This window comes from Fredinandcohnia onubensis (genome assembly GCF_002734215.1).
Classification (GTDB): Bacteria; Bacillota; Bacilli; order Bacillales; family Bacillaceae_L; genus Ferdinandcohnia; species Ferdinandcohnia onubensis.
In genome coordinates this window covers 1-115,343 of the sequence record NZ_NSEB01000004.1, presented here as the reverse complement: position 1 = coordinate 115,343, position 115,343 = coordinate 1, and the positions used below count along the sequence as shown (strand labels likewise).

Below are 115,343 nucleotides of genomic sequence, written 5' to 3'. Positions count from 1 at the left end.
AGCAGCAACTCCTTTTTGGGACACAGGGACAGGTCCCTTGTCCCACCATATTTTTACAGGGACGAGGAACCTGTCCCTCCGACCCGGATATGTTCAACATTCAAGCCGACTTCAAACATTCGGCTCCACGGCATGTAGCAATCTGTAATTCTTAGCTCGTTTTCTTCATCGGTAAGGTTTTCTTTTATAAACTCCGTTAATTGTTCCTGCACAATTTCAGAAACCTTTCCACGTTTTCCATCAACAAGGAAATAGTCATAGCCTAGCTCTGGCAGGATGTTATTTGTTACATTTTTTCTGACTGAGCTACAATATCCCGCATCTTCGACATAGCGCAGTGCTAAAAAGTCCATATGAGTTTGTGTACTGCCATATACAAGATAAAACATCCCTTGTGCAATGCATGTTCCAAGTGTATTCGAGCTCGTATTCCAACCAGCGTACCCCGCTAATTTAAATAGAAGATTTTTTCTCTTTAAAAGCTTGAGTAGTCCTAAATCTGACCCGTTTGCAAATGCAACATCGGCCACCACGCATGGGATGTTTCTTTCCTTGACTGTAAATTCGAGCTGCTCTACAAAATCAATTAGGTTACGATTTACCTGATATTTTGTACTTAAGTTATCCTGATAGGCAGCCTCCATCATTGGCTCGACAGGAGAATTCAAAAATAAAGCAAAATCCGCTTCAGCAAGACTTGAAGTGATCAGTCCACCTGCAGCTAAAATTTGATATTTCAGAGTCTCCATTAAAGGGCGATCTTCATATAAAGGTGTGACAGAAGGGCCTTGTGTACTTGAGAAAATTGGATAGACCAATGGTCTTTTTCCTTTAAAGCTATTGAGCATTCTTGCAAGCATCGTACAACCTACTTCGTCTGCGCCTGGATACATGTATACATCTAACTCGAGATGACGAGAAGCAATCGCTCCCCTTACCTCCTGCTGGTCGATTGCGGTCCACCCGTAAGGTGCAGAATCATCTTGTGGAATGATCATAAAATCAATCGTTCCATTACTCACATATTCAAGTGCAAGCTTATTTACTTCAACATTGATTTTTCTGCGAGATAGATAGTCATCTACAACCTCTTTTGGAAGCTGTTGCTTGAGTTCTTCGTACTGCTTTTGATCTTCTTCAGATGCAAGATTGGCAGAAAGTAAGTGATGCAATCTGCCATATTGGAAGATTTCACTTCCCCAATCCTCATAATAGTCCGGTTCTTCATCACTGCTTGAATATTTCGGACATCTCATGATTAAGTTAAATGCATATATTTTTAGATCTGGATTAACTTCTTTAATTCGTGAAAGCCTCGCTAACACATCTCTGCACTCATCCAATGTTAAATCGTGCAATCTTGACGGAATGATTCCGCCATATAACAATGTATCGATTGAAAGAATGAGTCCGTCTGCATCCACCGCTTCCTGGTACAGCCATTCCCAAATCAATTCAGTATTTCCAGGTGTCTTTTTATCCCCCATCAGACTCAAATCCGGTCGTACGAGAGTCACTTCACCGCGGGACGAGGGACCTGTCCACTTGTCCCATCCTGTTAGGAGGCTTGGGAAGTCATAGTTACATGGGCGTTCGTCTAGTGGGATGTAAGCAATTTTATACATTTGAAATCTCCCTTTTTCTTAGCACTTTTTATTTCAGGTGGTTTATCCTTTAACCGCTCCTGCAAGTCCTTCCATATAATATTTCTGAGTGAATAAAAACACGAATATGATTGGTATTACTGAGATTACTGTACCTGCAGCAATCCATCCAAAGTTATATGAGAACTGACCATTTAAAAAGCTTAATGCTGAAGCTAATGGGTATTTTTCTGTATCCAGTACAATGATTGGCCAGAGGAAACTATTCCAGTTCGCCATAAATTCAAACAAGCCTACAACTGCGACTGCTGGTTTGATCATTGGCATCATTAATTGAACCCAAATCCGGAATTCAGATGCGCCGTCCATTTTTCCGGAATCCCTGATATCGCCTGGAATCCCCATGAATGCTTGTCTAAAGAGGAAGACGTTAAATACAGAGACCAACGTTGGAAGGACTACCCCAGTAAACGTATTAATTAACCCCAGATTATTAATCGTTAAATAGTTAACAACAAGTGCTGCAGCTGCAGGAATAATCATTGTCGATACGAGTAACATGAAAATGAAATTTCTTCCTTTAAAATTGAAAATAGCTAACGGATATGCTGTTAAAGCACTAAATATAATACTTAATGTGACACCTAAGAATGTGATGATCACGGTGTTCCAAATATATTTAAGAAAATCCATATACTCCCAAACTTCTATATAGTTTTTGAAGTCAATAAAAGTTGGCAGTATCGCAGGTGGAAAAGCGAAAATATTTTTACCAGGCATGAGTGACACACTGATTAGCCAAAGAAATGGCCCCATCATGAAGATGGCAAATAAGATTAACAACACATAAACGATTGTTTTACTGACAATTCTTTTAAATAGATTCGTATTTTTCATAGGTTCATCCATATTAATATGGATTTACACCACCCTTCTTGTTAAACAGGAAGACGAAAATACTGAAGAACATGATTATGAAACTTACGACTAATCCCAGTGCAGATGAATAGCCAAACTCAAATTGTTCGAATCCCTGCTGGTAGATATAGACACTACTTGTTAAAGTTGCATTACCTGGTCCACCAGACGTTAATACGAACACTTCATCAAACACTCGAATCGCTGCCATTAAGGAAACTAACGTACATAAGAATACATATGGCTTTAATAACGGAATCGTGATTTTACTAATGATTTGCCAGTTACTAGCACCATCGATTCTTGCTGCCTCGATACAATCGGTTGGGACTGCTTGTAGGCCAGCAAGATAAATCATCATATAATAACCCAAGCCCTTCCATAAGGTGATAAACATGAGGGCCCATAGAGCGGTATCTTTATCCGATAACCAATTCACTTTTTCATCTAATATTCCAATTGACATTAAGAGATAATTGAGAACCCCGTTTGAACTCATCAACCAACCCCAGATGATCGCAACAGCAACCATTGATGTAACAACTGGAATATAATAAGCTGTTCTGAAAAACTTAATTCCTACCATTTTTCGATTTACTAGAATAGCCATTAAGATGGAGATAATTTGGATAAAAGGCACAATAATCATATAGAGTAGAGAGTTTTTAAGCGAAGCAATAAAATCAACGTCAGAAAATGCACGTTTAAAGTTGTCCAGTCCTACGAACGATGTTTCTCCTATAACCGAATAGTTCGTAAATGCCAAAGGAAGACTGAAAATAATCGGCCAAAAGGTGAATAGAGCAAGCAATATCAACCCTGGCGCCATAAAAAGCCATGCAGTTTGTACCTCGTTGAATCTGCTATAACTGTGGGCTCTTTTCTTTCCCATAGGTTATTCCCTCCTAATCTTCTAAAACCTTGGCGTATTGCTCAGATTAGTAAGTCCACATGAGTAGGTAACAAGGACGTTTCCACAGGAAGTGGAGTATGTAGCCTTCGTCTTTGGAACTTACTTTCTAAAAAATTTCCTTATAAAATCTGTGGCACCGCCAAAGGATTTCCTTTTATTCCGTATCCGCTGGATAAAAGGAAATGGGCAGAAGTTCATCTGCCCATTCAATTTTCATATATTAACGAGCTAAAATATCATTAACTTCTTTCTCAGCTGCTTCAAGCTCTGCATCAAGGTCTTGATCATTAATGTAGATATTTTGTAGATGTTTATTGATTGCACTATCTACATCACCTGCGTTTTCAACACCAAGGTAGAAATCTGTTGCTTTGTCTAAGCTTTCAACAGATGCAGTTAACGCTTGTCCCTCTAATGTTCCATCATTTTTATAGAAGTGTTCATCCTTAGCAGCTTCTTTAGTAGATGGAAGTGTGTTTGCTACTTTCGAGAATGCTAATTGATTCGCATCATTTGTTACATAATGTGCAAATGCTGCTGCAGCATCTACATTCTTAGATTCTTTAGGAACAACTAGGTTCATTGTGTTTGTAAAACGAATGCCTGCTTTTCCTACTGGTGCTGGAACCGCGATTGTATTTTCATATACATCTGGTGAAGCTGTTTTTAATTGGTTAATAAATGAAGAACTTGAGATAATCATCCCTACTTGTTCACTACCAAACAGCTCAACCTGCTTACTAAAGTTCGGAATATCCTTTGGAATAACCCCAGCTTCGATTAAATCGATATTGCCTTGGATATATTCTTTTACTTCATCGTTATTGAAGATTGCTTTATCGCCTTCTACAATTTTGAAACCTTCTTCAAGGATAGAGCGAGTTTCCATTGTGAATACGTATCCAAAAGAATCTGTTTTGTCTGCGATTTGTTTACCCCATGCTGCTAGCTCTTCTTTTGTTTGTGGCGGATTATTTAGATCAATACCTGCTTTTTCTGCTAATGACTTATTGATATAAAGAACCGGAATACCTGTATACCATGGAAGGGCATATGCACCATCACCTTGTACAGTAGAATCATAGATTCCTTCAAAATAAATACCCTTTTGCTCATCTGTTAATGCCTGATTGAAATCTACTAAGGCACCTTTTGACGCCATTTGGTGAGCCATAACTGTATTTAAGTTAACTACATCTGGAGCTTTCTTACTTGCAATACTTGTTAATAATTTGTTCTGTACTGCATCATAAGGGAAGTCCTTCCAATCGATTTTTACATTTGGATTTTCTTCTTCATATTTCGCAATAAGATCATTGAAATAATCATTAAATGTTGGTTGAAGCGAAATTGTCCAAAATTCAACTGTTGTCTCTTCGTCCCCGCCTTTTGCTTTATCTGAGCCTGAATCCTTTGTGCCTGAATCTTCAGAACTACATGCAGCTAAGACACCTAAAACAAGTAAAAACACCATTGCTACGGATAGTACTTTTTTGAATCTACTCATTTTTTCCCCACCTCATTTGGATTTTTTTGAATTTTGATCTCTAATAGTAATTCTATTTTTGTACCCCCTACTAGACTTCAAAACCCTCTTTTTTAACGCTTACATTAGAGAATTTTCTCTCTATTAGAAATGTAGCACTTTTTGGAGATTAAATCCACCTTTTTTATTAAAAAATAAAAAAATCTCCATTTTTTTATTTTAATCTAACTATTTTCTCCATCATAATCTCTTGCCATCATGACAAAATAATAGGTAAAGGCAAGAAGGCTGAAGGAGATTATAAAAGGAACAAACCTCAAGTAGATGGATAGAACCATAATCAGAGTATTGATTACGATGATGAGTAAAGGCTTAAATGGTTTCCTAAAGAATAGAACAAAACTCTGAATCACTAATGGTTTTAAACGATGCTCACCCAAGATAAACAGTTTTGTAAGATAGCTAAATACCCCGAAAAATAAAAGAATCATAATGATATTAAACGGAAGCAGAAAATTCTGTAACTCATTTGGTAAATAAAAGGAGGCAAAAATGTCTCCTATGATGATGATTGAAACAAAAAGAAGAGCGAACCAGATTTTCAATCCCTTTTTTAAATAAGTATAAAATAGCTTAAAAAACATTTTCCATGCAGGTAACGGCTCCTCTTCTGATGTAGATTTAATCGCCCCCACCAATGCAACAAAGGCAGGGTATGCAGTTACGAGAGGAAGTGAACAAATAATAAATAGAAAGTTTAATAGAACCAAATCCACTATATATTCGAGAACCTCAAATAGCTTATTATTTGAAGAAACCATGATTTTTCACCTTTTTCTATTCGTGTGTTAGTACAATTTATCAAGAACTGATTCCGCTGTACTTTTTATCGCTCTAGATGCTTGTTCTTTATTCTTAAGAGCTGCATTTGTTGCTAGAACATCTAATAGTAAAAGCTGAGCAATCTTGGAAGAGAAAATACCACCCTCGAATGGTGATTCCTTGTTTGCAGCTAGAAGAATTAAATCCGCATATTTTGTAATTGGCGACCTCGCTTGGTTTGTAATACAGATGATAAAGGCATGATTTTTCTTTGCAATTTCTATCGCATCGACGACGTCCTTTGTGCTTCCTGATGAAGACAAAGCAATAATTAAATCCTCTTCTCCTAATAACGAAGCAGTCATTGACATGATGTGTGAATCGGAAACATGTTCTGTATCATAGCCCAGCCTCATAAATCGATGTTTGCCATCTAAGGCTGTGAAACCAGAAGAACCCACCCCGAAGAAATAGATCTTTTTGGCACTATTAATCTTTTCAATTGCCGTCTGAATTGTCTGGTCCTGTAGGAGTGCAACAGTATCATTTAAAGCACTTACATTTTGATTCGCTATCTTTTTGGCGATCACATCAAAGGGATCATTTTCCTCAATCTTTCCATATACTTGCTCATCAACTTCCATCAGGTTTTGAGCGACAGACAATTTAAATTCTTGAAATCCACGGTATCCTAGTTTTCTACAAAAGCGCAAAACAGTCGTTTCTCCAACCCCTACCACTTCCGCCAGATCGGTAACAGAAGAATAGACAGCTTCCTTATGGTTTTCCATAATATAATCCGCTACCTTTTGCTCCGTTTTCGTAAGCGAATTATATACAGATGTAATAATTAAAAGAGGGTTTACATTCTCTGTCTTTGGCATTATAAAAATCTCCTTTTTTACTGCTGAAATAGTTTGAAGAAATATTCCTCCATTTTAATTAAAAGAGAATATATCCTCCAACTCAAGAATACAAAATTATCCCCTCTGGGTCAAGGGGACAGGTCCCTTGTCCCACCATTTATTTACATGTACAAATTGCCATGTCCACAAAAAAGGGGACTTTTTCCTCATTTTTTATAAAAAAGAAGGATAAATCCATCTATTCTCGAATCCACTTAACATTGAATACCCAACTCAGCCTCCTTAGATAATTAAACAATCATTATTGGGATTTCAATAAAATAATAAAGGAGGAAAAGAAAATGAAATTGAAGTCTGCTTTAACTTTAGGTACTGTTTTATTGGCATTTCTTCTACCGGGCCAGACATTTGCCAATGAAAATTATGTACCCATCGAAACACTTAAGCCTGCGGTTCATCTAGAAAAGCCAGAATTAAAACAAACCGGAGGAAAGCTGATCCTGAGTGATTCTCCAGAAACATATTCCGACAGTGGTGCGTTTTACCGCGATTCTGCTACAGGAGAATTCCGTGTATTTTGGCATCATCAGAATACGAGTGGGGAAACTCGAAACGTCAGCCTAGCCCTAACAAATACGTCGGACGAACCAGTGATGCTTTATTCTAAAGGCGTTGGAGCATCAGTTAGTATTTATCCTGACGTAGCTGGAAAAGAAGCATTAGTACAATTCCTAGAAGAAAAGGCTGAGAAAAAATACATACAAACCCTACAGCCTGGTGAGAGCTATTACTTGGAAACAAATGCACCCGATGGGGATACGGTAAGTGGGATTGCCCAGTATGATGTTTATACAAAACATGGTCATCAGCCTGCCACAGTCACTGCAACTACGCTTAACTATGTAGAACGTCCAGTTGATCCACTTTCCGTTGAAATCTTACCGCCTGACTCACATGTTCGCGGAAGCTTTCCACATTTTGATCGTGAAGGTACTCTTACGTATGATACGGCATTAGGAAATGCCTATATTCGACTTTCATCTGCTGCATCTGGTCAATGGAGCGATAAATTGCCGGGAGAGTATGAAGAAGGTGTTAGTGTAGTTGATGGAAATAAACCAGTGATTAACAATGGGAACTATGGTGTTTTATATGATTTAGACGTTAGAGTGGATAATAGTTTACAACATCCACTGCAAGTTTCAATCTATGATAACCCAGCAGGCGGATTCGGTCATTTTGTAATGCAATGGAATGGTCACCTTAACACAACCGGGTTCCTAAGCTATGTAAATGCATGGAAATTTGCATCCGAAACAGTTGGTGCTAACGGGAATCAATATGACTTTGTCACAAGTCTTCCAGGTGGGGCATCTGGTCCTTCTGTGATTTACTTTGTTCCGGAAAAATAAACGAAAGTAAGGCTGCCATGATCAACATGGCAGCCTTTTTTTGGGTGGGTCACGGGGACAGGTCCCTCGTCCTACCATCTTTTTACAGGGACAAGGGACCTGTCCCTCCGTCCCATTATAAATTTTTAATATATGATACTAGTTGTTCTGCTACTTCAGTTGGAATATGTTTACCTGCATGTTGTTGAACAAATAGCACAAGTTCATCTAGTTTTTGGTTACCTTCTAGTATTACTTCCTCAGCTTGCTCAACTAAGCCATCTTCTTTAAGCTCTTCTGCTGAAGCAAAATCCTTTTGTGCACTTGCTAATTGAGACAGTACCGCTTGTTGGATACCTTTATTCGTGAAAGTTGCATTTTCAACAAACCCGATTACTTGATCAAATGTAAGTTCTTCACCAATAACCGTTACAGTTTGCTCGTGCGTTCTGAAACCATCGACAGTAACGACAATTTCAATTTGATTTTCACCAGGCTGAAGCGCAAGCTGTTCAGTGAATTCACCATTTGATTGTAGTGTTACTGGTGAACCATTCACATGAACCTCCGCTTTCCCAGGTCCGACTACTTGTACTTTTCCAAGATATTCGAAGCCAACTGTAGAGAAGGTTTTCCCTTCATAGTCTAAAAATCCCTTTAATAATGAGGAACGAACATCATCCCCGATATCAAAGTTGTTACCAACAAGGACTCTTCTTTCACGGGCACCGGAACGATCAAGTGCTGAAACGACAAATCCACCTTCTGGAATGAGGCTATTGTTATCTTCTACAGCAGACCAATTCCAGCTCATGGCTTGTTTTTTATTGACCATCTTTACGACTTTACCAGTTGCATCAACAACCGCTTCTACTCCCCATTTATTGGTCCCCGTTGAAATTCCAAACGAGTCAGAGTAAACATTTAGATTATCATCATTTCGATTGACATTTAAATAATCGCCAACGAATGGATTTTCTGGTTCAGTAGGATTACTGATTCCTAAAACATAATCCTTCACGTATTCCTCGTCTGCAATAGAAGCTTTAATGACAGGGAAGTTAGTTTGTGAATAGTCAAAAAGCATAAGCCCACTTGTGTTTTGAAGACCCGCTTGGAAAACTTCTCTTTGTAGGGCTGGGTCTTGCACATTAACCAATGCCATTCCTGCATAAAGAGGGGCTTGTCCATCAGTTAAAATATTTCCTAATGTAATATATTTATTGATTTCCTGTGCTGTCGTTTGATACGTACCAATCATCAAGAAGTCTAATTTATCTGTATAAGCTGTTTGCCTATACTCTTCATCATATAAACTTTCTTGTGGAAATTGCAATCGAGAATCATATGAAAATGTTGGGCTAGACCAGTTTACCCCATTTAGATAATATGACTCATACCAAGAACCAACGTATGCGGATAACTGAATATCACGATCTTCACTACTATTATAGTGGTCAACTAATTCCCTTGTTTCTTCTACGTAACTATTAATGACACTTGATCTAAACGTAAACCATTCATTAATAAGTGGACCATCTACACGGTTACTTCCCTCATAATAAAAAATATCTTCCGGCCAATTTGTTAACTTCTTTCCCTTTTTAGCAAGGTACTCTTCAAATTGTGCTTTAGTAAGGTCGCTAAAATCAGCAAAATAGTTGTCATATCTACCACGGTCTAATAAAACACCGTCTACTTTATAGTTTTTCATAACCTCTTCAAATGTTTTTAACTGATAGTCACGAACCTCAGGGTTAGATGGGTTCACAAAGGTAACTAAAGCACTTTTTTTACCATACGTACTTTCTCTTAATGGTAAAATTTCTCCGTTATCTTCAGAACGATAGACTTCTTCTTCCCATTCTGGATGGTCATTTAAAACGGCAAATTCATTATGCGCAATAGAGCCTTCCGCAAACACGTTAAAAGAAGCATGAACCTCTAATCCTAACTCATGACCATGTTTGATGAATTCTTCTAGTAAATCTAAATCAGGGTTGGAACCACTTCTACCTTCTGCTGTCATTTCACTTACATATGGACGATTTGTTAAATCATTCTTTTGATAAGAAGCGAATCCTTCAACACCCTTTACATCTAAAACAACAGCTGTTACACCAGCATCTTTTGCCTCGAGGAGCATGTTACGTACATCCTCACTAGACTGGAATCTCCTAGCGCTAGGGCCTTGCTCAACCCAGAGAAATACTTCCTTCTCCTCTACAGATGGGTTGTCCTGATAATACACAACTAAAGATTTTACATCATGTAAAATATCATTCTTGTAAATTTCTACATCAATATAATTCGTCCCTTTTGCTAGTTCATACACATATTGGAAGGAACCATCTTCGCGAATCTCTACCTCTTGCCCATTCACGAGTAATTGATAGCTTTGATCACTTTCAACATTTTGAATGGAGCCGGAGATATCAGCCTGCGAGTTGGTAAGCGTATACATTAATTCGTTTTGTAAGGTAATGCTTGCCTTCAATCCATCACCTGTCATAAATTCTGTAATAGGAACTTCGTTTCCGTTTTTCCTTAACTTGATCGTATCTCCAATTTTAAATTTTGTAGCTAAGAATTTACGAAAGTCTTTTGTTGCCCATGAATCGTCGTGAGCTAGAAGCACATACCCGCCTTCTGGTATTGCTAAAGATTGTTCATCCTCCCATACAGGTGGCGCACCATTTACGGATTGACTGACTACGTCTGTAACCGTGTTGTTTGCATCCACTTGTACGGCTACCCAGAACTTCTTAACTAAAATTTCTTTTGCATACTCAGATGTATAAAGCATGATAAAATCCGCTTTCCCCTCATAGCTCTCATCGATGTAACTAATCGTATGCTTTGGTCCCATTGGATCGATAGAAGCGTCTAATGGAGCTGCCTCAACTTCAACCAAATCTTCACTATTCGTTTCTGCAAATGAAGAAACCGGTAATAGCGAAATTAATAGTAGCAATGATAGAAAAATCCCAAAAAACTTTCTGATTTTCACAACTTTCACTCCCCTAATTTTGTGTTATGGTAAAGCAAAATAGATTTTCCACCTCCGTAGATATGGGATAAGTTCATTGAAGGTAATAACCTCCTAAAAATAAAATAATTTAGGAATAATCCTCCTAAATTTAACATACAGAAGTATATATAAGAGGTCAACGAGAAACTTGAATTTTCAAACAAATAGGAAAAAAGTATTAGGACAGGAGTTGAGTCTCGGGGACAGGTTCACTGTCCCACTCCCAATAAAACACAAAATAGGCACAATGAGTGGTTTTCAGCCGCCACTTATTGTGCCTTATCTTTTTCTTCATATAATTCAACGAAGACTTCCCTACTATAACAGCCTATTTTCACATCCCGAAAATCCGTCCAAACAAACGCTTGATTGAATTCCATTTTTCCCGTTGCTATTGCGGTAGACCGCTAAACAAACGTTTGTTTGAAATTAAAATTCCTGATTAGTACAGGTTTTATTAAAGTGAAATTTCACTATAGTGGAATAGGGTCGAGGGACCTGTCCCTCTGACCCACAGACCGCATTTGCCCCGTTATGGGCTTACGCTTAAAATGTCAGTTAGCAGGTAGCCACCATCACTTGGGTTTTGTTTGGTTTGGTTCATGGCATCTAGATCGTTGAAGTGCCACCATTCTGATGCGAGTGGTGTGAGTCCAGCGTTTGTTAGATATGTTTGGAGTGTAACTGCTGACTCATTCATTGTGTCTGCCAAGACTGCATTTTTCCAAGCTGTAGGAGATGATGATGTGACGGGCTTGGTAAATGTAATTGACGCCAAGCTTAATTCGTGAATAGGAGTTGGCATCGTATACTCCGTGTAATCGGTGATGTCGGTAACTAAATATTCACCGATTGCAATGTCTTCTTTTGACTCGACTCTGGCTAATGTTACATCAATCGCATAGCCCATTTGATGGTTCGAAATGTTTCTAGCGATAAACCAACCTGTGCTCCACGGAGCTGTGTTTATCCCAGCCATCACAGCCACATCCTCATATGCGACAGAAGTCAATGCATCTACCACTGCTTTTTGAACAGAATACGGTCGATATCCTTCATAAATAACTAGCGTATTACCATGAGCCAATGCTTCTTGCTGGGCAAGATTGATCTTTTTTGACATGGAATACAAAACCGGTACGATGAATTCTTCTTTCCCAAATCTCTCATTAAAAGCTTTACCCTCATACAAAGTTTGTCCAGTTATCCCTGGGATTTCGATTCCGGACGACACGAACTTAGAAGCATAGGTGTTGCTGCTATCATATGCAATGGAAGGAATCACGTCGGGAAGATTAATGAAACAATACGTGTTATCAATCCATCCTTCTGAAGTGGCATCTTTTACGAACCACCAATTTCCTTCTTCTTTTATGATTGTAAAAGCTGTTCCAGCATTTAGTGTTTCAATAGTTTCAGAGTCTACATTAGGAGATGTTTTTAAGTATTGTTCGACAGACGTGTAACCTGTCGAACCATTAATCGGCAGCTCCAGTTCGCCTTCATATTTTTCGGGAGTCGGGATTGGCTCTAACTCTTCCAGCGGCTCTGTTTCCTGAACAGTCGCCACGGTTTCAACTGACTCTTCAACAGTCGCTTCTTCTGTGACATTTGAACAAGCTGCAAGTACCAGTAAAAATGAAATAAGTGCAAGTATTTTAATTTTGGGCATTTGCCCTCCCCCTTAGGCGTAAATCACGTATTTTATAATATATAAAACGATTAAATGTAATGGATAAAAGACATAAAAGCCCCATTTTAAAAGGTTTGATTTTCGACCACGTCTACCTTTGTACATCAGTAACAATGGAATGGCTAAGAAAATTCCAATTTGATACGCATGGTGCCAGCCCATATTGATGATTTGCGGTATGAGGTGGGCAAAAATCCCGATAAGCACAAAGCTAATAATTTGTTTATTCAATTGTCCTCGATAGATACCGAAAAAGACAATCCACAATACAGCCACGAAGTTCCAATCCGCTGGATACGCAAGCATACAACATAAAAACACAAGTGCAAGCTTCGCATACATGGGGAGCTTTTCACTTTTAACAATCGTCAACGCGATTAACCCCAACGCGAGGCTCCACATGACACTCGTTGTTTTCCACCATGGCAAATTAAAGTATAGTACATACGGGAAGTGAGAGATAGCTGCAAATATAACCAGTCTTTCGATATACTTTCGAATATTGGATGTGTAAAAATATCCCATCGCGATAAAATAACAAAAAATCGGTGCCACAACCCTCCCAGGAATTCGTAACACAAAACCAGCTATCGTTTCCTGAGGGATAAAGCCCGCAGAAAGATGATCAAAAAACATCGCAATCAGAGCTATGTATTTTAACGCATTTGACGTCAAATCCCTCTGAAAAATAGTATCCTGGAACATGTCCTTCTGATAAGTAGTATACTGCATCAAATTTCCCTCACTTTTTGTGAATTGGGGTTGTGGGTTGTGGGTCGCGGGGACAGGTCCCTTGTCCCAATTCTCACCACATGCCAAAAAGAGCACAACGAGCATTTTTATTACACTCATTGTGCCCTATTCAGTAATAAATTATGGGAAGGAAAGCTCTACACTCAGAATCTTTTTCATTTTCAAAGTGATATGAGACAGGTCGCCCATTCAATCAAGAACATATTGTTCATTAGGACATTTGTTGACCTCGCCTAAATCAGAAACTTTTTCAATCTTTAATATCCGTTTGCATCCTTACCAAGGTTAGGAGCATCAACAGGTACATTTGGTTAACTTCCAGCAAAAGCCTTTAGCTCTGGTCTCTTTGCATCTGCATCCCACGTCCAAACATTCTCGAAATCCCAGCCAAGTTCATCCTCAAATGTTTCTTGTTTTTGGAGGTCAGTAACTGATTTCCCAAGACCTTTTTCAGTATTAGCGCCTTCCTCAGTTGTCCATTCCTTTTTTACAAACATTTCTGCATTGGCGATATTGTTAATTAATGTCGCAGTCTCACCTGCTAACACTCTACCCACAATTCGGTTCGCAGCTGTACCGGTTGTAACAAATGGATTAAGGGCAGCATTATGTTGAATCACTGTCGATTCATAGCCATAGCCACTGAACCCGCCAGCATTGCTAATGCCAGATGTAATTGTTCCACTAGCAAAGCTATATTCCGTTGTACTATCGCGGCCTGTAATTCCAACAAGACCACCTGATTGCTTCTGGGTCGCCGTTACATCCGCAGTGGAGTAACTGTTTCGGATTTCTCCATAGGAATACCCAACTAATCCACCGACTGTGTTATTACCAGTGATCGTACCAGTAGTAAATGAGTTTTCCACCTTGCCATTGTTCGTATTGACAAGGATTCCGACATTGTTTTTATCAGTCGAAATACTCGCATCAACCATAGCAATATTTTGAATACTTCCGTTATTAACCTCTATTAATCCACCGTTATTAGATTGATGGTTCTTAAGAAGTTTTCCGTTTCCGTCTAATACTCCAAAGAAGTTCAAAATTGAAATTGATTCCTTAGCTAAATCAAGGTCTCCCATTAGAATGTATTTCTCTCTTGGATACGCATTGAGTTCTGCTAAATCCTCGACTTTTTCAATTTTATAAAATCCATTTGCATCCTTTTCGAGAGCAGGTGCATCCGGTTCAACCTCTTCTACGATATCGCTATGAACGCGTAAAACAGGCTTTTTATTCTCAGCATCCCAAATCCAAATGTTTTCAAAATCCCATGCGAGTAGCTGACTATAAGTATTTTTGTCCTCAATTTCAGCTTGGGTTAGGCTTGCCCCTTTTTCAGTCATTGGGGAATCTTCCTTAATTCCCTCCACATCCACAACCATATCTGCAAATGCGTAGTTATTAAGTAATGTGGCTTTATTTCCTGCAAGGACGCGTGCAACCACTCGGTTTGCACTTGATGGGGTAGTAACCGACTGATTTAACGCAATCACGTTTTGAACAACCGTGCCATTATATCCATATCCGGTAATACCACCCGCGTTGCTCTTCAGCGCTTGGATTTTACCATTAGAATAGACGTTTTCAGTCAAGCTTCCCGTATTCGTAATCCCAACAACACCACCTGCTTGGCTGACATTTGCTGTTACATCCGCTGTGGAGTAGCTGTTACGAACAATCCCGTTCGAGTAACCGACAAGTCCACCAACTGTACTGCCACCAATCACTTTTCCTGTTGAATAACTGCTTTCAACAGTACCATTGTTGACATTGACCAATACCCCTGTCTGCGGAGCACCCGTTTCGCCAGTTACATCAACATCCACCATTGCAATGTTTTTAATTGTGCCACCATTGAGATGGAAAAGAGCACCCGTAATCGATTTATAGCCAATGATTTTCTTCCCGTTTCCGTCAAACGTTCCCATGAACGGAACATCAACAGCTAATGTTTCAAAAACCTTTCCGGTTAAATCCAAATCATTTTGTAAAATATAGTTTTGATTCGGGAACTTACTGACCTGTTTTAAATCTTCAATTGTTTCAATCTCATAAAAGCCTTGTTCATTCTTCTCTAATGCTGGATTGCTTGCACCATCTGGATTTATTTTCTCCTGATTTGAGCGTAAAACAGGACGTTCTGCTGCCTCATTCCAAATCCAAATTGTTTCAAAATCCCAGCCTAATTGTTCTTCAAATGTTGCTTGTTGTTTCAATTGTTCAGGACTTACACCTTGTCCTTTTCGATTATTTGGATCTTCTTCCGTGACTGCCTCTTTACTTACCATCATTTTATTGTTACCAATATTATTAACTAATGTTGCTTGTTCACCACTCAACTCTCTTCCGACAATCCGGCTTGCGTTGCTTATTGTGATGACAGAAGTATTTAATGCGGCACTGTTTTGGATAATCGTATTGTTGTAGCCATACCCACTAAGTCCACCTGCATTGCTTTGTCCAGAAGTAACAGAACCTGTCGCATACACATTTTCAGTTAAACTTCCACGGTTCGTAATACCAACGAGTCCACCCGCTTGTTTAGCGTTTGCTTTTACATTCGCAGTGGAGTAGCTGTTTCGAATCACCCCATTGGAATATCCAACAAGACCACCGACATTTGAAAGTCCCGTTATTGAACCGGTTGTATAAGAATTTTCAATTGTACCATTGTTTACGTCCACTAAAATTCCTGCATCGTTTTTACTGGAATTAATATCGGCATTTAACACGGCCACATTTTTAATCGTACCTTCATTGATACTAAATAAGCCGGCACCCGTTTCTGAAGCGATTTTCAAACCTGTGATGGTATGTCCATTTCCGTCAAAAACACCTGTAAATGATATTCCCTCAGAGCCTATTGCGGTGAACACTTCATTCGCTCCAACAATGTCTTTTGTAAGCTCGAAATGCTTATCAGGATAATAATGAATCTTCTCTAAATCTGCAATGCTATCAAGCTTATATGAATTTTCAGCAGTACCTTCTCCATCCATTGCTTCACGCACGATTGTTGTTGGTAATAATGGGTTCTTGTCCGTAAGATTGTCGTAAATAAAGAGCTTAATTGTATTTTGGTCATTAAAGCTCAGTGCCTCATCAAAACGAATCACCTGCTCACGCCCAAGACCTTCCAATTCTACCTCTTTTGCTTGAGTATCCAAAAGATTCGTTCCTGATTGGTCATATTTCACTCCAACCACAGAAATGCTCTCAGCTGTACCTGGATAATTTAATAGGCCAATACCTTTAAACAATCCTTCTTCTAATTCAAGACTTGTAAGCTTCATGTAATTTTCAGGTTGAGTTAACGTAAAATCGTCAATTACCTCACCTTCGTTATTGTAAACAGTAAACGTAAGTGACTCATCGTTTGCCTCTAAAACCACACCAGTTTGACGATTTTCATCATACACGATATGATCCCACTCAAAGCTCTGGTTATCATAAAATTTTGGCCCGGATGAACCCATTGTGATAAAAGTTGTGCCTAGTTTCATCGCTTCTTCACTTTGATCTACTTGATCATTATGAATGGTTGTACGTTTGTACACATGGTCATGTCCACCAATGTGTAAATCCACCCCAAGTTGTTGTACCTTCTTTGCAATTTGAGCTCTTTTTGAATTCATTCCAGGGTCATCACTATGCGAACCACCGTAATAAGGGAAATGCTCCATCACGATTTTCCACTTTTTATCGGTTACACGCATGTCATTTTCTAGCCATTGGAGCTGTTCCTGTGTAAAATCCATGGAATTCAGAACGGCAATATGGACATCACCATAGTCAAAAGAATAATTGCCCTCTGAGTAAGTTCCTCCGCCATTTTCAGGAAGATTGAAAAAGCTACGATAATTTCGTGCATTTTCATTCTCCATGTACTCATGGTTACCAATCATATTGGCAGATAATAGATTCAAATCCTTATAGATATTATCAAATACGTCTGTCCACCTATAGGTATGACCCGTTTTATCTACGAGGTCCCCGACTTGGATCATTAATTTACCATCAGCATTTTTTTGCTTTAAAACGTCCAGCATGTTTGTAAAAAGGGTAAAGCTTTCTTTATTCCGGTCTGGGACTTGGAGGTCACCCATGATATAAATTGTCGTATCCTCTGATTCTGGTGCTGTTTCAAACGAGTATGTTTCGCTCCATGGTCCATTTGGTCTTAGCCCAAAACGATATTCATACTTTGTTCCTTTTTCCAGATTTTCAAGATCAGCTTCATGAGAAGCATGAATTCGGAAAGTACCGTTTGCGATAGAATCCCCATATGCAGTTTCAAAATAAGAAACCTTCGTTTTTTGGACATTCCCTTTCTTCCAAGCAGCATCCTCTTTCTTATATTGAATATATGCTTTATCCAGAACTTTGTCTGTTACAAGGGTAATTCCAACCTCTTCCTCAGTTGCCCCTACATTTACAACCGGCATAAATTCATTTAAAAGTTTTTCCGCATCAAGTTTATTTTCTTTTACTAAAATTCGAATCAGTTCTACTCTGGAATTCCCTTTCGCATCAGTCGAATAGTAGCGAACAAAGTATTCGCCGTATTCCTCAATTTTGAATTGATTGTCAATGATTTCGACTAATCCTTTTTGGTTGAAAGCTTCAATTTTTAGGCTTGGCGTGACTCCACTATCATCCTTTACGGTTGCACCAGGAACCGTAATCATGTCTCCAAGTTTTACTTTTTTAGGTAATTTTCCATCTATAGTGATGTCTGGAGCATAATCTGTTCCTTTTGTTTCTGGGCCAACCCAAATTGGTGCAGAGATGATTTCATCTCCATCAGCTTGTACCACTTTAAGGAAGAGGTACTCACCGTTGGCTACAGGAATAACTTCATCTCTTTCAAAAGTTGTGCTATTAATATTCTTGTATTCTTTTACAACTTCAGCTTTATTTTTGTAGATTGTAACTGTATCAATCTTGTCTTCTGCATCTGGATCCTCGAGCTTAATGTTGAGGTTGAGCTCTTTTGTGTCACTAGATAAGATTGAGCCTAGCATTTCCCCGTTCGCAGAATAGCCGAGAACAAAGTTTTCATCAAAGGTTGCATAAGTACGGCGGTTTGCCATCGCATCATGAATTGAGTCACGCGTTAACTCCTCCGTCCAAAGGCCTGTTGTTGCAGGGTTTCCAGAACCCCAATTGACTTGGTGCTCGTCCCCACTATAAGTAGGTGAAAGATGCCAGCCCTTGTCTAATGCTTTTACAAAGTTATCGAAATAACTTGAAACCTTATACTCAAATAATGTTACATTGTCGTCAACGTCTTTGTTGAAATGACGAAACTCATTAAAATCACCCCATCCACCTTTACTAGGATGGTTCATTTGAGCGATTGCCGTCGGATCGTTGGCAACACGGCCATAAAAAGTAGGCAGGTCATATTTCAAATCACCAATTCCAAATTGACCAGTTGCGCCTACCCCGTATGTACGTGGAAACCATTCTGCATTGTAAATATTCATATGGCCGCTCATGTCATACCATGTCAGCTCTACACCTGGAATAGTGGCAAAACTTTCAGTGTTAAAGTGATCGTGCTCGCTTTTTACATACTTATACTCTTCTGAATAAGAATCTCGATAGTCTTCTAGGTAATCGTTTCCAGAAGAAATATCAAATGTTACCTCATGCTCGGCCGTCCCAAAGAAATCAAGATTCGTCTGTTCTTGAACATGCTTAAACGCATCCTTTGGCAACAGCTTCCCATCACTAATCGAGGTATGTGAATGAAACTCCCCTCGATATAGTTTCATTCCTAAATACTCAGGTCTTTCTGTCTCAGTTGCCCCGCTCGCTTCCGGCTCTGCTTCTGTTGCTGCCATAGCTTGGATCGGAACAAACTGGACAAGGAAGGTAAAAATAATCGATAGAATCATTACTTGCCGTAAATTAACTCGCATTTTCCCACTCATTGTAGACTCCCTTCGAATTTTGTCGTATTCTTCACCATATTATCGAATACATGTGAACAACCAATAACCGCCGCGTAAATAAATTGTAATAATTGTAAATGTTCAGTAAACAAATTAGGAGGGCAGGGCCGGTTGGCGTGTGGTTTTGGTCATGGGGACAGGTCGCTTGTCTAACCACTTTTTCACAAAAACGAGAGGTAACCTTCGCTCATCCATCCCCATACCAATCTTAGAATGCTAAAAAGCCCAACAAGCGGATCGATCTTTACCGCATGTTGAGCTATCTGTACAATTATTCGTCCATGATTTCCATTTTATAGTTGCACCGATTAATACAATCCAAGGTACCACGCCATCAATACGGCTGATTTATTGACAAATTTTGAGACACTGTACCGGTACCTCTATCCCGGAGGATTAGGTCGGTGTGGATATGCTCGGTTCCGAGCTCCTTTTGTAGTGCAGATATTGAAGGAGTGGTTAATTTCTTTAGCTTGTTATCTTCATTATAAAATTTAATTTCAAAGTAATTTGCTAAAAAGGTTAGATACGAATCTAGGTTAACTCCCGCTTTTTCTAAGTAGCGACTATCAAACTCGACGATTCCCATAATTTCACGGCAGTTTTTCAGGAGATTTATCATTCCTTTTAAAACGCTGTATTCGTAACCTTCGACGTCAATTTTAAATAAGAGTCTGTGATTTTCTAGAGTTTCCTGACTAAAGAGGGAATCAACTGTAATCGCAGGTACTTCCGTTTTTTCAATGGTGTTTTTTTCTGAGATTTGCACGCCTGATGAAGTGCCAGACCAATGGGTATCAATAAAGAAAGCTTGGTCCTGGTTTTCATTTTCTCCCGCAAAGGCATGAATGATGTTAATTTGGTCCCGATTGACGTGTTGTTGGCGCGAGCGCTCGATGTACTCCATCAAATATTTATTCGCTTCAATTCCAACAATTGTCGTGCCCTGTTCATACTGAGTAGAGAAAATGCACTCTCCGTAATTTACGCCAATGTCCAAGACGAGGGTTGGCTTGTACGACTTCACGGCTTCCCCCCAGAATTCAGACACTCGCGATTGCGTAATCCCATCACTGATTAAAAGCGCCCTGCCTCGGTTTTCAGCATTATTGATATAAATAATATTTCTAGAAGGAAGCGTAATTTTATTTGGAATCTTAGCCAATTTTAATGTCTTATACTTTAGAAAAATACCAATATTGATGACCGCCTTTGAAAAAAGCGGATAATTCTCCCACAACTTCACAAAAACCGGCTTACTCAAAACACCTCTCGGAATCGCCATACATGATAATCTCCCCTCATGTGGTCACGGGGATAGGTCCCTCGTCCCACTTACTAGTTTATCCTCAATTATAGAAAGAGAATATTAAGGGGGTGTAAATGTTTGGTTACATAAAATATGATTTAATCGACAAAACCTGCATGTCACAATTGCAAGAGAAAGGTGTAATTAACCTGTTCTCCGAATCTACCATGGGTCGGGGGAACAGATCCTCGTCCCACCCGCTCCATATTAGTCCCACCAAAAAAAGACCAGGAGCATTGCCCTGGTCTTTTAGTTACCATTCTTCTTATCAACGGTTTCTCGTATTTTCTGGTTTCCTTCGTCAACGTATTCGCGCCATTCGCGGTTGCCGTTTTCGACTGCTTCTCTCCAGAGGCGATTTCCATTATCGACGGCATAGCGCCACTTGGTATTTCCATAATCGACGATGTCAGAGAACATTTTTCGAGCTGGATGATCGTAGTCCTCAAAGCGTTCCTTGAGATATGCCTGCGCTTCTTTCATACGCTCCTTCTCACGGGTGCTTTTTTCCTTCATACTTTCCTTTGTGTCATAAGCTAATTTCTTTTTCTCTTCCTTAATATCGTATGCTTGTTGTTTTCCGGCTTCTTTCCACTCGAGCCATCTTTTTTGGATTTCCTCATATTGCGCTCTCATATATTTCTTCAGATCCTGTTCTGAATTAACGTAGGTGAACTCGCCGTTTCCAGCGCTCGCTACTTCCTTAAGTAGCTTTTGACCTTCGTTATCGACATCAAAACCGATGATATTGACGACTGTTTGGATATCGGATGAAACAAGATTTTTCGCCTCTTGTACTGGATTACCATCACAAGTTTCAATCCCATCACTTACAACATATACCACTACATCTTCGGTGCCTTCCGGAATATCTCCCTTGACCATTTGCAGCCCAAGCGCGATAGGTGTCCAGCCAACCGGCTTCACTTGTGATAATGCATTTTGGAATCCTGCGGTTTCAAAACTACCATTATATAGAACTTCCGTACTGTCACAGGACAGGCCTTTATCAGCATTAGAGTTTGAACCCTTGTGTCCGTATACACGGAGTGAAATCGTTGCATTCTCCGGGACTTGTTCCGCGAATTCCATTACAGCTTCCTTCGCGGCTTCCATTCTTGTTTTGCCACCAATCCTTGCCGCCATACTGCCGCTGGCATCTACTAATATAGCATAATGAGCTGTTTTTAAGGTTGGCGCATCAACCGATTCATCAGGTCGATCTATATCAACCTCAATCGTCGAATCAAAAGTCAGAAGTGTTTCCATTTCTTTATGGTAATCCTCAGTAAATAAATTTTTCAGTTCTTCAACATATTGCTCCATAGTCAAGTTATCTGGCAACTGTTCGAGTGCTTCATGAACCTTTGCTTCATCATAATTATCACCACTAAAAATCCCAGGGTGCCGCAGCATCTCCTGCTCAAGCTCAGTTAGCTCTCGGTCGACACCTTCAATTTCATAGTAGGGAACTTCTTTTGGAGTATAAGCTTCCTCCTTTGGCTCCTCATCTTTTTCTACATTAGTTGTTTCCTCCGACTTCGGTTCCTCAGGTTCAGCTTTGGCCTGCTGACTCTCATCCTTCGAACACGCCGACAGCACAAGTGCCAACATAACCAAGCTCATTAATAGTCTCTTCACTTTTACTCTCCCCTCCAACAATGGCGTGGATAACAGTACAATGTCATCCGTTTCACATCTCTATCAAAAACCACACCATATACATACTACTACAATATGCAACCATAATTTCCTAAATAAGTAAAAATAGGTAATAAGCATTATGTGTTGAATCACAAGGACAGTTCTTCGTCCATCTCATATGAGTTATATTTCGAATTTAATCTTCAATTAATAACTAATACTTGCCATAAACTTAAAAAAGCTAGTACAAATTAAAAAAAGCCCCTTATTTTAATATTATAGGTTAATTTGGTTAGATAAAAAATTTGACCAAATCAGACCTATAATACGAAAGGAGCCTTTACTTATTATCAGAATATATCTCTTATAGTCCATTTCATACATTACATAAAAAAATCTTTTTCAATGGGCTCAGTCACGATGATGGGTACCTCAACCTACTCGTGCTATTAAGTTTGCTAGCCTTTATTGTAGAAGGTTATTATTAAGAGGGGTGGGGCACAGGACTTGTACATCTCCCCACCTTTAAAGCGAACCTATCCATCCATCTCACTGACAGCACCACTAGCCCCTTTGTATATCACTCTTGAATTCCTAATAGTTGCCTAATAATGATGCCTCATATCTCTTCAGTTTCAATAATAACGTATCCCTGTCCCTGCCTCAGTCATTAAAATTCTTTTTCCAATAATGCTGAACATGCAAGAATTCGTTAAGCTTTTGTTTAGATTCAGGGGATAAAATAGATGTCAGGTTGCCAAATTCCTCATAACGCCCTGTTCGATGTACTACGTCAATATCCTCTTTAAATTCATTTGAATATTTCATAAACTCATTCCCCTCATATCCTGCTAGTTCAAAAAATTCATTCATGAGAAAATAAGGACCAATTGTTGGACCGGCTCCCTTCAAGTCTGATTGAAGTGCCTTCTTTGCGCTGTCATTCCCCCAAATGACATAAGGTGTATTATAGTAATTGTAAAATCCTTCTTCTTTACTAACATCTAGGCTAATACCAACGCTTTTATATACAATACTATTATCACCAAGCCATGGGTTGTGGTCACCAAACAATATAATGACAACCGGCTCTTCTTCTTTTCTAAAGAAATCAATAAATAATTTTAATTGTTCATTTGTCGAAGCAATTCCTTTAAAGTAGTTATTCAAAATATTATATTCCTCTTCTGAATACCCTTTATTTTTAATGTACTGAACATCTGTCAAAGCCTCAGTCGAATATGGTCCATGATTTTGATAGGTCACGTTAAAACTAAAATAAGGCTTACCCGTTTTCTTATTTTTTTCGTAAAACTTAATCATTTCTGGGAATAAAATATTGTCCCCAGCTATTTGGCTATCCGCTAGCTCCGAATAATGATTTTCATAAAAATAGTAGTTTTCAAAGCCAAAATATTCATTCATGTTCTTTCGGTTATAAAACCACTCATAGCCTGGATGACTTCCCTCAACCGTATAGCCCTGCCCTTTAAAATAGTGAACATATGAGTTAACAGTTGATCTAAAATTAGCTAAGGATGTATATCCAGTAATGAAACTCCGTTCGGTATCAACTGTACCCCCCGCAAAAATATTGGTGACTAATTCCCCAGAATATCCCTCTTCCTTAATTTGGTGATAATGCTTATATACGTCTTCAGTAAACTCGATTTGTTTAAACTTTGAAAAGTCATTATAAGACTCCAGCATAATAGAAATAACATTTACCTTTTGAGCATTTGGAATATCAGAGCGTTCATAATCATTAATAATCTCTTCGGCTACACGTTTATTGTATCCCTCCGGCTTTACATCAATTGCAGTTTTAAAGCTATAGATGAATGGATAGACAAAGCCTTTTGAAATATATAGCTGAGTAGACGACCACCGATTGATTAAATCAAAATTTTTCGTAGCCGCGTAAAGCTCCTCATTTATATAATAATGATTAAAAGAATATATACCCACCATTACAAGAACCAATACTCCTAGTAGCCGTACCCGAAGTAACTGTATTTTACCCTTTATGAAAAAGAAAGCGTAAACAGTACCTAGTAGACAAGCAATTATGACTGCAGTGATTTTCCAATTCAACTCCATCTCATACCTACCAGCCATGTCCATTGATTCAAAAAGTAAATTTATATCGGCTGCCAGTAAAGGATCATTTCGAATGAGTAATTTGAAATAATTAATCCATGTTAACCCCATAGTTAGAATTGATGTAATTAGGAAGCTAACCCAAACCCTATTGAAGACGAAATAAAACAAAAAGATACACAAGACAACAGGAAATATGTTCAATAACGGTAAATAATCCACTTTAAAATAGGAGAGAAACATTGGCATGATATATTGCGCAGCACCAAAATACATAGAGATAACCCCTAGACAAACTCCCATCGCTAGAAGCATAAAGTAGGTATAGGTGATAGAAAGTACTCTATAGAACCAATACCCTCCACTGCTAATATATGACCTATTGTTGTGAACTATATTAAAGTTTGCACTACTGACCTTTTTCAATTTAGAATGATATTGATCATAAACTTGTGTGTTATCACCCTGTAGTTTTTCATCATATAAGTGGTAAACGTCCTTAAAATTCAAAAATTGACCAGTTAAAATATCATACTCATTTGCTATTAATTCCGCTCCATGTTGCTCAGCCAATTTTGAAAGTAAAACAACTGGATATTCACTTATCCATATTCTCTCTTTATCAGATGCAATGGAGGAAAGTTTTTTATTTCTTGATTTCCAAAACCTTTCAATAGTCCCCTCAACATCTCTAACATCTTTTAAAAAGCTTAATCTTTTCTCGTAATACTTCTTTTTGGACACACCCTTAAAAAAATGGAGAATAGAGCTAAAAAAATAGGTAAAGAAATACTTGATTAATGATAATTGTTTTCTTAGGCAAAAGTAATATAATTCTTTTTCAACAGAACCCCTATAAACCACGTGTTCAAACACAAACACTTTTTTCATTTGCAAACCCCTTCATTTCTATGTCCATACTTTCTTTTTACCCTTTAATTTCCAATCAGATACTATGATAGAAAAAAGTTGGCAACAAACCGGGCTCCCATGTAAATGAAATACTATCTGATTGCATTTCTTCAGAACCTTACACAAAACCAACAACTTATTCTATTACCCTAAGGCATCGAAAACGTTTATATATAATTTAAACATAATCTAAGTAAAAAAAGAAGTAGTTGGGAAAAACGCTTGTAACTCACCGACTTTTACTATGTCTTTTACATTGTTCCCTACAAAAAAGGTTTTGCAGATTTAAACCTTTAGACTTAACTACTAAAATAAATAAAACCCCACCTCCTTATGAGATAGGGTACTATGTCATACTTATTTTGTAATTAAAGCTGTGTTTCAATAATCATATGCTCCTCCGGTATCCAAGAGCTTTGTCCAATGTCTACCCAACCATCTCTTCGGTCATAGACTAAATATGGAATAGGTTCTGTTATTTTACCTTTGAATGTACCATTTGGGGCATTATAATAGTTCACTCCATATCCTCTAGGATACTTTGACGTAGCCGTATGTCTTTTAAAATCTACATGTTCCATGGATATCCATGAACTTTGCCCAATGTCCACGTAACCATCCTTTACGGCATACACAATATACGGAATTTTATTGGTTATTCTTCCTTTAAAACTACCGTTAGGAGTACTGTAATAATTAACTCCGTAGCCATCTGGATATTTAGAAATAGCAATACCTATTCCTCTTGGAGTCCCTTGAACTCTAACTTCATCTTCCCATTTATCGTAATAATTACGAACATCTTTAATAAATTGTTCCCAGGTCACACCATTTGGCCTTAACCAACTTTCAGGATCCGTCCTTCTTTGTGGATCAAGTACACTATGCGATACGATATGTTTTTCAGGAATTAAATTAAATTTTTGGCAAAGATATGCGTGGTACCAAACATATCTGTCATAGGCCTGTTTAAAGTTTCCAGTCCTGCACAACTCGACACCGATTGCTGCATCATTTGCGTCATCCCCAAACATTCTATTATCAGCAGGTTTATTGTAATTCACATGCCAGGCTTTTTCATCAAGTGGAATGATCTCTAAAATTTTATTATCATCTATGAACGTATGGGCGGAAGAACTCGATGGATGTCGGTTAAAATAACGGTAATGGTCATCAGCATCCGCTGTATTATTTGCTGTTTCATGTGCGACAACAAATAAAACTTTATTTAGTTTTTGACCTGACCGAGAATCACCAAAGGAAATATATTTCCTTTCAATCTGGTATTTGTCTTTTATGCCCATTTTTATCTACTCCTTTGTTATAAAATATGCAAAAAACTTTTTGGCGGTATAGTACTTATGTATAAATTTTCATAGTTTAGCAATAGGCCTATTGGTACCGTCCATTGAATACTTTATATCCATTCACCAATGTTATAGATTGTAATAATAAAAAAGGGGGCATAAATTTAAGGGAGATATAATAATTGGGCTATATATCCTGACAAAATAAATAGCCCACTTTACAATTTAAGTAAAGTGGGCCTTTATATTTGCTATATACTTCGTTATTTAACACAAGCAATCCAGTGATGATTAGAAGTTAATCTCTACTGAACAAATCCCTTGTATAGACCTTATCCACTACATCTCGTAGATCATCAGTAAGTCGATTTGCTACAATGATGTCACTCATTTCTTTGAATTCCTCAAAGTCTTTAATAACTTGGGAATTAAAGAAGGTTTCCTCTTGAAGTGCTGGTTCATATACAACTACTTCAACCCCTTGAGCTTTAATGCGCTTCATAACACCCTGAATAGCAGATTGTCTAAAGTTATCCGAATCCATTTTCATTGTAAGTCGATATATCCCTACTACCTTTGGATTCCTCTTAAGAATCATTTCGGCAACATGGTCTTTCCTTGTTCGATTCGCATCAACAATGGCAGTCATGATATTGTTCGGTACATCCGCATAATTAGCTAAAAGCTGTTTCGTATCTTTCGGTAGACAGTAGCCTCCATAACCAAACGAAGGATTGTTGTAGTGTCTTCCTATACGTGGGTCAAGTCCAACACCGTCAATAATTTGTTTTGAATCTAATCCTCGCACTTCTGCGTAAGAATCAAGTTCATTGAAAAAGGCAACTCGCATTGCAAGGTACGTATTTGCAAACAATTTAATCGCTTCTGCTTCCGTTGAATTCGTAAAGAGGACAGATATATCATCCTTTATAGCACCTTGTACTAATAAATCAGCAAAAACTTTTGCTCGTTCTGATTGTTCACCCACAATTATGCGTGACGGGTGTAGGTTATCGTACAATGCTTTTCCTTCTCTTAAGAACTCTGGTGAGAAGATGACATTGTCTGTTTCGAATTTTTCTTTAATTTTTTTCGTGTAGCCTACAGGCACTGTTGATTTAATAACCATAATCGCCTCAGGATTAATGGATAAAACATTCGCGATAACAGCTTCAACTGTTCGAGTATTAAAATAGTTCTTTTCTGGATCGTAATTGGTTGGAGTAGAAATGATCACATATTCAGCATCTTTATATGCCTTAAAATTATCTGTCGTTGCCGTTAAATTTAATTCCTTAGTGGCTAAATATTCTTCGATCTCCTTGTCAACAATCGGTGATTTTTTATTGTTAATCATGTCTACTTTTTCTTGAATGATATCAAGGGCAATTACTTCGTTGTGTTGTGCTAAAAGAACGGCGTTTGATAAACCAACATAGCCAGTTCCTGCTATTGTTATTTTCATTTTATTCTCTCCTCATGTATAAACATAAGCCTAACATTTCCAAAAAATACCATTATTCTTCAATTAATAACATGTGTATTATACCTCAAACAATTCTAAGGGACAAGTTAACTGGCTTTCGCCCAGTTCGCGTCCCTTGACCACAATACTTATTGAATAAAAACGCATTTCTAGGAAATTCTATAAATTATGGAATTTATTAATTTTGGAGGTTATCATGGAATACTTTGATAATGTTGCTATCGTCATTCCAGCCTATAACCCTGATAGAAAGCTAACAGAACTAATAGGTAAGATAATAAATGCAAATTTCAAAAGCATTATTATCGTTAATGATGGAAGTAAGGAAGAATGTAAGGAAATTTTTGATGAACTTTCAAGATCGGAACACTGCACTCTCCTTAATCATGCTGTAAATCTTGGGAAAGGGAGGGCACTAAAAACGGCCTTTAATTACTTTTTAAATACTTCCCCAAACTTATTTGGAGTCATTACAATTGACTCAGACGGTCAGCATTCGGTTACAGATATGATTAAGATTGCAAAGAAAATGAATGCCTATAAAAACAATCTGATTTTGGGCAGTAGAGACTTTTCACTTGAAAGTATCCCTTTTAGAAGCCGCTTTGGCAATATCCTAACACGGCATATTTTCAGATTTGCTAGTGGTATAAAAATTTCAGATACACAAACAGGATTAAGAGGAATACCCACTAGCTTTATAAGGGATTTGATGAATGTAAAAGGAGAAAGATTTGAATTTGAAATGAATATGCTTTTAGAATGTAAGGAAAGAGGTATACAAGTTGACGAAGTTAAAATTGAGACTATATACATTGAAGAGAATAAATCCTCCCACTTTAATCCCATTATAGATTCTATTAAGATTTATTCTGTATTCTTAAAGTATTTATTTTCTTCTTTATTTTCATTTGGTCTAGATATATTATTATTTTCCTTTTTTCTATTTCTGTTTAAAGAAAGCTTTCCTACATACTATATCATCAGTGCAACTATATCAGCCCGGATTCTTTCTTCTTTGTTTAACTATACAGTCAATAGGAATGTTGTATTTAAGACAGATTCTAATTACACCATCGTTAAATATTATACATTAAGTATATGTCAAATGCTTGCATCCGCTTTTTTTGTCTATTTAATATATCTATTAATTGGACAAGGTGAAATTTTTATCAAGATAGTTGTTGACACACTTCTTTTTTTAGTTAGCTTTTACATACAAAGGGAATGGGTTTTCAAAAGCAAACAAAGTAAAGCTAGTCAGGTGATTTCAAGTGAATGACTCTATTTTAGGCTTTATCCTACTTTCCTTGTCCTTAATAGGATGGGGAATGTATATTCATCACAAATGGAAAATAAATGTCTCTATTATACCCATATTTCTATTTTCTTCAATCATTTGTTTAGTCTTTAGCGCTGGCCTATTAAATTTTATGCCACATATGGTATATGGTATTTTAATTTCTGGTATATTTCTTTTTGGCTATTATGTCTATTTATATATAAGAAAAGAATTCATGATAAAAGATCTCTTTTTACCCTCGATAGTATTTTTTATTTTTATTTCATTTGTTATTACTCTCTTGTTGAAAGGGATGTATTTACTTGATTATGACAATTTTAGCCATTGGGGTTTAATTGTTAAAGAAATGTTTGAAATCAATAGTTTGCCTGATTCTCGAACAATCATCCAATTTAGAAATTATCCCCCAGGAAGTGCAGTTTTTATTTACTTTATAGGGAAAATATTAGGCCCCAGTGAGAGTCATGCCCTTATGGCACAGGGATATTTACTCGCAGCTAATTTAGCAGTTCTATTTGTTTTTTATAAATGGAAAGACATCTTTTCAATTGTCTTAAGTGTCGTGATAAGCATGGCACTAATGCTTGTAATTAGTGCACAAATATATAATCTTCTTGTAGATACACTGTTGGGTGTTGTGGCATTAGCAATTTGTATTATTGCATATTATTACAGGGATAACTGGGTTAAATGTGTATTAGTAAATTTGCCTTTACTTAGCGTTTTAATCTTAATTAAGGATAGCGGGAAAATATTCTTCGTTTTTAATATTGCTATTATTATTTGGTTAATAATTTCAAATATCAAAAGGAAAGAGAAAAAGCAAAGAGCACCTAATAAAAACATTCTAATGGCTATGCTACTTATATTATTGGTTCCATTATTTGTTAACTTTCTTTGGCTACAGTATATAGATAAAGCATATCCTGCCCAAACTTACGAAAGTAATAAATTTGCCTTAAGTACCGACAAACTGACAAATGTAGAGAAATCAGATGAACTGATATCAAATTTAGGTCCTAAGTTACTTCAAGCATCAGCTGATTTGAATTCGATAAACTTTTTTAGTATTTTTCTGCTTAACATAGTAGCCCTACTATTGATTTTAGGTATCTATATCCGAACGAGGCGGATTTCTAAATTACTATTGTACTCTATCATTTTTTCTGATTTATGTTATATCCTATATATTTTCTCCTTATACCTAATGTACTTATTTTTAATGCCTGAAGGTGAAGCAAGTTATTTAGCTGGTTTTTCGAGATACCAATCTACCATTATTATTTTTTGTATCGGGTTAATAATGACAGCTATTACATTGGAACATGCTAATGGCAAATCAAAAGTATTAAAAATAGGATTAACATTCGTTCTTTCGTTTATATATCTATATCCATTTAAAGAAAATTTACATTCAATGATTATAAAACCCGATGTAAACAACTCCATTCGATTACAAGTCAAGAATGAGTATGATAAAATCGCCAGTACAGGTGTAACAGAACCAAAAGTTTTGTACTATAGCCCTCAAAGTAAGAATGATAGTGGATACCTTTACTTCGTGCTCATGTATGAGCAACTTTCGCATAACTATTCAATTATCAAGGGGTGTACAAATAATCAAGAAAAAGAAAATCTTCTTTCTGTACTAAAAGAATCAAACTTTTTAGTCATTCTTGATAAAGACGAGAACTTCACAAAATGTTTTTCCCCGCTTTTGGATGTTGCTGATCCTAAAGGGGTCTATGAAATAAAAAATATAGAAAACAAGCTTTCGGTTACACCTTTGTAGAACAAGAAATCAGCAAAGTAAGTCCCTACATTGAGATGGGGACTTTTTTTATGCAGTTAAGCGTAGGAATATATAGGCTTTTAAAGAGGGATGGTTTCTCAATTAGATTTAGAAGACCTATTGAATTTTCCTTATTAATGACCTTTGTTTTCCCATCGACTTCCTTTAGATAACTCAAGCGTCTACAAACTATACAAACAAACCTATTAGGATAACTAGTATATCCTTCGCCCCCTTTCCCTATGTTGCTAGCTATAACAATGGTAAAAGGGGGTTCATATAATGATGAAAATAAAAATAATGAGTAACAATGATATAAAAGGGTATTCGCAGTTTTACGATCTCGAGGAGTTTAAGATTAATATGGAGATTTGGCTGATCGATAGTCAACATCAGTTCACACAAGGAGAAATGTATGGATTAAATCAATTAATTCATTTATCTTCGAAATTCCCAGGTGTTTGCCATGAAGCCATGAGATCAATCGTATGTTGCCCAGACATGGGTTTGGGCGAACACACCATTTCCCGATCGACATTTAAGCGTATGATTTGGAAGTGTATTCGCTTTGGAATACTAAAAGTATATGAAACTAAGGACATAAACGGTACTCAAGGAGGCAACCTCTACATATTTAACCAATATCCAAATTTTTAAGTGGATTTCGGGGACAGGTCCCTTGTCCCACCTTTTTTTCTGGGACAAGGACCTGTCCCTCTGACCCACTATTTTTCGTAGAGTTCTAATGGTAAGTCGTCTGGGTCTTTAAAGAAGGTGAATTTTTTACCCGTTACTTCATCAATTCGAATATCTTCTACTATGACCTTTTTTGCCGTTAACTCTTTCACCACATCTTCAATATCATCAACTTCAAAGGCTAAATGTCGAAGGCCTGTTGCCTCCGGATGACTTAGTCTTTTTGGAGGGTCCGGAAAAGAGAACAACTCAATTTGATAGGTATCCCCAACGACTAAATCAAGTTTGTATGAACCACGATCTGCACGAAACGTTTCATTCAATATGGTAAAACCAAGCTTATTTACATAAAAGTCTTTTGACCCCTTGTAGTCAGAACAGATAATGGCTATATGATGAATACGATTGATTTTCATAGTGTCCATCCTTTCTCAGTTGAAAAGTACAGTAAAAGTATAATAAAAAGAGAGGTGCTTGAAAACTTCTCCTCACCTCTACCGCAACTTTTTCTTGAAAATAAAGTGTAATATTAATAAATATGTCTGTGGTTTCCAACTAGAGGCTGGGACAGTGGACCTGTCCCCTTGACCCACGAAAAAATGGGCACAATTCACTGTCCATCTGTCCCAGAAGGGAATAACTAGGGATGCTTGTATCATAGCTTTTTTTGATTATTGAATTGTTCATGAAACTCAATCAATCTCCGTAGGACATTGAACTTAATCAAGTTCAACTAATACTTTATTCGTATTGTACATTTTGGCTTGGAAATAGTCTGGTACATTTTCAAATGGAATTTTTCGAGTGATGTAGGAGTCTACATCAACATTACCTTGATTCATGCAATCAATTACATATTGAAAATCCTCAATTGTTGCATTTCTACTTCCCATCAGGGTTAATTCTTTCGCGTGAAAATCAGGGTCATTGAAAGTGATTTGATCCTTCACAAGACCTACATAGATAAGCTTGCCGCCGTGCGAGACATAATTGAATGCGTTCATCATTGATTGCTTGTTTCCAGTAGCATCCATAACAATTGTAGGCAAGTAACCATCATTAATGTTCATAAGTTCTTTAACAAGATCAACATCATTAGCAGCTACCAATACTTGATCACAACCCGTCCATTCCTTAGCAAAAGCTAAGCGCTCTATACTAATATCCATCATGATTGTTTTCGCCCCTTGCAGTTTTGCAAATCTTGCAACGCCAAGTCCAATTGGACCTGCTCCAATTATCAGTACACTCTCCCCTTTTTGAATTTGGGCTCTCCTTACAGCATGAGCTCCTATACTTAAAGGTTCGATTATCGCAGCAGCATTTAATGATAGTTCATTTACTTTTAAGACATGGCTCTCAGGGAGTACAAGATATTCCGTCATACCCCCATCAATATGTACTCCAATCACTTGCATTTTGTTACAACAATTTGTTTTTCCATTTTTGCATGCAATACATTCACCGCAATGCATGTAGGGAATAACCGTGACTTGATCACCTATATCAAGTGTTTGCACATTTTCACCGATACTTTCCACTATCCCTGAAAGCTCATGACCAAGTATTCGTGGGTAATTAAAAAAAGGCTGGTTTCCTCCGTATGCGTGTAAATCCGTACCACAAATCCCTATTCTTTTCACCCGAATAAGGATATCCTTTTCTCCAAAAGATGTGGGTGCATTCCTTTTAAGCATTATCATTTTACCAGGATCTTGACAAACAACCGTTCTCATCTTTCATATCTCCTTTGAATAAATTAAGGACCTATCTAAATATAGGCCCTTAATTTGTCTAAAATAGTGTATTTGGTAGAAACATAGAGATTGCTGGAATGAATGCAATCAACAGAGCTGCAATTATCAAAAGAAGTAAAAACGGCCAGCTATGCTTAACAAATTCCTCAACCTTTGTTCCCGTAATAGAACAAGTTGCAAACATAATTGTCCCTAAAGGTGGTGTTAAAGTACCGATACTAATACAAATAATGAAGAAAATTCCAAAATGGATAGGGTCAATTCCATACTGCATAAGCATAGGCATAAATAACGGCGTTAGGATAATAATCGAAACGTTTCCTTCAACAAACATCCCTATAATTAAAAGGAATAAAAGGACTACGATAAAGAACATGATGGTGGAAGAAACATTTCCAACCATAAACTCAGTCATTCTTTGTGGTACCTGTTCCAAAGTTAGTACCCAGGCGAATGCGGAACCTGCTGCAATAATAATTAAAATAGATGCAGCTGTGTGTGCTGTTTCTAGTAATGCTTCCACTAACTGTTTTATCTTCATTTCACGATACACAAGCATCCCAAGGACTAAAGCATACAATACCGCGAATGCTCCCGCCTCAGTTGCACTAAATATACCAAAGCGAATTCCACCTATGATAATAACCGGTAGTAGAAGGGCTAATATGGCATCTTTAAAACTGACCAAAAATTCTTTAAGTGTGATCTTGTCTTGTTTTTCCGTTTCTAGGTTATGTTTTTTAGCGTAGAAATGGACATAAATCATAAAAGATAAACAAAGTACTATACCAGGAACAATACCCGCCAAAAATAATTTACCAATCGAAACGTTACCTACATAACCATACATAATTAGTGCAATCCCCGGTGGAATAATCGGAGTAATTAAGGACGTTGATGCTGTTAACACGGTTGAAAAAGACTTTGAATAACCTTTTTTAATCATTTCAGGAACAAGGATTTTTGATTGCATTGCTGCATCTGCAATATTAGAGCCACTCAAGCCCCCCATCAGGGTACTAAGAATAACGTTTACTTGAGCAAGACCTCCAGGGAGTGGTCGAGTAATCACTTGAGCAAATCGAAGCATCCTTGAAGTGATACCTGTGTAATTCATCAGAATTCCTGCAGTCATAAAGAAAACAATTGCTAGCAGTGGTACCGACTCTACCCCACCAATCATTCTTTGGATAAGGACCATCATAGAGAAACCATCCGAGAAGAAGAAGTAAACCGCTGAAGCAACAATCATGGCAAATGCGATAGGAACATTAATTAAAAATAATACGAGTAGTACGATTAACATGAGAGTTAAGGCCATATCACGCTCTCTCCTTTTTCTCTGGATTTGTTTGGAAAGAACGGATCAGCTTAATTGTAAAATGAATAGCTGTTAAAAACCCTCCAATAGGAACAGCAAGATCAATATACGTGTAACTAATGCCTAAAACAGGAGTTACTTTACTTCCAGCTTGAGAAGCGAGTTCGAAACCCAAATATATAAATATGTATATAAGTACAAAATAAATTGCCGCTGCTCCTATAATCGTGCACACATTACGCATGGCTTTAGGCATCTTTTGAATGAAATAATCCACTCCGATATGCCCATCTCTTTTCATTGCTGAACTTATCCCTATAAAAACGAGCCAAATAAAACAGCCAAGTGTTATTTCTTCTGCCCATGAAATCGGGCTATTTAGTACAAAACGGCAAATAACATTAATTATCGTCAAGAACGATATGACCGAAATTGCTATAACGGATATAATATCATCAATTGGGTTAAACCATTTTTTAAGCATTTATAAGTCCCTCCTGTTTAACCAAGTTTTGCCTAGCTATATATGAAATAAAGATTAGGAGACTTCCGTTTCTGAAGAAAAGACTATAAATCCATTCTGAGAAAAGGTAATAGCTTCTCTCAGAATGGATCTAAATTAGGAAGGTTTATTTTCTAATAATTCTAGAATTCTATCGTATAATCCAGGAGTCCATTCTGAAAACTTCCCATATACGCTTTGAACTCTTTCCTTAAACGGTTCTATATCGACCTCGTGTACTTCTACGCCCTGCTCTTTAAATTCATTTAAGACATCCTCTGTTTGTTCTTCTAGTACAGTTCTGCCGTATTCCCCAGCCTCATCACCAGTTTCTTTGAGAATCTGTACTACGTCTTCTGGTAGTGTATCTATGAAACTCTGTCCAGCAATCCAAGTCGTAATGAACTTTTGGTGGCCAGTTAGAGTAAGATGTTTTGAGACTTCCTGTGCCTTTACCCCTTGTAGAACTGGAAGAGGATTTTCAGCACCATCAATAAGTCCCTGTTGTAGGGAAGTATATAAATCCCCTAGTGGTGTTGGAGTGGCTGTTGCCCCTAATGCTTCAAATGTTGCAATTGACATTTGGTTGTTCGGAACACGAATTTTCATTCCGTCTAAATCTTCAGGTGTTTTAACCGGATCATTTGTTAAAAGATGACGCTCACCGTATACAGTATTAGTTGTAATAATATGAATTCCTTCTCCATTTAAAGACTCATGTAATTCATCAAACCAGTCCGTTGTTGTTAAATATAACAAGTCATCAACACTATCTGTAATATATGGAGCAGTCATAATTCCTGCATCGGGTACATAGTCCATTAGGAAATCATATCCCGCCATAACAATTACGTTGTTCCCCATAGTTGCTTGTTCAACAACGTCTTTTTCAGATCCTAACTGAGAACTTGGGTAAAGCTTTAATTCAATTTTTCCATTACTTTTTTCCTCAGCAAGTTCCTTCCACTTTTTCGCTAATAAGTCAATTGGCTCCCCAGGCTGATTTCCATAGGCAACATTAATTGAAATTTTTTCATCGCTGCCTTTACCATCACCTGAACCTTTTTCGGAACTGGAACTTGAGTCTGAAGAGCACGCAGTTAAAAAGGCTACCAACATTGCAATAACTAAAACAGACATCCATTTAAATCTTCTTTCCATACGATTACCCCTTTTTCATATTATTCATTCCTAAACAAGTAAACTTGTAATCCCTCCGGAATCAAGTAAAATGCTAAATTGCACTTTATAAATTAGAAAGTTGGGCCGATTCTCCAGATGCCAAAGTCATGTTGTTTTAATATCTCAGCTTTCGTTAATTTTCCGGAACTAACTGATGCAATTTCTTCAAATATTCTTTTACCAACTTCTTGGACCGTTTCTGTTCCTTCGATTATCGTTCCTGCATTTAGGTCCATATTGTCACTCATTCTTTCAAACATACCGGTATTTGTTGAAATCTTAATGACTGGTGCAATCGGAGAACCTGTTGGTGTACCTCTTCCACTCGTAAACAGGACAACTTGGGCACCACCAGCAACCATTCCCGTTAATTGTTCAATATCATGCCCTGGTGTATCCATCCACACTAGACCTTTTTCTGTTGGTTCTTCTGCGTAATCTATTAATTCTTTAAGCTCACTATTCCCAGCCTTATTTGCTGCTCCCAGTGATTTTTCTTCTAATGAACTCAATCCGCCGGCAATATTTCCAGGACTAGGGTTTCCAGTTCTAATATCCACACCCATGAGAATGGAGCGATTTTCCATAGCTTCAATGACCTCGTATACACGTTTCGCCACCCGGTCATTTGCCGCACGATTTGCCAATAAGTGCTCTGCCCCAATTAGTTCTGTGGTTTCTGCTAGAATGGAAGTTCCACCTCGTTCGACAATCATATCACTAACGGCACCGACAGCAGGGTTAGCTGATAATCCTGAACATGCGTCGGATCCTCCACATTCCGTACCAATAATTAATTCACTGAAATCACATAATTCCCTTGGTTGAGCAGAAGCTTCCTGAACAAGTTTTGCTGCTTCTTGTGCACCCTTCGCGATTGTAGTTAAAGTACCTCCATGGTCTTGAATCGACACTGTTACTACTGGTTTACCTGACTTAGCGATTTCTGCCGCAACACTTCTTGCCTGATGTGTTTCACAGCCTAACCCTAATACCACAACACCATAAACATTTGGATTTTTCCCTAAACCTACGTACGTTCTAAATGTTTGTTCGTAATCAACTCCAACTTGTGCACAACCGTGTTGGTGAATAAATGTCACTGTTCCATGAACTAGTTCAGTAATCCTTTGAGCCGTTTGTGTTGCACAGGTAATTGTAGGTAGAATTAGAACGTGATTTCGCACCCCTACCTTACCATCTGGACGTCGATACCCTAAAAATTTTCCTTCATTATTTAATTCCAACTTGGTCACCTCTTCCTCGTGTTCCTTCAAGATTGTGAACATGTACATGCTCACCTTCCGCTATATCCCTAATCGCTTTGCCAATGATTTCTCCATACTTTAAGATAGTCTCTCCCTTTTGGATTGCCTTAATGGCGAATTTATGACCAAAAAGTATTTCGTCTTTTAATAGAATCCTCTTTGATAATTCACCAGAAAGATCTACATCTACCTCTTCGTTTTGAGGAATGTCTTGTAAAGAAACCGCGACACTATCTGTTGGCTGCATGACTAATGTTCTATATTTTTTCTCACTCAATCTGACTCATCCTCCTTATTGAGGTATTATTGATAAATCGTAGTTTTAAAGGCTTCCAAGGTTTCACTAGCATAAACATTTAGATTTTCCGTTTCTTTAAGATTATGTAGCATTTGAGTATAGTCCCCTAGTACCATGGTAGTACCAGTAAACATAAAAAAACATAACTACAGAATATTTATTCGAAACCCTCCTTAGGCTATTATTTTTATAAGTGTTACTATCAATAAACCGCTTTCATAAAATATGAAAAATATACGGTGGTAGTACCAGTAACTAGATGTTATCACGTAACTTTTTTGTTTTCAACAAATTTTCTAACTTTTTTAAATTAATTAATTTATTAATACAGTATCATTCCCTTCTTGCCTACTCTTTTTACCCATGAAATATTTGCTATGAGTATTCCTAATCATTTTAATTCTATTCTTGCTTACATTATGGTATTCTGGTGGTACCAATAAAAATTTCATTCACTAAGGGTGTTGTATATGGTAAAAATCAATCCAATTAAAAGAGTAACTTTAACTGAGCAAATTTTAGAACAAGTTGCATCATGGATTATCTCAAATGAATTAAAACCCGGAGACAAACTTCCAAATGAACGATTATTAGCAGAAGAATTCCAGGTAAATAGAGGACGAATACGAGAGTCTCTAAGAGCCCTTGCACTTATTGGCTTGATAGAAATCAAACCAGGTGAAGGCAGTTTTGTAAGCGCTAAAGAGTCTGTACTGCCCGCTGAGACTATTCTTTGGATGTATCATAATGAAGTGAATAATTTGGAGGAAGTTTATGCTGCAAGGAAGTTAATTGAGTCTGAGGTTTATTTAGAAGCTGCTGATCGAATGACAGAAAATGAGATTACAGTTTTAGATAATATTATGAAAGAATTAAAGAACTCACCAAAAAATAACAAAGAGGAATTTCAACGGTTATTAGACGACTTTGATCTATATATGGGTTCATGTAGCGGCAATAAAATCTATAACAAGTTAATGCAGACTATTGTCCATCTTCGCCATCAATCTATGGTAAAAATCTTAAATGTCCCTGGTGCACGGGAGAACAGTATTAACTCTCGTACAAAATTAATTAAAGCCATTAAACAACGCAATCTTGAAGAGGTAAAGGAAGCTATTGATTTAAATTTTACTGGGGCAAAGAAATTTTATAAACAATTAAAATAAACTCACTTAAATTAGGTCTAAACAGTTTAGTTTAGACCCTTCCTATTTACTATTAAACTTGTTGTTTAATAGTATTTGTTTGCTTGCCAAGAACTCTATTTTCTATTAAAAGTTCCACACTATTAAACGATATCAATGGGAATTAAAAAAGATGACCCCGGTTCATAACCGGAATCATCTTTTAACAGCCTGAGCCTTTTTATAACAGTCTAAAATTTGAGGTATAGTTCACAGATCCCTGTGCCCCTTTATTCAGTTACGATTAGAGTTCCGGTCATGTTGTCGTGGCCTGGGCCACATGGGATGCTGCAGTAGTATTGGAATTCTCCGGCTTTTGTGACCACGAATTCAAAGGTTTCGCCTTCTTTAAGGTTCATTCCAAATTCATCAAGAGCGATACCGTGTAGTCCAGAATCATTATTCATTGTGAAGCGAATGGTATCCCCTACTTTTGCTTGAACTTCTTGAGGATCAAATTCGAAATTCTTCGCAGTAAGATTTATTTCGATGACTTTACCATTTGCTTCAGTGGTAGCAGGTTCTGATGTGCTAGGCTCTTCATTTTTTTCTTCTTCATGGGCTGCATGTGGGTCCCCAGCTTCTTCCGTTTCTCCTGCTTCAGCTTGTGATGGCTCTCCACCTAAAGCAAATACAAATACTTGAGGATCGCTACCCGCTGACGTGATCATGATATATTGTTTACCATCTATTACGAAAATAGATGGTGCAGCTGAGATGGTTTGACCTGTTGTTTGATAGGTCCACAGAATCTCACCTGTTGCCGTATCTAACGCATTTACTTTACCATCTAATTCACCATAGAAAGTAAGGCCAGCAGCTGTACTTGTTAAACCTCCGCGCTGCGCATCCGGCGTTTCAATTTGCCATACTTGTTTCCCTGTGTTTAAGTCAAAAGCGGTAATGGTACCATACGCGTCTTCATCGGCAGGTGGTGCGTAGGATGTACCCATGGCTTGGGCTCCGCCTTTACCAACTTCGGAAGCTTCTTCTTCATTTTTAGCGACTTTAAGAATGGCACCTTGTTCAATAGAAGGGATTAGATCATAATTTAATACCGGATCATACGTATTCGGTGCATAGTTTTGGCCACCTAAAATACCTGGATAAACCAATGTACCTTCTGGTGTAGGGTCGGGATGATCAATTTTAGCAAATGGTACATTTTTATAGATTGAATCTCCTGATTTGGCATCATAGACGAACCATTCCCCACCTTTTGTACCAACAGCAACAACACGGCGTTTATCACCATTAATGGTTGCAGTATAAACGGTTGGGCTATCGGCTGTATCATAGTCCCAAAGATCATGAGATATTTGTTGTTGCGCCCATTTTAATTTCCCCGTATCCGCGTCGACTGCCAGTACGGAGTTTGTATGTGGGTTTGCACCAGGTCGTTTTTCACCATAAAAGTCAGGTGCTGGATTTCCCGCAGAGAAATAAAGTGTTCCTGTTTCTTCGTCAACACTTGGTGCCATCCAAACAGCTCCACCACCACCAAATAACCCATCTGCTAACCAATCTTCACCTTTTGGCGGCACAGTCCAGAATGGTTCATCCCATGCTGGTGTTAAATCACTAGCATTAAATGCCATTTCAAAACCACGAACACCGTTATCACCACCTGATGAACCCACAAAAATTTTCCCGTCAAAGTAAGTTGGTGCTGTTGTTTCATAGTATCCATTTTCAGGTGTGACATCAGGATAGAATTCACTAATTTTCACATAATTAATGGTTTCGCCTGTTTTTTGATCAATGGATACTACCCCAACATTATTTGTAATCATAAAAACTTTACCATCTGCAACAGCAACACCACGGTTAGAATTTGGCATACCTGTGCGTTCAGCATTCTCAGTGATTTCTTTAGGAGGAACCCACTCCCAAATGACATCACCAGTTAATGCATCAAAGGCATACACAAAGTTCATGCTTGTTGTCACGTAAGCAACCCCATCAACGACAACCGGGTAATTTTGGTTACCATTCGGAATATCTGGATTGATTTCTTTAAATTTTTTACTCCAAATAAGACCTAGTTCCTTCACGTTTTCTTTCGTAATTTCATCAAAGGGAACATGTCGAGTTAGTCCTAAGTCGTAACCAAATGACGGAAAGTCCTCATTCACCTCTTTTTCCTCAACCTTTTCTTCTATTTTTTTCGGAGGCTCCTTTTCTTCAGGCTCTTTTACTTCGGGCTGTGACTGACATGCAGCTAACATCAACATGGCAGAGGCTATAATAGCAGTACTAAACCTTAACTTTTTTCCCAATCTAAATCCCTCCTATTATTAAAATTTTCTAACAATTACATTTCAAGAACATGTATATTAGATGTCACTTAAAATTATTCAATATTTAGTTTTTTCAAAATAGTTCTTTTTCTTTATCAAATGTGTATAGATGTAGGGATATAGGCGTTTCATAGGACAGAATAGTTCTTTTGGCATAGCGTTTCACCTTCAGACTATGTAATTAGGAGGAATTAACATGAAAAGAGGATCTAAATACCTGCATTTACTTTTTGTAACCATTTTTACTTTAGTTCTTTCGGCTTGTATGAATAGTGGTGAAAAAACGGGTGAAAAAGAGTCCCAAATTGCCAAAGTCTCTTTAAAATTGGAACAAAACATGTTCCCATACGAGAGCTGGAAAATGGATAGTTCCCATCAAAAGCTCACAAAGGGGAAACTTTCGGTAGATGACAAGCCTGTTATGGATGCTGTCATTCAAGTGTCGAATAAAAGAAAAACGACTACAGATGCCAATGGCGAATTCTCGATTCTATTAGATACCAACATTATTGAAAGAGATATCGTTCATGTTTCATCCCTAGATGAGGCAACTATTAATGGGAAAGCTTTATCTGAAGAACTGAAAAAGGACTTATTAGCATTAGAACAGGAATTAATGGTTTATTTTCCAATCGAAATCGATAAAGTGGAGGAAAATAAAGAAGATAATCGTTTAGTAGATGTATTTGCTCGCGCGGTTTTAAATGAAGGTGAAGAGTTTCCAAAGTTCGGAGTAGAGAAATTCCCGATTATCGGAACCATTAAAGACTCAAACGGAAATCCTGTTGAAGGAGCTACGGTTAACATTCGTCGTGACGGTGTGGAAGGATTTTCAATGTCTGACCCTAGTAACGAAAATGGAGAATATGCCATGTACTACATACCCGAAGACGATGAAAACCATTATTTAAACGTGTATGTGCCAAGCAAGAATATCACGTACACCTTACCTGAGGGAAAAGCATTTCTTTTTCCTGACGATTTTGGAATAAAGCTTGATATAGTACTGCCTGAAGAAGGAACCATCATTAAGGACGAACCGCCTACTCTTGTTGCGACAGATGCCAAGGGCGCTCTCTATAAAGGCGTGTTAATTGGCTTGAACACTCACAATAACACAAACTATTCCATTACAGTTCCACAACGAGACGGTACCTTTGTCGTAACATTACCAAAGGATGTCTGGGAAGATAATCCAAGCTTTTATCAAATAAATTTTAGGGGATATTCAGAACATGAAATTAACCTGGGAGACACATTAACATCAGACTTCATTCCACTTCCAGAAAAAAATGAACCGAATCAAATAAAAGCAACCCAGTAGTGGGTCACGGGGACAGGTCCTGCGACCTACCGTTTTTTTCCTATTGGGACGAGGGACCTGTCCCTCCGTCCCATTCCTTCAATCTATTGATTTATAGTAATCAATCATAGTATTAATCCTTTGAATGTCTTCTGTACTCGTACAGGAGATAACCCTACCTTTTATATCCTCAAGTAGATAAATTTGTTCTTCATATCGAGATTGCTTTTTACGCCGCTCCAAAACATCCATATTTTTGTCTGGGTTCATTAGGATTAACTTTAATAGTCTATTTTTTGTTTCCAGTCTCCCATTTACCAGATTTAATAAGTCTGATTTCTCATCGTTACTCAAAGTTAGTATTCTTTCCATTTCTTTTCCCTTACCTTCTTTCGAATATCGTAAACCACGTTGGATATCTTATAAATTCAATGTTTACTACTAAATGGTATCAACAATAAATTACAATATTCTACAAAAAGGGTTATTTTTCCTGCATAAAAATTCACGATCTCAATATATAATCGATTCCAAAAGACACTTGTAGAGTACAACACATTAATAATTTAGACGTCGTTAAATATGCAGCTCAAAGAATAAATATTCGCATCTATCTCATTTCTAGCAATGTAATCTAACGAGATAACAGTTCATTACCAATTAACCAAGCAAAAAGATTACGAAAGGAATTGAAATCAAGCTAAGCAAAGTTGTAACTAAGGTTGTAAATGAGATTAAATCTGGTTTGCAATCGAATTGGACAGCTAACATGGTTGTATTTGCTGCGACTGGCATGGCAGCCAAGAGAATAAAAACCTGTTTAATGAGCTCACTAACGGGCATGATCTGAACTAAAGCCACAGCAAGAAGCGGTGAGACGACCATACGTAATAGTGTAATACTACTCACATATTTTATATTGAATTTTTGTGGTTTGATTTCAGCCAATTGCATTCCTAGAATTAACATTACGACTGGAATGGATGCACTCCCTACCATACTTATTCCATCTATGATCGTGGATGGTAATGGTATATTAGCAATCTGAAAGATTATCCCTAGTATAGCACCGTACATGACCGGCATACGGATTAACCGAATTAATGCCCCTTTTAGTCCAGATGAGTTTTCCCCACCGAGGGATGCAAGAAAAATGCCCAAAGAATTGATTAAAAAGGCATGAATCACCATTATAATGATGGCATAATCAAAGGCCAACGCTCCAAATGCAAATAATGCCACTGGCGCTCCATAATTCCCGCTGTTCGGAAAAATACTCCCTAGCTGCAAGGCAGACATATGTGGTCGATCTACCTTTAATAGCTTTCCAGTCAAGAAGGTAAAACCGACTAACATAATAGTAAGTATTACTGTAAAAACAAACATATAAAAATAATCCGCGTTTAATTGATTCGTATAAAACGTATCAAATGTTAAAAAAGGTAATAACAAATATAGAGATAACTTTGAAATCGATTTAATATCAAATTTGAGGGCCTTTTGCCCAATAAATCCTGTAGTGAATATTAGGAATGCAGGTAAAACAATTAATAATAACTCCATCTGAGATTTCCTTCCATATTTATACTAATATCTTATTCTATCACAGTGGGTCAAGGGGATAGGTCCCTTGACCCACCATGTTTTTTACTGAAACAACAGACCTGACCCTATTAAAAATGGCCCGATTCGTAGAGATTACTCCATAATCGGGCCATTGAGATTCGAATATATTGTTCGAACCCCGTGTTTTTGGAACGAGGGACCTGTCCCTAACTTAAGGAGACACCTTCCTCCTAAAGTAGTGTTAATATACAACCACACTATAAATAGAAGAAGGTGCCTCTTTTTTTGTTCATCTAATATAATAGAATTGTTTTAGCAACCTTTGACGAAGACTGTTTTGATTGCTGTGTAAAATTCCTTCGCAGCCTCTCCCTGCTCACGTGAACCGGAACTAGACGATTTCATTCCACCGAATGGTGCTTGTAGCTCAACACCAGCACTCTCAGCATTGATTCTTACAAGACCAGCTTCGATTTCTTCAACAAATTCTAGGATATTACTAATATTCGACGTAAAGATGGATGCACTCAAGCCGTACTTCGTATTGTTCGCAACATCAATCGCTTCCTCTATATCCTCAACTTTGATCAAGGCAATAACAGGGCCAAAGATTTCATCTTGCGCAATTGCCATCTCTGGAGTCACATCATCGAAGATTGCAGGAGTAATGTAGAATCCATTTTCGAACTCTTCACCTTCAGGAATATTGCCTCCAAATATGAGAGACGCGCCTTCCTCTTGACCTTTTTCGATATAACTTTTTACGGTATTTAATTGGCTTTCGCTAGCAGATGGACCCATCCAAATGCCTTCCTGTAAGCCGTTGCCCACTTTAATTTTTTCAGTCTCCTGAATGAGTTTTGCTTTGAATGCCTTGTATACCGGCGCTTCCACGATCACTCGGCTGGATGCTGTACATTTTTGGCCAGAGGAACGGAATCCACCACTGATTACGGCTTCCACCGCTTGGTCGAGGTTTGCGTCCTTCGTCACGATAACTGGGTTCTTACCGCCCATCTCAGTCTGAAACTTGATGCCTCTTGCAGATGCCGACTTAGCAACACCTCTGCCAATGGCTTCAGAACCAGTAAACGTAATTCCGTTTAGCAGCGGATGATCAATGAGGGCCTGCCCTACAACCGAACCTGAACCTGTAATAAAGTTCAGAACACCTGCAGGAAGTCCAGCTTTCTCAAAGCACTCCACCACTTTCGCAGCCGTCACCGCAGCCTCTGATGCTGGCTTAAACACAATCGTATTGCCATAAACAAGAGCAGGAGCAATCTTCCAAATTGGAATAGCAACTGGGAAGTTCCACGGAGTGATGACTCCTACGACACCAAGTGGAGTTCTCTTCGTGAACATAAGAGCTTCACTATCAGACGAAGGAATGACATCTCCTTCTTTTCGCATGCCCTCACCTGCATAATAGCGAAGAATGGCGACTCCACGGGCTGTTTCACCCTTTGCTTCCGGAAGTGTTTTACCCATTTCCCGAGTCATAGATTCAGCAATTTCTTCGATGTTTTCTTCGAGAATATTTGCAACCTTATAGAGGAGTTGGCCACGTGCTGCCTGGCCAATCCGGCGCCATGCCTTCTTAGCTTTGTGAGCTGCTTGCACCGCTTTTTCAAGATTCTCAACCGTAGACTTTTGTACATACCCTACAGTTTCGTACTTGTTTGCTGGATTAATACTTTTGATCAATTCATTTGAATCCGATTTGACCCATTCATTGTTAATGAAATTGCTGTACGTAATTGTTTCTGTTTCTACTTTCACTTTCATTACCTCCTGATCAATTCGTGTTTTTATTTATTCAGCCACGAGAACTTTGCTCGGTTGCTGTTTTTTCACTGGGTTTCTTAGGATTCCGATTTCAGGAATCTCAATTTCGACTTTGTCTCCGTCCTGTAAGGTAAAATCATTCGGCGGAACGATACATGTGCCAGTCAACAGAACTGTTCCATCAAAAATGATATTTTCCCTAGTTAGATAAGAAACCAACTCATCATACTTTCGCTTTAACTGGCGGGTATTAGCAGTCCCCTCGAACACCAACTGATTGTCTCGATAGATTCTGCAAATAATATCCAATTGATAGGCATCCTCAACTGATTCTGCTAATAACAATGCTGGTCCAATTGAGCAGGATTGCTTCCAGATTTTCGCTTGCGGTAGATACAGCGGATTTTCACCCTCAATGTCACGGCAACTCATATCATTTCCGATGGTGTAAGCGAGGATTTCTCCATCTCCATTGACTACTAGTCCGAGTTCAGGCTCAGGGATCTGCCAGTTCGAATCACTTCTAATATATACATCTTGATTTGGACCTACGGTACGATTAATAGTTGACTTCAAAAAGATTTCCGGGCGTTGCGCATCGTACACTTTATCGTAAAATGTTTGCGCATCCAGCTTTCCGTTCGTTGCTTCATAGTTTCTCGCTTCTTTACTCTTTTCGTATGTCACCCCTGCTGCCCATACTTCAGGAGCTTCGATTGGCACTAGCAGTTCAACTTCTTCCATTCCATAGTCTACTGGTAGAAGGGTTGACACTTTTCCCTCCACAAAAGCTAAGACAGATGTTTGGTGAGCTTTTGCATCACGAGTGATTTCAATAAAACCTTCATAAGGAAGCGGATAAATCACACCATCTGATGTGACCGCCGCAAGAATCTGCTCTTCTTCTTTTCGGTAACGGATAATTTTCATGAACAATACCCCTTTCGGAACATTTTTTTAGTTATTTTTTATAAAATAAGGGGGATTCGAAATGAGGAATCAAATCCATATCAATCCCCCCTTTCAAGTCACTTTTGTTTATTTTAATTGTTTGATAGTATAATAGATGTGTATGTGTTGGTATCAATAGATGTCATTCAATTAATCGATTTGCCCCACAAAACGATTAACGACTTCTGTTGATGCCTTTTTTTGAGTACATTAGAATACAATTATTCAATTTTTTCACACTGCCTTTTTTGATATATCGACCACTCGTTTGTTGAGAATCGGATTCTTGTTAGCGAACTTGTGATACACACCTGTCACGATTGGAACTACAATTGATGTGACAATCAGTGAAGTTGCAACCAATGCTGTCGCCGCAGGCGCTACTGGTGCAAGTTCTGGAACCATTTCAGCCACCAATAGTGGTGTTGCAACGGCTGCACCTGCAGTACTTGAAGCCGCAATCCCTGCAGTACCATTACCCTTACCAACTAAGATATCTGCTAGTATCAGAGGTATACCTGTTACGACAATCACCAAAAGTCCGAGAATAATTCCAAATAGACCTGTTTCCGCGAGCACCGTCAACTTAATACCGTTACCGAGTGAGAATGCGAAGAAAGGTATCAGAACTGGAATAGCACGACTAAGGAATTCACGTAAGTCTTCATCTAGATTCCCAAGGATATAACCGATGATGAATGGTAAGATTAAACCGACCAACACTTGAGGGTTGAATGATGCAACTCCTGCAGTACCAAGAATAATCATTGTCATTAAGGGCCCAGATTCAATGTTCATGAGAACGAATGCGCCGGCTTCTTCTTTCGTTCCATATTGATCCATTAATGAAGCGTAAAGACCTGTATTCGTCATGTCCATCGCTGCCACTAGGGCGAGGGCAGAAACACCCGCGAAGAATCCTGATTCAATCATCCCGTTACCAAGATAATGAGAAGCTACGAAGCCGACAACCCATGCAACTCCTAATTTCGTCACCAAGAGTACCCCGGATTTTCTGAGGACAACGCCAGTAGACTTCAGGCGAATGGATGCTCCTAGACAGACGAACCAAACAGCCAGGATTGGAACCGTTCCAGATGTAAGACCAAACGTAAAGGATCCCAAAGATTTACTTAAATTAGGGAAGAACGTATTCAGCAATGCTCCTATAAAGAGCGGAACGACCATCAAGCCACCAGGAATTCTATCAATCGTTTTTTTAATTTTCATAATTTGACCTCCTTTTTAAACAGCTAATAATTTAAGGTTCTTTTTGTTTCGGGCACATAACTTTACATGATGTTCCTTTAAGTCTTCTTAGCTGTTTTACTCTAGTTGGTCTTTTCAAACTTTGCTTTTCCTGTGGTCCGTATTCTCCATTTCAATCAACTTACTAAACTACTTTTCTTAGTCAACGTTATAAGTAAGGGTTTTCAATTAAACGAGAACTTTTTCTTCGACAAACTTATTGGTTAGCGTACCAAGCTTCTCGATTTCAACAGTGACTACGTCACCAGGTTGAATGTATACTCTCTCTTCTTGCGGAAGTCCGAGAACGACGCCTTCTGGTGTTCCTGTTAAAATCAGATCCCCTGGCACTAGAGTCATATGTTTAGAAATATAGCTCACAATTTCTGCACATGAGAAAATCATATCCGATGTGTTTGAATTTTGTCTAAGTTCACCATTCACATAGGTTTTAAGTGAAAGATCGTTTGGATTTCCAACTTCATCCGATGTGACAAGGTAGGGACCCGCTGGGCTAAAGCCATCGCAAGATTTCCCGAGAAGCCACTGTGGCGTTCTCATTTGTAAGTCTCGTGCGGACAAATCATTGACAGCGCAATATCCAAATACATGGGAAAGGGCTTCTTCCTCTGAAACATTTTTCGTTTCCTTGCCAATTACAATACCAAGCTCAACTTCATAATCCAATTCATTTGTAACACCCGGAATTTCGATTTCTGCATTATGACCAGTCAGAGTGTTGTCAAATTTGTTAAAAAGAATTGGAACTTCTGGGTATGGTGCATTTGTCTCATCAGCATGTTTCTTGTAATTCAAACCAACACAGATAATTTTGTGTGGTCGTGTAACACATGGGCCCCAGGTTACTTCATCTTCGTTGACCACTGTGGCCTGCCCGTTATGTACAGCTTGTTTAATCTGTTCTTCGAATTGTTTGAGCTCGTCTGATGGCATGCTAATCACAGTCATGATATCTTCAGGCACTTCATTCCAGTTATTCTGTTCAGCTGTCTTTGCGACATCAATTAGAGAATTGTTTAATTTAACAGCCAGTCGTTCTTGCTGGTTGTATAGATACGTTCCTAATTTCATTTCAAACCCTCCAGTTATGCATTTTTTCCAAATACAACTCCACCATCGATATATAGCGGTGCACCCATCATAAACGAAGATTCATCAGAAGCTAGAAACAGTGCTGCTTTTGCAACATCATCCGGACGTCCAAGATTACCGCTTAGCTGCCTCTTTTTAATCCCTTCAATAGCCTCTTCAGGATCATCGTAGGAGTTTTTTAGGTAGTTCTCTACAAAAGGCGTCAAGATTGTCCCTGGGAGTAGAGCATTTACCCGAATATTGTATGGAGCGTAGTCGACCTGCATAGATTTCGTCAATGACAGGACAGCTCCTTTAGTTGTTGCATAAACAGCTCTGAGCTTCAGTCCAATTTCCGCGATACAAGAAGACATGTTAATGATTGCTCCTTCATTTCTCTCGATCATGTGCGGTATGACATACTTGCTAGTCATGTAGACTCCCTTAATGTTAACGTTTACAACTTTGTCCCAGAGTTCTTCACTCGTTTCATGTAACATGCCAACTCCTGAGATTCCAGCGTTATTGAAGAGAACATCAATCTTCCCTGTTCGGCTGATAATTTCCTCAACCATTCGCTGAACCTCATCCGCTTTTGTCACATCAGCTTGAATGAAGATTGCTTCCCCACCATTGTTCTTTATAAGCTCTAGCGTCTCCAAACCGCCTTCTTCAGAATAATCATTTACAACAACCAGAGCACCTTCTTTAGCGAAGAGCTGGGCAGTTTCTCTTCCAATACCAGACCCTGCTCCAGTAATCAAAGCTACTTTTCCTTGAAGTCTCATCTAACCACTCCTTTATCTATATTTTGAGTTTTACTGTATCCTGCCTTTAGTGAAATCCTGTCGGCCAGATCCAGAATCTCCTGCTCCACCTGCTTTTGTTTCCGTTCCCAGTTCACCGGAAGCATCGTGACACTTATTGCTGCGATAATTTCTCCCATATTGTTTCTGATTGGAACGCTGATACAAGTGAAACCCTCAACAGCCTCTTGATATTCCCTAATATATCCATTTTCCTCGAGGGATTCGATTTGATCCCAAAGCTCATCCAAGGCCTGGATTGTATATGGGGTCTTAGCTTCCATCTTCTTCCCAGCATATAACTCTTGAAGTTCATGATAATCATACTTGGAAAGCAGTACCTTTCCCATTGCAGTTGCATGGGCAGGATATCTCATACCCGGACCTGATACAACTTGTATTGGAGAGTACCCTTCTTTCTTGGCGACATAGAGAATATCTGTTCCGTCAAGAACTGAAAGTTGCACAGTTTCGCCTAGTTTTGACACTGTAATTTCTGACTCAATCAAAAATGTATCAACAAAATCAAACTGGCTAACATACAACGTACTAAATAATCCGAATCTCATGCCCAACGAATAGGTATCATCCCTATCCTTTTTGACCCACCCCAGGGTCTCCAAGGTGTTCAACATAGAAAAAAGTGAGCTCTTGTTCATATCCAATTCCTTGGACAAATCTATTAATCTATACTTGTTTGGACGATACGCAATCAGGTCGAGAACTTTATCTGCTCGCTCTAAAGCTGGAACCCAATATTTCTTTTCCAATCTAGTACCCCCTTTTTTTGGTTTTCTATAATAAACCTGATTTGGTATCCAAAACCAATTTATCACTATTATTTAAAATAGTCAAATTATTTATTTTATTTCTGACAATTAAGCGAATCTTGCATTTTAGGGTCACGGGGACAGTCCCTTGTCCTACCATATTTTTATTTGTACGAGGGACCTGTCCCTCTGTCCCAGAAATAAGTTACAATAAATCTATAGTTTTGAGTCGAAATTAGAAAGGAGATTAGAGATGATAAATGAACAGCTAATAGCTAAATCAGAACTTTTTCGGGCTCTTCATAAGGGGAAGAAAACCATGATTCTGCCGAATGCATGGGATGTAATTAGTGCAAAAATGTTCGAGGAATGTGGATGTAAGGCAATTGGGACAACGAGCGCAGGGGTTGCAATGTCACTGGGGTATCCTGATGGACAAGAGATACCATTTGAGACTATGTTAAGTGTGATCAAGAATATGGTTAATGCTGTTGATGTACCTGTGAGTGCCGACATTGAATCAGGTTTTGGTAAAACGACCAAGGAAATTTTACATACAATAGAACAGCTAATATCCGCGGGAGTGGTTGGCATTAATTTTGAGGATGGGACTGGTGACATTAACTCTCCGATTTATGATCCAATACTACAGCAGGAAAAGATTGCTGCCATACGAGAGTACTGTGATTCAATTGGGTTTCCGTTGTTTATCAATGCACGCACGGATATTTTTTGGCTGAATATAGGCGAACCAGAATCTCGTATTGACGAAGCCATTCACCGTGTAAAGTTATATGAAGAAGCTGGTGCAGATTGTGTCTTCGTTCCCGCTTTGAAAGATGTTGACGAAATCCAGAAGCTCCGAAGTGCGGTCAAGTGTCCAATTAATCTATTAGCAGTTCCTGGGCTTCCTTCGATAGACGAGCTATCAGAAATAGGAATTGAAAGAGTAAGTACTGGTTCAAGTCCATTCCGAGCTAGTACCTCCCTCTTGAAACAGATCGGCGACGAAATCGTTAACCAACGCACATTTAGCAAAATGACATACAATGTTCTTTCTTACGGTGAGGTATCTGGTTTGGTGAAATAATGGGTCGAGACAGGTCCCAAGACCCATTAAACCTTCACTGGGACAAGGGACCTGTCCCTCCGACCCTATTTTAGAATATCAATTTCTTGGTATAACAGTTCAACTTACATGACCCTTCACCTTACAAAAGTAATTCAAACAAACGATTGATTGAATTGATAGTTTTACACCATTATTGAGCTAGAACGTTAAACAAACGTTTGTTTGAAATCGACAAATCCAAAAAAAGCCCGATTAGTACAGATTATTACTAATCGGGCTTTTGATATTTCATTATAATTTTACTTTCAACCCTATTCCACGAAGGTTAAGTTATTCCATTCGACAAACTTCGGGGCGTCACTGTTGTGACACCACCTCCAATTGGTTTGCGTACTTCTCCTCGATCATGCCGATAAATGGTTCGACTAGGGTTGGGTCGAATTGACTTCCTGAGCATTTTCTTAGTTCTTCAATAGCTTCGGTAAAGGTTTTTGTCTTTTGGTATGGGCGTTCTGTTGTCATCGCGTCAAAGGAATCGCACACACATAGTATGCGAGCCAATTTCGGAATTTTTTCACTTTGTAAACCATGCGGATATCCTTTTCCATCGAAACGTTCGTGATGCAGCTCGACTAACGGAATCAAGGGCTCCAATTTTTTATTGGTCGAGATAATTTCTTTCCCCCAGGTTACGTGTTTCTTCATCATTTCCCATTCATGAGGTTCGAGTTTTCCTTTTTTATTGATAATATCACGAGGTATTTCAAGTTTCCCGATGTCGTGAATAAGGGCTCCTAATATTAACGTCTTCTTTTCAGATTCACTTAAATCTAGTCTACTACTGAAATCAACCGCATATTGGAACACGCGTTTACTATGACGATAGGTATACACATCTTTCGATAGGAAGATCTTTAGCTGTTGTTCAGCTTCTTTTAACTCATGATCGAGATTAATCGCATTTTGAGCGAAGTATTGAGAATTCTCATCAAATACCTGAACAATGTTTTTTCCCTGTGCCTTCGCATAATACATCGCTTGGTCGGCTTTATTCAATAGTTCGGATGCGTCATACATCCCTTTTTCCCACTCTACAACGCCTGCTGAAAAAGATAAGCAGCTATATGGAAGTGCCTCTACACCTTTAAAATAGCTGTTATTGACTTTTTTTCGCAATGAATTGACGAAAGCCAATCCGTCGTCCACCGTTGTGTTCGGCATGACAATCGAAAATTCTTCCCCACCGTATCGCCCAACGATATAGTCATGGGAATTCGCTTCTTCTTCTAAGATCGAACCAAAAAATGTAAGTAAATGGTCGCCCTGAATATGACCATACAAATCATTATATTTTTTAAAATCATCTATATCTAAAAGCGCTATGCTTACAGGTGTTCCATTTTCCCTAGCACTTGATATTTCATCATCAAATAATTCTTTAAAATAGCCATGATTATTTAAACCTGTTAAGAAATCCTTATTTGCCTTATCTGAAATCTCTTGATAAAGCTTAAAGTGCTGATGAAATGCTCCAGATAACAGTAAAGCAATACATACGAATAAAAAGAGTCCAAATACACCTTCTGCTTTTAGCAAGATTCCGAGAATCAAGGGCAGTAACAGAGTCGTAAAATAACTAATCACAAACGTTTTATCAGAGGTGACCCCTTTAATGACGTTCTCAATACTACCACTACCATAAAGAAAGAAATAAGAAATAATAAAGAGCATATTGCAAATAAAATAAGTACAGAGAGATAAAATATATGGCAGTAAATGATGTGTATCGATTTCCCCAAAAGAACCCCCAGCAAAAATAAGTGAAAAATAGGAGGCAATAATCATAATCGTGTACATCGAGAAATTAAATAAATGCTTCCACCAGGCAGTTTTCCGTTGAACAAAAACATAAACCATACTGGATAATGCCAATACAAAAAGGGTTATGTCTAGACCATACATAAACAAACTAGCAAGATAAATAGAAGAATCGAGTGAAAGTGAATTATCCTTCGGTGGGATAGGAATTACGTGATAATTTAAAAGGGTAATAGAACCGACTAGTACAAATATAATCACCCAATCTGAGAGGGTAATATTTTTATAATCATAGAAATAGAGGAATGAAAAAACTCCGACTAGAACGGTTATACCCGTATATATATATAATGGTTTAAAGTTAATTTTCATTTTTTATCATCTCTCAGGTTAAAAGGTAGAGGAGGAACGTTGGATAGCCAACATACCTCCTTGGTTAGTGTATTAGATTAGTTTCCAACCAGATGTAAAAGCAAGTACTACAGATCCAAGGATAATTGCGTTTAATAGAATACGAGATACTTTTGTTTTCATGATTTCACCTCCTTCAATGAAGAGGACTCACCTTCTAGCGACGTATCTCTATTTTTATGCACCATTAGATATTGGATAAATTGGAAGGCGCCAATATTCATCACAACATCACCAATACTAATGATTTGAGAACGTGGATAAGGATCAGTTAACGGAATAATATCACCTAAAAACCCTAATCTACTGCTCTCTGTCAGGAGAGTGTGCTTGGCATAAAGCTCATTTTTTAATGTATCTATGTAATGTGGATCTAGCAAAGTTGCAGCAGACTCTAACACTGGCATTCTTCCACCATTCAAAGCCATGACAAGAAAGTTTAGAAATGTCCCGATTAAAATAAGAGTAAATCCTGAATGGTGGCGGTTCACCCAAAGAAACGCCATCCCAATCACATAAACAAACATATAAATATAGCCGCTAAGGAATCCTAGCATTTCATACTTATTTTGCATAAAATAGACCGAGAGCTGAAGAAGAACAAGAATCGGAAAAATCCAACCGTATTTCAACTGCAAATCAGCTAATCCACGCAAACTACCTTTTCGAAAAAAACCTACAATCACCGCAATGAGAATTCCATCAAAAACCATCGTTTTTACCCACCATTTTATTAGAATTAAGATTTCATAAGCCATACTTTCCTACTACTTAAAAGGAAAAGTCTACATATTTCACCAATATACTACAAATTATATCAGAAAGTTTCAACGTTTACGGGAAAAATTTGATGAAATTGGGGCGCGGGTGGGCTGCAGGTGTAGGAGTGTGGGTTGGTGTTGGTCTAGAGGCTGGGGCGCGGCGTAGCCCTTGGGCTGGGGCGCAGGGACAGGTCCCTTGTCCCACGGCCTGGTGGCATACCTTAATCAAGCAGGCAGTCCATCGCCTATCAAATTTCCATTTAATCTTTTCTTATTCTTTTCAGAATAAAAATGTTTAAATAACGCATCCTAATAAAAAATTTTAGGGTGGTTATGTTGATAGCGAACTTTTTTCGAATTGCAAATGCAGTTGTGTTATGGGCAATTGTTATATACTTTCTCCCAAAACAATCGTTTAAAAGATTTTTGCCTGTTACTTTATTTTGTTCTTGTATTTTGTTAATACAAACACTCTTGAATCCAATTTTCAAATGGTGGAAGGTTAAAGGAGGTACCAAATACATGGTATTTGATGCTTTAGCCTTTATATTCGGGCCTTTTTTCACCATTAATTTGTGGGTGTTTCATTTTACTTATGGTAAGTTCTCGTTATATGCATTATGTAATTTAATCATGGATTTAATTTTTGCCTTTCCCTTGAGTGCACTCTTTCAAAAAATCGGTCATTATAAACTAAAAATGTTTAATTCTAGAATAATCTTTCTTATTTCCTACTCACTTTCACTATTGAATTATGCTTTTCAGAAATTCATCGAAAGAAATAACTCAAAATTAACTAACCCTGAATCCAGTAGATAACTGGATCTTTTTGTATGGCCTTCATCTAATGTTGCTATGTTGGGCAAATTTCTTAATAGATGGCAGCATTGATATACCCCCTTTCTGTATCAGCTTTGAACCCATTACCTACCTTAAAACAATACTTCCCAAAATCACTTTAACAACCAGTCGTGCCCTAAATTTAATACATGTAATAAAGGAATAAACCTGGTTGTGTTGAATGAATACTACAAGCGCAACTCGATTTTAGATGTAGGGGGAATTCTGTGTGCATATTGAACAATTGGAGTTTATTGTGTCTGTCGCAACAACCCTATCCTTTTCAAAAACAGCGGAAAAACTATTTGTCTCGCAATCGGCTATAAGTCAATCCATTAAAAAGTTGGAAGAGGAGTTGGGTTTCGAGATATTTCACCGTACTCGTTATGGTGTAATCCCTACAGAGAAAGGGATAGAAATGATTGTTCATGCTGAAGAGGTATTAAAACAATGGGAACAATTAAAAAAGAAGGTAATTGAATTAAGTGATACTGACCAAGATGACATCAACATTGGAGTAATTTCAGGTTTGCATTTACCATTCCTTCCTTCTATTATTTCGCAATTAAAAAAGGAATATCCCCATCAGACGATTAACATTATAGAAAAGAGTTCCGTGGATATTACAGAGGCTGTAATCAATAAAGAACTTCATATTGGTGTAATTGCTGTCTATGAAAATACATTAAAGAAAAAAGATAAAATTCATTTGGAATATTTAACTGACATTGATATGTTTGTTTTTACTCATAAGGATTCGGCGCTTACTGCATATGATTGCGTCTCCTATGACCAATTAACAAATCAAACCTTCATCATGTTCAATGGTGAATTTTTAACTTGGTACTTCAACAATTTTGTCAATGAGAATGGAGCTGTTGATCTACTGTTTTCGTCAAATAATACAGAAACCATAAGAGAAGCCATTCGCGAGGGTATTGGCATTACCATCGATACTCAGGTTGATCTGATTAATAATCCATATATCGATAAAGGGGAAATTGTGCCGATTCCATTAGCAGATACAATAGCCGGCGAAAGTTATTTAGGTTTCGTACGAGTAAAAAGGGCAAATAATCCACCTGTTGTTAAAGAGTTTATTAAACTATTTAAACATCATCTGCAAAACACGTTAGATCAAGGGCTGGCCAATGCTAAGGAGCATGAAAAAAGCCGGTTATCCTAAAGAAACCGGCTTTACCTTTGTACTATTCACCAGTATTTTCAAAAAGCAGTTTTTCCCTTTCCTCTTTGCTAATTTTACTATGGTGAACATTTTTGAAATAGACAACAAGAATGGTAATAATGATTATCCCTAAAACACTTAATTCAGGTAAAGTTAACCCACCTAAAGGATTTAATGGCGTATATAAAAACAAGAAGAAAATCAGTGAAACAATAGCTAATACTCCCACAAATCGGCCATACGCCACATAGTATGGACGATTTAGGTTAGGTGCCTTCTGTCTTAAAATCAAGAAGGATAGAACAACAAGCAACCATGCACAAATCATCATAAAGCCAGAAATATTCACGATATTTATAAAAATCATCTGGCTAGTTCCCAGAAAAGCAGCTAGGCTGCTCAGCGCAAATAAAAACAAAATGGCTTTCATTGGAGTTCGATTCTTAACATGCAGTTCCGAAAAGCCTTTCGGAATATATTTAGCTCTTCCTAGAGCAAATAGGACCCGGCTACCCGCAAGATACGCAGCATTCCAAGTAGTTAACATTCCTATTAGGGAGGCGATTGCTACAAAAACCATAGCCACCTTTGATCCATTAAATAACTGGCTAAGAGATTCCAAGACTACAATTGAAGCAGTTTCTCTAGTACCTATATCCGCTGCAAAAGACGTACCAATAATAATCAAAATGTAAAATAAAGCACTTGCCCAGACGGTTATTACCACAAGCTTGCCAATAAGTTTAGGATTAACATTGGCCTCTTCTGCTGCCTGTGCGACTACATTAAATCCTGACATAAACCCAGGAACTAGCAGTAAGGTTAAGGAAAGACCCGATAAAGAAGTGAAGAATGGTTTAGCATTCGATACTTCACCTAAGCTTACACCCACCACTACATAAAAGACAGCCGCAAATAATAAAACCGCTACTGTAATCGTTTGAAATACTTTTGAAAATTCAATTCCCTTTATATTCAGATAAGCAAAGAAAAAATTAATAAGGATGGAAAGCACGATATAGGAAACATACACGGTTTCCCCGCCAATGGTGTAAATAGCACCAATTTTCGGCAACGGGAATCCTAGTGCTTCCAAAATCACCGGTAGCATAATCGTTTCTACAACGAGTAAAGTAAGAAAGCTATAGCCAACACACGCACCAGCAATGAAGGCCCACCGATCACCCAATCCCTTATAAGTATAAACGATATCTCCACCAGCCCTTGGCATGGAGGAGGCAAGCTCTGCATAGGCGAGTCCGACAAACGAGCAGAGGATTCCGCCAATCAGGAAAGCCAGAACTCCCCCAAAGCTACCGGCAGTGGTTGACCACACACCTGCATAAATAACCCAAGACCAACCAATAACAGCCCCAACGCCTATCGTTAATAAATCCCACTTTGAGAGTGCCTTCTTTAGTTGTGTATTTTGGTTTGAAGCGATGGTTACAGTAGTATCATTTCTTTCTAATTTCATCCCAACAACTCCTCAGGTCATAGAATAAATGGTAATTCAAAAAAACGTTTTATGCGGAACTCTATCAGACTGCTCACGTACCTATTACTTAGACATGATTGGCGATTCTTCTTCAATGCCCAACTTAAATAATTTGTTAGCATTCTTCCAGTAAAACTTTTCTCGTACTTCCTTTTTTAGTGGCCAGTCTTCCACCTCCTTGAGATACTCCTTAATCGGCATTCCAATCGTCAGCCAATCTGCGGCAAAGACAATTTGGTCCTGGATTAAGCTATTTGCATAGTGCATAAACATATCCCAGCCTGTATTTGGCTCTGCAATATATTTTGGTCGGAAGGCAGAAGTATCTACATATAGATTCTTATATTTTAATAGCATCGCCATCATATCTGGTATCCACGGCCAACCTCCGTGTCCAGCAATAATTTTTAAATTTTTAAAATCCATTAATGGTGCCTCTAAGTTAGAAGGATGATCGATATACACAGAGGTTTCTTTATAATAATTGATGGATGAATGAATCCATATAGGAATTCCCAGTTCATCACAAAGGGCATAAAGCGGATAATATTTTCGGTCATCAGCCTTTACTCCATGCTCGTATGGTGGCAACACGACTCCCTTAAATCCCTGCTCCGTAATTGCCTTTCGTACCACTTTTAAACTTTCAGTCCCTTTATGAGGATTAAAGCCGGCAAAACCAATAAAGCGATTCGGGTACTGCTTTAGAATAGTAGCAATATAGTCATGATCTGCCGGAGGTTCAGAACCATCCCGGCCATAATCCATATTATGAATGGCATGATAGACAATATTAGACTCTTGTAACATACTTAAAAAGTTTTCCATAGAATAATGTTCTTTTAATACGCCATACAACTCATCCATGACATCCTTTGATGATTGTCTCTCTAGTTTTCTATTAAATTCATCCTTTGACCAACCGACAAGTTGTGCCCAACGAGGACTAAACAGTTTTACATAGTTCTCGTTTTTTGTGTTCGATTCCGATCCTTCCATAAAAGCAAACTCCGGTAACGTATTGGAACAATCAATGATCATTCATATTCCTCCTCACATGATAGGGTCATTATTGTTACTTAGTAATTCTTCTCAAAAAGAGGTGTTTTGGTCATCGCCTTCTCTAAAGAACCCGGTTCACACCAAATGATCTCTGGGGTTACTCTCGCCTCCGTATGGAGAGCATTTTTCATCCTTTGCTCTAAATCCTGCAAATAGCGATGATCAACATGATATCCATATTCAACTTTCACCTTCAAAGGTGGGACTACTCTTGGCGGAGGAGTATCCAGCACAATTCGGATTTCTCCGGTAACATCTGGGGCAAATTTCGCAATTACCTTTTTAATGGATGCTGGATAGACGTTTGCTCCTTTGATGATCAACATGTCATCGGAACGACCCACTACTCTTATCCGCTTACCCTTAAATCCACATCCCGGACATTCTTTTGTAAATATTTGCACCACATCGCCACTCGCATAGCGGACTCTTGGTAGGGCTTTTAAATTGATCTCGGTATCAATAACCTCCCCAATCACTCCATCCGTCACTTCGATTGGCTTTTTGGTTTCTGGATCAACCAAATCAATCGGAAAAAGACCGAAATCGGGAGCAACGCAATGGATCCCATAATATTCATCGGAATCACAGGAAAAGCCTAATTCTCCTAAATAATCATACACTCTACAACCGTAAGCGTTTTCAATTTTCTTCTTAACCTCTGGTATTCCGATTCCTAACTCTCCGACAGTGAATAATGCCGACAAACCTAATTCACCGACACTCTTCCCTATGATTTCTGGAGCCTTATCAATTAAGTATTCAGCAAGTGACGGGGTCATCATGGCAGCACTTGGTTTTGTCATTTCTGTGTATTTTAAAATCATCTGGCTACCTGCTCGAACATCCACATCAATCGGCAAAACACCATGGGACCTGATTCCCCACAAAATGGATGAGGTTGCATAAATACCTAACGAATGGCTGAAGAGTAATCGATCACCAGGATATACTCCCCCGTACTCCAACATATGGGCAATATACCGATTTAAAAAATCCAAATCTTCCTTCGTAAAAGTATACGTAAATGTTGGGTTTCCAGAGGTCCCGCTTGTAGTTCCAGTGAATTCAATTTCGTCTGGTGAACAGCATAAATGAGTTCCAAAAGGATGACCATATCGTTCCCTAGATTCCTTTTGATTTTCCCTCTCTATCGTTTTGTTCATAAATACCGGTAACTGACGAAACTCCTCAATCGTTTTAATGTCCTCTGGAAATACACCGATTTGATTAAACTTGTTTCGATAGAATTCCGAATTGCGATAAATGTATCGTAATTGTTTTTTTAGTAAGTTCTCTTGGTATACATAGATTTCCTCCTCAGACACAGAGCGGAAAAGTGGATTAGTATACGTGACCTTTTTTGTTTTACTCTCAGTAATGTTCACATGTGTACCTCCTTTGGCGGTTTAGTGCATAGATCATAATTGTCACCAGCACCTCATTTTAAATTATTCAGAATATTTATAATTTAAATTCTAAACTCAAACAAGCTTAATGTAAAATTAATGAAAGTAATGCAGGTATAAGGGTTACTTATATTTGGATTTCAGCATACGAAGTTGCTATAGGAGAAGAGAAACAAGTTGTTACACTTTCAACAAACTTTTGGGTGTCACTGTGTCCGTCATTTATATGCTATTATTCATTTAATAAATACAAGCTTAGAGGTTAAGCTAAGTAAGGTCTTTTTTGTTTAAAAATAGAAATGAAAGATAATTTTTTTAAGATTGGAGAGAAGAAAATATTTATGGCTTACAATGAAGAGTCTTCAAATGTTGAATTAATTATAGCAAACGCCTTAAAGTTACCAGGTGTCAAAGTAAACCGAAAAAAATTCCTGGTCGAGAAATTCGGAGATAAGTTAAGCTCGGATAAAATAGCTACCTTGATTGATAAAGGCCCACTAGAAGCAGGAATCAGTACTGACAAAATATACAGAATGGCAAGCTCCCACATAGATAAGAGAACCTTACAAAGTTCTAGTGCATCATTTGTCGCTGAACTACCTGGTGGTGCGACAGTATTCGCTACAATTCCTGCGGATACCCTTCAATTTTTCGGAGTAACGTTACGTTTATCACAAGAACTTGCTTACCTGTTTGGATATGAGGATTTTTGGGAAGATGAGGAAATTGACTTAGAACGGGTAAGATCTGAATTAATTTTATTCCTAGGTGTTATGTTTGGTGTAGGGGGTGCAGCTGCGACCTTAAAAGTTATATCTTCCAAAATGGCTCAGCAGGCATTAAAAAAACTTCCTCGAAAAGCTTTAACCAAGACACTTATCTATCCAAGTGTTAAAAAAATTGCTACATTAATAGGGGCTAAGATGACAAAAGATACATTTGCAAGAGGTGTATCCAAGATCATTCCTGTTGTTGGAGGGGTAGTATCTGGTGGTCTAACCTATACCTCAATGAAGAAAATGGGAAAACGATTAAGAGATACTATGTATGAAACGTTAGACTACTCAAGACAGGATTTTCAACAAGATATGAATGATATTAAGAAGGAAATGCCTGACGTCATAGATGCGGAATTCGAGGAGCTGGAAGACCAAATTGAAGACGAATTTGAGGATAATCAACCCAAAGTTAGCGACTAACCTTTACCTATATTTTCGTTACAAATGCCACTCTAGCAAAAAAGCGAAGAATCCTCTCTGCATGAAATGAGCCTTGATTAGTAAAATGTAGTCTTACATAGAGACGAGGGTGGCTGAAACGGATGCACTTCTACTTGTTAAACGATAAACTTCAGGGCGTCACTGTGACGATTCAGGGGGTTGGGACAGAGGGATCTGTCCCTCTGTCCCACTATTTTTGTTCCAAGACTTTAATAAATTCTCTCATGTAATCTGGTAGGTCTGGTGGGCGGCGGCTTGAGACAAGATGGCCATCGGTGACAACAGGTTCGTCATACCAAATTGCACCCGCGTTTTCCATGTCATCCTTAATTCCTGGAGTACTCGTCACTTTTTTACCTTCTAGGATCTTAGCTGAAATTAATACCCAGCCTGCATGACAAATTTGTCCGATCGGCTTTTCGGCATCGTTCATTTGCTGTAGCATCGATAATACTTCAGGAAACCTACGAATTTTATCTGGTGCCCATCCTCCCGGCACTAAAATGGCATCGTAATCTTCTGCTTTTATATCACCATATGCAAATTCGGAAACGGCAGGGACACCGTACTTCCCTATATATTTCTGATTCGCTTCTTCACCAACAAGGTCAACAATAGCACCTTCTTCTCTAAGCCTCATAACTGGGTACCATAGCTCTAGATCTTCAAAGTCGTGATGAACAAGACCGATAATCTTTTTTCCATTTAAACGCATTACATTATCATCCTTTCATTTATTGTTTTATTAATAGTAACATTTCCTAGAGTGTTCTTAAACAGCTGGTTGATTGGATATGGGTCGTATGTTATTATGCTTGATCTCTTCTTGTTTATTTTTGATGATGGTCATTTCTTCAACATAACGTTGAAATACTTCATTTTATTTGATTTTTAGGTAGATTCAATCAACAAATTTAATGTGAGATTAATAGATTAAAACTCATAATACTTGAGTATAATAAATACTAGATTACTAAAATGAGGTGGGTAATATGTCTGAGCATTGGAAAATAACTGACATTGAAGATAAACTTCAAAAACTAGAAGAAGAAGTAATAACTTACGCTAACGTAAAGAAAGGTAAAATTAAACCCAATTGCAGAAGACTACGTCAACGGATCCCGTTTGAGGGCTCTGTTAATCTTGAAAAGGAAAAAAAAATAGAAGAACATAAAACAAAGTTAGCCAATCATAATGAATTGTTTTATTTCGCCCCTGCTCAAACAGCAGTAGCCCTAACAATCGAGGCTATCGAACTGTGGAATGAGGGTAATGAAGAAGTGGCGATTGCAAAGCAGAAGAAAGCAATTGAACACTTTGACCACCTTGACTTTCATTTCAATCTCGGAAAAATGTATCTTGAATCAGGGATAGATTACGAGGAAGGAATCTACTATTTACTTACTTATTTTGTCGATCAATCATATGGAGATTATTATAAATCAAAATTAACTGACCTTCTTCATATAGATATGGAGGATAACATCTATTTTGGACACTTTGATAACGGTAGTAAAAAAATAAACTTTGAGATTGAAAATAACGAAATTACTTACAATAATGATGCGGACGTTTTTCACATTGGAATTCCGTTAACCTTCAAAATCCCTATTTCTTTAGACCTTGAAAAAAGGGACAAGGAAATAATCAAAATGAGAGATTACTGGTATATTACACATTTATATCATCCCGAGATGCAAGATACTCTAACGTTCGAGATAAAAATCCACGAGAATCAGTCAAAACCTTTTATAGAGGAATTTTATAGTAGTGTACTTGAACTATCAAAGGATAGAAAGCTAGAGGAATTAGCCTACTTTGATCGATTGAAGCATCAACTTTATATGTATAACCTGAAGAAACAATACTACCATCAAGGAGTATTTGGAGAACCTTTTGAGGTAGCATATCCGCAAAATACCTCATTACTTTCCATCCTACTAATTGATATACCGACTCACCACAAGGAAGAGTTTTTCGACCTTTTTAAAAGCTTTGCACTGGAACATCTGTATACAGTTGATAATGAAGATGAACTGGATAAAAATGACATAAGAAGTAAGGAAGAAGCTGATGAGGCACTATTCGCAGAGTATCAAGTACACCAGGAAAGAACAGACGAATATATCCATTTTGTCAATCAAGCAGAATACTTTGCCACACTAACCGTTTTACTTGATAACCTAAAAAAAGAACGGGTAGATCCTTATCATGAAAAAAATGAAGCTCTATTTCTAGAATCAAAACAGAAATATCTCTCCCATTTAGGTGATTTATTTAGTGATATACAACACGAGGAAACACAACAGGATAAAAACAACCGAAAAGTACACCGACCAAAGGTTTCACAGGAGGATAAACTTCAAGAGAAGATTGATGAAGTCTTAAATCTGGTGAATTCGGAAAGAGTACGGGAGGCATTAAAAACATCTCTACATGAAGCTAGACAATCCATCAGTACCCCTCGTTTGGCAATAGGTGCAATGCGATTCACTCTTGAGGTATTGATGCAAGAATGTTGCCTAGGGATGGGAAAAAGCATTAAAGAAGGGCATAGAAACAAAAGTTTATTTTTACTCGTAACTGAGACAAAGGACCTCATAAAAGATAAGACCATCAATACCCTTATTTATAAAATTAGGACTGGTGGAAATACAGCACTACATTATGATGCTCTTATAGGTCTCATCTCTTTTTCAAAAGAAGAGGTAGAGCAACACCTACATTGGCTACTTCAAATCATCGAATTTTATGTAAGAAAAACAAGGTTATAGGACGAGGAGACAGAGTCTCTCGTCTTTTTTTGTCCAAATATTTACCAAAGGGATACAGTTGTACGTGGTACAGCCCCTTAGGCAAAAAAATGACTGTTTGATGGACGGCTGACGAAGTCAAAGGAAGATAGTAATTTGGTCAATGAACCTGTCAATCTGTCCTAATTATTCTAGAATAGTAATTCAACTGATTTCACCACTATAACAGCAGTTCTTATCCACCCAAAAACTCGTCCAATCAAGCGTTTGTTTGAAATTGAAATGGCCTGGTAATGTAGCGTTAGACCGCTAATCAAACGTTTGTTTGAAATAAAATTTTGCGATTAGTACAGGTTGAAGTAAATTAATAGTACCGTAATATTTCCTTTTTCTTTATGATGGTTCTGGGACGCGGAACCTGTCAATCTGTCCCATTAAAACACTGTCGTTTACTGTTGATATAATGTTTAAATGTATATTGTAAGGTGGAAAGAAAATGATTCTTAAATATTGGCATTTTCTTATGATGAGATATTACGCCCTTTTAACAAGGGACTCCAGGGATCCAATACTTATTGAAAAATTGTTAAATAAGCTTGAATACTATAGTAACGAATATAATAAAGTAAGATCATTGTACAATCGATAAGGAGGATAAATAATTGCAACGGATGAAAAAATGGATATTGCCGGCGGTTTTGTTTACGATTATTGCTGCTGTTTTTTTGGTTTCTAGCCCTTTCCTTCAGCAGAATAAAGGAACACAATCTGAACCAAAACTCGTTTCCAATATGATTAAAAGAGAGCCTCCAGTAAAGAAAATCAGAACCATTGATATAAACGAGAATCAGATATTTCAAGGAGACTTACTATTAGCCAATAATACCTACCCGATTAAACAAACGAGTATAAAAGAAGATATTGTTTCGTTATCTGCTATAGCGGAACTAGGGAAACAATTCGGGACAAGTATAGATTCTATTTCTATATCAAAAGAGGCGGGACTACAATTCTCAAAGATGATGGTGGCTGCGAAAAAGGATGGGCTGCTTCACTTTTCGATGAATAGTGGGTTTCGTGATTTTGAAGAACAAGCAAAACTCTATAAAGAGATGGGATCTAGTTACGCCTTGCCACCTGGGTATAGTGAACACAATCTAGGATTATCACTAGATGTTGGTTCGACCCTGATGAAAATGGAAAATGCCCCTGAAGGAAAATGGATGGCAGAAAATGCTTGGGAATACGGGTTTATCCTCCGGTATCCAAAGGACAAAACAGATATAACCGGAATTGAATACGAACCTTGGCACTTTCGCTATGTAGGTTTGCCCCATAGTGCGTTTATGAAGGAAAAGAATTTCGTGCTGGAGGAATACATAGACTATCTGAAAAAGGAAAAGACCGTGAAGACAACTGTTGACGGTCAAGACTATTACATCTCCTACCACCCTGTTTCAGAAACTCTCGAAATGGTAGAACCCATCTTTTCTCAATATGAGGTTTCTGGGAATAACGTGGATGGAGTGATTGTGACAAGATATCAGTAGTGTTCCTAGGAATCTTCGTGAAACGAGCCGAATAATAAAAAAAGAAATACTGTTAGTAAAAATATAATCGCTTCAAAAGGACAAAAAGCTATCTAGAAAAAAGACACAAAAGTCCTGCAGCAATTGAATACAAGACTTTTGTGTCTATTAACCTAGAATGTCTTATTTTAAATATTCTTCAACATTATCTTGTGTCACAAGTTCAAATGGGATAAACACTTCTTTTTCAACATCCTCACCGTTGATGACTTTAAGTGCAGTTTCAATAGATCCATTTCCTTGACCAATTGCATTTTGGAATACAGTTGCATCAAGTCTACCGTCTTTTACAGCTTGAAGAGCATCAGGAATAGCGTCAACACCTACTAAAACGATATCATCTTTTACGCCTTCATTTTCAAGTGTCAAAAGAGCTCCCATGGCCATTTCATCGTTTTGAGCGAATACACCATTGATTTTACCCTTGTGTGCTTGTAACCAGTTCTGCATAAGGTCTAGTGCTTCATTTCTATCCCAGTTAGCTGTTTGTTGATCTATTAATGTGATCTCAGGGTAGTCTTCTAGAATTGCCTGCGCCCCCTCTGTTCTCTTAATCTCAGAAGATTGTCCTGGATACCCTTGCATCATTACAATATTACCTTTATTTCCGATTTTCTCTGCAATATAGTTAATTGCAATTTCTGCAGATTCTTCATCACGTGAACCAACAAATGCATCGGGTTCAGCAGTTGTTACAGAATTTAAGTTAATGATTGGAATACCAGCTTCTTTTGCTTTCTCTACTGCAGGGGATGAAGCATCAGTTTCAATTGGTTGAAGAATAATTGCATCTACTTTTTGTGCAATAAAGTTTTCAATTTGTTGAACCTGTTTGTTGGCGTTACTTTCTCCATCATTTACAATTACTTTAACTCCTAATTCTTTGGCACCATCTTCAACACCTTTTGCTAATTGGGCTGTGTATTCAGTTGCCATATTATTCATACTTACACCAATGACAATTTCATCTTCACCGTTAGAACTTGAGTTAGAACATGCTGCTGTAAATACAACCATAAGTAAACTTAATAATCCTAAGCATAATTTTTTCATTTTTTTGTCCCCCTAAGATTTAGTTTCGTTTGATCTTCTATCAAGAAGAAGTGCACCGATAATAATTCCACCCTTAATGATAGATTGCCAATATGATGAAACACCTAACAAGTCAAGTCCATTGTTGATAACACCAATGATTAATGCACCAATTATGGTACCAGTAATCTTCCCTGCACCACCAGAAAGGCTAGTACCACCTATAACTGCTGCAGCAATTGCATCTAATTCATAGCCAACTCCAATGTTTGGTTGCCCTGTATTGATTCTAGCTGCTTGGATAATACCAGCTAGTCCTGCTAATCCACCACAAATAATGTACACATACATTTTTATCTTATTTACACTAATACCTGACGCTCTTGCAGCCTCTTCATTACCTCCTACTGCATATATATAACGTCCGAACACCGTCTTATTCAGAACGAACATCGCTATAAGAAAAACTACAATTACTATAACAATAGGAATTGGTATACCTAGGAAACTCCCATTTCCTATATGATTAAAGGATGGAGAGAGATTTGATACCGGTCTACCATCGCTGATTACCAATGCTCCACCTCGAGTGATTGTCATCATCCCTAATGTAACGATGAATGACGCTAAGCGCCCCTTTGTAACTGTAAGTCCGTTTATGAATCCAATTGCTAATCCAGCAGCAATACCGAATGAAATAGATGCAATCAAAGGTTGCCCTGAACTTGAAGATAATGCAGCTAGTACTCCGGTTAAAGCCACATAAGATCCTAACCCTAAGTCAATACCAGCTATTAAAATAACAAATGTAACACCGATTGCTAAAATGGCATTAATTGATACTTGGTTTAGGATATTTGTAACATTACTTTGTGTAAGAAATACAGGTGACATAATGGCAAAAACTGTACATAATATTACAAACGCCAATAATAGACCGTATTTTCTAAAAAGCTCTCCTATATCAATATTTTTTTTAGGTGTATCCTGAACAACTTGAGTAATTGGTTCCACCATAGTATTTACCCCCTTTTCTATTATTTTCTTCCAAATGCTAATGCCATGATTTTTTCTTCGCTAACTTCTTTTCTAGATAGCTCACCGGTTTGTCTTCCTTCATGTAAGACCAGAACCCTATCACTTAATCCCAATATTTCTGGTAATTCAGAGGAGACAACAATTATTGCTTTTCCCGCTTGTGCGAGTTGATCTATTAATCTATAAATTTCTGACTTTGCCCCTATATCTATTCCTCTAGTTGGTTCGTCAAGGATTAAAATATCTGGATTACTTAACAGGGCCTTTCCTATTACAATTTTTTGCTGATTCCCTCCACTAAGGTTTTTTGCTTTTTGTTCTCTTGAAGGTGTTTTTATTCTTAACTCAGAGATAACCTTATCAGAAATTTCCCGCTCTTCTTTTCTCGATATAACGAAGGATTTTGAACATAGGTTTAAATTAGGTAGAAGAAGATTTTCTTTAATAGACATCCCCAAAACTAGTCCTAATGTCTTTCTATCTTCACTTACAAGTCCTATTCCTTGATTAATAGCATCTCTTGTCTCTTTTATTATTGTTTTTTTGTTTTGTACGAAAATCTCACCACTATCATAGCTTTCCAATCCAAATATACTGCTTACTAACTCAGTTCTCCCTGATCCCATTAATCCTGAAATTCCAAGAATTTCACCTTTTCGAAGCTCAAACGTAATATTTTCAAACACACCTTGTTTCGTGAGACCTTTCACCGATAGAACTGTTTCTCCCACAACTGGATTTCTTTTTGGGAACAGGTCGGTAAGTTGCCGCCCTACCATCATACGAATCATTTCATTTTGATCTGCAACTTTAATAGAGCATGTTCCAACATAAGTGCCATCACGTAAAACGGTAAACTCATCTGCAATTTTATAAATTTCATCCATTTTGTGAGAAATATAGATGATAGCAACACCTTTAGACTTTAATTCATTAATAATTTCAAATAGGTTCTCTACTTCTCTATCAGAGATTGCAGAAGTGGGTTCATCCATAATAATAACGTCTGATTTATACGAAATGGCTTTAGCTATTTCAATCATTTGTCTTTGAGATACACTGATATCTTTCATTAGTTTATTAGGATTTAACTTCAAATTTACGTGTTTTAATAGCTCTTCGGTTTTTTTAGCTAGAGATTTTTTGTCAACGATTCCGAAAGGTTTCTTTCGAGGTTCATTTCCTAGAAAGAGATTTTCCGCCACTGTCATATAAGGAACATAGGTTAATTCTTGATGGATCATTGAGATACCGGATGAGAGTGCACTTCGTATATTCGAATGAACAATTCTTTTACCTTTAAAATGAATTTCACCTTCATAGTCCGTGTAGAGTCCAATAAGGATTTTCATTAAGGTCGATTTGCCTGCACCATTCTCACCCATCAACGCATGAACGGTTCCTTTTTTAATTTTTAAATTTACATTGTCTAGCGCTTTTACACCAGGGAAACTCTTTGATATATTTCTCATCTCCAAGATTATTTCATTCCCACTCACAAACAACCCTCCTTTAATAAACAAGGATTTAACAATGAAATCCTTTTCATTTATTATTAAAGTTTTATTTATCCATTCATTATTTCGATCGAGTTTTGATACTTTGAGAACTCAGCAATATGTTGTTCTTTACAATGTATAAAAGGTTTTTGAGCTAGTAAAGCAGCTCCTAATGCAGTAGATTCGACCTCATGTATAATGGTTAAATCTTTTTCTAACGCAGTGGCCTTCATCTCTTTCCATAGTTCAACTTTTGTTGGGTGACCAGCAACAATTACTTTTTCGTAATGCTCACCATTTAAATCACTCAAGACCTGAGAAACCTCTTTTGATTTCCATGCTAAGCCTTCCATGATTGCATGAAGCAATACTGCACGGTTTGTCGAATATGACATCCCTTGAAGACTTTCTTGCTTTAAGTCTTCACTTAAGTGAAACAAAACACCTTCACTTCCAACCGGAACCTGACTTATTTCTTCATAGATTGTATTTTCATCAACATTCTTATATAGGAGTTGCCTCCATTGTTTAAACACATGACCAGAAGGTAGGGATGACATGATATAGTAACTTTTGTCATCTACAAAACAACCTTGATCAATTGGATAAGAAATAGTACTTGTATTAATTGGATCCTCTGTAAGTACTAAATGTGCTTCTGATGTCCCTGCTGATATAAATAGGTCACCCTTTTTTCGAACTCCGCTAGCAAATGCTGCGCATAGATGGTCATGGGCACCTGACACCAATGCCATTGTATTTGGTAATCCTAATTCTTGTGAAATGTCTTTTTTAATCGTACCTACCACACTCCCTGAAGGGACTAGTGGTGGTAACATTGTGTATTCTAATTCAGCAGCCTCCATTACACTGTGGTTCCAACTTCTAGTGAAAATGTCAAACACCCCTGTTCTAGATGCGTGTGACCAGTCCATCACATAGTTCCCACACAGACTACCTACTATATAACTTCCCATATCAACTACACTCACACTTTTTTCAAGATCGGTTGGTCTGTATTTTTTCATCCAAAGCAATTTAAATATAGAGAAACTACTATCTACTTTATTCCCATTAAATAAGGGTAAGGTTTCTTCAGTTAGAAATTCTTCTGCTTCTTCTTTCCCTCTATTGTCGTACCATACCAAAGAGTTCCCAATGGGTTCTTTATCTTTATCTAATAAGACAATTTCTTCCCCGAAGCTTGCAACTGATAGGGATACAACATCTGATGCATCCCCGATATCAACTACAACCTTTTTTAAAAGCCTATATATACAATCTCGTATAGCTGAAGGATCATGAGCAAAGCCATCAAACTGATCTTTCATGACAGGAGTTTTTTCAATTCGTTTTGCAATCAATTTATTCGATTCTTCATCGAACACGATTGCTTTTATATGTGTCGTGCCTATATCAACTCCTATATATTTCAATCTTCTACACTCCCCACAAAGTTCGTTTCATATTTACAACGTAGTTGATTCTAATCCATAAGAAGTAATTAGCTTATTTAAATCTTCTTCCGTTGCATTTAAAAGCTCGTTTTCTCTTTCATAGAAATAAGTAGCTGTTTGAGAAACCATTTCATCTAATATTACTGGGTCTGGGCTGCCATGCATTGCTTCATACGGATTACCACCTAGTCCTAGTGGTTCTGCAGAACAGAACGCTTTTGGATTGTTATAGCCAATAACATATAAAGCCATTTGAATGATATCTAAATCCATTAAGCCTGTTCCTAAGGCACGTCTGTTAGTATCTGCTAGGTGAAGATTAGTTAGAATATCACCATATTCAACTAAAGCTGCTCCGATATGCTCTTCACCAACTAACATGTGGAAGATGTCACCAGCAATATGGGTTACACCAGGGTGGTTAATCATGTCAATCAACTTTTTTGCATCAGCAAATGTATGGCAAAAGCTTACTTCCTCAGGGCGAACAGGTTCAATAGCTCCGCGGACACCACTCTCTATAAAATAATCACCGAGTATCCCAATTGTTTCGGCAGCTCTTAAGTATTCATTATCATCGTATTTCTTTGGTCTACCAACTGCGCCCGGTGCAAAAAGGATATAAGTTCCTCCAAGCTCCTGACATAGGTCAATATTTCTTCTAAAATAATCGATTGCTCGTTGTCTCACTAGTGGGCTATTACTTGCAAATTCAGAATCGGGAAATACCATTCCGCAAACTCCTGACACTTGAATTCCATAGCTATCCAGAACTTTTTTAGTTTCGTCAGTCTTATATCCTAAGTCTTTACCATAGCGGTTTCCATGAAGTTCAATAAATTTCACATTATTTCTAGCAAGTCTTTCTGCAGATACTTCTAATGGCTCCGTTCCGAATCCCCAGTTACTCCATGATAGATTTAATCTTTGTGATGGTTTTTTAAAGCTTTGTTCCTTTCTAATCTCAATAAACTTCTTAATAACCTCTACATTCTTTCGTTGGAAGTTTTGTAATTTCATTTAAATTCCCCTCTCATTAGTATGTTCATATTGATACTCTGGATAAACTATTTACAGCTTTACCTACACAACCACATAACTCCATTTTTTCTATTGCTAATTTTTTTACGGTTTCCTTTGCAGGAATCATGTAACGTCTAGGATCAAGCTCATATGGATTTTCATTAAAAAATTGTTTAATAGACTCAGAGAAAGCATTTTTGATTTCTGTTGCTACATTCATCTTTGCCATACCTAATGAAATACACTTTTCAACTTGTTCATGCGGTATACCTGATCCACCGTGCAGTACTAGGGGAACATCCACAAGATTTGCTATCTCTTTGATTCTATTAAAGTCAATATTTGGTTCCCCTTTATAAATTCCATGAGCTGTACCAATTGCAGGAGCCAAGGTTGAAACATTTGTTAATTTTACAAATGCTTTACACTCTGATGGATCAGCTAAGAGTGCGTCTGCTTCTTCTACGACGATATCATCTTCAACTCCGCCTACTTTTCCTAACTCAGCTTCTATATTTACACCAAGCGCACTAGCAACTTCAACAACCTGTCTTGTTCTTCTTACATTTTCATCAAATGAATACATTGATGCATCAATCATGACGGAGGTATACCCCGCAGCCATGCACTTAACAATTAAGTCAAAGTCTTGGCAATGGTCAAGATGTAAGGCAATTGGAACAGTAGCATTCGCTGCAGCAGCTTTTGCTGCGGATGCAATAAAATCAACTCCTAAGTGCTTAACCGTCCCTACAGTAGTTTGAAGTATTAAAGGAGACTTAACTTCTTCTGCTGCTTCCACTACTGCCTGTAGCATTTCTAGAGTATGTACATTAAAAGCTACAATCGCATAACCATTTTCTCTAGCCTCTTTTAATATAGGGGTCGATGATACTAATCCCATATGTATCTCACCTTCCATTATCGATATTTAGAAATCTCATTCTTATAAAGTCTAGTAAAGTACTTTAACCGAATTTGTTACAATTAACTGTGTTTTTAATCTTCTGATTTCAGGAAATAAATTTCCGTTTCCATCAATACGTTTTAATAAAATTGACGCTGCATTTTTCCCTATTTCTTTTGATGGTTGAACAACAACGGAGATTGGTGGGTTAAACATCTGAAATAATTCTGTTTGGTCATATCCACATAACGAAATGTCTTCTCCCATTTTTAATCCCAGTTCCATCATTATTTTCATAGAATTTACTGTTGTCGGGTAATTTGTTGTAAAGATTGCTGTTGGTCTCTCACTTAAACTTATTAATGATCGAAATGCATCACTTCCACCATCTTTGTTGTATTCGGAATGCACAATATAGTCATCGTTTAGCGGAATATTATAATCATTTAACGCACGCATATAACCTGTCAATCTCTCTTGTGCTGTATAAATTTCACTTGGCCCTGCAATAATGCCAATTTTTCTATGACCTCTGTTAATAAGCATTTCAACAGCTGAATATGAACCGTTTACATTATCAGCAACAACTGCATCTAGTTCATATCCCTTTACAAGCCTATCAATTAAAACAACCGGAATACCTGCATCTAATAACTCATCAGCATATAATTCAGATGAACTAACAGACATGATAATAACTCCATCTACATATTTACTTTTTAAATACTCTAATTTATCCTTTTGTTTCTTAATATCATCATTTGCACTACTTATTACTACACTGTAATCCAATGGATTTAGAAATTCTTCAACTCCTTCAATTACCTGGGTGCAAAAAACATCTGTTATACGCGGAATTAAAACCCCTATCGTGTTTGTTTTATTTGTCCGTAATCCTCTTGCAAATGGATTAGATTTGTAATCTAGAAGGTTAATTGCTTCCTCAATCTTTTTTCTATTTTCTTCTTTTAAGCTATAACCATTTATATACCTAGATACTGTGCCTATCGATAGACCAGCTTTTTTTGCAACATCTTTAATAGTCGACATCTTTTATCACCAATTTTAAAACATTATAATTTCTATATTTTGTTTTGTTGAAACGTTTCAATTTTTTGCTAAAAATATAATTACATGGTAGTAACCTGTAGATTTTTTAATGAAATCTTCTTAACTAGATCCTCAATATCTGATAAGTCTGTAAGACCTTTAGAAAACGCCGTTGATGCACCTGCTGCTGAAGCATATTGTAACGCTTCCTCAATCGTTTTTCCTAACTCGCGTTTCCCAATAAACATGCCTAGCATTGCGTCCCCCGCACAGGCTGTGTTAATAACTTTTCCCTTTACGGAAGAAACTTCAATTAGATGGTTAGAAGAAGCATAAATTGCACCTTGCTCTCCTCTTGAAACTAAAACTTGCTTAGCTCCCCTTTGTAGTAATTCTTTGCTGAATTGAATAACCTTTTCCTTGGAAAGACTTGATAACTCCACATTAAATAATGCTGCTAACTCTTCTTCATTAGGTTTGATTAGATAGGGCTTAAAAGCTAGACAATCGAGTAAAGTAAGAGAACTAATATCGAGGATTAATTTAATCCCATTTGTATTGCATATTTCAGCAATATCTAGGAATATATCATCACTAACTCCCCTAGGAAGACTTCCAGATATGCAAAGTTTACTACCATTAGGTAGTAGTTTTATTTTCTCTAACATTTCGTGAGTCTTTACTTCAGGTATAATCGGTCCTCTATTAACAATTTTGTACTCCTCATTTGCGTTAACAAATGTATTAATTCTGGTGTTTCCCTCAACAGAAATAAAATCTGTATCGATTCCCATTTTAATCAATTCCTGTTTAATAAACTCTCCCGAAAACCCTCCAATAAAACCTAATGCTTTGTTTCGAATTCCTAATTTGTTTAAAAGGATTGAAATATTAACAGCTTTCCCATTCGGTTGATAATCTTCTTCTAACGTACGATTGACAATTTTCGGCTTTAATTCCTTTAACTCTACGTATAAATCAATTGCAGGATTTAACGTACATGTGAAGATCAAGTTGATCACCTAACTTACATTTATTTTTTCTACTTGAAGATATTATTGCACAACTGAAATTGAAAATGTTTTCAGTATTTGTAAACCTTTACATCAAAATAAGAAGAAACTGCACCCAAATTATTAGGCAAAGCTAATAATTGAGGTGCAGTTTCTTTTCACGAGTTTTAATATGTGTTTTTTTCACCGATAAAGGATGTTTTATCCTGTCCCATTCGTATAACATATGAATCTAGTAGAATTCTAGAAATAACATTTAATGGTAATCTAGAACGCACCTCGAACTCAGGTAGTAAAGAATGGCTTCCTTTGTAACCTATTAAAGTTAAATCAGATAACTCTCCTAAACTCGAGTCGACACGTGTTGTTAATGTAATTGTTGAAACCTGTCGATTAGTTAAGTTTTCACATGCTTCGACAAGTTCTTGTGTCTCTCCATTTAGTGAAATAAAGATTGCCAGTTCCTTTTCATTTATTTTTTGAGATATTAATTTAATAATATTTGGGTCATTATGGTTTTCACAATTTTTCCCCATAAGCTGCAATTTAATTGTCAACTCATGTGCTATCATTTCAGAGAAACCTCTAGCAAAAACATAGATTTTTTCGGCATTGTGAATCTTTTGAATGGCATCCTCTAATTGTCCAATACTCAACATCTCAATTGTTTTAAGTACTTCGTTCTCATTTTTCTTAATAGCCTTTTTAATTTCAGTATCGATATCTTTCATTTGATTATTAGTATCCACTATATCCTGCCTATCCCTTAGGGAATATTTAAATGAAGTATAACCATCATATCCAATCTTCTTCATCATTCTAACTATTGTGGCAGTAGAAACATTTGCATTCTCACTTAATTTAACAATTGACATTTCTGGTATTTGATCTAGGTGATTATTAATATACTCCAATAAATAGCTTTCTGATTCACTCAATGAACTATAAACTTTTGCTGGAATTCCATGTAGAATGCTTTTCATATCCTTACACCTTTCGTTAGAGAATATCATTTTTGAAACTGAAATAAAAATGCGATGATTAAAATGAATTTTTCTAATAATTTTAATATATCATGCTAAAGTACCACACACCATTGGTTTACTAAATTATTCTAGCAAGTTCTAAAAAGCACAATTTTAGACGAAATGGTTATCGAGGCTATGAAGTTAGCTGAAAAATTCATCAAAGCGCTGGAACCATGTAGAAACGTCCTTAAAATGACTGGATGGATAACTATAGAGGATTTTGAGACTGAACGTTTAGCATATAAAACATCAAACCAATCTAGGAAAGAGCCTAAAAGAAAGGACTCTATCCCTACTGTTTTTCATAAACTTAATCAGGATAAGCAAATAGATTGTAAATGTATCGAGTTCAAAATAGTATAATAGGCTTAAAGAATTATTCAAGGAAAATTTATGGGGACCGAATTCGGCTAGTTACCGGGACACACTTACTAGTTAAATTACAAAGAAATTCGTTACTTAAGGGAGTATGGGTTTAATGCACGTTATTAGGGAATACCACGAAATTATTTATATTGAAGATGCCTTTGCTGTTTGCCAAAAAGCACGTTTAAACATTTATCGGTTAAATGAGATCGAAGATTACGTTAATACAAAAGGATATTTTACTGAAGTTGGGTGGAAATATTGGAAGAGCAAAATTAATCTTCGAAGAAAACAATTTGACCAATTAGAATCTAGGATGGGCATAAACACTGTTAAACCTATTAATAGTGTATCAAGAGGCTATGCTCAAAACACACTCGAACTTAAAGAACTAATAACATTAATAAATGCCTACCTCATTTTAAACTATAAGATTGAAAAAACAGTTTTATCTATTCAGCGTTTTTTGCTGACACTACTCAAAATGAAACACAAACAGGTTTCCGGTATTTTAGAACAATTTTATGACGGATATGCTAGATATTTACGTGAAATTAAAATAAATAACCTCGATATTAAGTTAAATCAGGTTACAACAGACGATGACAAGTTAATTACCTATGAAATCCAAAGTAAGGTGCCTAAATTCAAAAAAACGCTTAATACATTCACTCAGGAACAACTCATCTGCAAAATTAAAGATAATGAATCTTTAATTCTAAAAGAGTATAAAGAATTGGATCGCTACGAAAAACTTCTGTCTACGGTAATATCAAATAATATGGATATTATTGATAAACTTGAAAAAGAAAAAAATGAAAACTTTAATACTAAAGGTAATTTATTCAATTGGGGTCTTGCAGCTTTAGCCTTCCTTTTCGTTATATACTCTGCCATTATAGATACCATTTCGATTCTCCAAAACGAAGGATTGACACTAATACAGATTGTGAAAATTTTATTATATATACTCAAGATTGCCTTACTTCCCTAGGCTCTTGCTTCTCACTTTTACCTTTTGATAGATATATCAAAGTCATATTAGGTACCATAACTGAGGTTTTTCACCAATAAAAATGCGGAACTTTGCAAGTACAAAGTTCCGCAACCTATATATGTTTATTATTTAGAATGTAAAATAACGCCCCCAGCCTCCTACGTGTTACTGTGACCAGAATGCGGGACAAGGGGTCTGTCCCCGTGACCCACAGCAAGAATCAGGCACCTAGCCCTTCGACAAATCTCGGGGCGTCACTGTGACCTACGACTACTGTCTCCCCTCAGTCAATGGAATTGACTCATATTCTTCAGGATCAATATCGTACACAGTCCCATCAGTTACACCATTGATAATACCGTATAGACCTCTTTCCACTGCTTTGACTAATTCGCCCTTTTTCTTTTGACCCATGCTGTGTGTTTGGCCTCTTACTTCAAACAACACAGAGCCACTTCCATTTAGCGCAAATGTTCCTAACGCTGTACCAGGTAAGTCAAGTCCTTGTGGATATAGGGTAATGTTTGAATTCCCTTTTTCTTGTAGTGCATCATATACTGCTACATTCAGCTGGCGCGCAAAGTCGTAGTCATATGTATCCGCATATTCTGCATATTTTTGGCCTTCAGGTGTTGATGGATGTGGAACGAATTGGCCACTGATTGAGAATGTTACGAGATCATCTGTGCCATCCACCTCATAATATGGTGCTTGATGGTGTAAGTCTACAAATACATCCACCTTGCCAAACTCAGCTTGAAGGTCCTTATATACGTCACGAACGACCTGGGATTCTGGTGTAATGAACCATCCTGGTTGAGATGAATTCCCTGGGAAGTCCTCAGGGTGGGGCACATAATCAAGGTTTGGATTAAAGTCACGGTTTACATCAAAACCTGGCTCTGATGCATAATCAAAAGTTCGATTCTGGTATGTATAGTAGTTCCATGTTGGTGATACGCCCGCTAATTGTGGGAAGTCCTCTACTACCTCTGCCCATGTTAAATCATTTCCACGACGATTTAGTTCAGACGAGTCTGGGTTCATTTTCGGTAACGCTACAAACGTAACCTCCTCACGAATCTTTTGTGCTTCAGGAGAATTTGAACCTAAGAATTGTAAAATGTTGAGTAGAGCCTCCGTTCCAGTCGGTTCATTTCCGTGGATTTCACTTTCCATTAATATAACCTTGTCTCCGTGGCCAACTGTCGCCTTGTAGATTTCTCTATCACGGTTTGAGTAACCCGCTACCTCAACCTGAACCTTTCCTTGGCTGCTCTTTGCAATTTGCTGCAGTCTTTTCCCTAGCTGCTCATGATTCGTGAACCCCTCTACTGATAATACTTGTTGCTCAGGTGTCCCAGGCGATGTTTCCGGTTGTTGCGCAAACACTGGTGTAACCAAACTTGCTGATAATGCAATAACCCCTAACGTAGAAATAACCTTTTTCTTCTTCACTACCACCACTCCACTCTACTATTTTTTCTATGAATACAACTAGATTGTATGAGTTTAGTAGATTTTGCTTTGTCGTTTTTCGCTGTCGAAACTGTTCTAGTTTTGGCTATTCCTATCAAAATCCTTCGAAATCCGAAACTTTGATTAAAAATGAATAGTAGGTCCTATCAATTAAATCGTAGGAAATGCCTAGCTTTCAGGTAGGATTGTATCTTTTGGAGTATGAGATTTGGGGACTGAGACTATCATTTCAAGGAGTGCTTTATGCTCTTTCTTTTATACTTGAAAATTTGCCAACACCTATTAATAGGTTGCATATAGTGCCTTAAAATAAACATATCAAGTAATAATAATACGACTCGGTTCAACACAACCACCAGACCTCATTGTATTTTCGATCTGGTGGCGTGAAATTTTCTATTTATGACAGGAGTCTTGTGGGACGAGTGACCTGTCCCTTTGTCCCGCCACGAGGTATGCCGCTCCGATGATTCCTGCGTTGTTCCCTAGTTTTGCTATTTCTATGTTTGTGACTTCTCCGATTCTTCCTAGTGAGTACTGAATAAAATACTTCTTTGTGAGATTTAGTAGTTGTTCACCAGCTTGTGAGACGCCTCCGCCTATGATGATTTTTGAAGGATTTATGATCGCTGCAGCGTTAGCAAGTGCCTTTCCTAACATTTCGGCAGTGTATTCTAGTATGTCAATACAATCCGGATCTCCATTTCGGGCTTGAGTGAAAATATCTTTTGCGTCTATCGAACCACGTGTATTCAAATAGTGGGCTAAGCTACAGCTTGGATTTTCTTTTACTTTTTCCTTGGCTTGTCGGACAATTCCAGTTGCTGATGAGATGGTATCTAGACAACCAACACGTCCACAATTGCAAGGATAGCCATTAGGGTCTACAATGATATGACCGATCTCACCCGCAGTCCCATTCTCCCCATTTAAGATAGAACCATTTGCAATAATTCCACTACCAACACCTGTACCGAGTGTAATAAAAATCAGATTTTCAACCCTATCTCCCGCACCTTTCCAATACTCACCAAGTGCGGCTAGGTTTGCATCATTTTCAACTACGACTGGGAGAGAAAACTTAGTTGATAAAAGTTTTCCTAATTCAAAGTTTTTCCAGCCCAAGTTCACAGCTTCAAATACAATACCAGAATCACCATCCACAAAGCCAGGAGCGCCTACCCCAATTCCAAGAATATTATTTTCTATATCATTCTTTGATACTTTTGAAAGAACCGATTCCCATATATGTTTTATCTCTTTTCCGCGTACTGTAGGAATTTCCCACCTATTAAGAATATCGCCTTTTACATTCAAAAGGCCTAGCTTTATATTGGTCCCTCCTATGTCTATACCGATTATTTGTTTATCCATATATATCCCCTTGTAGAAATTTACTTGAAAAATCAATCAGAAAGAACATACAGAAACTATGAAGCCTATATCATATTAAGCCATACTCAGTGGTTAGCTTTTATTTTGATAAAAGCGAAGCTGCTGCTGAATCTATAATAAAAGTAACATTTGGATGATTTCTCAACACGGTTGCTGGGCAATCAACGCTAATTGGTCCTTCAATCGTTTCCTTCACAGCATGGGCTTTTCTTTCTCCAGACGCTACTAATAAAATTTCTTTCGCCTCCATAATATCTGCCAAACCTAAAGTGATCATTTGTGAAGGTGCTTCTTCCCTAGTTAGATTGTTGTATAACATCGTGCTTTGAATGGTCGATTCATCACTATCTGCTAAAAAGATTCTAGAATCAAATGGTGTTCCAGGTTCATTTGCACCTAAATGGCCATTTACACCTAATCCAACTATTTGCAGATCCCTCGGGTATTTTTCTAAAACATGTTTAAAACGATCAATTTCTGATTGATGATCTTCTAGACTTCCATCTAATAATTCTATTACCTTTGGATGTTTGGTAATTAAATCATAGAACTTTTTATGCATATACGTATAAACAGTAAACGGCTTTTGTCTCTCAGCAATGTACTCATCAAGGTTGATAATAACGGACTCATCTATCTCTAGTTCTCCGCTATTAACAGCCTGAACAAGCAATTCAAATAAACCATCATAGCTTGCACCCGTTGTTGTATTAATAACAGCATCCTTTTTATTTTTCAAAACCTCAGCCACGATTTCATACGCTTTTTTCGACATTTCTTGATAGTCTTTCGTTCTAATAATTTCCATGATGACCTCTCCTTAATAATATATTCCTATACCAAATGCGTTCCATTTGGTATGTTTTGATAATCTAACTTTTTAATATTTAAATAGGTAGCTCCAGGAGTAAATGCAAGTATATCCAGCTTCGAGATTTTACTTAATTCATCGAATAGATACCCTTGTTTTAAAACGATGACATCATACACATCAAGGTCTAACTTCGCTCGAGTGAAATGATTAATCGTAATAAATGACTCTCCTCTATTCGCAACGACTATGTCCACATTTCCTGATGAAATGGTACATACGTCTCCAACCTTATTATCAGAAGCATTAAGATATCCAAGAAGATCGCCCTTAGCTTTTAATGTACCTTGAACCTTAACCTTCTCACTGAATTCATCTACATTTCTACCAATCTCTACAGAAACCTCTTGGCCAACTTCAAATTGATTTAATTCAGAATAAGCTTCTGAATCAAAAATCGCGGAGATCAGTACTTTTTTGTCAGTTGGTTGTTTTGATAAATAACTCCTTAGTAAAACGGTATTAAATCCAGTTGCTCCTGCAGTTGTGTTGTCACCTGAATCGGAAACGAATATTGGTTTTACATTTTCATTGAGAGACTTATTAACCGCATCTTCTGTTTCTAATGCAAGGGCACTAAATGTAAAATCATTCTGTCTTTCATTAATATAGTCTTTCATTTCTGATACTATTTTTGACGCTAACCCATTAAACTCAGCTGTCTCAGGTACTACAAATATAGAAGCACCTGTATGTTCTGAATCACTCCATGCGTGACCTAAAAAGAAGGAAGCCGTTACAATTCCATCTAATCTCTCAATCTCCTCTAGCTTTTGAAAAATATCTTTTAAAGGATAGCTATTGCCAAGTGCTTTTTCCCCGCATATGACTAATGGTAATTTTTCAAAAGAAGGGGTGTACTTTTCGCCTTTCTGAATGTAATCTATTAAATATTTTGCAGTAAGCTGTTCCGTTTCGAGTTGGTCAATATGAGGTACTGTACGATATGCACGAACAATATTGACCAGCTTTGATAGCTCAGCAGGGATATTGGCATGTATATCTAGAGTTAGTGAAATAGGGATATCCTCATTAACGTACTTCCTGATTTCCTTTAACAGAGCTAACTCCCCTGAACCAATTCCCTCCACTACCATGGAGCCGTGTAGATGTAACCAAATTCCGTCTAGATCAGGTTCTCCTCTTAAGGTAGAAACAATCCTTTCAGTAAAAAATTCATATGTTTCCTTTGTTACTACACCTGAAGATAACCCCGTAGCATATATACTCGGAACGACATCTACCCCATTTTCCACTAGAATCGCTGTACTTCCCAACTTTGAAAGAACCTCCGGACCTTCGACAAAGACGAAATCCTCCTTCACTGTAGGAAATGGGTTAAATGTATTGGTTTCATGATAAAAGCAACCGACCATAATTTTCATAGCAGCAACTCCTTGTGTCTTTATTGTGGTAATCCGAAAACTAATTATTTTCAACTAAACTAGTAAATACCTTATTAAATACGTTTGAAAATGCTTCTCCAGATTTTTTGGCCAATTCTTCACAAGATTCCTCAAGTTCCTCAATTGTCAAAATTTCCTGAGTAACTAAGCCTGTATAATTTATTTCATCAAGTGCTTTAAGAAAGCCCTCTAAATCGATTGCGCCTTCTCCTGGGAATACCCGATCATTATCTAGAACATCTTCAACAGGTATAGGCCTAGCATCATTAAGATGAACGTATTTAATTCTACTTGTTTCAATTGCTAAAATATCTTCAATTGACTCTTGACTTGTGTACCAATGAAAACTATCTAGGACAATCCCAACGTTTGACTCACCTACTAAATCAAGCCATTGTAAGGTTGTTTTAGCATCATAGATAAAGACATTTTTCCATTTATGACGAAGGTGATGTGGGCCAACATATTCAAGGGCTAAATTCATATCATATTCCCGAATTAATCTGCCCATTAATTGAATTCGCTTTGAAAGTTCAAGTAAGTATGGTGCTATTTCTCGATCTGTTGATGGCATAAAATAGGTAAAGAAAGTCTTGCAGTCAAATTTGCTAGCTAATTCAGCAGTTTCTACTAATTCTTTTAGACCTTCTTTAAACCTTGCGTCATCCATTCTCCACTCCACTGGCAACTGGAGTGCCCCAATTATGACATTTTTTTCTTTCAAATACTCCTGTGCCTGCCTCAATCCCTGAGTCTCCACAAATTCTCTTAACTCATGAATAGTTGTTTCAACTGCGTGAAATCCATTAATCGAGGCTAAATGAATATGTTCCTTTAATCCGCTCACCTTACCAATACCAGCTGTACTTAATCCTTTTAACATCTATTCATACCTCCGTAGCAGTCTTGATTTTATAATTACTTAATTTTCACAGCTTCTCCAGTTTCAGCAGATTCATATAAACCATTTATTATTTTTTGAAGAATCACCGCTTCTTCAGGCTTACTAATTGGCTCAATGTTATGAATACAGCAGTCTACAAACCTTCTAAATTGTGTTTCATAGTAATCTGTTTCCGGCATGTATGCTGGAGTAGTATCTATTAAAGAGTTATATTTTTCCTGATAAATTTTTACTGGAAAAACATCAGCTCCACCTTTATCTCCCATTAAAGAAACCTGCATGACCTCATCTTTTTCAATATTAGCAGCAAAAGCCGCATCCAATGTAATCGATGAGCCATCTTTAAAAATAATCAATCCGCGACTAAAATCCTCAACCGAAAAGTTTTCCCAATCCCAGCTTCCCATTAATCCGACACCTTTTTTGTTTCCTAATTTTTGATAGGTCACACCTAATACCGTATCTGGTTCAGGGTATCCCATTAAATATAGAGCGGTATCAAGCATATGTACGCCTATATCAATGAGAGCCCCTCCACCTTGTAGCTCTTTATTGGTAAATACGCCCCAACCAGGGATTCCTCTTCTCCGAACTGCATTTGCCTTTGCTGCATAAATAGTTCCAAATTCATCATTATTAATATAGTCCTTTAATAGACCTACTTCAGGAGAGTGTCGATAATGGAAACCAAAGGTTAAGAACTTATTCATATCCCTGGCAGTTTGAGCCATTTCCTCAGCTTCTTGAACAGTGATTGCAGGAGGCTTTTCACATAAAACATGACACCCGGCCTTTAATACCGCTTTTGTTATCTCAGCATGAAATTTGTTCGGTGTACAAACACTGACTGCATCTAATTCAATCTCATTAAGCATTTTGTGATAATCATCGAAGTAATTCGGAATTCCCCACTTTTCAGCACATTGTTGTGCTCTCATAATGTTTACATCACTTACACCGATAATCTCCACATCATCTGAGCACTTTAAATAATTCGGAATATGTTTTGTTTGAGCAATTCCACCACAACCAATAATCCCTACTCTTAGTTTTTTCATATACAAACTCCCTTTCCAAACGTAATGTTTATCCCTTTACAGATCCTGCCAATAAGCCTTTTATAAAATATTTCCCTGCAAAAATATAAATCAACATAGTCGGAACGGCTGCCAATAGTGCACCAGCCATTTGGACATTCCACTCAACAACCTGACTACCCGCTAAGTTTTGTAGAGCTACCATGATTGGATGTTTGTCGTGACCTGTAATCGTTATCGCAAACAAAAACTCATTATAAATATTCGTAAACTGCCAAATTCCCACTACTACAAAACCAGTTATTGAAATAGGCATAATCACCTTTGTATAGGTTTGGAAAAAACCAGATCCGTCTATTTGTGCCGCTTCGACCAACGACTGCGGGATCCCAACATAGAAATTCCTAAACATTAAAGTAGTCATAGGTAAGCCATATACAACATGGACTAGAACCAATCCAGGAATGGTATTATATAGACCTAAAGACTTAATCGTTGTAATAAGTGGGATTAAGATACTCTGGTAAGGGATGAACATCCCCAATAACAAGATGGTAAAGAGCACTTCTGAACCTCTGAATCTCCACTTCGATAACGCATATCCGTTTAATGAACCTAATACAGCAGAAATGACGGTCGCAGGAACAACCATAATGAAGCTATTCCAAAAGTTTGGGTAAAGCTGCTTAAAAGCCTCTATAAAACTAGATAGGTTAAGACTTTTAGGCAAATCCCACATGGTCATGAAAGATACTTCCTCAAAGGATTTAAGACCAGTCACAATGAGTACATAGAAAGGGACTAAAAACATGATTGCCAATAGCGTTAAGACACCATATAAAAAGATTTTTGAAAGGAGCCTCGACATTAAGCATCCTCCTTTCGTCTGAACATATATGGAATGATAAAGATCATCACCATTAGTAGCATAAAGATGGCAATTGCTGCACCCTCAGCATAGAAATTACTCTTAAATGTTGTCTCGTACATATAAATCGCTGGCATATCCGTAACGAAATTAGGCCCTGATCCAGTCATCGTGTAAACCAAATCAAATATTTTCAATGAAATTTGAAACATAATGAGAACCAATCCAAACGTGATTGGCTTTAGTTGAGGTATGATAATCTTTATATAAACCTGCCATTTATTAGCACCATCCATTAGTGCTGCTTCCTTTAATTCATGAGGAACATTCCCCAAACCAGCTAAGTACATTGCCAACGAGAAGCCAGTCATTTGCCAAATAGCTGCAATTAAGACAGCAATTAAACCAACAGATAACCCAAAATCTATTTTAAAAATACTCCATCCAGGAATGATTGTAATATCCGTATACCAACCAGGAGAATAACCGAACTTACCCAAGAACAAGTTAACTCCGGATTCAGGATTAAATATCCATCTCCATACGACACCAGTTACAACAAATGACATTGCCATTGGAAATAAAAATATATTTCGATAAAGCCACTTTCCCTTAACATTTTGTTCTAAAAGAATAGCTAAAAATTGTCCTAGAATGATTACACCAACAATAAAAAACAAAGAAAAAAAGATCATATTTCGAATATCTGATTGAAATCGAAACGACTCTAACAAAGTTTTATAGTTCTCTAGTCCAACAAATGTAAAATCAGGCTTTAATGAATTCCATTTAACAAGAGATACAACACCAGTCCAGCCTATAAATAAATAAACAAAAACAATTACAAATAACACCGAGGGTAATACGATAAGGAAAGGAAGCATTCTATCTAATGTTATAGATTTGTTTTTTCTCCGCTTTTGTCCACTATTGTCTTTTATACCCAAAGAACTCCCCCCTCTACCTTTAATAGAAACTTTCCTAGAATAGCAAACTCGTAGATAAAAAATCAATAAAAGACAAACCCACCACAAAATATGTAACTAGGTGTCAAATTAGGTAAGGATTTATTTTGTGGTATGCTTGTCAGAATTTCTCAGGGCACTATTCGCTTCAAAAAATTAAATTAGTTTCCAGTAATAAGTGACCTTGCTTGATTCAAGGAATCAATAAAACTATCAACATCTTTTTGTGTAACAAAAATATTCATCGCTTCATCTACCTTGGCAATATGTCCTGCAGGTGTTGCTGAACCACCCGCTAAACCAACATAAAGTTTTGCTTCTTTGAAATCCTCAGCCGCAGCTTTGCTATATTCTCCAAACTCTGACATATCCACATCTGTTCGAGCAGGAATGGAACCTTTTTTGATATTAAAATTCTTCATCGCTTCTGTTGATCCTAAATACTCTACAAATTTTCTAGCCTCTTCAGGATTACTGATATCTTTTGGCATACCCATTGAATCGTTCACAATACTAAAAACCTTTTCTTTACTTGGTGTTTGAACCCACCCATAATCTACGTTAGGCTCCATATTCTTACTTTCAAAAAAACCAGATTGCCAGTCTCCCATAATTTGCATTGCAGCTTTCCCACTTACAACAAGTTCTGCTGCATCCTGCCAGTCAAGTGCACTATGATTTTCGTTTGTATAACTTAACAATTTCTCGAAAGTTTTAACCGCTTCCCTAACCTCAGGGGTATCGAAGTCTACTTCACCAGTCCATAACTCAGATGTTCCATCTGCTCCGAGTTTATCAAGCAAAATAGTTTCAAATACTAATGTTGCCCATCTTGGATTTTTGTCACCCAATGCTAAAGGGGTTATCCCTTTCTCTTTTAGTGTTTCCGCTACTTCAAAAAACTCGTCAAAGTTTTTTGGTGGCTCTAAACCATTATCATCAAATACCTTTTTGTTATACCAAATCACATTATTTCTATGAATATTCAATGGTAATCCATATATCTCGCCATCTACCGTATTCATCTTTATTAACTCTTCCGGAAAAACTTCTAGCCAACCATTTTCCTCATAGATTTTAGTTAATGAATCAAGATACCCCGCATCATGCCATCTTAAAAGATCTGGTCCACCTTGAGCCTGGAAAACTGCTGGAGGATCACCACCCTGTAGACGAGTAGAGAGTACTGCCTGGGAGTTCGCACCAGCACCACCTGCTACAGCTGCATTTTCAACTTTAATATCAGGATTCGTTTCAGCAAAACCATCTAATACTGCATTTAAAGCTTCTGCTTCACCACCGGCAGTCCACCAGCTTAAAATTTCTAATTTTGTCCCTGAGGAACCAGTATCTTTTCCAGTCTCCTCTGTATTACAAGCTGCTAGAATAGTTGAAAGCATGATGGAAAACAACGCTAAAATACTAAGCTTTTTTACTAACTTCATCATTTTTTGCCCCCTTTTTTAAATTAACTGGAAGAATTACGCTTGATATAACAAAAAAGTACCACCCCCGAATTAAAATGTTTACAAATCAACCAAAAAAAGAAACCAACCTTTTCCATAATTTCACAACTTATTAAACTAAGATTAATAAGTAAGTGGTATTTTGGTTTACTTTTCTGATAATTCATATTTTAATTAATAATCAAATATGTGTCAACAACTTATTTTTATATTAATTTTTACGCATAAATATTGATTTTTCAGTAATATTTGGGATTGATAACCAGAATTTGTATGGTAAAATAAAATTTAATAAATAAAACTTATTAAATAAAGTTTATAAACTAAATTGAATAAGATGGTGACGATTAAATGACCACAAATATCAAATACGATCAAAAAAATGTTCGAAAATACCATTATTTCATGCTGCTTAGCTTAATTCAAAAGCACAAAAGCATCTCCCGTTCTAAGCTTGCTGAGTTAACAAAAATTAGTAATACAACTGTTGGAAAAATTGTAAAAGACTTAATTGAGGATCATTTAGTAATTGAAGTGGGCCAAATTGAGGGCGATCTTGGGAGAAGGGCAACTCTATTGGAGATTAACCCACAAGGTGCCTATATAATCGGGGTCCAAATTGATGTTAATAATGTAAATATTGCATTAGTATCCCTGAATGGAAATTTAATACTAAAAAGAAATCTGATTTTTGATGATATGAACAATCCAAAGGAAGCATTGAGTAAGATAGCCGATGAAATTGAAATAATGATTTGCGATTTTGGAACAATCAATTCGAAAAAAATTATTGCAATAGGCATCAGTATTCCGGGGCTAGTCACTTGGCCAGACGGAAAGGTATTAAGTGTTCCACAATTACAATGGTACGATATTGAGATTAAGAGTTTCCTGGAACAAAGGCTAAATTATGATATTTTTGTTGATAATGATGTGCGATCCGTTCTATTAGCAGAAAGTCTCTTTGGAACGATTGGTAAGTATAAGAATGCTGTGTGTATTTATATCGGGAGTGGTGTTGGGGGAGCCGTTATGATCAATGGCGAAATATCTAGAGGGTCTTTCAATACACTTGGAGAAATTGGCCATACAACACTAGATCGTAATGGCCCACTATGCAGCTGTGGCAGAATGGGATGTTTACAAACTTACTTATGTTCTTCTGAATTGGAAAAACAAGCTCAAAAACCAATCCACGAAATTTTTAAAGCGTATCACGAGGGGAATGATTGGGCTAAACGATTGATCCTTCAGGCTAAACAGTTTTTAGGTATAGCCATTTCAAATGTAATTTGCTCCTACAATCCAGAGGTAGTTTTACTTGCTGGGCCAATGGTTCAGGAGTACCCAGAATTAGTTGAAGGGATAAATGATATTGCAGGTGAATTTATATGGGCGCCTTTGAGGAATTCATTTACACTAGTTAAGGCTGATATAGGTACAGATAGTGGCGTAATTGGAGCAAGTGCTCTTGTTTTAAATGAATTTCTAAGACATTCTAATGAATTAACTTAGTCTTTATAAAAGTGCAGAGCTTTGCAGATAAATACGCAAGGTTCCGCACTCTTTTTACAGTAATTGCTTTATTAACCTAAATAAAAGATGATTAGTTCTGCATTGTTGGGCTTCTTCATTGCATGATGGGATACATTTCAATTGGGGATAATGAACTGACACCGATTTCGTTTCACATCTACTCTCTATTGGTTTAACTACTACCCTAGCCGCTAAAATAAAAGTATAATAGTTTAACCCAACAACCCCTTTTCTTAAAAACCGAAACTTCGGGACGTCACTGTGACCATACTTTACAGATAAATTCGCGTATCTACCGACATGATTCCGCTTACATAAGCGAATTATATAGAAATCAAAGATGTAGGAGGCGGTTTTATGTCGTTAATATCTAAGATTCTACATGGTTGGCATTATGTAAGGATGAATTATCATCATGTGTTAGTAGATAGTTGCATCAATGATAAATTAAGAAATGAATTGAGAAATAAACTTGAATATCATAAAAGAAAAGTTGAGTATTTAAAACGAGCATCTATTTAATAGGTGCTTTCTATTTTATGAAATTGGAACAAAATGCGTAAGTCGTAGGTAATCTAACTAATGGTAGTCTTATCTAGACTGTAAGCGATCGAAACTTTAGACTAACCAAACGGCAACATTCTTAATATCAGGCATTCTCTCTAAAGTACTATGTTTATAATCAAAATAGGATTCACGTTCCTTACTAATGATACGGGCCCCCTTGTCGCAAAATGTCTCTCTAAAATAGATACATAAAAATATACTGATAAACTATCATACACCTTAAAAGTGTAAATCGAATCAGATGTCATCGAAATTATTCGGATATGTTATTTGTTGTTGAAGACACGTAAATCCCTTGTATTAGATGAGAAAATTATGTAAAAAAAGAAGATGAACTCTACATTTCTCAGAGATTCATCTTCTTTCTCGTGTAAAGGAGCATCTGTCAACAGCCCCGTAATTTGTTCATTTTCGTGTGTATCATCTTAACCTTAGAGCCTTAAATTCATATACTCTAGTCTAGTTATTACTCAATGCATATGACCCTTCGACAAATTCCGAGGCGTCACTGTGACCATATATTATATCATTTTTTCTTTCCACAACTTATACACTTTTCATTGTAATAATCGTATTTATGGTGTCTACGAAAAAAACAAATGATAGATTTTATTTTTTTCATGTTCTGTTACTCCTAAGATGTTTAATTTATATAGTCAATCATAATGTTTTATTGTTATCCGCCTATTACAATCCAATTAAAAAGTATGACAAAGCTATTAAAATAACGTAATAAATGATTGGAACCATATGCGTCAAAAAATAATCTAACTAACAGAATTCTTATTTTTGATCAAGAAATACCACTAGCTTTACTTTACTTGCAGCTTATCTTCGACAAACTTCGGGGCGTCACTGTGACAATTTACCCATTTCTCTCAGAATCCCAACAATAGTTGGTGAAAACAGATAAATTCCCAACTATCGTTTATTTCACTTTTACCTTTTCTAGTATTTACTAATGCTAGAGGTGATTTTTTTGAAACGAGCTGGTCATAGGATTCGAGATTTACGCATTGAACGAAAATGGAGTCAAGCCAGACTTGCTTATGAAGCAGGAATTTCTGCAAACTATTTAAGTGAAATTGAAAATGGTGCAAGGATAGGAACCTCCTTAGAAAAGTATATACAGATAGCAGAAGCATTAGACACTCCCCTTTGGCAGATTTTTCTTGATACTGAACTATCGGAAGTGATTGATTCTATTGTAATTTTGCTAGCTGACAGACCCATTGAAATTCAAGAAAACATATTAGAATTAGCAGAAACTTACCTTAAAGGGATTGATCGTATAAAATCCAAGAAATAAAGCTGTTAGACCAATCCCTTAACCTCTATTATCCTATGACAAAATACTACGTATAAAAAGAGTCCCCCGCACCACAAAAAAGGAGCAAACCACATGAAAAAAATTCAACTCACCTACGAAGTTAACCCTCAAACACAGGCAATCCTTACTGCAAGGGAAATCGAGTACTCAGCGATTGTCAAAGAGGATCATCAAACCCTCTACATAAGACAAACACCACTCCAAATCATCAAATCAGCCTGTCTCGAAGGCGGAGCCACATATGAAGGCAGACGCAAGGCCGTCACCCACTTAACTGGAGCAATACAAAAGGTACCTATTCCAATCAACCCTCGAAGAAATATCTTCGCGTTTCCCACTCACTCTCCTACCGCGTTTGAGTGCAATTGGATCTTCTACCACCATATAAAATCAATCGTCCCATCCCAACAAAGCAACACAATCCAATCAATTATTCAATTCAAAAATCAACAAAAACTGCCCATGAACGAATCGCATTATCTATTAGAAAAGCAATACACCCGTACCGCCATGTGTGTCTTACAATATGCAACACAAGACAAAATGCAAACGTATTCATTATTAGGAATGTAATTACGGGACACTGGGCCTGGTCCCTCGATTCACCATCATTTCCCCTGGGACACGGGACCTGTCCCTCCGACCCACCACTAAAACAAAAAGGATGAAGACGAACATGAATGGAAATATTCTACTGAATGAAAGACCACTAATTGTTGTACCGACTCTTGCTAAATTGCTCGGTACAAATGAAAGTATTATCCTTCAACAAATCCACTACTGGCTCCAACGTAGCAAACATATCAAACTTGATCGAAAATGGGTGTATCTCACCTATGATCAGTTGGTCGAACAAATTCCTTTCATCTCCAAAAGCACGATTCGAAGAACAATTGTTAAACTAGAAAACAAAGGCTACCTAACCTCACAAAACTTCAATCGATTGAAACTAGACAAAACGAAATGGTACACGATAAATTATGAGAATTTGAACGAACTAAAGGATGAGGGCATTTGCGATGACCTTCCTTTCATGGAGGAAGAACTTATCCCATCAGACCAACCTGAACAAATGGTATGTTCAGATAGAGCAGACGATGTGCTCAACCTGGACAGCCCATGTGTTCAAATTGAGCGGTCGAGCGGTTCAACTTGGCACGTAGAGGAGTTCAATCTGAACACACCAATACCAAAGATTACTACAGAGATTACTACAAAGATTACTTCAGAGACTTCTTCTTCTTCAAAAGATTTTAAGCAAAGCAACGAAAAAGAAGACCCGTACCGATTCTTCGAGCAAAATGGATTTGGAACGATGGGTAGTTTTATCGCTGATAAAATTAAGGTGTGGTGCACTGACCTATCATACGAGCTCGTGATCGAAGCAATGAAACTAGCCGTAGAAAATTCATCAAAGCGTTGGAACTATGTCGAAGCGGTCCTAAGAGATTGGGTAGATAAAGGCTATCAAACTTTGGATGATGTTTATGCTGCACGTCTAACCTATAAACATCAAACGAAGCACCCATCTATGAAAAAGACGACAAGACAAGAACTCCTTCCTGACTGGTTTCATAATCGTGATCAGGGCAAAGAACGTGTAAACAATCCTAGCTTTGAAGAAAAGAAAAGACTATTTGAGGAACGACTGATGAAACCCAGAGGAGATAGTAATAAACAGACGTTGGACATTAAACCTGCCCCATTGTCCTGTGTTATTCAAGAATACTAAATAATAACATTTCACCAGTATAACAGCAGTTCTTACCCAGCCAAAAACACATCCAATCAAGCGTTTGTTTGAAATTGAAAAGGCCTGGTACTGTTGCTATAGGCCGCTAATCAAACGTTTGTTTGAAATAAAATTTCGTAATTATAACAGATAAAAGTAAATTAATAGTACCATAATATTTAGGATCTGAACGAACACACCCGCTTTCGACAAATATCGGGGCGTCACTGTGACCTAGAACCTGGTACGCGGGACCTGTCCCTCTGTCCCACAATTCGGTTGTTGTCGCTAGAGCGACTTAGGGTCATTGCTTCCCATATTGCTTCTTCTGATATGTGGTTCTCCTCTCTTAAGTCTGAAATTGTACGGGCAAGGCGCATAATTTTCACTTGGATTCGGTTACTCCATTTCCTTTTGAATGCCATTTGTTGTAGGAGTTGTTTGATTTTCTCTGATGGATTACTAGTCTTGATTAACAACTCATATGAGACTCGTCCATTACAAACTTCTTTGTCATATCGTTCATATTGCCGATTACGGGCTTTGATGACACGTTTCCTAATCATTTCGGATGTCTTGCTTTGGATATTACTCTTCATGTCCAAACTGATAGACTGTAAGGATAGGGAAATATCAAATCGATCACGAATAGGGCCAGAGATTTGGTTTTGATAGGATTGAATTTGTTTTGGAGTGCATGTACAGTAATGGGAACTCGAACCTAGATAGCCACAAGGACAAGGGTTCATAGCGCCAATTAAAAGAAAGGCCGCTGGATAGGTTACAGTTGAACGTGTTCTACTAATGGTGACTTTTTGTGTTTCAATTGGCTGTCTTAACATGTCTAACGTTTTCTTAGAAAACTCCGCCATTTCATCTAAAAACAATACCCCGCGGTGCGCCAATGATATTTCACCAGGCTTGGGGTTCTGTCCACCACCGATAATCGATACACTAGATGCTGAATGATGTGGATTGCGGAAAGATGGTTGATTGATTTGTAAAATTTCACTTCCTGCTAATTGGTACAAGCTTACCTTTTCCAGTTGTGCCTCGTTTGATAATGGAGGCAAAATAAACGGAAAGGTTTCAGCAAGTAAACTTTTTCCACATCCAGGTGGTCCTGACATAAAAACATGATGCTCTCCACTGGCGGCGATCTCAAGCACACGTTTTGCAAATTCATGACCGATAATATCTTGAAAGTCTTTTTCAAATTCGATGCTATCATCTTGTATTAATTGAGGAGAGTGAAAAGGAAGAAGCAATTGACCAGATAGATGTTGAATGACTTCATGAAGGGAGGAAACAAAGACAATATCGAGCCCCTCCATTTTGATTTCCGGTAGATTTGGTTCAAATGGCATGTATAGGATCGTAAACCCTAATTTTTTTGCTGCCAAGGCTGTTGCGAGTAATCCTTCAAACGGTAAAATGGATCCATCTAAGGATAACGCGCCAATAAAGCATGAGTGGCCGGAATGTTAACTCGTATCACACCCGTACTTTTCAAGATTCCGATTGCCATGGGCTAATCAAAAATGGGTCCATTCTTTTTCTGCTCAGATGGGGAGAGATTGACAACTGTCTTCTGATCTACTAACTGGTGGCCATATGAATGAAGTGCTGTAGAGACCCTTTCCTTTGACTCTTTAACCGAGGCATCTGGCAGTCCTACAATAAGAAATGCTTCCATTCCATCGAGTGTTTGGACCTCAACCTGAACACGATAGCCTTCAACTCCCTTTAGGCCAATACTCATGATTTTTGCAATCATTTTAACAACTCCTGTTCTTTCTTTATAGGGTTTTCAACAAAGTGCTTATAATTTAATGTGAGTGGTTCTTGAAAATAGGAAAGTGTTTTATGTGGAAATACATGGTGGTTTTCTACTAGATTTAGATAGCCAGGATAACTACTCCATTCATAGCATGATAGGTTTTTCACCATCTTTGCCTCGAGGGGATTCCGATGGATATAGCGACTAACTTCCAAAAAGTATTGATCCGTATCGATTATCTCTGCCCCATATCGACCTTGAAAAACATGACCATCATAATGATATTTTTTATTAAAATAAATGGCATACCGGGAGTGCATTTCTTTCATAATTAATTTAATATGGAAATTCGTTGTTTCGATTTGAAGATGTATATGGTTGGTCATCAAGCAGTAGGAATGAAGCTGAAAGGGGTACATGGAGCGAACGTCCTCGAGGATCGCTAAATAGGTAAGATAATCATCGCGTTGATTAAAAAGTGAAGATCTCCGGTTTCCTCTAGCAGTATATGATACATCGCACCTGGAAACCAAATTCGATGCTTTCTTGTCATTTAACTCCTCCTTCTATTAACCTATTTCTGTTTTCGAATTCAATTTATCAAATAGTAAGAAAACTGTCAATCACAAAGTCAAACACTTTCGAACAAAAAAGAAGAAGTGCAATTTAAACACTAGCACCCCAATATATAAAATATTCATTTTCACTGTAACCCTGTAAAATTTCACCTCGTGGGGGCCAGCTCCGCTATTCTAATTTATTTGTCGATATCTACTCATAATTTGTAGATATTTCCCGGGAATTTGTTGAAATTTGAAAAATAGTGATATTTATTGGGGACGAGAGGGAAATTTTCTAATATATCTTGTAGCACATTCTCATATATCGCCTATGGATACGAATCATAAAAATAGTGGCCAGCCCCTATCCTGTTGAACATTATTAAAGAGTTGCTAGATACTGTTAAACCTTTATTCTAAACTGATACATATCACTTATCGGATGGATCTCATTTCGTACGTGAGGGTTTTAATCGTACCGTATATCGCCCAGCGATATAAAAAAGGCTACAAAAATTGATAGTTCCACGCCAAGATTTAATTTACTTTAACACAGTAAAACATTACCTTGGTGGGGGTCAGGCCCCGAAATTTGTTAATGATGAAAAGGATTTTAATTATATCATGAGGAGACTACCATTATCTCTTCGAGCTAATTTATATGTCATGCTCATTGATCTTGAATGGGGTAAAATTTTAAAAGAAGAAATGCTGTGTAAATATAGGAAGGATTAAATATGAAAGATTATGTTAGAGTTGCATGATCCTCTTTGTAGTGAGGAAAGATAAAAAGTACGTATAATAGCCCGCCAAGCCATTATTGAACTGCCCAGCGGGTAATTTACTAAATCACACTATTCCATATAATTTTTCTCAAACCGCCATGCATCACGACACATTGCAAAAATATCACGTTTGGCTGTCCATCCTAGTTCCTGCTTTGCTTTTGAAGCATCGGCATAGCATGAAGCGATATCCCCAGGTCTCCGTTCTACAATTTCATAAGGGACTTTAATACCATTTGCTTCTTCAAAAGCTCTCACTAATTCTAGTACACTGGTACCTTTCCCGGTTCCCAAATTATAAACATGAACACCTTCAGTTAGATTTTCTAATGCAGCAACATGGCCTTTAGCCAAATCCACTACATGGATATAATCACGAACCCCTGTACCATCCACTGTTGGATAGTCATTTCCGAAGACTCTCACTCTCTCTAATTTCCCATTAGCCACTTGAGTTACATATGGCATAAGATTATTTGGAATTCCACTAGGTGCTTCACCAATTAGTCCACTCTCATGAGCTCCTACTGGATTGAAATATCGAAGAATTGAAACTGAAAAAGTAGGGTTTGCATTTGCAATATCAGTAAGAATCCGCTCACTCATGGCTTTCGTTTCACCGTAAGGATTAGTCGTTGGTAAGAGATCCATTGTCTCTACAAAAGGTACCTTATTATCTCCGTACACGGTTGCTGATGAGCTAAATACAAATCGATTGACACCATATTTCTGACAAGCTTTTGTTAGAACCATGGTGCTTACGATGTTATTGTAATAATATTCTAGTGGTTTTTCTACTGATTCGCCAACTGCTTTAAGACCGGCAAAATGAATAACTCCATCAATCTTATAATTTCTAAAAATAATATCCACAGCTTCTGTATCTGTTACATCAATCTCGTAAAAGGTTACTTTTTTATCAGTTATATCCATGATTTTCATAACAGTCTCACTCTTACTGTTAGATAGATTGTCAGCAATAATGACTGAATGTCCTGCTTCCAAAAGAGCAACACAAGTGTGTGATCCTATATATCCTGTTCCGCCAGTTACTAATATATTCATGCTTAAGTATCTCCTTTTCTGTAAATTAATATATAAAGACTTGCTCTACATAATAATAATCTACAAACATCTGAAGACCATCTTCTATTGTAGTCATAGTTTAAAAACACAGCTTTTTGCAGTTAATTAGTTGAAGCAAATGTAGCTTGTACATCGCCTTGCAAAAGATAGGCGCAGCAAACCAAAGAAACTACTTCATTACTCAACCTAACAACATTCGACAAGTTCCAGGGATTAGCTGTGTGAGAGGGAGTTAATTATTCTGGTATTGTTCCCCTTTTCAGTCTATTCCTGATTAATAGATACATTTCTTTACTCTCTTCTACTTTCATAAAGTATATTGATAGTAGATAGACTATAATACCAAAACAAAAAGTTAATAATAATGTGATATTCATTTCTATCTTATTTACAAGCATTCCATAAAATAGATATGATAATAAACCTGTAACACTTGAAGCAACCACTATTTTAACAAATGAATAAAGTAATTTTTTTATTCCGAGAGGACCTATTTTTTTTCGTAAATTGTAAAATAGTAGTATAGTGCAAACTATGGCTGATATACTGGTGGCTAGTGCAAGTCCACCTATACCTAAAAACTTAGAAAGCACTAAATTTAGTATTATGTTCAAAACTAAAGCAATCGCTGCATTAATCATTGGAGTTTTCGTATCATGTAATGAGTAAAAAGCCCTTGAGAGTATTTCTCTAAGACCAATACCAATCATGCCAATTGAATAAAAGAATAATGCACTAGCTGTTAGTTTTATTGCATTTTCATCGAATGCTCCTCTACCTAACAATAATCTGATTATTGGCTCAGCAAAAATCATAGATATAACAGTTGCAGGAATAACTAATAAGTTAATATATCCTATTGCTTCTACAAGTGATTTTTTTATCCCCGTTAAATTACCTTTGTTGGCCATTTTTGATATCATAGGATAGATGGCTACTGCTATGGTAGAAACAAATAAACCTTGAACAAAGCCATTTAGTCTATACGCATAACTTAATGCTGAAATTCCTCCAACTGCAATATGCGATGCTAGAGTCCTATCAACTAGAGTATTAATCTCAACAATCGACATACCAAGAATAATTGGCATCGCAGATCTTACCATATTTCTGATAGATTCATCTTTTATATCAATTCTAAAGTTATATTTATAGCCTGTCTTATATAGAAACGGTATTAATAATAATAATTGAGAAGCTGTTGCTATAACTGTACCTATTGATAGTAATAATATATTTGTTTTTGAACTAACAATAATTGAAGTTATTATTATAAGATTCAATGGTAAACCAATCATCCCAGTTATGAAATAACTTCCTCTTATTTGCAGAAAACTATTGAAAATGTATATTAAGAAAGTGAAATATACACCAATCAAGCTTATTTTAGTAAATTTAATTGCTAAAACAAGAGTCTCACCTTGAAATCCTGAAGCAAATACTTTTACAATTGTATCAGTAAAAGTTAAACCTACTATTATAATTAGAGTACAGAAAATTAGAATTATATTTATTAAGTTATTAGTAAACCTGTTCGCTGCTTTAACTCCATCTATACTTTCAACTTTTGTATACATCGGAGTGTACCCTGAAGATATACCTGTACCAATAATAGAAACTAATATTGTTGAAATAGTTAATGATATGAGGTATGCATCACTAATATTAGAGGCTCCATAGAAATAAGATAAAGTAATGTCTCTAATAAGGCCAAATAATTTAGAGATTATTGTTAATACCATTAATACTAGTGCTATCTTTTTCATTTCTAAAACCTCTTTTTATCCATGACAATTAATTTTAGATAACCTCTTAAATTAATTGTTAAAGTTTTATATGTTTTCATATTACTATTATCAAGTAAAAAAGCCACATCTATAGAGAGAGCAAGTCATTCATTCTTTATATTTTCTATACTATACCTATATAACAACAGTAACATCAGATAAAATACCTCATTTAATAATATTGATAAAGAGAGCATTTGAATAAAAGTTGCAACAAAAGTTGCTAAAAGAAATTTTGTTGTTTTATTATATTTAAATATTCTTATACAGAAAATTAGTATTGAAATCCATAATAAGATAAATACAATGAAGCCCATTAGCCCCGATTCGGAAAGTACCTCGAGCATTGTATTGTGTATATATACTGAGCTTCCATAATTTATAGTATTATAATCTAAAGTTCCATTTAGCCCTATACCCATTATTGGATTATTTTTGAAGGTTTCTATCGCATTCGTCCAAAGAGTGATCCTGCCACTCCCTCCATCATTAGAAATATTTGAAAATCTACTTCCAATAAAGTCCATGTAATTTACACCAAACAAATTTATAACATAACCTATCCCAATGAATATGAGAGATATAACCAATAAATTCTTAAACTTTCCTTTTCGTTTATCTCCAAAAATAAACATTAATAGAAATGTGATGAAAATGGCAATATATGCCCCTCTTGAAAAAGTTAAAATAATACACATTGTGGTCAGCAAAAAGCCAATTTTATTTCTAGTCGTGGATATGTTATACAAATAGTAAAAAAAGTATAGGGTCATAAAAAGAACAAATATATTTGGATCTCCGGATGCTGTACCAATCAATCTCGGTATTGACCTATCTATCATTAATCCATGATATATTACGCCATTCCCATAAAAGTTCATCCCAGTCTCTATTATTCCGATGAGATAATATACTAGGGAGGCAGAACTTCCAATTATGCCAGAAATTGATATCATTTTTTGTAAATCTTCAATTTTACATATGATAATTAAGCCTCTTGTTGAAAAATAAAATAATAATATAATAAAAAAGGCAAAAATAAAACGCAAATGTTTATCAGGATAATTAAACTGTAAAGCAGAGGCACAATAAACTAAGATAAAAAATATCATTAACACTTCGAAAGGTAACAATTTACTAAATCTTGTGATACTAAATAGTAACAGAATATTTAAAAAGGTAAGTATTATATATGGTTTTAAAGCAAAACCTATATTCAAATAGAATCCCCCAAAACACAGAGAGACTATTATTAATTGAACAAAAAAAGGGGCTATTTTGGTATCCCTCAATTGATACACTTTTTCCACTCATTTCTTTTAAAGATATTGATACACGGAAGATATTAATTTTAATTGCATAAGCTATTAGACTATTACCAGATAATAATAACAGTTTTACCATTTTAAAGATTAATAATTCATAGCCCCTTGATACATAAACACGCATTAAAAAGGACCAGTATTCGTTTTGCAAAAGTTATACTTGTTTCCAGTAAGATCTTTAGTAGCATCCTTTCAATTAACTCTATATAATATTAAGCTTAACTCCTCTACAATAAAAAATAACCAATTACTATAGTTTCCTATATACAGCTATTCCTTCTAGCATCCACTGCATAGCTTGTTGAAAGGAAACTGTATTTGAATATTTCTTTTTATGACGAAACGCGAAGTATAGACAATATCCTACTGCCAAATATTTTGTCATTGCTGCATAGACAGCTCCTTTGTCAACAAAATACTTCTTATTATATCCACTGAACCAGGAAGATGTTCCGTCCTCATCCTCAATATCTGCTATTACTTCTGTCCAAGCATATACTTTCAAACGCTTGTTAAAGCAAGTTGATAAAAATATTGAGTCCTCACCACTACTAAAAAATGATGAACCGGCACCAAATAATGTTGGAAATCCGATCTGCTCTTTTATAATTTTTTGTCTACGAAAAGCAATACGTGCTGAACCATATCTCATTGAATTAAATCTGTGTAGTCGTTTATTTTTTTTGTTGAAATATCGATTACTCTTGTTTCCTATAGATGCAAGATTAAATGCAATAATTGCTGCGTCAGGATAAAAACTGAAAGCATTTCTAATTATATCAGGATACCCTGTTCGTAATTGTTCATCATCATCTACAAGAATGCAAATATCACCACTAGCCTTTGAAAGTGCTAAATTTCTGCTCCTAGATAATCCCCTCTCGTTAACGCAAATCCATTCTATGCGATATCCATTATAATCAAAAATATCATAAGAATAATGATCATCCTGGTTAACTATAACTGCATCCGACTGAATGTTTAATTTATCCAACAATGAGTAATCCTTTTGATTCATTGTTGACACAAGAATCTGTACTTTCATTTCTTCCTCCTCTTACTTCCTTGGTGTTTTATTATTAGTAAGCTATTTTTGTAGGACGTCATTCGTATAAATGCGTTAACAATAAAACACAATTGAACTAGCTATTAGTTTTTCAATCCATTGAACTTTTTCAACTGATAACTACTACTCACCAACACTATTAGCAGAAATATGTCTCCTTCTAGTTGTGTCTAACTTCATCATAAGCCATGGACTTAAACATCCTCCAAATAGCAGTAACTTTCTATAAATTGATATTTCTCCACTAAATGTGAATTTTAAAGAATTATGTCTTATATATGATTTCCACCTTTTATAATCCTTCAAATACTCTTTTTCTAAGCGATTAGACTTAATTTTCACTAATGCGCCTAAACTAAAAAGACATAAATGTAAGTTAAGCATTGTATTGACTTTCGGGCTGTTTATTATAAGTTGCTTCCTAATGTTTTCTAGTGCTTTCTCACCATTATATAATTTATTAATATCGAATTTTGTTGTTGCGGAAGCTTCATTGTTTCGTCTGTAATAGTAAACTTTGCGATTTCCAACACCAACAGATTTAGATATTTGTGAAACTGTGGTAATAAAAGTAAGTCCTTCTCCATAAAACAAATTAGTCGAAAACCATATATTGTTGTTTACTATTAAACTTCGTTTAAAAATTTTATTCCAACATCCCACAATAACATCTGGAGATATAAGTAGTGCTGTTGCATCTTCTGGTCGTAATTGCTCTATATATTCACTTTCAGTTTGCTTTTCACCACTCTTGGTATAGCAACATTTTGAAAGACAAAATTCTGAGCCTGTACTTTCAATTAAACCGAGCATGTACTCAACATAATCCTGTGCAATAAAATCATCTCCATCCACAAAAACCAGATAATCTCCCGTCGATATTTCAATTCCAGTATTTCTTGCAGCACTAACCCCAGCATTTTTTTTGTGTATAACACGAACTCTGCTGTCTTGTTTCGTAACATTATCTATAAATTGTCTTGTATTGTCTGTTGATCCATCATCCACAACAATTACTTCAATATTTGTATAGGTTTGCTCTAAAATTGATGAAAGACACTTTTCTATATACTTCTCCACATTATAGGCTGGAACGATTATCGAAACCAGACACTTTGAAGTTTCATTATTAAGATTACCTATCATTTTTTACCCTCCATCTACTGTAGCGCATTTACAAGGTACTCCACAGATTTCTTCCTTTCATTCTCAAGGACAACTTTACTTTTACTGTAATCAATCGGTGCATCTAATAACTCCATGATAGGATTAAACCTCTCTTCTAATGACACCAATTTCAGGAATGAAGCCAATCGAGATGATTGTTTTCCAGCAGAGCCATATTGTCTTTCAAATGTGTAAAAAGGCACTTCATAATTAACTGCAAATGCAGTCCCGTGAAATGAATCCGTACAAACGTAAGATGCATTTTTAACATACTGGACAAACTCAACAGGTCCGGCATCTGGTGCAATATCAAACCAATCTGTTACTTCTCTTTGATAAGGAAGCGCTATTACCTTCAGTTTATTTTTTTGAGCTAATTTCTTGATATACTCTTTTGCGTAATCAGATGGTTCATTCAAAAAGTATGCCAATATATACTTTTTACTGTCTGACAAATCTTCTTGTAATTCTAAATATTTATCCCACTTTGATCCATCTAGTAACAGTGTAGGATCAATCAAATGAGCAGCATCCTTATTAGTCAATTCCTTAATTATAGAAACACCAGATTCTTCCCGCACTGAAAGATTCGGGATATCCTTAATGTATTTTGTTATAATATTCTTATTGTAATCGGCAACTTTATCTCTTCCAAAACTAGGAGCAAAAGCAATTCTTTTCTCTTTAGGTGCAAATCTTAAGTAATACTGTGGATCTACATATAATGCTTCTGCATTCCAAATTTGATCACTCCCGCACAAAAACGCCTTAAAATCATCACTCTTTGCAAGACGCTTTAATTGATTCCATGTACAGTGAAATGGTTGGATTTGCTTCTGTCTAAAAATGTTGAATAATTCCTTTGAATGTTCAGAATAGGGTTTACTCATATTATCACTATAAACATTAATTCTCTTTTTAATATTATGCGGTTGTCTCAAAAGCCTAATGGCAATAACAGCGACTTTCTTTAGTCTTACATCCCTACCTTTGATAAGACTGCCTTTTAATGAAATATTGATTCCCTGGTACCCCAGTTCATTCAAAACCACCTTACTTGCATATGCCTGCAATGCCGATCCATAATTAAACCCAGTGTGTACAGTAGATATTCCAACTTTTTTCATAACCTTCTCCTCTTGACAATCAATTCGTTAAAAAAATTTTTTTAGATTCAAATAGCTGATTATAACCCTCTTTTTTTCATCTCAGCTCGATAGGATGGACTCGCCTGTATGCAAAATCACATTATTGAAAATAAGAGATTTTTGCCTATGTCTTTATAGACTTTCACATCAAATCCATCCAGTACTCCATTTGCATCAATTACCAATTACCGTCAGATAACTTTTCGAAATCACAGTATCTGTCCCGGCCGAAAAATGAATTAGGTAATTCTTTACAATTTAACAAGATATAAAAATTTAATGTTTTGTATATAGGAATGTTTAGTTGCTAAGTGTAATAATAGCGTGTTTTGCTACTTCCTATTTATAAATAGATTAATAAAATTTGTAGGTGAAGATATTAAAGAAAGACATGAGTTTTTAATCATAGAAAAATACTTTTTCTTTCGAAGCTCTGCATATGCTATAACAGCATAGTGTCTCATTTTTACATATCTTTGTTCTTTTTGTGTTAATTTATTGAAATATTTCTTTTTATATTCATATAGTTCATTCTCGCCTTTTATTTTTCCATCTCCACTAGATAACCCGTCTGTTTCACTGTGAACATAAGCTTTAACCTCACATCCAGGCAAATAACTAAAAATCCCTTTCCCTGCTATTGCCTTCTGCATTAAATAGAACTCATCTCCAACATTAATTGGAGAAAATAGCCCAATATCTATCAAATATTTCTTTTTAAACATCATGACATCTGTCCCTGTCATATGAAACATTAGATGATATTTCATCAAACTTTCTGATGAAAAATCTTTAATGTAGTCTCTAACACGTTTTTCAATTAACTTATCTTTTTCATCATAGAGCCATAAGTCTGTAAGTGAAAAATCTGAACCTTCTTTAATCATATACTCAACTTGTTTCTTAACTTTGTCGGGTAGATAAATATCATCATCATCTAAAAAAGTAATATAATCGCCCGTAGCTACCTTAATTCCAATATTTCTAGTCTCTGCAGATCCTTTATTACTCTTGTTTTGCACATAAAAAATTTCAACATTGTCTGAGCCCTTCATGTTGTTAACAATCTTTTCAACTTTAGTATTCCATTCAGCATCAGCATTGTCATCAACTACAATAACTTCACAATTAGAATACGTCTGTATAATTAAAGATTGTAAAGCTTTTTCCAATGCTTCTTTTCGTCTATATGTTGCTACTATAATTGATACCTTAGGGGAATCATGCGTTGACATATCTTTCTCAATATGAATCATAGTTGTGTTGTTCATTTTGAAATCCCCCCTATTGTTTCAATGACTCTGTATCAGCTTTTTTCGTTCCAGTCCCACCTTCAACAACACCCTCACTCTTAATAACACTAATTATGGTTCCAAAGAAACATTTAACATCCATCCAAAGACTAATCCTCTCAACATACTCCCCATCCAACTTAGCCTTAACAGCAATAGGAAGTTCATCTCTACCATTTATCTGAGCCCAACCAGTCAACCCAGGTGGAACATCATTGGCACCATACTTTTCCCTTTCAGTAATCAAATCATACTGATTCCACAGTGCTGGTCTAGGTCCGATAATACTCATCTGCCCAACAAAGATATTCCATATTTGCGGCAGCTCATCAAGTGACGTCTTTCTCAAAAACATTCCCATTTTAGTAATATACTGTTCCGGACTTTCTAACAAATGAGTTGGAGTATCCTTAGGGGTATCAATTCTCATAGTACGGAACTTTAAGATATTAAAATAAGTTTTATTGATTCCAACACGCTTTTGTTTAAAAAGCACTGGTCCTCTTGAGTCTATTTTTATAGCAATAATAAGAATTGCAAAAATTGGGGATAAAACAATAAGTCCGACTATGGAAAGAATAATATCTATCAATCTTTTTACTTTCAAATACATTACTTACACCTCAATTTCATAACTAGTTACTTTTTTTTGTTTTTCATCAGCATAAATCATTCCGGCATTTATCTTTTTAAGTCTTTCTATCTTACTGTTCGCTTTAATTATTGCCCCTGTATTAATGTGAGAATACTCTCCAACAATGCTATCATGATCTACCATTGCACCTATACTAACAATACAGCCCATCTCTATTACTACTTTGGTATTAAGAACTGCTTTAGCACATATTATGGAGCCAATTGCAATACTAACTGAAGGACTTACATAAGCTGTTGGATCCACCAAAATTGGAATCTGAAATCCCGCTTCCATCAACTCTTCCAGCCACTTCATCCTTATTTCATTGCTCCCAATTGCAACAAAAGCATATGTGTAGCTGTTAACAAACTTTTTATAATCTTTACACTTTCCTATCGCTAAATCAGATCTGTCATCTAAGAAATCAATTTTCGGGAATTTCCCCATTGCAATGGCAGTTTCTTTAACTACTCCTCCATGACCACCAGCAGCCAGTATAAGTAAGTTTCCGCTCAAAAAAATCAGCTCCATCTTTACTTCTTTAGTAACTTAGTATTTAATTAGAATTAAACAACTTTCAAACCAACTACTAAACCACTAAATCTTATCTACTACTGATAGCCACCTCGTAATATCTATTCAATCTATCAAGCAAATACGAAATAGATATTCACTGTTAAATTACTCTCAACCGGGTTTCTTCCTATTGTATATACCATTCAATCAATCTATAATTCTCACTAAAAACGCCTCAAGCCCTTATCCCGCAAGGTTTCTAGCACTCAATCTAACTACGATACTCAGTTCCGCAACTCCATTCAATAATTCCCCATTATTCGAAGGCATACAAAGCCCGTCAAATCAACGTTTTCAAATTCAGTTTTAGCGTCTTATCTTTACCGAATCGTCAAAAGACAAGTATGAGATATAGATAAATACCTGTATATAGTGGCAGTTATTTATCTAACTTCCATATATAGCGTGTAGATACTTAAATCGTTAAAACTTATCTCCTACATATACTCACGTCTCAATTTCCATTCAAACATCACCATTCAATATACATTTAATCACTTTTAAAACTCGATTAATTAAGATTGAATAGTAATAACTTCACTTTTTCACAACCCTTAATTACATCTAAAATGCACCTTGAACCGTTGATATATCTAGCTTTCTATAAGGTTATCTTTATATGATTCTCAGCTCCCAACCACCATTCAATCAGTCTAATTAATCCCAGCTCGAAGAGCTGAAGAATACTCACAAATAGGGAACCTCTTCCTCCACATCATCACTATTCCCTTCACCATGCACACTACACTCAACTTCCCCATTTACATATCGAAATTCACCATAATCTGGACATTTATCATTACCAAATTCAAGCAACAATTGATCAAACGACGCATCTGTATTATCTATACCTTTCAAACTCAGCTCTATTACTATCACAAACTTCCTCTTTAACATTTTCAATAATCTTCATAACACTCAGCACTGCGATCGCCGCCAAAATTCCTAAAAAAACAACAACAGCAAGGACCTCAATCAAAGTAATTCCCTTTGATCCAACTCTATTAACAAATAATCTATTATTAATCATTCAACAACACCTCCAAGATCACATAAAAGAAACCCTACTCAAATTCTGTAAACTCAAAGGTGTTCATTATACATTCACAATTAAATAATATCCAGGGCATCTAACCCAACCTCACACTATACTACCGACACCCCAGTGTCTAAGGTTAACAACCCACAGCATAGCCGAGTGTCTTCATTGATAAAGGTAAGAAGACATCACCCAAAAAAATATACTACACTCTTCGAAAGAGGAGCAGCTATCAACATAACATACTAAGTCCACTAACTAAAGTAGCCTAATAAAAACTATAATATAAAAACGATGTTTTTTAACTACCAAACTATTACCAATTTTACATTTCTATGCCTTTAATCCAACTCTACTACTCTCCACAACACCCGCTAAATACTCCAACAAATCCTCACGCAAACCCTCATTCTTCAACGCAAACTCAACCTGAGTCTTAATAAACCCAAACTTCTCACCAACATCATAACGTTTTCCTTCAAAATCGTATGCAAAAACTCGTTCGATTTCATTCAAATGCTGAATCGCATCTGTCAACTGAATTTCTCCACCAGCACCCGTTTCCTGTTTATCTAAAAACATAAATATCTCTGGAGTCAGGATATACCTTCCCATTATCGCTAGGTTTGATGGTGCTGTACCAGGTGCAGGCTTCTCCACAAAATTCGTAACTTGATACCTTCTTCCAACCTGAACAGCAGGATCCACAATTCCATAACGATGTGTCTCCTCATCAGGAACAGATTGAACTCAAATGACAGAAGAATACGTCTTTTCATACTCATCCATCAACTGACGTAAACAAGGTTTTTCAGCTTGGACAATATCATCCCCAAGTAGCACTGCAAATGGCTCATCTCCAATAAATTTACGCGCACTCCACACAGCGTGTCCTAAGCCTTTTGGCTCCTTTTGACGAATATAGTGGATATCTACCCTAGAAGATTTTTGAACTTCTTCTAGAAGCTCTAGTTTTCCTTTTTCTAATAAATTCTGTTCTAATTCGTATGAGTTATCAAAATGATCCTCAATTGCACGTTTAGTTTTACCAGTAACAATAATAATATCCTCAATTCCAGATTCGACTGCTTCTTCGACAATATATTGAATTGTCGGTTTATCAACGATTGGCAGCATTTCCTTTGGCATTGCTTTTGTCGCAGGTAAGAATCTTGTTCCAAGTCCTGCCGCAGGAATAATCTCCTTTCTTACTTTCATTTTAAATAACTCCCTATTAATTACTATTTATTCTTAATTCATAACTGATACTAGCTTTTCTTTCTTCGGCTCCACTCGATTGTTTGCTAAATCTATTAATTTCTTGCTTAACACTTCGGTTTCAAGTTCTAAACCATGAGCGAGAATTTCTTTAACCTCATCTGTATAAAGGTTATACGTCTTCCCAATATAAATCTTAGGATAGATTTGCCCCTTATCCAGATGAATCTCATCCTCATTCAACAACTCTTCAAACATCTTCTCCCCAGGACGAAGTCCTGAAAAGCGTATCTCAATCTCATCTAATGTATAACCCGAAAGAGTTATTAAGTTTTTCGCCAAATCTACTATCTTAACCGGCTCACCCATATCAAGCACAAAAATTTCTCCACCGCGTGCCAATGCACCCGCCTGAAGCACTAATCTTGAGGCTTCTGGGATCGTCATAAAATATCGCGTCATTTCAGGATGAGTAACCGTCACAGGTCCACCCGCCTGAATCTGCTTTTTAAATAACGGAATTACGGATCCTCGACTACCAAGTACATTCCCAAATCGTACCGCTGCAAACTTTGTTTTACTTGTTAACGCAAGATTTTGAATAACCAACTCAGCCATGCGCTTCGTCGCACCCATCACATTTGTCGGGTTTACCGCTTTATCAGTTGAAACAAGGACAAAGTTCTTGACTCCAAACGCATCACAAGCTTCTGCTACATTCCTAGTTCCAAACACATTGTTCTTCACAGCCTCTTTTGGATTGTACTCCATTAAAGGAACATGCTTATGTGCGGCCGCATGGTATACTACATCTGGGGAATGTTTTTCAATAACTTCAAACATTCTTGCACGATCCTGTACATCTCCGATCACAGGAATAATTTCAAACTGTGTTCCATACTTATTTCGTAGTTCCATATCAATTAAATAAATACTGTTTTCCCCATGACCTACTAGCACAAGTTTTTTGGGGTTAAACTTACTAACCTGTCGACAAATTTCAGAACCGATTGAACCACCAGCACCTGTTACAAGAATCGTTTTACCTGTTAACTTTTCCGAAATACTTTCGGTGTCTAATTGTACGGGTTCTCTTCCTAATAGGTCTTCTACCTGAACATCACGGAAGCTATTTACAGTTACCTTACCAAGCATGACATCTTCAATTAACGGCATAATTTGTGTTTTTGCACTTGTTTTACTACATTCCTGGAAGATTTCATTTAATTCCTTTTTACTTAAAGATGGAATTGCAATAATGATATTTTCAATATCTTTCATTTTTACGATTTCTTCTATTGAACTTACCCCACCGAGAACTGGCACATTATAGATTTGTAGATTTTGTTTTTTAACATCGTCATCTACAAACGCAACAGGTTTAAGATCAAGATCATGATTTTGTTGTAGCTGCCTTGCTAGCATCGTCCCGGCAGCACCGGCACCAACGATCAACGTTCTCTTTTTTACTATTGTATCCTTAATAAAGGAATCTCGGAAAATTCTCCAAGAAAACCGTGACCCTCCAATAAAGAGAATATGCATCATCCATGTAAGCATTAATACTCTTACATACACATTTCCAATCACAAGATATTGGACAACCGCAAGAGTAATAATAGAAAATGTAATTGCCTTAGCAAGGCTGATTAACTCTCCTATACTTGCATACTCCCATGCTCTTTTATATAAGCGATATATATAAGCAAATACATGATGACCCGCTAATAGAGTAATAGAGCTTATTAGCAATGCGCGCGATGTAAAAATATTAAAATAAGGATGAAGAAAATAATAACTAATATAGATAGCCGTTAATACAATCATAGAATCGATTAAAACTAGCGACCCTACTCTATTTCGATAGGACAAGGTCTTACTCCCCCTTTAAACGCCTCTATGTATACTATTTATAGAAGCAAAGAATTCTTTTTCTTTCTATATAAATTGCTTTTAGAATATCCCAAACAATTTCTTTTTCTTAATCTTTTCCGGCGTTTCCTTTATAACTGCTTTTCCTTCAAGAAGTAACTCTGCATTTTCCTTGAAGTAATATTCTACTTCTATTCCAAACTCTTTAACCAACTCACGATAGGCTTCTCTCATTCTGAATGGACGACTTGATAGATTATGAGCATCAGAAGCGACAAAATGAGTTAAGTTTGATTCAACTAATTGCATCGTGAATTTCTTTATCTTTTTACCGAAATGTCCAGTCACACTTGAAGACGTTATTTGCGTGCATGCTCCATTTTTCACGAACTTATACAACATGTCAGGATTTTCGATAATTTCGCTATTTCGCTCAGGATGAACGATTACTGGAGTTAATCCCTTTAACTGAATATCAAATAATAACTGTTCGGAATAACGTGGAACATGTCCAGTTGGAAATTCAATAAATAAGTATTTTCCGCCATCATTCAGCGTTAACACTTCTCCACTCTCATATTCTTCTATCATCTCTCCATAGATCCTAGGTTCTTGTCCGGGTAATATCGTTAGGGGAATCTTATGTTGAGATAAAGCTGTATTAAGCACCTCAACCTGCTGTAGAATTTTCTCTTTTGGGTTATTATAATCTCTATTTTTATGATGGGGAGTTGCAATAATTTTCGTAATTCCTTCAGAAACAGCTAACTTTGCCATTTCAATGCTTTCATCTAGGTCTTTTGCACCATCATCAAGGCATGGCAAGATGTGGCTGTGTATATCTATCATTGTTATCCCCCTTTAACTTGTACAATTTTTCGACAAATTATTCTACCAAAATGCTTACAATCGTAATAGTAGCATATAATATATAGCAATTGAATAGGGGATTTTGTCGAATAGTGACGAAATCCCCTTTAAATTTTGGAAATAAACTCAGTTAGTTCCATAGTAATAATAATGCTGACTTTCTTTTTGGCTTTTATTGTTAAGAACAACACCTAATAATCTCGCCTGGGCATTTACAAGTAGTTCTTTCGCCTTGATAGCAGCTTCATTTTCTGTTTTTCCACTACTCACTACCATGACAACCCCATCACATTTATTTGCAAGGATCTGTGCATCTGTCACAACAAGTACTGGTGGTGTATCAAAAATAATAACATCAAAGCCTTCTTGTGCGTTTTTCATAAATTCATTCATTGACTTTGAACCAAGAAGCTCAGCTGGATTAGGCGGAACTGGTCCACTCGTCAATAAATAAAGATTCTCTTGATCAGTTGCTTGTACGGCATCTATAAGTGAAGCTTGTTTTGTTAAGACATTTGTTAGTCCAACATGATTTTCTGTTCTAAATGAATAATGTGCTGTTGGCTTACGTAGATCAGCATCCACTAATAGTACTTTTTTGCCTTGCTGAGCAAACACAACCGCAATATTATTCGTCGTTGTTGATTTTCCTTCACCAGGACCAGAGGAAGTAACCATCAACGTACGTAATTCTTCATCCACGGTGGAGAATTGAATATTGGTGCGAATCGTTCTATATTGTTCTGAAATCGGTGATTTCGGGTTAAGCATCGTAATTAAGCTTCGGTTTTTATTTGAAAATTGTTTACGCACTGATTTTTTACGAGCCAACGGATTCACTCCTTACTCTACTAAAGCTTTTCTGGCTAGGAATATTTGCAGTTTCAGCTTCCATATCAATTGTTGTAATTGCACCTAACACTGGTAATTCTAATAACTTTTCAATATCTTGTTCATTTTTTATAGTGTTATCTAAATATTCAAGCAAGAACGCTAATCCTACTCCAAGCATTAATCCGACAACTAGTCCAATTGCCATATTTAGAACTGGCTGTGGTTTCACAGGTGATTGATTTTCAGCAACTACAGCAGGCGAAAGGACCTGTACGTTATCAACATTCATAATAGTTACAATTTCTTTTTGAAATACCGAAGCAACTGTATTGGCAATATCGGCAGCCATTCTTGGATCTGTATCCTGAACTGTTATATTTACTACTTGTGAATTCTGTTCATTGGCTACTGAGATTTGACTATTAATAGCTCCAGTTGATCTATCCAAATTTAATTCTTCTTTCACAACATCTAGGATTGCTGGAGTTTTAATAATGATACTATAGGTATTAATTAATTGTAAGTTTGTTTGAATTTCCCCAGTATTTATTGTTTGTTGTTCATTTTTCGATTGATTTACAATAATTTGAGAAGTTGAACTATAAACTGGTGTTAAAAAGAAGAAACTTATGACACCTACTGTTGCTACTACAACGACTGTTAATAGTATTATTAATGAAAGACGTTTGCGTATCGTCTGGAATAACTCTTTTAAACTAATTGTCTCTTCCATACTGACCTCCGAAACTAGTAATTTTTTAAAACACTAAATGTAATTATATACCCGGTTTTTACAAATTTCTACAAAAACCACAAAAAAGTTAATGCCACATTGTTCCTATCTAGTCCTTTTGACCCAACTCTATTTTTATCATATATAATTATTGTCGAAAAAAACATGGATAATGATGACAAATTATAACCATCTTCATTCTTCATTTTTGTTATGATATTGAACACAAATAGAAGAGGAAAGGGTGGTTATATGTACTTTGAAAACTTGCTTGATGTATTATTAGGACCTCGGGAGATTCTTCATGATATGGAGTGTTCCGTTTGTGGATATGAAGAAGTATATTATATAAACCCTATAAGCAGGAAACAAATTGGTAGAGCTTGTAAGGGCTGCAACTTTGTTCAAACTTTTAATGATTAAAGTTATTTTGTTCCTATTTAAACATCTGATTTAATTAAGCATAAGTTCCTTACGTTTTTTTATACACGTAAGGAACTTTATATTATTATTGAACATAACCAATAATCTATTCTCTTTATGATAAATTTTACATTAAATGAGCATACTAAAATTGAAAAAAATCATCGATCTTCAAGTTCCCCAATACCAAGGTTTCATTTCCCCAAAAATTCACAACATATTTTATATTACTGTATTCCTAGAAAAAAGTCATCAATTTACTTAATTCTGCGAAAGTTTTACATTTTTCTACAAAACATACCACTATTATAAGAAAAAATGGAAATTTTGTTGTAATTATGTAGGATAAAGGGTTATTCTTTATATATACAATTCGGACTAATAGGAGATAGGTAGATTTATGAATAGATTTAGAAAAACTCTTATATACATAGCATTTATCAGCTTATTAATGTTTATTTTCCCTCCTAATACAGTGCTTGGTTTCACAGATGCTCAACATTCAATTAATATAGTAAACGAGTCGGAGAATGAAGGAACAGAACCAACTCCACCATCAACCAATCCTGTGGAAGAAACGCCCAAACCAGAGGAACCTAAAGAGGAAGAACCTGCTCCAGAACCTACTCAACCACCAGAGAATCCAGGAACTGGGGGAACACCAGGCCAAAGTGAGCAGCCTAAACCACAAGAGCCAAAACCAACACAACCAAAACCTGACCCGAAGCCTAACCAGGAAAATCCGGTAAAACCTAAGCCCTCAAAGCCGACACCTAACCAAAACTCAGGAGGTTCGAAGCCAACACCAACTGGTACAAATAAACCGGCGGTTCCATCGGGTAATACATACTCTCAACCGGCTAGAAGTAGTTCAACTAACAGCTCAAACATATCAACCAATGAGGTTGTCGATGAGGAGAAAGAAGAAGCCGCTGACCAAGAGACAGAAAATACGGATTTGGAAACTGCAGAAGAGGTTGAAGTAGAAGAGACTACTGAAGATGAGGAGTCTTTAGAAGAGAATAAAGAAGAAGAAAAGGTTGAAAAAACCGTAAAAACAGAAATAGCTTCTGAAACAGATAAGAATGGGGCATCCACTTCATTCATGGTTGGGATGATCATTTTCTCAATCTTTATTTTAGTCGTAGTAGGTGGAGCTATTTATTGGATCGTTTCAAAAAGGAAAAATAGATATTAATGAATCGAGTAGGGGGAGGTGACTAACCTCC

At 36.8% G+C, this 115,343-nt stretch carries 87 protein-coding genes and 3 pseudogenes; 17 read left to right on the top strand and 73 right to left on the bottom strand.

The window, feature by feature from the left end:
* Positions 1 to 53: 53 nt before the first annotated feature.
* From CKK03_RS03585 to CKK03_RS03560, 6 genes are all read right to left on the bottom strand, one after another.
* Positions 54 to 1,625: a DUF4127 family protein gene (locus tag CKK03_RS03585; protein WP_099361261.1), complete on the bottom strand. Its 1,572-nt coding sequence runs from the start codon at positions 1,623 to 1,625 to the stop codon at positions 54 to 56.
* 42 nt (positions 1,626 to 1,667) lie between these two features.
* A complete protein-coding gene (locus tag CKK03_RS03580) occupies positions 1,668 to 2,501 on the bottom strand; it encodes a carbohydrate ABC transporter permease (protein WP_245863991.1) in 834 nt (277 codons plus the stop codon).
* Between the two features lie 13 nt (positions 2,502 to 2,514).
* Positions 2,515 to 3,414 carry a carbohydrate ABC transporter permease gene (locus CKK03_RS03575; RefSeq protein WP_099361259.1) on the bottom strand — a complete coding sequence of 300 codons (900 nt, stop codon included), beginning with the start codon at positions 3,412 to 3,414 and terminating at the stop codon, positions 2,515 to 2,517.
* 241 nt (positions 3,415 to 3,655) lie between these two features.
* Entirely contained in the window at positions 3,656 to 4,942 is a 1,287-nt protein-coding gene (locus CKK03_RS03570) for an ABC transporter substrate-binding protein (protein ID WP_099361258.1), read from the bottom strand.
* A gap of 203 nt (positions 4,943 to 5,145) precedes the next feature.
* Complete coding sequence (locus tag CKK03_RS03565) at positions 5,146 to 5,742, bottom strand: DUF624 domain-containing protein (protein WP_099361257.1); 597 nt, start codon at positions 5,740 to 5,742, stop codon at positions 5,146 to 5,148.
* 27 nt (positions 5,743 to 5,769) lie between these two features.
* On the bottom strand, positions 5,770 to 6,627 hold the full coding sequence (locus tag CKK03_RS03560) for a MurR/RpiR family transcriptional regulator (protein WP_099361256.1): 858 nt from the start codon (positions 6,625 to 6,627) through the stop codon (positions 5,770 to 5,772).
* A 323-nt stretch (positions 6,628 to 6,950) separates the two neighbouring features.
* Here CKK03_RS03560 and CKK03_RS03555 point away from each other — a divergent pair, with 323 nt between their 5' ends.
* Positions 6,951 to 8,021 (top strand): hypothetical protein, encoded by a 1,071-nt coding sequence (locus CKK03_RS03555; RefSeq protein ID WP_099361255.1) that lies wholly within the window; start codon positions 6,951 to 6,953, stop codon positions 8,019 to 8,021.
* A gap of 115 nt (positions 8,022 to 8,136) precedes the next feature.
* Here the strand turns inward: CKK03_RS03555 and CKK03_RS03550 are convergent, their stop codons facing one another.
* The 9 genes and pseudogenes from CKK03_RS03550 to CKK03_RS03510 form a co-directional block, all read right to left on the bottom strand.
* Positions 8,137 to 11,010, bottom strand: coding sequence for a family 10 glycosylhydrolase (locus CKK03_RS03550; protein ID WP_099361254.1), 2,874 nt, complete (start codon positions 11,008 to 11,010; stop codon positions 8,137 to 8,139).
* A 553-nt stretch (positions 11,011 to 11,563) separates the two neighbouring features.
* Positions 11,564 to 12,703 carry a M15 family metallopeptidase gene (locus CKK03_RS03545; RefSeq protein ID WP_099361253.1) on the bottom strand — a complete coding sequence of 380 codons (1,140 nt, stop codon included), beginning with the start codon at positions 12,701 to 12,703 and terminating at the stop codon, positions 11,564 to 11,566.
* Positions 12,704 to 12,715: 12 nt separating this feature from the next.
* Complete coding sequence (locus CKK03_RS03540; RefSeq protein WP_099361791.1) at positions 12,716 to 13,456, bottom strand: TraX family protein; 741 nt, start codon at positions 13,454 to 13,456, stop codon at positions 12,716 to 12,718.
* 332 nt (positions 13,457 to 13,788) lie between these two features.
* Entirely contained in the window at positions 13,789 to 19,422 is a 5,634-nt protein-coding gene (locus CKK03_RS03535) for a metallophosphoesterase (protein ID WP_099361252.1), read from the bottom strand.
* A gap of 355 nt (positions 19,423 to 19,777) precedes the next feature.
* Positions 19,778 to 20,728, bottom strand: coding sequence for an FkbM family methyltransferase (locus CKK03_RS03530; RefSeq protein ID WP_099361251.1), 951 nt, complete (start codon positions 20,726 to 20,728; stop codon positions 19,778 to 19,780).
* Positions 20,729 to 21,001: 273 nt separating this feature from the next.
* Positions 21,002 to 22,393, bottom strand: a complete 1,392-nt coding sequence (locus CKK03_RS03525) for a vWA domain-containing protein (protein ID WP_099361250.1) — start codon at positions 22,391 to 22,393, stop codon at positions 21,002 to 21,004.
* A 666-nt stretch (positions 22,394 to 23,059) separates the two neighbouring features.
* Entirely contained in the window at positions 23,060 to 25,387 is a 2,328-nt protein-coding gene (locus tag CKK03_RS03520; RefSeq protein WP_099361249.1) for an LTA synthase family protein, read from the bottom strand.
* An 806-nt stretch (positions 25,388 to 26,193) separates the two neighbouring features.
* A pseudogene (locus CKK03_RS23950) lies at positions 26,194 to 26,712 on the bottom strand (peptidoglycan recognition protein family protein); the annotation flags it as partial.
* Between the two features lie 301 nt (positions 26,713 to 27,013).
* Positions 27,014 to 28,180 (bottom strand): nucleotide sugar dehydrogenase, encoded by a 1,167-nt coding sequence (locus CKK03_RS03510; RefSeq protein WP_099361247.1) that lies wholly within the window; start codon positions 28,178 to 28,180, stop codon positions 27,014 to 27,016.
* A gap of 217 nt (positions 28,181 to 28,397) precedes the next feature.
* Here CKK03_RS03510 and CKK03_RS03505 point away from each other — a divergent pair, with 217 nt between their 5' ends.
* From CKK03_RS03505 to CKK03_RS03495, 3 genes are all read left to right on the top strand, one after another.
* Complete coding sequence (locus tag CKK03_RS03505) at positions 28,398 to 29,483, top strand: glycosyltransferase (RefSeq protein WP_099361246.1); 1,086 nt, start codon at positions 28,398 to 28,400, stop codon at positions 29,481 to 29,483.
* Positions 29,476 to 31,296 carry a hypothetical protein gene (locus CKK03_RS03500; RefSeq protein WP_099361245.1) on the top strand — a complete coding sequence of 607 codons (1,821 nt, stop codon included), beginning with the start codon at positions 29,476 to 29,478 and terminating at the stop codon, positions 31,294 to 31,296. The genes CKK03_RS03505 and CKK03_RS03500 overlap by 8 nt, the downstream gene beginning before the upstream one ends.
* Positions 31,297 to 31,578: 282 nt before the next feature.
* Entirely contained in the window at positions 31,579 to 31,953 is a 375-nt protein-coding gene (locus CKK03_RS03495; protein ID WP_099361244.1) for a hypothetical protein, read from the top strand.
* A gap of 68 nt (positions 31,954 to 32,021) precedes the next feature.
* Here the strand turns inward: CKK03_RS03495 and gloA2 are convergent, their stop codons facing one another.
* The 7 genes from gloA2 to CKK03_RS03460 all read right to left on the bottom strand — a co-directional run bounded on the left by gloA2 (position 32,022) and on the right by CKK03_RS03460 (position 38,299).
* On the bottom strand, positions 32,022 to 32,408 hold the full coding sequence (gene gloA2 / locus CKK03_RS03490) for an SMU1112c/YaeR family gloxylase I-like metalloprotein (protein WP_099361243.1): 387 nt from the start codon (positions 32,406 to 32,408) through the stop codon (positions 32,022 to 32,024).
* Positions 32,409 to 32,711: 303 nt separating this feature from the next.
* Positions 32,712 to 33,728: a zinc-binding alcohol dehydrogenase family protein gene (locus tag CKK03_RS03485; RefSeq protein ID WP_099361242.1), complete on the bottom strand. Its 1,017-nt coding sequence runs from the start codon at positions 33,726 to 33,728 to the stop codon at positions 32,712 to 32,714.
* Between the two features lie 58 nt (positions 33,729 to 33,786).
* Positions 33,787 to 35,070: a TRAP transporter large permease gene (locus tag CKK03_RS03480; RefSeq protein ID WP_099361241.1), complete on the bottom strand. Its 1,284-nt coding sequence runs from the start codon at positions 35,068 to 35,070 to the stop codon at positions 33,787 to 33,789.
* A gap of 1 nt (position 35,071) precedes the next feature.
* A complete protein-coding gene (locus CKK03_RS03475; RefSeq protein ID WP_099361240.1) occupies positions 35,072 to 35,554 on the bottom strand; it encodes a TRAP transporter small permease in 483 nt (160 codons plus the stop codon).
* A 135-nt stretch (positions 35,555 to 35,689) separates the two neighbouring features.
* Positions 35,690 to 36,733: a C4-dicarboxylate TRAP transporter substrate-binding protein gene (locus CKK03_RS03470; RefSeq protein WP_099361239.1), complete on the bottom strand. Its 1,044-nt coding sequence runs from the start codon at positions 36,731 to 36,733 to the stop codon at positions 35,690 to 35,692.
* A gap of 92 nt (positions 36,734 to 36,825) precedes the next feature.
* A complete protein-coding gene (locus CKK03_RS03465; RefSeq protein ID WP_099361238.1) occupies positions 36,826 to 38,001 on the bottom strand; it encodes a UxaA family hydrolase in 1,176 nt (391 codons plus the stop codon).
* Positions 37,988 to 38,299 carry a UxaA family hydrolase gene (locus CKK03_RS03460; RefSeq protein WP_245863989.1) on the bottom strand — a complete coding sequence of 104 codons (312 nt, stop codon included), beginning with the start codon at positions 38,297 to 38,299 and terminating at the stop codon, positions 37,988 to 37,990. Before CKK03_RS03460 ends, CKK03_RS03465 begins: the two co-directional genes overlap by 14 nt.
* A 491-nt stretch (positions 38,300 to 38,790) precedes the next feature.
* Here CKK03_RS03460 and CKK03_RS03455 point away from each other — a divergent pair, with 491 nt between their 5' ends.
* A complete protein-coding gene (locus CKK03_RS03455) occupies positions 38,791 to 39,489 on the top strand; it encodes a FadR/GntR family transcriptional regulator (protein WP_099361237.1) in 699 nt (232 codons plus the stop codon).
* A gap of 248 nt (positions 39,490 to 39,737) precedes the next feature.
* Here the strand turns inward: CKK03_RS03455 and CKK03_RS03450 are convergent, their stop codons facing one another.
* Positions 39,738 to 41,786, bottom strand: a complete 2,049-nt coding sequence (locus CKK03_RS03450; RefSeq protein WP_099361236.1) for an outer membrane protein assembly factor BamB family protein — start codon at positions 41,784 to 41,786, stop codon at positions 39,738 to 39,740.
* 217 nt (positions 41,787 to 42,003) lie between these two features.
* On the opposite strand from CKK03_RS03450, the gene CKK03_RS03445 reads away from it, so the two are divergent.
* Positions 42,004 to 43,131: an Ig-like domain-containing protein gene (locus tag CKK03_RS03445; protein WP_099361235.1), complete on the top strand. Its 1,128-nt coding sequence runs from the start codon at positions 42,004 to 42,006 to the stop codon at positions 43,129 to 43,131.
* 78 nt (positions 43,132 to 43,209) lie between these two features.
* On the opposite strand, the gene CKK03_RS03440 is transcribed toward CKK03_RS03445, so the two are convergent.
* From CKK03_RS03440 to CKK03_RS03405, 8 genes are all read right to left on the bottom strand, one after another.
* Positions 43,210 to 43,482 carry a hypothetical protein gene (locus CKK03_RS03440; protein WP_099361234.1) on the bottom strand — a complete coding sequence of 91 codons (273 nt, stop codon included), beginning with the start codon at positions 43,480 to 43,482 and terminating at the stop codon, positions 43,210 to 43,212.
* Between the two features lie 288 nt (positions 43,483 to 43,770).
* On the bottom strand, positions 43,771 to 44,673 hold the full coding sequence (locus tag CKK03_RS03435) for an AEC family transporter (protein WP_099361233.1): 903 nt from the start codon (positions 44,671 to 44,673) through the stop codon (positions 43,771 to 43,773).
* A 315-nt stretch (positions 44,674 to 44,988) separates the two neighbouring features.
* Positions 44,989 to 46,464, bottom strand: coding sequence for an alpha-ketoglutaric semialdehyde dehydrogenase GucD (gucD, locus tag CKK03_RS03430; protein WP_425432839.1), 1,476 nt, complete (start codon positions 46,462 to 46,464; stop codon positions 44,989 to 44,991).
* A gap of 27 nt (positions 46,465 to 46,491) precedes the next feature.
* Positions 46,492 to 47,394, bottom strand: a complete 903-nt coding sequence (locus CKK03_RS03425; RefSeq protein WP_099361231.1) for a fumarylacetoacetate hydrolase family protein — start codon at positions 47,392 to 47,394, stop codon at positions 46,492 to 46,494.
* Between the two features lie 255 nt (positions 47,395 to 47,649).
* The gene (gene kdgT, locus CKK03_RS03420) at positions 47,650 to 48,645 is read right to left on the bottom strand and encodes a 2-keto-3-deoxygluconate transporter (protein WP_099361230.1); all 996 of its coding nucleotides are present in this window, start codon (positions 48,643 to 48,645) and stop codon (positions 47,650 to 47,652) included.
* Positions 48,646 to 48,852: 207 nt separating this feature from the next.
* Positions 48,853 to 49,755: a fumarylacetoacetate hydrolase family protein gene (locus CKK03_RS03415; protein ID WP_099361229.1), complete on the bottom strand. Its 903-nt coding sequence runs from the start codon at positions 49,753 to 49,755 to the stop codon at positions 48,853 to 48,855.
* A 14-nt stretch (positions 49,756 to 49,769) separates the two neighbouring features.
* A complete protein-coding gene (locus tag CKK03_RS03410) occupies positions 49,770 to 50,543 on the bottom strand; it encodes an SDR family NAD(P)-dependent oxidoreductase (protein WP_099361228.1) in 774 nt (257 codons plus the stop codon).
* Positions 50,540 to 51,331, bottom strand: a complete 792-nt coding sequence (locus CKK03_RS03405; protein WP_099361227.1) for an IclR family transcriptional regulator — start codon at positions 51,329 to 51,331, stop codon at positions 50,540 to 50,542. Before CKK03_RS03405 ends, CKK03_RS03410 begins: the two co-directional genes overlap by 4 nt.
* A 253-nt stretch (positions 51,332 to 51,584) precedes the next feature.
* Here CKK03_RS03405 and CKK03_RS03400 point away from each other — a divergent pair, with 253 nt between their 5' ends.
* The gene (locus CKK03_RS03400; protein WP_099361226.1) at positions 51,585 to 52,421 is read left to right on the top strand and encodes an isocitrate lyase/PEP mutase family protein; all 837 of its coding nucleotides are present in this window, start codon (positions 51,585 to 51,587) and stop codon (positions 52,419 to 52,421) included.
* Positions 52,422 to 52,760: 339 nt separating this feature from the next.
* Here the strand turns inward: CKK03_RS03400 and CKK03_RS03395 are convergent, their stop codons facing one another.
* Both CKK03_RS03395 and CKK03_RS03390 read right to left on the bottom strand, forming a co-directional pair.
* Positions 52,761 to 54,593, bottom strand: coding sequence for a diguanylate cyclase (locus tag CKK03_RS03395; RefSeq protein ID WP_099361225.1), 1,833 nt, complete (start codon positions 54,591 to 54,593; stop codon positions 52,761 to 52,763).
* Between the two features lie 158 nt (positions 54,594 to 54,751).
* Complete coding sequence (locus CKK03_RS03390) at positions 54,752 to 55,345, bottom strand: DUF5317 domain-containing protein (protein WP_099361224.1); 594 nt, start codon at positions 55,343 to 55,345, stop codon at positions 54,752 to 54,754.
* A gap of 1,117 nt (positions 55,346 to 56,462) precedes the next feature.
* Between CKK03_RS03390 and CKK03_RS03375 the strand changes: the two genes are divergently transcribed.
* Complete coding sequence (locus CKK03_RS03375; RefSeq protein WP_099361221.1) at positions 56,463 to 57,419, top strand: LysR family transcriptional regulator; 957 nt, start codon at positions 56,463 to 56,465, stop codon at positions 57,417 to 57,419.
* A 22-nt stretch (positions 57,420 to 57,441) separates the two neighbouring features.
* Here CKK03_RS03375 and CKK03_RS03370 read toward each other — a convergent pair whose 3' ends face one another.
* From CKK03_RS03370 to CKK03_RS03360, 3 genes are all read right to left on the bottom strand, one after another.
* Entirely contained in the window at positions 57,442 to 58,896 is a 1,455-nt protein-coding gene (locus CKK03_RS03370) for an APC family permease (protein ID WP_099361220.1), read from the bottom strand.
* Between the two features lie 84 nt (positions 58,897 to 58,980).
* Entirely contained in the window at positions 58,981 to 59,958 is a 978-nt protein-coding gene (locus CKK03_RS03365; protein WP_099361219.1) for an amidohydrolase family protein, read from the bottom strand.
* A gap of 38 nt (positions 59,959 to 59,996) precedes the next feature.
* The gene (locus tag CKK03_RS03360; RefSeq protein ID WP_245863984.1) at positions 59,997 to 61,367 is read right to left on the bottom strand and encodes a phenylacetate--CoA ligase family protein; all 1,371 of its coding nucleotides are present in this window, start codon (positions 61,365 to 61,367) and stop codon (positions 59,997 to 59,999) included.
* A 362-nt stretch (positions 61,368 to 61,729) separates the two neighbouring features.
* Between CKK03_RS03360 and CKK03_RS03355 the strand changes: the two genes are divergently transcribed.
* Complete coding sequence (locus tag CKK03_RS03355) at positions 61,730 to 62,587, top strand: bacteriochlorophyll 4-vinyl reductase (RefSeq protein WP_099361218.1); 858 nt, start codon at positions 61,730 to 61,732, stop codon at positions 62,585 to 62,587.
* 211 nt (positions 62,588 to 62,798) lie between these two features.
* Here CKK03_RS03355 and CKK03_RS03350 read toward each other — a convergent pair whose 3' ends face one another.
* A complete protein-coding gene (locus CKK03_RS03350) occupies positions 62,799 to 63,323 on the bottom strand; it encodes a type 1 glutamine amidotransferase domain-containing protein (RefSeq protein WP_099361217.1) in 525 nt (174 codons plus the stop codon).
* 277 nt (positions 63,324 to 63,600) lie between these two features.
* Between CKK03_RS03350 and CKK03_RS03345 the strand changes: the two genes are divergently transcribed.
* Entirely contained in the window at positions 63,601 to 65,382 is a 1,782-nt protein-coding gene (locus tag CKK03_RS03345; RefSeq protein ID WP_099361216.1) for a hypothetical protein, read from the top strand.
* Between the two features lie 650 nt (positions 65,383 to 66,032).
* Complete coding sequence (locus CKK03_RS03340) at positions 66,033 to 66,911, top strand: M15 family metallopeptidase (protein WP_099361788.1); 879 nt, start codon at positions 66,033 to 66,035, stop codon at positions 66,909 to 66,911.
* 162 nt (positions 66,912 to 67,073) lie between these two features.
* On the opposite strand, the gene CKK03_RS03335 is transcribed toward CKK03_RS03340, so the two are convergent.
* The 9 genes from CKK03_RS03335 to CKK03_RS03295 all read right to left on the bottom strand — a co-directional run bounded on the left by CKK03_RS03335 (position 67,074) and on the right by CKK03_RS03295 (position 76,952).
* A complete protein-coding gene (locus CKK03_RS03335) occupies positions 67,074 to 68,003 on the bottom strand; it encodes a sugar ABC transporter substrate-binding protein (protein ID WP_099361215.1) in 930 nt (309 codons plus the stop codon).
* Positions 68,004 to 68,015: 12 nt separating this feature from the next.
* Positions 68,016 to 68,999, bottom strand: coding sequence for an ABC transporter permease (locus CKK03_RS03330; protein ID WP_099361214.1), 984 nt, complete (start codon positions 68,997 to 68,999; stop codon positions 68,016 to 68,018).
* Between the two features lie 20 nt (positions 69,000 to 69,019).
* A complete protein-coding gene (locus CKK03_RS03325; RefSeq protein ID WP_342744891.1) occupies positions 69,020 to 70,519 on the bottom strand; it encodes a sugar ABC transporter ATP-binding protein in 1,500 nt (499 codons plus the stop codon).
* Positions 70,520 to 70,587: 68 nt separating this feature from the next.
* Positions 70,588 to 71,955, bottom strand: coding sequence for an FGGY-family carbohydrate kinase (locus tag CKK03_RS03320; protein WP_099361213.1), 1,368 nt, complete (start codon positions 71,953 to 71,955; stop codon positions 70,588 to 70,590).
* A gap of 33 nt (positions 71,956 to 71,988) precedes the next feature.
* The gene (locus tag CKK03_RS03315) at positions 71,989 to 72,996 is read right to left on the bottom strand and encodes a sugar phosphate isomerase/epimerase family protein (RefSeq protein WP_099361212.1); all 1,008 of its coding nucleotides are present in this window, start codon (positions 72,994 to 72,996) and stop codon (positions 71,989 to 71,991) included.
* Between the two features lie 25 nt (positions 72,997 to 73,021).
* Positions 73,022 to 73,903: a class II fructose-bisphosphate aldolase gene (locus tag CKK03_RS03310; protein WP_099361211.1), complete on the bottom strand. Its 882-nt coding sequence runs from the start codon at positions 73,901 to 73,903 to the stop codon at positions 73,022 to 73,024.
* 51 nt (positions 73,904 to 73,954) lie between these two features.
* Positions 73,955 to 74,956, bottom strand: a complete 1,002-nt coding sequence (locus CKK03_RS03305) for a LacI family DNA-binding transcriptional regulator (protein WP_099361210.1) — start codon at positions 74,954 to 74,956, stop codon at positions 73,955 to 73,957.
* Between the two features lie 80 nt (positions 74,957 to 75,036).
* Positions 75,037 to 75,969: a 1-phosphofructokinase gene (gene pfkB / locus CKK03_RS03300; protein WP_099361209.1), complete on the bottom strand. Its 933-nt coding sequence runs from the start codon at positions 75,967 to 75,969 to the stop codon at positions 75,037 to 75,039.
* A 167-nt stretch (positions 75,970 to 76,136) separates the two neighbouring features.
* Positions 76,137 to 76,952, bottom strand: a complete 816-nt coding sequence (locus CKK03_RS03295) for a MurR/RpiR family transcriptional regulator (RefSeq protein WP_099361208.1) — start codon at positions 76,950 to 76,952, stop codon at positions 76,137 to 76,139.
* Positions 76,953 to 77,475: 523 nt separating this feature from the next.
* Here CKK03_RS03295 and CKK03_RS03285 point away from each other — a divergent pair.
* Complete coding sequence (locus tag CKK03_RS03285; RefSeq protein ID WP_099361206.1) at positions 77,476 to 78,357, top strand: hypothetical protein; 882 nt, start codon at positions 77,476 to 77,478, stop codon at positions 78,355 to 78,357.
* Positions 78,358 to 78,630: 273 nt separating this feature from the next.
* Here the strand turns inward: CKK03_RS03285 and CKK03_RS03280 are convergent, their stop codons facing one another.
* The 9 genes from CKK03_RS03280 to CKK03_RS03240 all read right to left on the bottom strand — a co-directional run bounded on the left by CKK03_RS03280 (position 78,631) and on the right by CKK03_RS03240 (position 88,730).
* Positions 78,631 to 79,818, bottom strand: coding sequence for a M14 family zinc carboxypeptidase (locus CKK03_RS03280; protein WP_245863982.1), 1,188 nt, complete (start codon positions 79,816 to 79,818; stop codon positions 78,631 to 78,633).
* Positions 79,819 to 80,235: 417 nt separating this feature from the next.
* Entirely contained in the window at positions 80,236 to 81,213 is a 978-nt protein-coding gene (locus CKK03_RS03275; RefSeq protein ID WP_099361205.1) for an ROK family glucokinase, read from the bottom strand.
* Between the two features lie 100 nt (positions 81,214 to 81,313).
* Positions 81,314 to 82,042: a glucosamine-6-phosphate deaminase gene (locus tag CKK03_RS03270; protein WP_099361204.1), complete on the bottom strand. Its 729-nt coding sequence runs from the start codon at positions 82,040 to 82,042 to the stop codon at positions 81,314 to 81,316.
* A 26-nt stretch (positions 82,043 to 82,068) separates the two neighbouring features.
* Positions 82,069 to 83,490 carry a M81 family metallopeptidase gene (locus CKK03_RS03265; protein WP_099361203.1) on the bottom strand — a complete coding sequence of 474 codons (1,422 nt, stop codon included), beginning with the start codon at positions 83,488 to 83,490 and terminating at the stop codon, positions 82,069 to 82,071.
* Positions 83,491 to 83,530: 40 nt separating this feature from the next.
* Positions 83,531 to 84,394: a sugar phosphate isomerase/epimerase family protein gene (locus CKK03_RS03260; RefSeq protein ID WP_099361202.1), complete on the bottom strand. Its 864-nt coding sequence runs from the start codon at positions 84,392 to 84,394 to the stop codon at positions 83,531 to 83,533.
* A 35-nt stretch (positions 84,395 to 84,429) separates the two neighbouring features.
* Entirely contained in the window at positions 84,430 to 85,473 is a 1,044-nt protein-coding gene (locus CKK03_RS03255) for a Gfo/Idh/MocA family protein (protein WP_099361201.1), read from the bottom strand.
* A gap of 28 nt (positions 85,474 to 85,501) precedes the next feature.
* Positions 85,502 to 86,320: a carbohydrate ABC transporter permease gene (locus CKK03_RS03250; protein WP_099361200.1), complete on the bottom strand. Its 819-nt coding sequence runs from the start codon at positions 86,318 to 86,320 to the stop codon at positions 85,502 to 85,504.
* Entirely contained in the window at positions 86,320 to 87,204 is an 885-nt protein-coding gene (locus tag CKK03_RS03245; protein WP_099361785.1) for a carbohydrate ABC transporter permease, read from the bottom strand. Before CKK03_RS03245 ends, CKK03_RS03250 begins: the two co-directional genes overlap by 1 nt.
* A 242-nt stretch (positions 87,205 to 87,446) precedes the next feature.
* Positions 87,447 to 88,730, bottom strand: coding sequence for an ABC transporter substrate-binding protein (locus CKK03_RS03240; RefSeq protein ID WP_425432844.1), 1,284 nt, complete (start codon positions 88,728 to 88,730; stop codon positions 87,447 to 87,449).
* Between the two features lie 372 nt (positions 88,731 to 89,102).
* Between CKK03_RS03240 and CKK03_RS03235 the strand changes: the two genes are divergently transcribed.
* From CKK03_RS03235 to CKK03_RS03220, 4 genes are all read left to right on the top strand, one after another.
* Positions 89,103 to 90,266, top strand: a complete 1,164-nt coding sequence (locus tag CKK03_RS03235) for an ROK family transcriptional regulator (RefSeq protein WP_099361198.1) — start codon at positions 89,103 to 89,105, stop codon at positions 90,264 to 90,266.
* Between the two features lie 1,567 nt (positions 90,267 to 91,833).
* A complete protein-coding gene (locus CKK03_RS03230; RefSeq protein ID WP_180271133.1) occupies positions 91,834 to 92,163 on the top strand; it encodes a helix-turn-helix domain-containing protein in 330 nt (109 codons plus the stop codon).
* A 93-nt stretch (positions 92,164 to 92,256) separates the two neighbouring features.
* On the top strand, positions 92,257 to 92,757 hold the full coding sequence (locus tag CKK03_RS03225; protein ID WP_099361196.1) for a competence protein ComK: 501 nt from the start codon (positions 92,257 to 92,259) through the stop codon (positions 92,755 to 92,757).
* A gap of 103 nt (positions 92,758 to 92,860) precedes the next feature.
* Entirely contained in the window at positions 92,861 to 93,916 is a 1,056-nt protein-coding gene (locus CKK03_RS03220) for a DnaD domain protein (protein ID WP_099361195.1), read from the top strand.
* Between the two features lie 224 nt (positions 93,917 to 94,140).
* Here CKK03_RS03220 and CKK03_RS03215 read toward each other — a convergent pair.
* From CKK03_RS03215 to CKK03_RS03130, 18 genes and pseudogenes are all read right to left on the bottom strand, one after another.
* Positions 94,141 to 95,693: pseudogene (locus CKK03_RS03215) on the bottom strand (YifB family Mg chelatase-like AAA ATPase).
* A complete protein-coding gene (locus CKK03_RS03210; protein WP_245863981.1) occupies positions 95,690 to 96,229 on the bottom strand; it encodes a transposase in 540 nt (179 codons plus the stop codon). The pseudogene CKK03_RS03215 and the gene CKK03_RS03210 overlap by 4 nt, the downstream one beginning before the upstream one ends.
* Before the next feature lie 881 nt (positions 96,230 to 97,110).
* Positions 97,111 to 98,106: a UDP-glucose 4-epimerase GalE gene (gene galE / locus CKK03_RS03200; protein ID WP_099361193.1), complete on the bottom strand. Its 996-nt coding sequence runs from the start codon at positions 98,104 to 98,106 to the stop codon at positions 97,111 to 97,113.
* Between the two features lie 257 nt (positions 98,107 to 98,363).
* A complete protein-coding gene (gene murJ / locus CKK03_RS03195) occupies positions 98,364 to 99,893 on the bottom strand; it encodes a murein biosynthesis integral membrane protein MurJ (RefSeq protein WP_099361192.1) in 1,530 nt (509 codons plus the stop codon).
* Positions 99,894 to 100,018: 125 nt separating this feature from the next.
* Positions 100,019 to 101,134 (bottom strand): O-antigen ligase family protein, encoded by a 1,116-nt coding sequence (locus tag CKK03_RS03190; protein ID WP_099361191.1) that lies wholly within the window; start codon positions 101,132 to 101,134, stop codon positions 100,019 to 100,021.
* Positions 101,135 to 101,489: 355 nt separating this feature from the next.
* On the bottom strand, positions 101,490 to 102,284 hold the full coding sequence (locus CKK03_RS03185; protein ID WP_099361190.1) for a glycosyltransferase: 795 nt from the start codon (positions 102,282 to 102,284) through the stop codon (positions 101,490 to 101,492).
* Positions 102,285 to 102,428: 144 nt separating this feature from the next.
* Positions 102,429 to 103,451 (bottom strand): glycosyltransferase family 2 protein, encoded by a 1,023-nt coding sequence (locus CKK03_RS03180; protein ID WP_099361189.1) that lies wholly within the window; start codon positions 103,449 to 103,451, stop codon positions 102,429 to 102,431.
* 14 nt (positions 103,452 to 103,465) lie between these two features.
* Positions 103,466 to 104,599, bottom strand: coding sequence for a polysaccharide pyruvyl transferase family protein (locus CKK03_RS03175; RefSeq protein ID WP_099361188.1), 1,134 nt, complete (start codon positions 104,597 to 104,599; stop codon positions 103,466 to 103,468).
* Between the two features lie 353 nt (positions 104,600 to 104,952).
* Complete coding sequence (locus tag CKK03_RS03170) at positions 104,953 to 105,891, bottom strand: glycosyltransferase family 2 protein (protein ID WP_099361187.1); 939 nt, start codon at positions 105,889 to 105,891, stop codon at positions 104,953 to 104,955.
* 13 nt (positions 105,892 to 105,904) lie between these two features.
* Positions 105,905 to 106,525, bottom strand: a complete 621-nt coding sequence (locus CKK03_RS03165; RefSeq protein WP_099361186.1) for a sugar transferase — start codon at positions 106,523 to 106,525, stop codon at positions 105,905 to 105,907.
* Between the two features lie 3 nt (positions 106,526 to 106,528).
* On the bottom strand, positions 106,529 to 107,065 hold the full coding sequence (locus tag CKK03_RS03160; protein ID WP_142353997.1) for a PglD-related sugar-binding protein: 537 nt from the start codon (positions 107,063 to 107,065) through the stop codon (positions 106,529 to 106,531).
* A gap of 747 nt (positions 107,066 to 107,812) precedes the next feature.
* Positions 107,813 to 108,004 (bottom strand): hypothetical protein, encoded by a 192-nt coding sequence (locus CKK03_RS23475; RefSeq protein WP_142353996.1) that lies wholly within the window; start codon positions 108,002 to 108,004, stop codon positions 107,813 to 107,815.
* Positions 107,967 to 108,155 (bottom strand): type IV pilin protein, encoded by a 189-nt coding sequence (locus tag CKK03_RS03155; protein WP_099361184.1) that lies wholly within the window; start codon positions 108,153 to 108,155, stop codon positions 107,967 to 107,969. The genes CKK03_RS23475 and CKK03_RS03155 overlap by 38 nt, the downstream gene beginning before the upstream one ends.
* 342 nt (positions 108,156 to 108,497) lie before the next feature.
* Positions 108,498 to 109,382, bottom strand: a pseudogene (gene galU, locus CKK03_RS03150) (UTP--glucose-1-phosphate uridylyltransferase GalU).
* Positions 109,383 to 109,415: 33 nt separating this feature from the next.
* Positions 109,416 to 111,254, bottom strand: a complete 1,839-nt coding sequence (locus tag CKK03_RS03145; RefSeq protein WP_099361183.1) for a polysaccharide biosynthesis protein — start codon at positions 111,252 to 111,254, stop codon at positions 109,416 to 109,418.
* Positions 111,255 to 111,335: 81 nt separating this feature from the next.
* Positions 111,336 to 112,103: a tyrosine-protein phosphatase gene (locus tag CKK03_RS03140; RefSeq protein ID WP_099361182.1), complete on the bottom strand. Its 768-nt coding sequence runs from the start codon at positions 112,101 to 112,103 to the stop codon at positions 111,336 to 111,338.
* Between the two features lie 147 nt (positions 112,104 to 112,250).
* Positions 112,251 to 112,955, bottom strand: coding sequence for a CpsD/CapB family tyrosine-protein kinase (locus CKK03_RS03135; RefSeq protein WP_099361181.1), 705 nt, complete (start codon positions 112,953 to 112,955; stop codon positions 112,251 to 112,253).
* Positions 112,945 to 113,691 carry a YveK family protein gene (locus CKK03_RS03130; RefSeq protein WP_099361180.1) on the bottom strand — a complete coding sequence of 249 codons (747 nt, stop codon included), beginning with the start codon at positions 113,689 to 113,691 and terminating at the stop codon, positions 112,945 to 112,947. Before CKK03_RS03130 ends, CKK03_RS03135 begins: the two co-directional genes overlap by 11 nt.
* 823 nt (positions 113,692 to 114,514) lie before the next feature.
* On the opposite strand from CKK03_RS03130, the gene CKK03_RS03120 reads away from it, so the two are divergent.
* The gene (locus CKK03_RS03120; protein ID WP_099361178.1) at positions 114,515 to 115,312 is read left to right on the top strand and encodes a DUF4366 domain-containing protein; all 798 of its coding nucleotides are present in this window, start codon (positions 114,515 to 114,517) and stop codon (positions 115,310 to 115,312) included.
* Positions 115,313 to 115,343 lie beyond the last annotated feature (31 nt).

Coding starts and splice junctions, on each gene's coding strand:
- CKK03_RS03585 (WP_099361261.1), bottom strand. CDS start 1,625: ATGTATAAAATTGCTTACATCCCACTAGACGAACGCCCATGTAACTAT.
- CKK03_RS03580 (WP_245863991.1), bottom strand. CDS start 2,501: ATGAAAAATACGAATCTATTTAAAAGAATTGTCAGTAAAACAATCGTT.
- CKK03_RS03575 (WP_099361259.1), bottom strand. CDS start 3,414: ATGGGAAAGAAAAGAGCCCACAGTTATAGCAGATTCAACGAGGTACAA.
- CKK03_RS03570 (WP_099361258.1), bottom strand. CDS start 4,942: ATGAGTAGATTCAAAAAAGTACTATCCGTAGCAATGGTGTTTTTACTT.
- CKK03_RS03565 (WP_099361257.1), bottom strand. CDS start 5,742: ATGGTTTCTTCAAATAATAAGCTATTTGAGGTTCTCGAATATATAGTG.
- CKK03_RS03560 (WP_099361256.1), bottom strand. CDS start 6,627: ATGCCAAAGACAGAGAATGTAAACCCTCTTTTAATTATTACATCTGTA.
- CKK03_RS03555 (WP_099361255.1), top strand. CDS start 6,951: ATGAAATTGAAGTCTGCTTTAACTTTAGGTACTGTTTTATTGGCATTT.
- CKK03_RS03545 (WP_099361253.1), bottom strand. CDS start 12,703: ATGCCCAAAATTAAAATACTTGCACTTATTTCATTTTTACTGGTACTT.
- CKK03_RS03540 (WP_099361791.1), bottom strand. CDS start 13,456: ATGCAGTATACTACTTATCAGAAGGACATGTTCCAGGATACTATTTTT.
- CKK03_RS03535 (WP_099361252.1), bottom strand. CDS start 19,422: ATGAGTGGGAAAATGCGAGTTAATTTACGGCAAGTAATGATTCTATCG.
- CKK03_RS03530 (WP_099361251.1), bottom strand. CDS start 20,728: ATGGCGATTCCGAGAGGTGTTTTGAGTAAGCCGGTTTTTGTGAAGTTG.
- CKK03_RS03520 (WP_099361249.1), bottom strand. CDS start 25,387: ATGAAAAAAGTGTTTGTGTTTGAACACGTGGTTTATAGGGGTTCTGTT.
- CKK03_RS03510 (WP_099361247.1), bottom strand. CDS start 28,180: ATGAAAATAACAATAGCAGGAACTGGCTATGTTGGTTTATCAAACGCC.
- CKK03_RS03505 (WP_099361246.1), top strand. CDS start 28,398: ATGGAATACTTTGATAATGTTGCTATCGTCATTCCAGCCTATAACCCT.
- CKK03_RS03495 (WP_099361244.1), top strand. CDS start 31,579: ATGATGAAAATAAAAATAATGAGTAACAATGATATAAAAGGGTATTCG.
- gloA2 (WP_099361243.1), bottom strand. CDS start 32,408: ATGAAAATCAATCGTATTCATCATATAGCCATTATCTGTTCTGACTAC.
- CKK03_RS03485 (WP_099361242.1), bottom strand. CDS start 33,728: ATGAGAACGGTTGTTTGTCAAGATCCTGGTAAAATGATAATGCTTAAA.
- CKK03_RS03480 (WP_099361241.1), bottom strand. CDS start 35,070: ATGGCCTTAACTCTCATGTTAATCGTACTACTCGTATTATTTTTAATT.
- CKK03_RS03475 (WP_099361240.1), bottom strand. CDS start 35,554: ATGCTTAAAAAATGGTTTAACCCAATTGATGATATTATATCCGTTATA.
- CKK03_RS03470 (WP_099361239.1), bottom strand. CDS start 36,733: ATGGAAAGAAGATTTAAATGGATGTCTGTTTTAGTTATTGCAATGTTG.
- CKK03_RS03455 (WP_099361237.1), top strand. CDS start 38,791: ATGGTAAAAATCAATCCAATTAAAAGAGTAACTTTAACTGAGCAAATT.
- CKK03_RS03445 (WP_099361235.1), top strand. CDS start 42,004: ATGAAAAGAGGATCTAAATACCTGCATTTACTTTTTGTAACCATTTTT.
- CKK03_RS03440 (WP_099361234.1), bottom strand. CDS start 43,482: ATGGAAAGAATACTAACTTTGAGTAACGATGAGAAATCAGACTTATTA.
- CKK03_RS03435 (WP_099361233.1), bottom strand. CDS start 44,673: ATGGAGTTATTATTAATTGTTTTACCTGCATTCCTAATATTCACTACA.
- gucD (WP_425432839.1), bottom strand. CDS start 46,464: ATGAAAGTGAAAGTAGAAACAGAAACAATTACGTACAGCAATTTCATT.
- CKK03_RS03425 (WP_099361231.1), bottom strand. CDS start 47,394: ATGAAAATTATCCGTTACCGAAAAGAAGAAGAGCAGATTCTTGCGGCG.
- kdgT (WP_099361230.1), bottom strand. CDS start 48,645: ATGAAAATTAAAAAAACGATTGATAGAATTCCTGGTGGCTTGATGGTC.
- CKK03_RS03415 (WP_099361229.1), bottom strand. CDS start 49,755: ATGAAATTAGGAACGTATCTATACAACCAGCAAGAACGACTGGCTGTT.
- CKK03_RS03410 (WP_099361228.1), bottom strand. CDS start 50,543: ATGAGACTTCAAGGAAAAGTAGCTTTGATTACTGGAGCAGGGTCTGGT.
- CKK03_RS03400 (WP_099361226.1), top strand. CDS start 51,585: ATGATAAATGAACAGCTAATAGCTAAATCAGAACTTTTTCGGGCTCTT.
- CKK03_RS03395 (WP_099361225.1), bottom strand. CDS start 54,593: ATGAAAATTAACTTTAAACCATTATATATATATACGGGTATAACCGTT.
- CKK03_RS03390 (WP_099361224.1), bottom strand. CDS start 55,345: ATGGTTTTTGATGGAATTCTCATTGCGGTGATTGTAGGTTTTTTTCGA.
- CKK03_RS03370 (WP_099361220.1), bottom strand. CDS start 58,896: ATGAAATTAGAAAGAAATGATACTACTGTAACCATCGCTTCAAACCAA.
- CKK03_RS03365 (WP_099361219.1), bottom strand. CDS start 59,958: ATGATCATTGATTGTTCCAATACGTTACCGGAGTTTGCTTTTATGGAA.
- CKK03_RS03355 (WP_099361218.1), top strand. CDS start 61,730: ATGGCTTACAATGAAGAGTCTTCAAATGTTGAATTAATTATAGCAAAC.
- CKK03_RS03350 (WP_099361217.1), bottom strand. CDS start 63,323: ATGCGTTTAAATGGAAAAAAGATTATCGGTCTTGTTCATCACGACTTT.
- CKK03_RS03345 (WP_099361216.1), top strand. CDS start 63,601: ATGTCTGAGCATTGGAAAATAACTGACATTGAAGATAAACTTCAAAAA.
- CKK03_RS03340 (WP_099361788.1), top strand. CDS start 66,033: ATGAAAAAATGGATATTGCCGGCGGTTTTGTTTACGATTATTGCTGCT.
- CKK03_RS03335 (WP_099361215.1), bottom strand. CDS start 68,003: ATGAAAAAATTATGCTTAGGATTATTAAGTTTACTTATGGTTGTATTT.
- CKK03_RS03330 (WP_099361214.1), bottom strand. CDS start 68,999: ATGGTGGAACCAATTACTCAAGTTGTTCAGGATACACCTAAAAAAAAT.
- CKK03_RS03315 (WP_099361212.1), bottom strand. CDS start 72,996: ATGAAATTACAAAACTTCCAACGAAAGAATGTAGAGGTTATTAAGAAG.
- CKK03_RS03310 (WP_099361211.1), bottom strand. CDS start 73,903: ATGGGATTAGTATCATCGACCCCTATATTAAAAGAGGCTAGAGAAAAT.
- CKK03_RS03305 (WP_099361210.1), bottom strand. CDS start 74,956: ATGTCGACTATTAAAGATGTTGCAAAAAAAGCTGGTCTATCGATAGGC.
- CKK03_RS03295 (WP_099361208.1), bottom strand. CDS start 76,952: ATGAAAAGCATTCTACATGGAATTCCAGCAAAAGTTTATAGTTCATTG.
- CKK03_RS03285 (WP_099361206.1), top strand. CDS start 77,476: ATGCACGTTATTAGGGAATACCACGAAATTATTTATATTGAAGATGCC.
- CKK03_RS03275 (WP_099361205.1), bottom strand. CDS start 81,213: ATGGATAAACAAATAATCGGTATAGACATAGGAGGGACCAATATAAAG.
- CKK03_RS03270 (WP_099361204.1), bottom strand. CDS start 82,042: ATGGAAATTATTAGAACGAAAGACTATCAAGAAATGTCGAAAAAAGCG.
- CKK03_RS03265 (WP_099361203.1), bottom strand. CDS start 83,490: ATGAAAATTATGGTCGGTTGCTTTTATCATGAAACCAATACATTTAAC.
- CKK03_RS03260 (WP_099361202.1), bottom strand. CDS start 84,394: ATGTTAAAAGGATTAAGTACAGCTGGTATTGGTAAGGTGAGCGGATTA.
- CKK03_RS03255 (WP_099361201.1), bottom strand. CDS start 85,473: ATGAAAAAACTAAGAGTAGGGATTATTGGTTGTGGTGGAATTGCTCAA.
- CKK03_RS03250 (WP_099361200.1), bottom strand. CDS start 86,320: ATGTCGAGGCTCCTTTCAAAAATCTTTTTATATGGTGTCTTAACGCTA.
- CKK03_RS03245 (WP_099361785.1), bottom strand. CDS start 87,204: ATGCTTCCTTTCCTTATCGTATTACCCTCGGTGTTATTTGTAATTGTT.
- CKK03_RS03240 (WP_425432844.1), bottom strand. CDS start 88,730: ATGAAGTTAGTAAAAAAGCTTAGTATTTTAGCGTTGTTTTCCATCATG.
- CKK03_RS03235 (WP_099361198.1), top strand. CDS start 89,103: ATGACCACAAATATCAAATACGATCAAAAAAATGTTCGAAAATACCAT.
- CKK03_RS03225 (WP_099361196.1), top strand. CDS start 92,257: ATGAAAAAAATTCAACTCACCTACGAAGTTAACCCTCAAACACAGGCA.
- CKK03_RS03220 (WP_099361195.1), top strand. CDS start 92,861: ATGAATGGAAATATTCTACTGAATGAAAGACCACTAATTGTTGTACCG.
- galE (WP_099361193.1), bottom strand. CDS start 98,106: ATGAATATATTAGTAACTGGCGGAACAGGATATATAGGATCACACACT.
- murJ (WP_099361192.1), bottom strand. CDS start 99,893: ATGAAAAAGATAGCACTAGTATTAATGGTATTAACAATAATCTCTAAA.
- CKK03_RS03185 (WP_099361190.1), bottom strand. CDS start 102,284: ATGAAAGTACAGATTCTTGTGTCAACAATGAATCAAAAGGATTACTCA.
- CKK03_RS03180 (WP_099361189.1), bottom strand. CDS start 103,451: ATGATAGGTAATCTTAATAATGAAACTTCAAAGTGTCTGGTTTCGATA.
- CKK03_RS03175 (WP_099361188.1), bottom strand. CDS start 104,599: ATGAAAAAAGTTGGAATATCTACTGTACACACTGGGTTTAATTATGGA.
- CKK03_RS03170 (WP_099361187.1), bottom strand. CDS start 105,891: ATGAACAACACAACTATGATTCATATTGAGAAAGATATGTCAACGCAT.
- CKK03_RS03165 (WP_099361186.1), bottom strand. CDS start 106,525: ATGTATTTGAAAGTAAAAAGATTGATAGATATTATTCTTTCCATAGTC.
- CKK03_RS03155 (WP_099361184.1), bottom strand. CDS start 108,155: ATGATTAATAATAGATTATTTGTTAATAGAGTTGGATCAAAGGGAATT.
- CKK03_RS03140 (WP_099361182.1), bottom strand. CDS start 112,103: ATGATAGATATACACAGCCACATCTTGCCATGCCTTGATGATGGTGCA.
- CKK03_RS03130 (WP_099361180.1), bottom strand. CDS start 113,691: ATGGAAGAGACAATTAGTTTAAAAGAGTTATTCCAGACGATACGCAAA.
- CKK03_RS03120 (WP_099361178.1), top strand. CDS start 114,515: ATGAATAGATTTAGAAAAACTCTTATATACATAGCATTTATCAGCTTA.